111 protein-coding genes and 1 pseudogene (1 of these 112 running past the window's edge) are annotated in these 112982 nt (G+C 68.9%); 65 read left to right on the forward strand and 47 right to left on the reverse strand.

Translation table 11 applies throughout. The features are described from left to right. Positions 1-123: 123 nt before the first annotated feature. The gene (locus NDR87_RS16980) at positions 124-396 is read right to left on the reverse strand and encodes a hypothetical protein (protein ID WP_251914210.1); all 273 of its coding nucleotides are present in this window, start codon (positions 394-396) and stop codon (positions 124-126) included. Positions 397-786: 390 nt separating this feature from the next. Between NDR87_RS16980 and NDR87_RS16985 the strand changes: the two genes are divergently transcribed. From NDR87_RS16985 to NDR87_RS16995, 3 genes are all read left to right on the forward strand, one after another. Further along, positions 787-2157, forward strand: coding sequence for a PhoH family protein (locus NDR87_RS16985; RefSeq protein WP_251914258.1), 1371 nt, complete (start codon positions 787-789; stop codon positions 2155-2157). Positions 2158-2336: 179 nt separating this feature from the next. Then, positions 2337-2906 carry an LGFP repeat-containing protein gene (locus NDR87_RS16990; protein WP_251914208.1) on the forward strand — a complete coding sequence of 190 codons (570 nt, stop codon included), beginning with the start codon at positions 2337-2339 and terminating at the stop codon, positions 2904-2906. Positions 2907-2994: 88 nt separating this feature from the next. Next, complete coding sequence (locus NDR87_RS16995; RefSeq protein WP_251914206.1) at positions 2995-3858, forward strand: acyl-ACP desaturase; 864 nt, start codon at positions 2995-2997, stop codon at positions 3856-3858. Here the strand turns inward: NDR87_RS16995 and NDR87_RS17000 are convergent. Both NDR87_RS17000 and NDR87_RS17005 read right to left on the reverse strand, forming a co-directional pair. Then, positions 3855-4307 carry a limonene-1,2-epoxide hydrolase family protein gene (locus NDR87_RS17000; RefSeq protein WP_251914204.1) on the reverse strand — a complete coding sequence of 151 codons (453 nt, stop codon included), beginning with the start codon at positions 4305-4307 and terminating at the stop codon, positions 3855-3857. The genes NDR87_RS16995 and NDR87_RS17000 overlap by 4 nt on opposite strands. A gap of 67 nt (positions 4308-4374) precedes the next feature. Continuing rightward, entirely contained in the window at positions 4375-5088 is a 714-nt protein-coding gene (locus NDR87_RS17005) for a helix-turn-helix domain-containing protein (RefSeq protein WP_308212105.1), read from the reverse strand. Between the two features lie 99 nt (positions 5089-5187). Between NDR87_RS17005 and NDR87_RS17010 the strand changes: the two genes are divergently transcribed. Further along, positions 5188-6396, forward strand: coding sequence for an FAD-dependent monooxygenase (locus NDR87_RS17010; protein WP_251914202.1), 1209 nt, complete (start codon positions 5188-5190; stop codon positions 6394-6396). 264 nt (positions 6397-6660) lie between these two features. Here NDR87_RS17010 and NDR87_RS17015 read toward each other — a convergent pair whose 3' ends face one another. From NDR87_RS17015 to glpX, 4 genes are all read right to left on the reverse strand, one after another. Continuing rightward, positions 6661-8067, reverse strand: coding sequence for a class II fumarate hydratase (locus NDR87_RS17015; protein ID WP_251914201.1), 1407 nt, complete (start codon positions 8065-8067; stop codon positions 6661-6663). Positions 8068-8160: 93 nt separating this feature from the next. Further along, entirely contained in the window at positions 8161-8415 is a 255-nt protein-coding gene (locus NDR87_RS17020; protein WP_286013678.1) for a zf-TFIIB domain-containing protein, read from the reverse strand. Between the two features lie 51 nt (positions 8416-8466). Continuing rightward, positions 8467-9477, reverse strand: coding sequence for a phosphotransferase family protein (locus NDR87_RS17025; RefSeq protein WP_251914198.1), 1011 nt, complete (start codon positions 9475-9477; stop codon positions 8467-8469). Between the two features lie 130 nt (positions 9478-9607). Then, a complete protein-coding gene (glpX, locus tag NDR87_RS17030) occupies positions 9608-10651 on the reverse strand; it encodes a class II fructose-bisphosphatase (RefSeq protein ID WP_251914197.1) in 1044 nt (347 codons plus the stop codon). 162 nt (positions 10652-10813) lie between these two features. Here glpX and NDR87_RS17035 point away from each other — a divergent pair, with 162 nt between their 5' ends. The 3 genes from NDR87_RS17035 to NDR87_RS17045 all read left to right on the forward strand — a co-directional run bounded on the left by NDR87_RS17035 (position 10814) and on the right by NDR87_RS17045 (position 12952). Then, positions 10814-11377 (forward strand): DUF4245 domain-containing protein, encoded by a 564-nt coding sequence (locus NDR87_RS17035; RefSeq protein ID WP_251914196.1) that lies wholly within the window; start codon positions 10814-10816, stop codon positions 11375-11377. A 67-nt stretch (positions 11378-11444) separates the two neighbouring features. Then, entirely contained in the window at positions 11445-11993 is a 549-nt protein-coding gene (locus NDR87_RS17040; protein WP_251914195.1) for a DinB family protein, read from the forward strand. A gap of 62 nt (positions 11994-12055) precedes the next feature. Further along, on the forward strand, positions 12056-12952 hold the full coding sequence (locus NDR87_RS17045) for an aminoglycoside phosphotransferase family protein (protein ID WP_251914194.1): 897 nt from the start codon (positions 12056-12058) through the stop codon (positions 12950-12952). A gap of 18 nt (positions 12953-12970) precedes the next feature. Here the strand turns inward: NDR87_RS17045 and NDR87_RS17050 are convergent, their stop codons facing one another. Genes NDR87_RS17050 through NDR87_RS17060 form a run of 3 tightly spaced genes read right to left on the reverse strand, consistent with a single transcriptional unit; the run spans position 12971 to position 15208 of the window. Further along, entirely contained in the window at positions 12971-13201 is a 231-nt protein-coding gene (locus NDR87_RS17050) for an exodeoxyribonuclease VII small subunit (RefSeq protein ID WP_251914193.1), read from the reverse strand. Next, positions 13188-14504, reverse strand: coding sequence for an exodeoxyribonuclease VII large subunit (gene xseA, locus NDR87_RS17055; protein ID WP_251914192.1), 1317 nt, complete (start codon positions 14502-14504; stop codon positions 13188-13190). The genes NDR87_RS17050 and xseA overlap by 14 nt, the downstream gene beginning before the upstream one ends. Next, complete coding sequence (locus tag NDR87_RS17060) at positions 14501-15208, reverse strand: lipid droplet-associated protein (RefSeq protein ID WP_251914191.1); 708 nt, start codon at positions 15206-15208, stop codon at positions 14501-14503. The genes xseA and NDR87_RS17060 overlap by 4 nt, the downstream gene beginning before the upstream one ends. Positions 15209-15425: 217 nt before the next feature. On the opposite strand from NDR87_RS17060, the gene NDR87_RS17065 reads away from it, so the two are divergent. Then, positions 15426-16430, forward strand: coding sequence for a 4-hydroxy-3-methylbut-2-enyl diphosphate reductase (locus NDR87_RS17065; RefSeq protein ID WP_251914190.1), 1005 nt, complete (start codon positions 15426-15428; stop codon positions 16428-16430). A gap of 20 nt (positions 16431-16450) precedes the next feature. On the opposite strand, the gene NDR87_RS17070 is transcribed toward NDR87_RS17065, so the two are convergent. The 3 genes from NDR87_RS17070 to NDR87_RS17080 all read right to left on the reverse strand — a co-directional run bounded on the left by NDR87_RS17070 (position 16451) and on the right by NDR87_RS17080 (position 20110). Beyond that, positions 16451-17860, reverse strand: coding sequence for a vanadium-dependent haloperoxidase (locus NDR87_RS17070; protein WP_251914189.1), 1410 nt, complete (start codon positions 17858-17860; stop codon positions 16451-16453). Between the two features lie 248 nt (positions 17861-18108). Then, complete coding sequence (locus tag NDR87_RS17075) at positions 18109-18915, reverse strand: DUF6542 domain-containing protein (RefSeq protein WP_251914188.1); 807 nt, start codon at positions 18913-18915, stop codon at positions 18109-18111. A gap of 58 nt (positions 18916-18973) precedes the next feature. Next, entirely contained in the window at positions 18974-20110 is a 1137-nt protein-coding gene (locus tag NDR87_RS17080; protein WP_251914187.1) for a DNA recombination protein RmuC, read from the reverse strand. A 136-nt stretch (positions 20111-20246) separates the two neighbouring features. On the opposite strand from NDR87_RS17080, the gene NDR87_RS17085 reads away from it, so the two are divergent. After that, positions 20247-21416 carry an exonuclease SbcCD subunit D gene (locus tag NDR87_RS17085; RefSeq protein ID WP_251914186.1) on the forward strand — a complete coding sequence of 390 codons (1170 nt, stop codon included), beginning with the start codon at positions 20247-20249 and terminating at the stop codon, positions 21414-21416. 61 nt (positions 21417-21477) lie between these two features. Further along, on the forward strand, positions 21478-24801 hold the full coding sequence (locus NDR87_RS17090) for an AAA family ATPase (protein ID WP_251914184.1): 3324 nt from the start codon (positions 21478-21480) through the stop codon (positions 24799-24801). A 213-nt stretch (positions 24802-25014) separates the two neighbouring features. Here NDR87_RS17090 and NDR87_RS17095 read toward each other — a convergent pair whose 3' ends face one another. The 4 genes from NDR87_RS17095 to NDR87_RS17110 form a co-directional block, all read right to left on the reverse strand. Beyond that, positions 25015-25524, reverse strand: a complete 510-nt coding sequence (locus tag NDR87_RS17095; protein WP_251914183.1) for a methylated-DNA--[protein]-cysteine S-methyltransferase — start codon at positions 25522-25524, stop codon at positions 25015-25017. Continuing rightward, the gene (locus NDR87_RS17100) at positions 25521-27035 is read right to left on the reverse strand and encodes an AlkA N-terminal domain-containing protein (RefSeq protein WP_251914182.1); all 1515 of its coding nucleotides are present in this window, start codon (positions 27033-27035) and stop codon (positions 25521-25523) included. Before NDR87_RS17100 ends, NDR87_RS17095 begins: the two co-directional genes overlap by 4 nt. A 159-nt stretch (positions 27036-27194) precedes the next feature. Next, positions 27195-27551 carry a YbdD/YjiX family protein gene (locus NDR87_RS37760; protein WP_308212107.1) on the reverse strand — a complete coding sequence of 119 codons (357 nt, stop codon included), beginning with the start codon at positions 27549-27551 and terminating at the stop codon, positions 27195-27197. Next, complete coding sequence (locus NDR87_RS17110; RefSeq protein ID WP_251914181.1) at positions 27482-29776, reverse strand: carbon starvation CstA family protein; 2295 nt, start codon at positions 29774-29776, stop codon at positions 27482-27484. Before NDR87_RS17110 ends, NDR87_RS37760 begins: the two co-directional genes overlap by 70 nt. Before the next feature lie 325 nt (positions 29777-30101). Between NDR87_RS17110 and NDR87_RS17115 the strand changes: the two genes are divergently transcribed. From NDR87_RS17115 to NDR87_RS17125, 3 genes are all read left to right on the forward strand, one after another. Then, positions 30102-31364, forward strand: a complete 1263-nt coding sequence (locus NDR87_RS17115) for a sugar ABC transporter substrate-binding protein (RefSeq protein WP_251914254.1) — start codon at positions 30102-30104, stop codon at positions 31362-31364. A gap of 155 nt (positions 31365-31519) precedes the next feature. Next, positions 31520-32425 (forward strand): carbohydrate ABC transporter permease, encoded by a 906-nt coding sequence (locus NDR87_RS17120; protein ID WP_251914180.1) that lies wholly within the window; start codon positions 31520-31522, stop codon positions 32423-32425. Then, on the forward strand, positions 32419-33261 hold the full coding sequence (locus tag NDR87_RS17125) for a carbohydrate ABC transporter permease (protein WP_251914179.1): 843 nt from the start codon (positions 32419-32421) through the stop codon (positions 33259-33261). The genes NDR87_RS17120 and NDR87_RS17125 overlap by 7 nt, the downstream gene beginning before the upstream one ends. A 4-nt stretch (positions 33262-33265) precedes the next feature. Here NDR87_RS17125 and NDR87_RS17130 read toward each other — a convergent pair whose 3' ends face one another. After that, a complete protein-coding gene (locus tag NDR87_RS17130; protein WP_251914178.1) occupies positions 33266-34669 on the reverse strand; it encodes a tetratricopeptide repeat protein in 1404 nt (467 codons plus the stop codon). 178 nt (positions 34670-34847) lie between these two features. On the opposite strand from NDR87_RS17130, the gene NDR87_RS17135 reads away from it, so the two are divergent. Together NDR87_RS17135 and ychF are read left to right on the forward strand one after the other, a co-directional pair. Beyond that, on the forward strand, positions 34848-35471 hold the full coding sequence (locus NDR87_RS17135; RefSeq protein WP_251914177.1) for a TIGR03086 family metal-binding protein: 624 nt from the start codon (positions 34848-34850) through the stop codon (positions 35469-35471). A gap of 26 nt (positions 35472-35497) precedes the next feature. Beyond that, entirely contained in the window at positions 35498-36577 is a 1080-nt protein-coding gene (gene ychF / locus NDR87_RS17140) for a redox-regulated ATPase YchF (protein ID WP_251914176.1), read from the forward strand. 9 nt (positions 36578-36586) lie between these two features. Here the strand turns inward: ychF and NDR87_RS17145 are convergent, their stop codons facing one another. Continuing rightward, a complete protein-coding gene (locus NDR87_RS17145) occupies positions 36587-37840 on the reverse strand; it encodes a lipase family protein (RefSeq protein ID WP_251914175.1) in 1254 nt (417 codons plus the stop codon). A 238-nt stretch (positions 37841-38078) separates the two neighbouring features. Continuing rightward, positions 38079-38810, reverse strand: a complete 732-nt coding sequence (locus tag NDR87_RS17150) for an alpha/beta hydrolase (protein ID WP_251914174.1) — start codon at positions 38808-38810, stop codon at positions 38079-38081. A gap of 289 nt (positions 38811-39099) precedes the next feature. On the opposite strand from NDR87_RS17150, the gene NDR87_RS17155 reads away from it, so the two are divergent. Both NDR87_RS17155 and NDR87_RS17160 read left to right on the forward strand, forming a co-directional pair. Further along, positions 39100-39936: an alpha/beta fold hydrolase gene (locus NDR87_RS17155; RefSeq protein ID WP_251914173.1), complete on the forward strand. Its 837-nt coding sequence runs from the start codon at positions 39100-39102 to the stop codon at positions 39934-39936. A gap of 79 nt (positions 39937-40015) precedes the next feature. Further along, positions 40016-40420: a hypothetical protein gene (locus NDR87_RS17160; RefSeq protein WP_251914172.1), complete on the forward strand. Its 405-nt coding sequence runs from the start codon at positions 40016-40018 to the stop codon at positions 40418-40420. Positions 40421-40591: 171 nt separating this feature from the next. Here NDR87_RS17160 and NDR87_RS17165 read toward each other — a convergent pair whose 3' ends face one another. Further along, positions 40592-41047, reverse strand: a complete 456-nt coding sequence (locus NDR87_RS17165) for a hypothetical protein (RefSeq protein WP_251914170.1) — start codon at positions 41045-41047, stop codon at positions 40592-40594. 230 nt (positions 41048-41277) lie between these two features. On the opposite strand from NDR87_RS17165, the gene NDR87_RS17170 reads away from it, so the two are divergent. From NDR87_RS17170 to NDR87_RS17180, 3 genes are all read left to right on the forward strand, one after another. After that, the gene (locus NDR87_RS17170) at positions 41278-42420 is read left to right on the forward strand and encodes a low temperature requirement protein A (RefSeq protein ID WP_251914169.1); all 1143 of its coding nucleotides are present in this window, start codon (positions 41278-41280) and stop codon (positions 42418-42420) included. A 55-nt stretch (positions 42421-42475) separates the two neighbouring features. Beyond that, positions 42476-42718: a hypothetical protein gene (locus tag NDR87_RS17175; protein ID WP_251914167.1), complete on the forward strand. Its 243-nt coding sequence runs from the start codon at positions 42476-42478 to the stop codon at positions 42716-42718. 94 nt (positions 42719-42812) lie between these two features. After that, complete coding sequence (locus NDR87_RS17180; protein ID WP_251914166.1) at positions 42813-43457, forward strand: hypothetical protein; 645 nt, start codon at positions 42813-42815, stop codon at positions 43455-43457. Positions 43458-43664: 207 nt separating this feature from the next. Here the strand turns inward: NDR87_RS17180 and NDR87_RS17185 are convergent, their stop codons facing one another. The 4 genes from NDR87_RS17185 to NDR87_RS17200 all read right to left on the reverse strand — a co-directional run bounded on the left by NDR87_RS17185 (position 43665) and on the right by NDR87_RS17200 (position 46681). After that, the gene (locus NDR87_RS17185) at positions 43665-44114 is read right to left on the reverse strand and encodes a hypothetical protein (protein ID WP_251914165.1); all 450 of its coding nucleotides are present in this window, start codon (positions 44112-44114) and stop codon (positions 43665-43667) included. 66 nt (positions 44115-44180) lie between these two features. Then, a complete protein-coding gene (locus NDR87_RS17190; protein WP_251914164.1) occupies positions 44181-45125 on the reverse strand; it encodes a bile acid:sodium symporter family protein in 945 nt (314 codons plus the stop codon). A gap of 164 nt (positions 45126-45289) precedes the next feature. After that, on the reverse strand, positions 45290-45670 hold the full coding sequence (locus NDR87_RS17195) for a DUF1801 domain-containing protein (RefSeq protein WP_251914163.1): 381 nt from the start codon (positions 45668-45670) through the stop codon (positions 45290-45292). A gap of 111 nt (positions 45671-45781) precedes the next feature. Next, positions 45782-46681, reverse strand: coding sequence for an alpha/beta hydrolase (locus NDR87_RS17200; RefSeq protein WP_251914162.1), 900 nt, complete (start codon positions 46679-46681; stop codon positions 45782-45784). Between the two features lie 561 nt (positions 46682-47242). On the opposite strand from NDR87_RS17200, the gene NDR87_RS17205 reads away from it, so the two are divergent. Next, positions 47243-48370: a hypothetical protein gene (locus tag NDR87_RS17205; RefSeq protein WP_251914161.1), complete on the forward strand. Its 1128-nt coding sequence runs from the start codon at positions 47243-47245 to the stop codon at positions 48368-48370. On the opposite strand, the gene NDR87_RS17210 is transcribed toward NDR87_RS17205, so the two are convergent. Further along, positions 48364-49605 carry an erythromycin esterase family protein gene (locus tag NDR87_RS17210; RefSeq protein ID WP_251914160.1) on the reverse strand — a complete coding sequence of 414 codons (1242 nt, stop codon included), beginning with the start codon at positions 49603-49605 and terminating at the stop codon, positions 48364-48366. The genes NDR87_RS17205 and NDR87_RS17210 overlap by 7 nt on opposite strands. Positions 49606-49716: 111 nt before the next feature. Between NDR87_RS17210 and NDR87_RS17215 the strand changes: the two genes are divergently transcribed. Continuing rightward, positions 49717-50409, forward strand: coding sequence for a MerR family transcriptional regulator (locus NDR87_RS17215; RefSeq protein ID WP_251914252.1), 693 nt, complete (start codon positions 49717-49719; stop codon positions 50407-50409). 61 nt (positions 50410-50470) lie between these two features. Next, a complete protein-coding gene (locus NDR87_RS17220; RefSeq protein ID WP_251914158.1) occupies positions 50471-51853 on the forward strand; it encodes a serine hydrolase in 1383 nt (460 codons plus the stop codon). Between the two features lie 10 nt (positions 51854-51863). Here NDR87_RS17220 and NDR87_RS17225 read toward each other — a convergent pair whose 3' ends face one another. Next, positions 51864-52454 (reverse strand): TetR family transcriptional regulator, encoded by a 591-nt coding sequence (locus NDR87_RS17225; protein ID WP_251914157.1) that lies wholly within the window; start codon positions 52452-52454, stop codon positions 51864-51866. Positions 52455-52863: 409 nt separating this feature from the next. Here NDR87_RS17225 and NDR87_RS17230 point away from each other — a divergent pair, with 409 nt between their 5' ends. Beyond that, on the forward strand, positions 52864-53673 hold the full coding sequence (locus NDR87_RS17230) for an alpha/beta fold hydrolase (protein ID WP_251914156.1): 810 nt from the start codon (positions 52864-52866) through the stop codon (positions 53671-53673). 18 nt (positions 53674-53691) lie between these two features. On the opposite strand, the gene NDR87_RS17235 is transcribed toward NDR87_RS17230, so the two are convergent. Next, positions 53692-54432, reverse strand: a complete 741-nt coding sequence (locus NDR87_RS17235; RefSeq protein WP_251914155.1) for a helix-turn-helix domain-containing protein — start codon at positions 54430-54432, stop codon at positions 53692-53694. A gap of 334 nt (positions 54433-54766) precedes the next feature. Between NDR87_RS17235 and thrS the strand changes: the two genes are divergently transcribed. Beyond that, a complete protein-coding gene (gene thrS / locus NDR87_RS17240) occupies positions 54767-56104 on the forward strand; it encodes a threonine--tRNA ligase (protein ID WP_308212108.1) in 1338 nt (445 codons plus the stop codon). Positions 56105-56192: 88 nt separating this feature from the next. Here thrS and NDR87_RS17245 read toward each other — a convergent pair whose 3' ends face one another. Continuing rightward, positions 56193-57197 carry an endonuclease/exonuclease/phosphatase family protein gene (locus NDR87_RS17245; protein WP_251914153.1) on the reverse strand — a complete coding sequence of 335 codons (1005 nt, stop codon included), beginning with the start codon at positions 57195-57197 and terminating at the stop codon, positions 56193-56195. Between the two features lie 166 nt (positions 57198-57363). On the opposite strand from NDR87_RS17245, the gene NDR87_RS17250 reads away from it, so the two are divergent. The 3 genes from NDR87_RS17250 to NDR87_RS17260 all read left to right on the forward strand — a co-directional run bounded on the left by NDR87_RS17250 (position 57364) and on the right by NDR87_RS17260 (position 59753). Beyond that, entirely contained in the window at positions 57364-58128 is a 765-nt protein-coding gene (locus NDR87_RS17250) for a respiratory nitrate reductase subunit gamma (RefSeq protein ID WP_251914152.1), read from the forward strand. Between the two features lie 275 nt (positions 58129-58403). Then, positions 58404-59081 carry a GNAT family N-acetyltransferase gene (locus NDR87_RS17255; RefSeq protein WP_251914151.1) on the forward strand — a complete coding sequence of 226 codons (678 nt, stop codon included), beginning with the start codon at positions 58404-58406 and terminating at the stop codon, positions 59079-59081. 156 nt (positions 59082-59237) lie between these two features. Next, on the forward strand, positions 59238-59753 hold the full coding sequence (locus NDR87_RS17260) for a hypothetical protein (RefSeq protein ID WP_251914150.1): 516 nt from the start codon (positions 59238-59240) through the stop codon (positions 59751-59753). 2 nt (positions 59754-59755) lie between these two features. Here the strand turns inward: NDR87_RS17260 and NDR87_RS17265 are convergent, their stop codons facing one another. From NDR87_RS17265 to NDR87_RS17280, 4 genes are read right to left on the reverse strand one after another with little or no spacing between them, the layout of a single operon-like run. Continuing rightward, the gene (locus NDR87_RS17265) at positions 59756-60706 is read right to left on the reverse strand and encodes a glycine betaine ABC transporter substrate-binding protein (RefSeq protein WP_251914149.1); all 951 of its coding nucleotides are present in this window, start codon (positions 60704-60706) and stop codon (positions 59756-59758) included. Further along, the gene (locus NDR87_RS17270; protein ID WP_251914148.1) at positions 60703-61461 is read right to left on the reverse strand and encodes an ABC transporter permease; all 759 of its coding nucleotides are present in this window, start codon (positions 61459-61461) and stop codon (positions 60703-60705) included. Before NDR87_RS17270 ends, NDR87_RS17265 begins: the two co-directional genes overlap by 4 nt. After that, on the reverse strand, positions 61458-62618 hold the full coding sequence (locus NDR87_RS17275; RefSeq protein WP_251914147.1) for a betaine/proline/choline family ABC transporter ATP-binding protein: 1161 nt from the start codon (positions 62616-62618) through the stop codon (positions 61458-61460). The genes NDR87_RS17270 and NDR87_RS17275 overlap by 4 nt, the downstream gene beginning before the upstream one ends. Beyond that, positions 62611-63261 (reverse strand): ABC transporter permease, encoded by a 651-nt coding sequence (locus NDR87_RS17280; protein ID WP_251914146.1) that lies wholly within the window; start codon positions 63259-63261, stop codon positions 62611-62613. Before NDR87_RS17280 ends, NDR87_RS17275 begins: the two co-directional genes overlap by 8 nt. A gap of 415 nt (positions 63262-63676) precedes the next feature. Between NDR87_RS17280 and NDR87_RS17285 the strand changes: the two genes are divergently transcribed. Both NDR87_RS17285 and NDR87_RS17290 read left to right on the forward strand, forming a co-directional pair. Next, entirely contained in the window at positions 63677-64804 is a 1128-nt protein-coding gene (locus NDR87_RS17285) for a hypothetical protein (RefSeq protein WP_251914145.1), read from the forward strand. A gap of 175 nt (positions 64805-64979) precedes the next feature. Continuing rightward, positions 64980-65699 carry a DUF1906 domain-containing protein gene (locus tag NDR87_RS17290; protein WP_251914144.1) on the forward strand — a complete coding sequence of 240 codons (720 nt, stop codon included), beginning with the start codon at positions 64980-64982 and terminating at the stop codon, positions 65697-65699. 1 nt (position 65700) lies between these two features. On the opposite strand, the gene NDR87_RS17295 is transcribed toward NDR87_RS17290, so the two are convergent. Both NDR87_RS17295 and NDR87_RS17300 read right to left on the reverse strand, forming a co-directional pair. Further along, a complete protein-coding gene (locus tag NDR87_RS17295) occupies positions 65701-66018 on the reverse strand; it encodes a hypothetical protein (protein ID WP_251914249.1) in 318 nt (105 codons plus the stop codon). Between the two features lie 262 nt (positions 66019-66280). Continuing rightward, complete coding sequence (locus NDR87_RS17300; protein WP_251914143.1) at positions 66281-67081, reverse strand: hypothetical protein; 801 nt, start codon at positions 67079-67081, stop codon at positions 66281-66283. Positions 67082-67396: 315 nt separating this feature from the next. Between NDR87_RS17300 and NDR87_RS17305 the strand changes: the two genes are divergently transcribed. Continuing rightward, complete coding sequence (locus NDR87_RS17305; protein ID WP_372494214.1) at positions 67397-68710, forward strand: mannosyltransferase; 1314 nt, start codon at positions 67397-67399, stop codon at positions 68708-68710. On the opposite strand, the gene NDR87_RS17310 is transcribed toward NDR87_RS17305, so the two are convergent. Next, positions 68652-68945 carry a 4a-hydroxytetrahydrobiopterin dehydratase gene (locus NDR87_RS17310; protein WP_251914141.1) on the reverse strand — a complete coding sequence of 98 codons (294 nt, stop codon included), beginning with the start codon at positions 68943-68945 and terminating at the stop codon, positions 68652-68654. The two genes, NDR87_RS17305 and NDR87_RS17310, sit on opposite strands and share 59 nt — an antisense overlap. A gap of 21 nt (positions 68946-68966) precedes the next feature. Continuing rightward, positions 68967-69143 (reverse strand): hypothetical protein, encoded by a 177-nt coding sequence (locus NDR87_RS17315; RefSeq protein WP_251914140.1) that lies wholly within the window; start codon positions 69141-69143, stop codon positions 68967-68969. 166 nt (positions 69144-69309) lie between these two features. Between NDR87_RS17315 and typA the strand changes: the two genes are divergently transcribed. From typA to NDR87_RS17340, 5 genes are all read left to right on the forward strand, one after another. Next, positions 69310-71211 carry a translational GTPase TypA gene (gene typA / locus NDR87_RS17320; RefSeq protein ID WP_251914139.1) on the forward strand — a complete coding sequence of 634 codons (1902 nt, stop codon included), beginning with the start codon at positions 69310-69312 and terminating at the stop codon, positions 71209-71211. Positions 71212-71393: 182 nt separating this feature from the next. After that, on the forward strand, positions 71394-73148 hold the full coding sequence (locus tag NDR87_RS17325) for an ABC transporter family substrate-binding protein (protein WP_251941175.1): 1755 nt from the start codon (positions 71394-71396) through the stop codon (positions 73146-73148). Continuing rightward, the gene (gene mshB / locus NDR87_RS17330; protein WP_251914137.1) at positions 73145-74062 is read left to right on the forward strand and encodes an N-acetyl-1-D-myo-inositol-2-amino-2-deoxy-alpha-D-glucopyranoside deacetylase; all 918 of its coding nucleotides are present in this window, start codon (positions 73145-73147) and stop codon (positions 74060-74062) included. The genes NDR87_RS17325 and mshB overlap by 4 nt, the downstream gene beginning before the upstream one ends. Positions 74063-74262: 200 nt before the next feature. Further along, positions 74263-75507, forward strand: a complete 1245-nt coding sequence (locus NDR87_RS17335) for an ATP-grasp domain-containing protein (protein ID WP_251914136.1) — start codon at positions 74263-74265, stop codon at positions 75505-75507. Between the two features lie 168 nt (positions 75508-75675). Then, positions 75676-76596: a LysR family transcriptional regulator gene (locus NDR87_RS17340; RefSeq protein WP_251914135.1), complete on the forward strand. Its 921-nt coding sequence runs from the start codon at positions 75676-75678 to the stop codon at positions 76594-76596. Here NDR87_RS17340 and NDR87_RS17345 read toward each other — a convergent pair. Next, on the reverse strand, positions 76591-77223 hold the full coding sequence (locus tag NDR87_RS17345; protein WP_251914134.1) for a LysE family translocator: 633 nt from the start codon (positions 77221-77223) through the stop codon (positions 76591-76593). The genes NDR87_RS17340 and NDR87_RS17345 overlap by 6 nt on opposite strands. Positions 77224-77411: 188 nt before the next feature. Between NDR87_RS17345 and NDR87_RS17350 the strand changes: the two genes are divergently transcribed. From NDR87_RS17350 to NDR87_RS17410, 13 genes are all read left to right on the forward strand, one after another. Further along, complete coding sequence (locus NDR87_RS17350) at positions 77412-78584, forward strand: hypothetical protein (RefSeq protein ID WP_251914133.1); 1173 nt, start codon at positions 77412-77414, stop codon at positions 78582-78584. Next, positions 78581-78760, forward strand: coding sequence for a hypothetical protein (locus NDR87_RS17355; protein ID WP_251914132.1), 180 nt, complete (start codon positions 78581-78583; stop codon positions 78758-78760). Before NDR87_RS17350 ends, NDR87_RS17355 begins: the two co-directional genes overlap by 4 nt. Next, complete coding sequence (locus tag NDR87_RS17360; protein WP_251914131.1) at positions 78760-79611, forward strand: RimK family alpha-L-glutamate ligase; 852 nt, start codon at positions 78760-78762, stop codon at positions 79609-79611. The genes NDR87_RS17355 and NDR87_RS17360 overlap by 1 nt, the downstream gene beginning before the upstream one ends. Continuing rightward, entirely contained in the window at positions 79608-80666 is a 1059-nt protein-coding gene (argC, locus tag NDR87_RS17365) for an N-acetyl-gamma-glutamyl-phosphate reductase (protein ID WP_251914130.1), read from the forward strand. Before NDR87_RS17360 ends, argC begins: the two co-directional genes overlap by 4 nt. Continuing rightward, on the forward strand, positions 80663-81469 hold the full coding sequence (locus tag NDR87_RS17370; protein ID WP_251914129.1) for a hypothetical protein: 807 nt from the start codon (positions 80663-80665) through the stop codon (positions 81467-81469). Before argC ends, NDR87_RS17370 begins: the two co-directional genes overlap by 4 nt. Next, positions 81466-81897 carry a RidA family protein gene (locus NDR87_RS17375; protein WP_251914128.1) on the forward strand — a complete coding sequence of 144 codons (432 nt, stop codon included), beginning with the start codon at positions 81466-81468 and terminating at the stop codon, positions 81895-81897. The genes NDR87_RS17370 and NDR87_RS17375 overlap by 4 nt, the downstream gene beginning before the upstream one ends. After that, positions 81894-82478 (forward strand): type 1 glutamine amidotransferase, encoded by a 585-nt coding sequence (locus NDR87_RS17380; RefSeq protein ID WP_251914127.1) that lies wholly within the window; start codon positions 81894-81896, stop codon positions 82476-82478. Before NDR87_RS17375 ends, NDR87_RS17380 begins: the two co-directional genes overlap by 4 nt. Beyond that, positions 82475-82864, forward strand: coding sequence for a PPOX class F420-dependent oxidoreductase (locus NDR87_RS17385; RefSeq protein WP_251914126.1), 390 nt, complete (start codon positions 82475-82477; stop codon positions 82862-82864). The genes NDR87_RS17380 and NDR87_RS17385 overlap by 4 nt, the downstream gene beginning before the upstream one ends. 30 nt (positions 82865-82894) lie before the next feature. After that, positions 82895-83053 (forward strand): hypothetical protein, encoded by a 159-nt coding sequence (locus NDR87_RS17390; RefSeq protein ID WP_251914125.1) that lies wholly within the window; start codon positions 82895-82897, stop codon positions 83051-83053. Beyond that, positions 83050-83469 carry a hypothetical protein gene (locus NDR87_RS17395; protein WP_251914124.1) on the forward strand — a complete coding sequence of 140 codons (420 nt, stop codon included), beginning with the start codon at positions 83050-83052 and terminating at the stop codon, positions 83467-83469. The genes NDR87_RS17390 and NDR87_RS17395 overlap by 4 nt, the downstream gene beginning before the upstream one ends. Positions 83470-83601: 132 nt before the next feature. Then, positions 83602-85851 carry a nitrate- and nitrite sensing domain-containing protein gene (locus NDR87_RS17400; protein WP_251914123.1) on the forward strand — a complete coding sequence of 750 codons (2250 nt, stop codon included), beginning with the start codon at positions 83602-83604 and terminating at the stop codon, positions 85849-85851. After that, the gene (locus tag NDR87_RS17405; RefSeq protein ID WP_251914122.1) at positions 85829-86233 is read left to right on the forward strand and encodes a roadblock/LC7 domain-containing protein; all 405 of its coding nucleotides are present in this window, start codon (positions 85829-85831) and stop codon (positions 86231-86233) included. The genes NDR87_RS17400 and NDR87_RS17405 overlap by 23 nt, the downstream gene beginning before the upstream one ends. Further along, the gene (locus NDR87_RS17410; RefSeq protein ID WP_251914121.1) at positions 86230-86604 is read left to right on the forward strand and encodes a DUF742 domain-containing protein; all 375 of its coding nucleotides are present in this window, start codon (positions 86230-86232) and stop codon (positions 86602-86604) included. Before NDR87_RS17405 ends, NDR87_RS17410 begins: the two co-directional genes overlap by 4 nt. 84 nt (positions 86605-86688) lie before the next feature. Here the strand turns inward: NDR87_RS17410 and NDR87_RS17415 are convergent, their stop codons facing one another. Then, entirely contained in the window at positions 86689-88638 is a 1950-nt protein-coding gene (locus tag NDR87_RS17415) for a GMC family oxidoreductase (protein ID WP_251914120.1), read from the reverse strand. A 189-nt stretch (positions 88639-88827) separates the two neighbouring features. Here NDR87_RS17415 and NDR87_RS17420 point away from each other — a divergent pair, with 189 nt between their 5' ends. Continuing rightward, complete coding sequence (locus tag NDR87_RS17420) at positions 88828-90243, forward strand: MFS transporter (RefSeq protein WP_251914119.1); 1416 nt, start codon at positions 88828-88830, stop codon at positions 90241-90243. A 21-nt stretch (positions 90244-90264) separates the two neighbouring features. Here NDR87_RS17420 and NDR87_RS17425 read toward each other — a convergent pair whose 3' ends face one another. Continuing rightward, positions 90265-91791: a PH domain-containing protein gene (locus NDR87_RS17425; protein WP_251914118.1), complete on the reverse strand. Its 1527-nt coding sequence runs from the start codon at positions 91789-91791 to the stop codon at positions 90265-90267. After that, positions 91788-92309, reverse strand: coding sequence for a PH domain-containing protein (locus NDR87_RS17430; protein ID WP_251914117.1), 522 nt, complete (start codon positions 92307-92309; stop codon positions 91788-91790). The genes NDR87_RS17425 and NDR87_RS17430 overlap by 4 nt, the downstream gene beginning before the upstream one ends. A gap of 126 nt (positions 92310-92435) precedes the next feature. On the opposite strand from NDR87_RS17430, the gene NDR87_RS17435 reads away from it, so the two are divergent. Beyond that, the gene (locus NDR87_RS17435; protein ID WP_251914116.1) at positions 92436-95036 is read left to right on the forward strand and encodes a bifunctional FO biosynthesis protein CofGH; all 2601 of its coding nucleotides are present in this window, start codon (positions 92436-92438) and stop codon (positions 95034-95036) included. A 50-nt stretch (positions 95037-95086) separates the two neighbouring features. On the opposite strand, the gene NDR87_RS37370 is transcribed toward NDR87_RS17435, so the two are convergent. Continuing rightward, positions 95087-95212 (reverse strand): hypothetical protein, encoded by a 126-nt coding sequence (locus NDR87_RS37370; protein WP_286013683.1) that lies wholly within the window; start codon positions 95210-95212, stop codon positions 95087-95089. Between the two features lie 57 nt (positions 95213-95269). On the opposite strand from NDR87_RS37370, the gene NDR87_RS17440 reads away from it, so the two are divergent. From NDR87_RS17440 to dapC, 3 genes are all read left to right on the forward strand, one after another. Next, on the forward strand, positions 95270-95461 hold the full coding sequence (locus NDR87_RS17440; protein WP_251914115.1) for a hypothetical protein: 192 nt from the start codon (positions 95270-95272) through the stop codon (positions 95459-95461). 167 nt (positions 95462-95628) lie between these two features. Further along, positions 95629-95952: a ferredoxin gene (gene fdxA, locus NDR87_RS17445; RefSeq protein ID WP_251914113.1), complete on the forward strand. Its 324-nt coding sequence runs from the start codon at positions 95629-95631 to the stop codon at positions 95950-95952. 5 nt (positions 95953-95957) lie between these two features. Continuing rightward, positions 95958-97067 carry a succinyldiaminopimelate transaminase gene (dapC, locus tag NDR87_RS17450; protein WP_251914112.1) on the forward strand — a complete coding sequence of 370 codons (1110 nt, stop codon included), beginning with the start codon at positions 95958-95960 and terminating at the stop codon, positions 97065-97067. Here dapC and NDR87_RS17455 read toward each other — a convergent pair. Both NDR87_RS17455 and NDR87_RS17460 read right to left on the reverse strand, forming a co-directional pair. After that, entirely contained in the window at positions 97064-97321 is a 258-nt protein-coding gene (locus NDR87_RS17455; RefSeq protein ID WP_251914111.1) for a hypothetical protein, read from the reverse strand. The genes dapC and NDR87_RS17455 overlap by 4 nt on opposite strands. Before the next feature lie 9 nt (positions 97322-97330). Further along, positions 97331-98641, reverse strand: coding sequence for a S8 family serine peptidase (locus NDR87_RS17460; RefSeq protein WP_251914110.1), 1311 nt, complete (start codon positions 98639-98641; stop codon positions 97331-97333). A gap of 109 nt (positions 98642-98750) precedes the next feature. Here NDR87_RS17460 and pruA point away from each other — a divergent pair. After that, positions 98751-100387: pseudogene (pruA, locus tag NDR87_RS17465) on the forward strand (L-glutamate gamma-semialdehyde dehydrogenase). Positions 100388-100431: 44 nt separating this feature from the next. Beyond that, positions 100432-101343, forward strand: coding sequence for a proline dehydrogenase family protein (locus tag NDR87_RS17470; RefSeq protein ID WP_251914248.1), 912 nt, complete (start codon positions 100432-100434; stop codon positions 101341-101343). 98 nt (positions 101344-101441) lie between these two features. Here the strand turns inward: NDR87_RS17470 and NDR87_RS17475 are convergent, their stop codons facing one another. Further along, positions 101442-102302: an oxygenase MpaB family protein gene (locus tag NDR87_RS17475; RefSeq protein ID WP_251914109.1), complete on the reverse strand. Its 861-nt coding sequence runs from the start codon at positions 102300-102302 to the stop codon at positions 101442-101444. 169 nt (positions 102303-102471) lie between these two features. Between NDR87_RS17475 and NDR87_RS17480 the strand changes: the two genes are divergently transcribed. After that, positions 102472-103104, forward strand: coding sequence for a TetR/AcrR family transcriptional regulator (locus NDR87_RS17480; protein ID WP_251914108.1), 633 nt, complete (start codon positions 102472-102474; stop codon positions 103102-103104). Here NDR87_RS17480 and NDR87_RS17485 read toward each other — a convergent pair. Further along, positions 103101-103958, reverse strand: coding sequence for an oxygenase MpaB family protein (locus NDR87_RS17485; RefSeq protein ID WP_251914107.1), 858 nt, complete (start codon positions 103956-103958; stop codon positions 103101-103103). The two genes, NDR87_RS17480 and NDR87_RS17485, sit on opposite strands and share 4 nt — an antisense overlap. 96 nt (positions 103959-104054) lie before the next feature. Here NDR87_RS17485 and NDR87_RS17490 point away from each other — a divergent pair, with 96 nt between their 5' ends. Together NDR87_RS17490 and NDR87_RS17495 are read left to right on the forward strand one after the other, a co-directional pair. Then, complete coding sequence (locus tag NDR87_RS17490; protein ID WP_251914106.1) at positions 104055-105479, forward strand: acyl-CoA synthetase; 1425 nt, start codon at positions 104055-104057, stop codon at positions 105477-105479. A 34-nt stretch (positions 105480-105513) separates the two neighbouring features. Then, a complete protein-coding gene (locus tag NDR87_RS17495) occupies positions 105514-105885 on the forward strand; it encodes a PPOX class F420-dependent oxidoreductase (protein ID WP_251914105.1) in 372 nt (123 codons plus the stop codon). A 37-nt stretch (positions 105886-105922) separates the two neighbouring features. Here the strand turns inward: NDR87_RS17495 and dapD are convergent, their stop codons facing one another. Further along, a complete protein-coding gene (dapD, locus tag NDR87_RS17500) occupies positions 105923-106876 on the reverse strand; it encodes a 2,3,4,5-tetrahydropyridine-2,6-dicarboxylate N-succinyltransferase (protein ID WP_251914104.1) in 954 nt (317 codons plus the stop codon). A gap of 108 nt (positions 106877-106984) precedes the next feature. Between dapD and dapE the strand changes: the two genes are divergently transcribed. From dapE to NDR87_RS17530, 6 genes are all read left to right on the forward strand, one after another. Beyond that, positions 106985-108085, forward strand: coding sequence for a succinyl-diaminopimelate desuccinylase (gene dapE, locus NDR87_RS17505; RefSeq protein ID WP_251914103.1), 1101 nt, complete (start codon positions 106985-106987; stop codon positions 108083-108085). A gap of 85 nt (positions 108086-108170) precedes the next feature. Then, positions 108171-108968, forward strand: coding sequence for a TIGR00730 family Rossman fold protein (locus NDR87_RS17510; protein WP_251914102.1), 798 nt, complete (start codon positions 108171-108173; stop codon positions 108966-108968). Further along, positions 108965-109507: a TIGR00730 family Rossman fold protein gene (locus NDR87_RS17515; RefSeq protein ID WP_372494213.1), complete on the forward strand. Its 543-nt coding sequence runs from the start codon at positions 108965-108967 to the stop codon at positions 109505-109507. Before NDR87_RS17510 ends, NDR87_RS17515 begins: the two co-directional genes overlap by 4 nt. A 79-nt stretch (positions 109508-109586) precedes the next feature. Then, the gene (locus NDR87_RS17520) at positions 109587-111296 is read left to right on the forward strand and encodes a long-chain-acyl-CoA synthetase (protein WP_372494221.1); all 1710 of its coding nucleotides are present in this window, start codon (positions 109587-109589) and stop codon (positions 111294-111296) included. Positions 111297-111331: 35 nt separating this feature from the next. Continuing rightward, entirely contained in the window at positions 111332-112210 is an 879-nt protein-coding gene (gene folP, locus NDR87_RS17525) for a dihydropteroate synthase (RefSeq protein ID WP_251914099.1), read from the forward strand. Further along, a protein-coding gene (locus tag NDR87_RS17530) for a glucosyl-3-phosphoglycerate synthase (protein WP_251914098.1) crosses the window boundary here: on the forward strand, positions 112207-112982 show its 5' portion. Its footprint extends 175 nt past the window's final position; 776 of the gene's 951 nt are visible here — the first part of the coding sequence; the start codon lies at positions 112207-112209; its stop codon lies beyond the right edge, outside the window. The genes folP and NDR87_RS17530 overlap by 4 nt, the downstream gene beginning before the upstream one ends.

A 112982-nucleotide genomic window follows, 5' to 3' on the forward strand; every position in this document is an offset into this window, starting at 1 on the left:
GCCTCAAACAACACCGTGCTGTCGCCACCCGCTACGAGAAACTCGCCACCCGCTACTTGGCCGTCATCCAGGTCGCCGCCATCGACCAATGGCTCTGACACAACACCTACTTCGAGACACGGCCTAGGTGTGCTCGGCCAGATATTCGATGTACAGCGGCCGCAGTGCTTCGGCCACCTTGCCCTCGCCCGCGTGCACGTAGTCGTGCAGCAGCGGCAGCACGTACTTGATGTCGACCTCGCTCTCGCCCAGGTCGCCGGCGGCGGCCTCGGCGGCGGGGATCTGCTCCAGCAGCCCCCACAGGAACTTCACATCGGCGTGCTTGACCGCGTACTCCACCGCGCGGTCGTGCAGCTCCTTCGACGACAGCTGTTCGAGTTGTTCGACGTCGGCCATGGGCTCGACTCTATCGGCTCCTCGTGGGCGGCACCGATGCCGCCGGCGGTCGAGCACCTGCGCAGCGATCGGTGCGTGCGCGGCGAGATCTGTGTCACATCACGGTTTTCCGCGGACAGCCCTGCCGAGCTGGGCGTTAACGGGATCTTCACCGACACGCCCGCTATCCCGGAGGCCGGAATCACGAATCGGCGCTAACGTCGTGAGTGCGGGCCGCGTCGGTGTGGCTCGTACGGGAGGTCCTGATCGTGACTGAGCAACTCAGTGCGAGGGGGCCGGCACCCGGCCCCTGGGTCTTTTGACCCCAGGGCGGACCGGCCCAGCGAGAACGTCCGTGCGGGTGTAGCACGGACAACAAAGGAGCCCACCGTGACTGATGCACGCTCCGTCATCGCTCCCTCGAAAGCCCGCTCGACCAAGAGCGGAGGCTCCGGAAAGGGAGCCCGCGCCTCGCAGACTGGATCTGCCTCCAAGACCTTCGTGATCGACACCTCCGTCCTGCTGTCGGACCCCTGGGCCGTCACGCGCTTCGGAGAACACCATGTGGTGCTGCCCCTGGTGGTCATCAGCGAACTCGAAGCGAAACGCCACCACCACGAGCTCGGCTGGTTCGCGCGGGAGGCCCTGCGCATGCTCGACGACCTGCGGGTCGCCCACGGCCGACTCGATCAGCGAATTCCGATCGGCACCGACGGCGGCACCCTGCAGGTGGAGCTCAATCACACCGATCCGAATGTCCTTCCGGTCGGATTCCGCACCGACACCAACGATTCCCGCATCCTGGCCTGCGCGCTCAATCTGGCGGCCGAGGGCAGCGAGGTCGTGCTGGTGTCGAAGGATATTCCGCTGCGAGTCAAGGCCAGCGCGGTGGGCCTGCACGCCGACGAGTACCACGCGCAGGACGTCATCACCTCCGGCTGGACCGGCATGGCCGAACTCGACGTCAGCGCCGAATGCGTCGACCGGCTCTACGCCGAATCGGTCATCGACGTGGACGAGGCCCGGGACCTGCCCTGTCACACCGGCATTCGGCTGCTCGGTGCCAACGGCAGCGCCCTGGCCCGGGTCACCCCGGACAAGCGGGTGCAGCTGGTGCGCGGCGACCGGGAGGCCTTCGGTCTGCACGGCCGCTCGGCCGAGCAGCGGATCGCACTGGATCTGCTGCTCGACGAGAGTGTGGGCATCGTCTCGCTGGGCGGTAAGGCGGGCACCGGCAAATCCGCGCTGGCGCTGATGGCGGGTCTGGAGGCCGTGCTGGAGCGGCGATCCCACCGCAAGGTCGTGGTGTTCCGGCCGCTGTACGCGGTCGGCGGGCAGGAGCTGGGCTACCTGCCGGGCACCGAGGCCGAGAAGATGGGACCGTGGGCGCAGGCGGTGTTCGACACCCTCGAGGGGCTCGCCAGCACCGAGGTGCTCGAGGAGGTGCTCAGCCGCGGCATGCTCGAGGTGCTGCCGCTGACCCACATTCGCGGCCGCTCGCTGCACGATTCGTTCGTGATCGTCGACGAGGCGCAGTCGCTCGAGCGCAATGTGCTGCTCACGGTGCTGAGCCGCTTGGGCAGCGGGTCGCGGGTGGTGCTCACCCATGACGTCGCCCAGCGCGACAACCTGCGCGTCGGTCGGCACGACGGCGTGGCCGCGGTGATCGAAAAGCTGAAGGGTCATCCGCTTTTCGCCCACATCACCCTGACCCGCAGCGAGCGCTCGCCGATCGCCGCCCTGGTCACCGAGATGCTGGAGGAATACGGGCCGAACTCCTGAGCTCAGCAAATACATGGGGTGTGTTTCACCTCACAGGTGACGGGTATATTTCGCCCTGTTAGGTGTTCGGCGCGGTTTCGGACGAAGTTCTGCGATTCGCCGGACCTTAGCCGGACAGCGGCCTGAGTTGCCGGTGGTGCCGCGGCGCCACCGGCAACGTCACCTTCGAGAGGATGGACATGCACCACTTCGCTCGACGTTCGGCTGTTCTCACCATGACCCTCGCCGCCGGAACCCTGCTGTTCACCGGCTGCGGCAAGGACGACGACAAGGACGCCTCGACCAAGGCATCCGACGCCATGAACAGCGCCTCGGCCGCCATGAGCAGCGCGGGTTCGGCAATGGCCAGCGCGGGTTCGGCGATGAGCAGTGCCGCCGAGGCGGCCACCGAGACCAAGATCGCGACCCAGAACGGCGACATCACCGTCTCCGGCAAGATCCTGGCCAAGTACACCGAAATGGGCGGCCCCGCGGGTACGCTCAGCCAGCCCACCGGATCCGCGGTGAGTGGTCCGGAGGGCGGCTCGTGCCAGGAGTTCGTCGGCGGCGCGATCTGCTACAGCGACAAGACCGGCCCGCATGTGGTGTGGGGCGAGATCCGCAAGGCGTGGGAGGCCGACGGCGGGGTGAACGGCAAGCTGGGCTACCCCACCGAGGACGAGAAGGACATCCCGGGCGGTAAGCAGAGCGACTTCACTGGCGGCAGCATCACCTGGGTGAACAACCAGACCTCGGTGACCCTGAAGTAGTCGGTCGCGCGCGGCCCGGGACGAGGGCGTTTCCGGGCCGTAGCCGTTGTCTGCCACATTTTTTCGCCACGATCGGTAGGTTGGCTGCGTGCAAAGTGTCTTGTCCGACCGTGAGCTGCTGGAAAAGCTCGCGGACGAGGTGGAAGTGAATCTGCGGCGACATGTGGCCGAGGCCGCCGAATGGCAGCCGCACGACTATGTGCCGTGGGACGATGGGCGCAATTTCGCCTTCCTGGGCGGAACCGACTGGGCGCCCGAGCAAGCCGAGCTCGGCGAGGTCGCCAAGCTGGCGCTGACCGTGAGCGTGCTGATCGCCGACAATCTGCCCTCGTATCACCGCGAGATCGGCAAGTATCTGCGCACCGGCCCGTGGTGGCGGTGGGTCGGCCGCTGGACGGCCGAGGAGAACCGGCACGAGATCATGATCCGCAACTACCTCATGGTCTCGCGTGCGGTGGATCCGGTGGAACTCGAGCGCATGCGGATGGCGCATATGACCGCCGGATTCCGCCGCCCCGCGATGCATCTGATGGACGTGCTCGCCACCTGCGCCCTCGAGGAGGCGGCCGCCGCGATCCGGCATCGCAACACCGCGGCGCTGGGGGAGAACCCGATCGTCACCGATATCGCCGAGCGGCTGGCCGCCGATGACGAGCTGCAGACGGTCTTCTTCGCCAACCTCGTTGCCGCGGGCCTGGATCTGGCCCCCGACCAGACCGTGCGCGCGATCGCCGACCGCATCGCCGACTTCCACGTCCCCGAGGTCACTCTCGCCGACGGTCGCGGCAGCACCGAGGTGCTCGCCGCGGCGGGCATCTACGACCCGAAGCGTGAGGACGAACTCGTCTTCGCGCCGCTGCTGGAGCGCTGGAACATCTTCTCCCGCACCGATTTCGGCGAGGCGGGCGAGCTGGCCCGCGCCGAACTGGCGCGGCTGCGGCGCGGCGCCTAGGCCGGGCGGCGCGGCCGGAGGCCGCGCAAGATTCCGACGCCCAGGCCGCGCAGCAGGTTCTCCCAGCTGAAGTGGTCGTGCCAGAGCGTGATGCGGCCGTCGACGAGTTCGAAGGTGCCGCATACCCAGAAGCCGAATTCGATCGGTCCGAAGCGCAGATAATCGGTGCGCTCGGTGAGTACGGTTTGACCCTCGGCGGCCGGATGGCCCTCGGATTCCGCGGCGATGTGCTGTATGTCGACGCGGAATCCGACCAGCCCGCGGTCCAGCAGGCGCAGGATCGATCCCACCCGCTCGGCCCCGCGCATATCGGGCAGCGAGGTGTTCTTCCAGACGACGCCCGGGTCGAGCAGTTCGACCGCCTCGTCCACCGCCTTCATCTCGAGCGCGGCCAGGAACTCCCGCACCGTGGTGACCGCGCTCTGCTGTAGTTCCGGAGTCTCGGACATGTGCTGACTCTAGGCCCGCCCCGGGGTTGGTGGGCGATGTTCCCGCGGCGAATCGCGGTCGCTGAGGTCAGCGGCGGTCGGTGAGGGCGGCCAGGCCGTCGAGGATGCGGTCGATGCCGAAGTGCAGCGCGTTGTTCTGACTCTCCGGCGGTCCCGATTCGGTGAATGCCGCCAGCACATGCGGATAGTCGGCGGCCCGTCCGGCCAGCGTCTGGAGCAATTGCTTGCCCAGCTCGGCCTCGATGTTCTCGTCGGGAACGCCCGCGGACTGCTGGGCGAGGCTGCGCGCGTGGCCGGTCAGCAGCACGACGGCGTCCAACCGTTCGGAACCGTTGAGTGCCGTATCGGCGAGCGCGGCCAGGGCGGCCTCGGTCCAGGCGACCTCGCGGGGGCCGAACGGGCGAATGCCGATGGCGATCTCCAGCACCCAGGGGTGGCCTCGCATGCGATCGTGCAGTTCGACCGTCCACCGTCGCAGCCGCGCCCGCCACGGCTGCTCGGTCGAATCCTGCTGTGCGGCGGTCAGTTCCGGTGGGGGGCCGTAGGCCTCGTCGATCATGAGCGCGGTCAGCTCGGCCTTGCCCGGCACGTAGCGATACAGCGCCATCTTCGCGCAGCCCAGCTGTTCGGCCAGGCGCGCCATGGACAGATTCGCCAGGCCCTCGGCATCGGCGAGTTCGATGGCGGCGGCCACGATCCGGTCCAGCGACAGCGACGGTTTGGGACCGCGCCGGGGGCGTTGCGGGCTGCCCCACAGCAGTTCGAGAGCGGTTGGCGACATGGTATCCATCCTGGCCGAAAAGAGGCTTGACCATCAAACTGCGTCCGACATACGCTAAAAAGCGTCCACTAGACGCAGTTGTGAAATTCGGAGCACTCAATGCGCGAACAGACCGTTCTCATCTCCGGCGCGGGCATCGCCGGTCCCGCCCTCGCCTACTGGCTGCATCGGTACGGCTTCGCGGTCACGGTGGTGGAGAAGGCGCCGGGGCTGCGTCCCGGTGGCCAGGCCGTCGACTTCAAGGGGCGGACGCATCTGACCGTCGTGGAACGCATGGGCGTCCTGGACGAGATCCGCCGCCGCGAGACCGGGCGGACCGATGTGATTTACGTCGACGACCAGGGCCGCGAGCGTGCCCGGTTGACCGGCGAATTCCTCGGCGGTGCCGTGGAGATCCTGCGCGGCGACCTCAGCGAGGTTCTGTACGAGCCGACGGCCGAGGACTGCGAGTACATCTTCGGCGATTCGATTGCCGCGCTGCACGAGACCGCCTCGGGCGTGCGGGTCGAGTTCCGGCACGCGCCCGCGCGGACCTTCGATCTGGTCGTCGGGTGCGACGGCATTCATTCGGCGGTACGACGGCTGGCCTTCGGGCCGGAGCGTGAACTGGTCGAACACCTCGGTTACTACTACTGCGTGGCCGGTGCGGCGGGTCGGGACGCGGATCCGGCACGGCGCGAGCGCAATACAGAACGCGGCTGGCACGCCCCGGGGCGGCTGGCGGTCGATGGCGGGTCCAAGGCGGCGCAGTTCTACGTCTTCGCCGCGCCCGCATTGGCTTACGACCGTAGTGATATTCCGGCGCAGCGCCGTATTGTCACGGAGCGGTTCGCCCAGATGGGCGGTGGCGTTCCGGCGATGCTGGCCGAGCTCGAGCAGTTGCCGGACGTCTACCTCGATTCGATCAGCCGGAGCCGTATGAACGGGCGCTACACCAGTGGCCGGATGGCTCTGGTCGGCGACTCCGCCTACGGCAACACCCTCGCGGGCTTCGGCACCGGCCTCGCCGTGGTGGGCGCCTACGTGCTGGCGGGGGAACTGGCGCTGGCAGATGGCGACCATCGGGTGGCCTATGCGCGCTACAACGAGATCATGCGCCGCTACGCGAAAACCGCGGGCAAAGCCACCGCCGGACCATTTCTCGCCCCGAAGACGGCGCTGGGTGTCCGGTTGCGCAATTGGTTCCTGCGGTCGCGGGCGTTCGACCTGATGGTGAAGTTCGGCGACGACGCCGCGAACGACATCGATCTGAAGGATTATCCGCGCCTGATCGACGGCCGAATTCGGGGAATCACCGCGGCGGGCTGACACGGGTGTGGGTATGGCGGCTCGCGCCGTCATACCCACCGACCGCGTTGTTCAAATGAGGATCCCGAGGCCCGCTGCCAGGGCCTTCAGCCCCACGCCGAGAAGAGCCACGAAGCCGGTTGCGAGTGCACCCAACATTGTTCTTTCCTTTCTTCGAACATCCGCGTTGTGCGGACATTTAGCTAATCGCTAGCTACAGGTGATGTGTTTCACATCCCGCTTCGGGAAAGGAAAATCGGTCTCCGACTGCGGCGTCGTGCGGAGTTACTTCTTCGAGTCGTCGACCTTCGCCATGGAAAGTACGTCGAGACGCCGATCCAACTCCTCCTCCGACAGCTTGTCGCCGATCAGCCCGCGATCGATGACGGTCTGCCGGATGGTCTTCTTCTCCTTCAGGGCCTGCTTGGCCACCGCTGCGGCCTCCTCGTAACCGATCGCCGAATTCAGCGGGGTCACGATCGAGGGCGAGGATTCGGCCAGCTGCCGCAGGTGGTCCACATTGGCGACCAGTCCGGTGATGCACTTGTCGGCAAACAATCGGGAAACATTGGCCAGCAGGCGAATCGACTCCAGCACATTGCGGGCCATCATCGGGATGTAGACGTTCAATTCGAACGCGCCGTTGCCGCCGCCCCAGGCAATGGCCGCATCGTTGCCGATGACCTGCGCCGCGACCTGCGTAACCGCCTCCGGCAGTACCGGATTCACCTTGCCCGGCATGATCGAGGAGCCCGGCTGCAGATCCGGCAGCTGAATTTCGGCCAGGCCGGTCAGTGGGCCCGAACCCATCCAGCGAATGTCGTTGGCGATCTTGGTCAGCGAAATGGCGACCGTGCGCAGTGCGCCGGACACCTCGACCAGGCCGTCACGGGCGGCCTGCGCCTCGAAATGGTCACGCGCCTCGGACAATTCATCGAGGCCGGTGGACCTGCGCAGCTCCGCGACGACTTTCGCGCCGAATCCGGCGGGCGCGTTGAGTCCGGTCCCGACCGCGGTGCCGCCGATGGCCAGCTCACCCAGCCGCGGCAGCGTCGCGATCAGGCGCTCGATACCCGAGGACACCTGGCGGGTGTAGCCGCCGAATTCCTGGCCGAGGGTGACCGGCACCGCGTCCATCAGATGGGTGCGACCGGACTTCACCACCGTATGCCACTCGGTGGCCTTGTCCAGCAGGCGAAGTCGCAGATGGTCCAGCGCCGGGATGAGATCCTTCACCACCGCCTCGGTGGCGGCGACGTGGGTGGCGGTGGGGAAGGTGTCGTTGGACGACTGCGACATGTTCACGTCGTCGTTCGGGTGCACGGTCACCCCGCGGGCGGCGGCCAGGCTCGCGATCACCTCGTTGGCGTTCATATTCGAGCTGGTGCCCGAGCCGGTCTGAAACACGTCGATCGGGAACTGATCGTCGTGGCGGCCCTCGGCGATCTCGGTCGCGGCGGCGATGATGGCCTCGGCCTTGGTGGCGTCCAGCAGGCCCAGGTCCCGGTTCACCGCGGCGCATGCGGCCTTGAGCAGGCCCAGCGCGCGGATCTGGGCGCGTTCGAGGCCGCGGCCGCTGATCGGGAAGTTCTCCACCGCGCGCTGGGTCTGCGCGCGCCACAGCGCGTTCACCGGAACGCGGACCTCTCCCATCGTGTCTTTCTCGATGCGATACTGCTGCTCCTCGGTCATATTCCCGACCCTATGCCCGCGCGCGACCGAAGTGGGGAGCTACGCCCTGAGGGCTTTCGCACACGCGGCCGCGGGAATAGCGGCCGCGGGCGGTCAGGACGAGAACAGCATCTTGCCGAAGCCGCGGCGCTTGTGGTGGCCGTGCCCGTGGCCGTAGTGCCCGGGGTTGCCCCACATCGGAGCCGGGGCGCCCGGCGGCGGGGGCGGTGCGTAGTGGGATTCGAACTGCGACAGGGCCTCCAGCTCACCGTAGTCCAGGAAGATCCCGCGGCAGTTGGAGCACTGTTCGATCTGCACCCCGCTGCGGTTGTGAGTGTGCATATGACCGTGACATTTCGGACATTTCATGGGATGTGTTACCCCTGTTCTCGCGACGCAACTCGGCCGTTGCCGTATGCGTCAACCACGATACGTGAGCGTGGTCATCCGGCGGCAGCAGTCGATCAACGCGAGATCGAATTCGTCCAGTGCCGGACCGGCTTTCGCGATCGCCAGCGCCGCCGCCTGAATCACCAGCGCCCGCGCCGGGACGTCCAGCGCCTCCCACACGTCGCCGTCCCGCGGCACGGCCCGGCCGCCCGCGCTCCGATAGGCCGTCAGGAAGCGTTGCCACGCAACCGGATCCAGGATGCCCGCGGCGAAGAACGCGGCGGGGCGGGCCAGATCCCAGACGGGATCGCCCAGTCCCAGATCATCGACGTCGACCAGCCGCCATTCGCCGAGTGCGCTCGGGCGGATCAGCTGGCCGAGGTGGAAATCGCCGTGCACCAGGGTTTTCGGGGCCTGAGTGAGCGGGGGCAGGGTGGCGTAGGCCCGCAGCACCACCTCGGCGGCGGAGCGATGTTCGGATGCGTGCGCCCGCAATCGAGCCAGCGCGCGCCGGACACGCGCCGGACCGCCCGCTACCGGCAGCTCGATGTGGGCGCGCGGGTGCGGTAGCGGCTCGGTGGCTGGACCACTGGCCGTGGGGTGCCTGTCCTCGGTGCGCAGGCCCGATGCCGCGCCGTTCGACCGCCCGGAGTCGTCCCCCGGCGGTGCGCTCGTGACCGAGTGCAGCCGCGCCAGCAGCTCCGCCGCCTGCTCCCAGGGCGCGGCATCCGGCTCGTCGGGGTCCACCGGCCGCCCGTACGGCCATGCCGTGATCGGCCGCCCCGCGCCGATGCGGTACAGATTGTCGCCGATCGCGATGGGCGCCAGCAGGATCCGCCCTGACCCCGGATCGGCGGCGAGCCCCAGCCGGGCGCGCAGTGCCGCCGCGTCGGTATCGGCGGGATGCGCCTTGACCACTATTTCGCCGATGCGAACCACCACGGCGTCCTCGCGATCGGACAGCACCTCGGGTTCACCCCGGCCCCCGGCTTCCCGCGCGGCTCGCACCAGCGCGGTCCACAGGTCATCTTCAGTAGTCATCGGTCCCGCACATTACGAACAAGTACTGCGCCCGGTGGACCCGGGTGTCTCGGGCCGACCCGCAAGGGTTGCGGTCACGAGGCCGCGAATCCGCCGGAGCGAAGCGGAGGCCGAATTGCGGAGGCCAAAATTACGGCAGCGGTGGGACGGCGTGCTCGTCGCCGACGAAGTCGACCGAGGAGTACTCGCGCAGCTTGGTCAGCCGGTGGTAGGAGTCGATCATCCGGACGGTGCCGGACTTGGAGCGCATCACGATCGACTGGGTGTACGCGCCGCCGCCGTAGTAGCGCACGCCCTTGAGCAGTTCGCCGTCGGTGACGCCGGTGGCGCTGAAGAAGACGTTCTCGCCGGAGACCAGATCTTCGGTGCCCAGGATGCGGTCCAGGTCGTGACCCGCGTCGATGGCCTTCTGCCGTTCCTCGTCGTCCTTCGGCGCGAGCTTGCCCTGCAGCGCGCCGCCCAGGCAGCGCATGGCGGCCGCGGCGATGATGCCCTCGGGCGTGCCGCCGATGCCGATCAGCACGTCGGTGCCGGACTCGGGGCGGGCGCAGGCGATGGCCCCGGCCACATCGCCGTCGGAGATCAGGCGGATGCGGGCGCCCGCATCGCGAACCTCCTGGATGTGCCGGCCGTGGCGGGGCCGGTCGAGAATACAGACGGTCAGATCGGAGACCGAGGAGTTCTTGGCCTTGGCGACCCGGCGCAGGTTCTCCGCGATCGGCGCGGACAGGTCGATCACATCGGCGGCCTCCGGGCCGACCGCGATCTTCTCCATGTAGAACACCGCCGAGGGATCGAACATCGCGCCCCGCTCGGCCACCGCGAGCACCGAGATGGCGCCGGGGGAACCCTTCGACATCAGGGTGGTGCCGTCGATCGGATCGACGGCGAAGTCGACCTCGGGGCCGGTGCCGTCGCCGACGAGTTCGCCGTTGTACAGCATCGGCGCCTCGTCCTTCTCGCCCTCGCCGATGACGACGATGCCGCGCATCGACACCGAGGCCACCAGCTGGCGCATGGCGTCGACGGCCGCGCCGTCGCCGCCCTCCTTGTCGCCCCGGCCGACCCAGCGCCCGGCAGCCATCGCCCCCGCCTCGGTCACCCGGACCAGCTCCATGGCGAGGTTGCGGTCCGGTGCCTCGCGGCGGCTGGGTGCGGGCGTGGATGCCGTCATTACGGTGCCTCCTCAGATCGTCTACTGCTGGGTAAATTGTCGCAGAATGCTTCCCCTCGCCATTCAGGTACCGCCGTTCCATTTCCGTATGGAGAGGGTGCCGATGATCACAGCCGGGTGGTCCCCGGCAAACCCCGCCGTCGGGCTGTGGATACTTGGGGCGTGTCTTCCAAGCCGCGGATCCTCAACGACTACAAGGACCTGTTCTGGTCTCTGATTCCGCTGGTGTTGATCTGCGTGGTGTTCGCGGCGGTCGCCCAACAGTGCAGCGTCTCGACGAACGGGCCCACCCCGGGCAAGGTCCCGGACTTCGACCTGCACGACGCCCTGCGCGACGACGCCCGCACGCTGCCCTTCCCGATCCGCGAACCCAGCCTCCCGGCGGACTGGCGGCCGAATTCGGGCAGTCGCGACACGGTCACCGGCACCGGCGGGGGAGCGGTCAGCACGGTCGGCTTCCTCACCCCGCAGGGCACCTACATGCAGCTGACCCAGTCCAACGCGACCGTCGAGGCCCTGGCCAACCACATCGAGAAGACCCGCACCCCCAGCGGCACCCAGAAGGTCGCCGATCAGGTCTGGACCGTCTATCACGTCCAGGGCAGCGAACCGGCCTGGATCACCGACCTCGGCCCGGTCCGTCTGCTGGTCAAGGGCGCGGGCAATCAGGCCGCCTACACCACCCTCGCCGCCGCGGCCACCGCGGCGCAGCCGATCCGGCCCTGAGCCGCCCCGACTTGTCGGTGGTCCCCCTTAAGCTGAGGCCACTATCCGAAGCCATGAGGGGGAGACCATGGACGTCGACTGGCCCACGCAACTCGCCGACCAACTCGATTGGCACTGGCACAACCAGATGCGGCCCCGATTCGAGGGTTTGACGGATGCCGAATATTTCTGGGAGCCCGTCCCCGACTGCTGGTCGGTGCGCCCGCGCGCGGCCGACGACCAGCCGGGCGTCGGACCCTTCACCGTCGATTTCGCCTTTCCCGCACCGGATCCCGCGCCGGTCACCACAATTTCCTGGCGGCTCGCCCATATCATCGTCGGGGTCTTCGGCATGCGGACGGCCACCCATTTCGGCGGCCCACCCGTGTCCTACGACACCTATCCCTATGCCGGAACGGCCGCGGCGGCGCTGGATCAACTCGACCAGGGCTACGCGCTGTGGTCGGCGGGCGTGCGGGGATTGCGTCCGGAGGATCTGGCCCGCCCCTGCGGCCCGGCCGAGGGCAATTACGCCGACCGCCCGCTCGCGATGCTGATTCTGCACATCAATCGGGAGGCCATCCACCACGGCGCGGAGATCGCCCTTTTGCGCGATCTCTATCTACACCGGTCCTGAAGCGGCGTTGGGTATGCGTTGATCCCGGCCGCGCTCTGCCGGGATTCGGTTACGGTTAGCGGGTGGATCGCGCGGACTTCGGTTGGCTCGAGGAGGCATTGGGGCAGCCGGTCGGTGACGCGACGGCCGCCGAGTGGGGGATCGCGAACGGCACCGAGATCGTGACGTTGCTGGACGGCACGCGAGTCGCCGTGCAGCGGTATCGCAGACGGGCGGATGCCGAGCGGCGCATGCGGATTCTGGCCGCCCTGCGAGAACCGGCCGCCGCCAAGGCGATTCCGATCCAGTCGATCCGCTCGGCCGATCCGGCGGCCGAGCCACCCTGGATCGCCTTCGAGGAGTTACCGGGCACACCGGCCGCTGCCGAAGTCACCCCCGCCAGTCCGCAATTTCCCGAGCTGGCTCACGAAATGGGTCAGTTGCTGGCCGATTTCTCCGGATTGCATTGCCCGGATCTGGAACTCGACGACTCGTGGGCGCGCCCGCGCTATCTGGCCGCCCGCGCCGATGCCTGGGCCGAATGCCTCGCCCCGGTCCTGACCGCGAACCAGATCACCGCGATCGAGGACGTGCTCGACGACCTGCCCGACCTGTTCGAAGGCCGCCCCGCGGTCCTGGCGCACGGTGAGTTCGTCCCCGCCAATGTGCTCGTCGAGGGCACGAAGGTCACCGGCCTGCTCGAGCTCGACTCCGTCCGCCTGGCCGATCCGCTCTTCGACGTCGCCTGGTGGGGCTGGTCGGTGAGTCTCGCGGGCCCGGAGGTGATGACCGACGCCTGGCCCGCCTTCCTGCAGGGCGCGGGCATGGACCCGGCCGATCTCACCCTCGCCGAACGGGTTCGGTACCTGCAGCTGATCCGCATGCTGGAGATGCTGGCCGACCACGATCTCGCCCCGGACCTGTGGCGCACCGTGCACGAACGCCTGTCCCGCACGCTGGCCGCGATCAGCGGTGACTGACGACCGCGACCCGGCGGATCATCGATCGCTCCCGGCGTCGCGCCGGGAGATCGCGTCCTCGACCCGCTTGCGCGCTCCCGCCAGATGCTCCTCGCAGCGATTGGCCAGCGCCTCGCCACGCTCCCACAGCGCCAGCGAATCGTCGAGGTCCATGCCGCCCTGCTCCAGCATCTTCACGACATTGACCAGCTCGTCGCGGGCGCGTTCGTAACCGAAGGTCGCGATCTCGGCGAGGTCATCGTCGCTCATCGGCGGACTCCTTCTGCGAGTGAGTGCTTATCGGCTGACTGCCGAGCGTGGCGGCGGTGACCGCGCCGTCGGCGACCCGGATGCGCAGCTGGCTGCCGGGCGGGGCGTCGGCGACCGTGCGGATCACATGCCGCTCCTTACCCGAAACCCGTTGCACCACAGCGTATCCGCGCGCCAGTGTGGCGGCCGGGCCGACCGCGGTGAGCTTGTCGAGCAGGTGCCGGGTGGTGGTCGACTGGGTGGTGAGGATGTGGCCGACGGCCCGGCGCGCCGCGGTGCGCAGCCGCTCGGCCTCGTCGTAGCGCTGATCCAGCAGTCGCAGCGGCTCCGCCAGCACCGGCCGGGAACGCAGCTGCGCCAGCGCGCGGGCCTCGCGCTCCACCCAGCCCCGCAGCGCCGCGGCCGAGCGCTCGCGCTGCTCGCGGATCAGGGCGAGTTCGGCGGCGGCATCGGGGACGATGCGCTTGGCGGCATCGGTCGGGGTCGCCGCGCGCAGGTCGGCGACGTAATCGCTGAGCGGATTGTCCGGCTCGTGGCCGATGGCGCTCACGATCGGGGTGGTCGCGGCCACGATCGCGCGGCACAGCGTCTCGTCGGAGAACGGCAGCAGATCCTCCACGCTGCCGCCGCCGCGGGCCAGCACGATCACCTCGACCTCCGGATTGCGGTCGAGCTCGGCCAGCGCCTCCAGCATCTGTGGCACCGCGGTCGGGCCCTGCACGGCGGTGTTGCGCACCTCGAACCGCACCGCGGGCCAGCGGCTGCGGGCCACGGTCAGCACATCGTGTTCGGCCGCACTCGCCCGCCCGGTGATCAGGCCGATGGTCTTGGGCAGGAACGGAATCGGGCGCTTGAGGCGGGGATCGAACAGGCCCTCGGCGGCCAGCAGCGCCTTCAGCCGCTCGATGCGGGCCAGCAACTCGCCGATGCCCACCGGGCGAATCTCGGTGACCCGCAGCGAAATCGTGCCGCGCCCGGTGAAGTACGACAGCTTGCCGTACACCACCACCCGGCTGCCCTCCTGCAGCGGCACGGCCGCCGCGCGCAACAGCTCCGACTCGCACGTGACCGACAGCGACATATCGGCGGCCGGATCGCGCAGCACCAGAAACGCCGTGCGCGCACCCGGGCGCAGGTTGATCTGGGTGATCTGGCCCTCGACCCAAACGCTGCCGAGCCGATCGATCCACTGTGCGACCTTGACGGCGATACTGCGGACCGGCCACGGGTTCTCGGGCGTACTCGCGGGTCGGCCGGGCGCATCGGCCCGGCCGGTCGGCGACTGATTGCTGGGTTCGGTCACTTGGCCTGCACTGTGGCGATCCGATTCGTCAGCATGGTCACGAAGGGCGCGCGATTGCGGGTCTCGAGCTCGTAGTCGAGCAGGGCGGCGAGGTCGTCGAGGGTCAGCACGCGCAGGCGGGCACGCAGCTGGGCCAGGGTCATGGTGGCGTAGTCGTAGCGGACGGCGACCTCGGGTTCGGAAGGCGCTGTCGCGGCGGGGGTCTCCTCGCGATCCGCACCGGGCTCCGGGGCGTCCGCGGCCTGTTCCGGCTCGGCGGCGGTTTCCGCGGTGGTCGGCTGCGGTGCGGTGAAGTTGCTTTCGGGCGCGGGCGGGCGCGGGGTGGCATCGCTTTCCGCGGCGGGCGGCTGGGGTGCGGTGAAGGTGGATTCGGCCGGAGCGGGATCGGGTTCGCCATAAAGATCGAAACGGCTCATCCGGTTCGGTTGCGGCTGGATACCGAACGTTTGCTCATCGGTCTCGTCCTCGTCGAAAGTTGCCCATTCCGGCTGTTCGACGGGACGGTTGGCCAGGCGATCGAATACGGCGTCGCCCTTCAATGCCAGGCTGGTCACGAACTGCTGTGCGTGCATGGTGGTCTGCAGCAGCTGACTGATGGCGGTGATCGGGAAATTCATTGCGACCGTGGGTAGCCGACGAGTTTCCTCTATCGCGTAAACGGCGGCACCGGCGGCAACCCGGGCGATGAACGGGGGTCGAAACATGGACATAGCCTGCCCGAAACGCGGTGCGATGCAAAGAGGAAGATATAGCCCCCGGCCCCTGCGCCCCCGCGCGTTTCCGGCCATACGAGTCAGGTGCCCCTCAGGTTGCTCGCGAAATCGGTTGTTCCGTTTGTCGAGGATATATGGGCCGCGCCGGGTGGTGTGCGGGCGGCCACTCGAGGTGGCCGCCCGGGCCGGTACACGTAAGCTTGGAGCCATGTCGTCGGCTATCCCCTTGAACGTCGGAATCGCGCGGTCGCCCGAGTCCGCTGTGACCGGTGCCACGAAGCGGGTGCTGCTCGCCGAGCCGCGTGGTTACTGCGCGGGCGTGGACCGGGCGGTGGAGACCGTGGAGCGCACGCTGGAGAAGCACGGCGCCCCGATCTACGTGCGCAAGGAGATCGTGCACAACCGCCACGTGGTCGAGACGCTACGCGAGCGCGGCGTGGTGTTCGTCGACGATACCGACGAGGTGCCCGAGGGTGCGGTCGTGGTGTTCTCCGCGCACGGGGTCTCGCCCGCGGTGCACGAGGCCGCGGCCGCGCGCAATCTGCACACCATCGACGCCACCTGCCCGCTGGTGACCAAGGTGCACCAGGAGGCCAAGCGCTTCGCCCGCGACGACTACGACATCCTGCTGATCGGCCACGAGGGTCACGAGGAGGTCGAGGGCACCGCTGGCGAGGCCCCCGACCACGTGCAGCTGGTGGACGGCCCCGACTCGGTCGAGAACGTCACCGTCCGCGACGAGAACAAGGTGATCTGGCTCTCCCAGACCACCCTGTCGGTGGACGAGACCATGGAAACCGTCCAGCGCCTGCGTGAGCGCTTCCCCAATCTGCAGGACCCGCCCAGTGACGACATCTGCTACGCCACCTCCAACCGCCAGACCGCGGTCAAGGCCATGGCCCCCGCCTGCGATCTGGTGATCGTCGTCGGGTCGCGCAACTCCTCCAACTCCAAGCGGCTGGTCGAGGTCGCCCTCGGTGCGGGCGCCAAGGCCGCCTATCTGGTCGACTTCGCCCGCGAGGTCGATCCCGCCTGGTTCGAGGGCGTCCGGACGGTCGGCGTGACCTCCGGGGCCTCGGTCCCCGAGATCCTCGTCCGCGGCGTCCTGGACCTCCTCGCCGACCACGGCTACGCCGACGTACAACCGGTGACCACCGCCAACGAAACCCTGGTCTTCTCCCTTCCCCGCGAACTGCGCGCCGCCCGCCGCTGACCGAGGCCGGGCGGCAGGCGTCAGCGCGGGCCCACCGTCGACTTGCGCATCCCGGAGTCGAAGATGTCGTTGGCGATGGCGAGGCCGAGCGGGAGGCCGCCGATCACCGGCCGCGGCGCGAAGTCGAACTCCCAGTGCACTCCGAGCCAGATCCGGCTGCGCCCGTTCTCGACGATCATCTGCCAGAGCCCGTCGGGGAAGTCGCGAACGTGCCGAGGGCGCACCGCGCCGGAGTTGTCCCTGGTGACCCCGTTCAACTCGTCGGAGACGAAGGTGAGCCCGTCCGCGAGGCGGTCCGGATTCATATCCTCGGCGGCGATGCCGTAGAACCGCCGGGTGATGTGCAGGGCGGCCGCTCCGAACGCCGCATGTCCGGACGGGTAGGCGGGAAAGTTCGGGGTGAAGTTCCGATTCGCCGAATTGGACGCCGGTGACCCCAGAGGCAGCCAGTCGATCTGGGCATCGGTATCGATATCGTTGCCGCCCCGCTCGGCGGCCGGTCCCGTCGAGGGATCGTGTTCCCGGATACCGACGATCGGCCGCCACAGGTCGTGCCGGTACTTCTCCTCCCACGCCAGAATGCCCGCGTCGGCCATGGCGACATTGATCAGCGCGAACAGCCGGGCGTTGTCCTCGGTCGAATTGTTCCGGTGCGTGGCGATCTCGCGCACGATCTGGTTGTAGAGCCGCGGCGGCGTCCCGATGCCGTTCGCCCCGTCGTAGGCCCAGAACACGCCGATGAGGGTCCGCTCCTCGGTCCGACGCCGCCGGTCGGGCGGCAGGCTCTCGACGAGAAAATCCGGCACGGTGGCCAGCAGTTCGGGTGCGATACCGGTGACACGGACGATCCGCAGCGCCTCCAGATATACCTGGTTGCCGCGCGGCGGATCCTCGTTGCGGTGCCGCCGCGTCGCGGAGAACAGCTTGGATCGCGCGCCGTAGAACGGGCCGTGGAAGCCCTGGCCCGGGTTGAACGGATCGACCCGGTGCCGGAAGCGCGCGGGCGAGGGACGGTATCCGGCGTCGCTCACGCCGGGATCGCCCGCGCGGTCCGCGAGAATCCGCTCGGCGACGAGCCTGCCGAAGCGCAGCCCGTCCGCCACGCCGGGACCACTCAGGCCCGGATAGGCCAGAGCCCGGTCGAAGGCCTCCGCCTGGCTCGGAAACAAGGCCCGCAGCGCGGCGTGCGCGGCGCCCGCCACCGCGGCGTCCGGGTCGGCCCCCGGCGGCGCCGGGGGCAGGTCCGGAAGATACGGGCGATACCTCGCGCTCGGACCGAGCGCCCCGATGTACCCGTCGTACATCGCCAACTGCACGATCGCCAATGCCCGCGCACTCAGCGGCGGCCCGGTCTGCTCTCCGGCCCCATTACTGTGGCTGATCCGATTCGCTTCCAGCGCAACGGCGTTCCAGTACAGGATCGAATCCATGAGTCCCCCTCGGATGCGTTTGCTCCAGTCCAGCATCCGCAGCCGCCGCGGCGCAGCCCGAAAATGCCGTGGCACCGCTGATCACGGCAGTAGCTGTAACGGGTTCGGGGGTGCTGCGATGTAACCGGTGTGGGTACGGTGCCGGGCGTCGGTGGGCCGAACGGCACCGTGGAACCGGGTGTGGGAAGAGGGGTCATCCGGCGCCGCGTGCCGCCCGGCGGGCAGTGCCGGTGCGGTGCGTCGGTGGTTCAGCGTTCTATCCGGCCCGAATCGCGTTCGCGGTAGCGGACATTGGGGCGCGGGTGCGGGGGGACATCGCCGTTGTACCGGTCTCGAGTGCGCCGCGGCGGATCGGCCGCGGCACGTTCGGAGCCGCGGGAATAGCCGGAGCCGGGGGCGACCCGGGGCGGGCGCTCGGCGGTCTTGCCGGTGGTGCGGCGGGTGGTCCGGGCCGAGGCGTCCGGGTCCGGCTTGGGCGCGGCATCGGATCGGCCGCGGCGGCGCGGGGTTTCGGTCGAGGCCGCGGGCCGGTTACGGCGGGCGCGCTCGGCCGAGGACGGCCGCGGCCCTCGCGAGTCGCCCGTGCGGGACCGGTCGCCGCCTTTGCGCGGCCCCTCGTCCTGGCGATGCATGTACACCCGCACGCCACCGATCGCGAGCACCAGCAGGGTCGCGATCGCCATCAGCGGGAACCGATTCACCAGCGGGATGGCCAGATTCAGCAGGACATCCTTGACCGAGGTCGAACTATGGCCGATCAGTTGCTGATAGGCCAGGGGAACCGCGACGAACAGCAATAACGGCGGCGTCACCATGGCGGTGAACAGGCCGCGATAGCGCACCACGAGCGCCGCCAGCACACATCCGAGGATGTAGCAGGCGGCGAACACATGGGTCAGCTCCTTGCCGCTGCCTCCGGCATCGATGAAGAATCCGATGAACGTGCACGCCACCGCGATCAACACCGCCGCGCCGGCCGGGACGCCGGGCACCGACGGGATGATCGATCGGTGCGATGCGAGCACCTCGGATCGGTCGCGTTGGGTAGCTGCCACGTAAAGCACACTATCTGTAGCGACCGAACCGTGTGTCGAGGCCGGGCGGATGGGCAGGTCAGTCGCTGGTGTCGGTGCCGCTCACCGCCCGTGGCCAGGCGTCCACCCGCCGGATCTCCGGCACCTCCCGCTCCCCGATCTCCATCTCGTGCAGCCGGCGCGCGGTCACCATCACCCGCGACTCCACCGTGGCGACGGTCTGATTGAACGCCTCCACCGATTTACCCAGCGCGGCCCCCAGCCGGTCCAGATGCGTCCCGGTCGTGCGCAGCCGCGTGTACAGCTCCCGGCCCAATTGCTGAATCGTTGCCACATCTCGGGACAGCGCCTCCTGCCGCCAGCCGTAGGCCACGGTGCGCAGCAATGCGATCAGCGTGGTCGGCGTCGCCAAGATCACGTTTCGGCCGAAGGCATATTCCAGCAACCCGGCATCGGCGCTGAGCGCGGCATCCAGGAACGGATCTCCGGGTACGAAGAGCACCACGAACTCGGGGGAGGGGTCGAATGCCGCCCAGTACGCCTTGTCGGCGAGCTGATCCACGTGGGCGCGTAGATGTTTGGCATGCCGGGTCAGATGTTCGGTGCGCAGCCGCGGATCGTCCTCGGCACTGGCGTCCAGATAGGCGGTCAACGGGACCTTGGCGTCGACCACGATCTGCCGCCCACCCGCCAGCCGCACTACCAGATCCGGCCGCACCCCGCCGTCGCGCCCGGTGCCGCTGACCTGGGTGTCGAAATCGCAGTGCCGCGACATCCCCGCCAACTCCACGACCCGCTCCAGCTGGATTTCGCCCCACCGCCCGCGCACCTGGGGCGCTCGCAACGCTGACACCAGCTGACCGGTCTGAGTCGACAGCTGATGCGACAGCCGCTGCATCCCCGCCACCTGTTCGCGCAGACCGGAATAGGCGTTGATCCGGTTGTGCTCGACCTGGCGAACGTGCTGCTCCAGCGCCCCCACCGCCTCCCGCAGCGGATCCACCAGCGCCCCGATCGCATGCGAATTGCGCCGCGCCGCATCCTCGCTCGCCGCGCTCAACGACTGCCGCAGCAGTCGCTCGTTGTCGCGCAGCGCCGCCAAGCGCGCCTCGGCGCTCGCCGCGCGCTGCCCCGCCCGCGCGGCATGCCCCAGCCACCCCAGTCCCAACCCGGCACAGAACACCAACAGCAGCGCGAACAGCATCGGTGCGGTCATGGGAGCAGATAGTGCCCCATCCCACCGACAAGTCCGCGCAACCCGCAATTACCTAGCACTTGCTTGTGGCGCTTTTGCGCCAGGTCCGGCCCGGCGGTTTCGACTCTGTCGGTGCGATGGCCTACGGTTTCGCGGCATGCGGATGCTGCACACCTCGGACTGGCATATCGGGCGCACCTTCCACGGCGTCGATCTGCTTGCCGACCAGGAGCGTTCGCTGGAATCGATCGCCGAGATCGTGGCCGAGGAGCGGGTCGACGCGGTGTTGCTGCCGGGTGACGTGTACGATCGCTCGATTCCCAGTGCCGACGCGATCGCGGTGTGCAACAGGGGTTTCGAGGCGATTCGTGCCGCCGGGGCGGTGATCGTCGCCACGTCGGGCAATCACGACTCCCCGACGCGGCTCGGCGCGCTGGGCAGTTTCGCCGCCGCCGGTGGGTTGCATCTGCGCACCACGGTCGCCGACGCGGACCGGCCGGTGCTGCTGTCCGACGAGCACGGCGAGATCGCCTGCTACGGCATCCCCTACCTGGAGCCGGAGATCACCCGCGCCGAACTCGGTGTGCCCCAGGCACGTTCGCATGCCGAGATCCTCGACGCCGCGATGGCGCGCGTCCGCGCCGATCTCGCGCGCCGCGGCACGCCCCGCTCGGTAGTGCTGGCGCACGCCTTCGTGGTGGGCGGCGAGGCGACCGGTTCGGAGCGTTCCATCTCGGTGGGCGGCGTCGAGACGGTCCCGGCGAGCGCCTTCGACGGCGTCGACTACGTGGCCCTCGGCCATCTGCACTCGCCGCAGACGCTCACCGACTCCATCCGCTATTCCGGTTCTCCCCTGCCGTACTCCTTCGCCGAGCGCTCGCACCGAAAGGCCGTGTGGTTGTTGGATTTCGATGCCACCGGCCTCGCCCGGGTCCGCCGCCGCGACCTCCCCCTGATTCGCGGCCTTGCCCAGCTCACCGGCGACCTGGACACATTGCTCGCCGACCCCGCCCATTCCGAATACGAGGACCACTACGTCTCGGCCACCCTCACCGACCACGCCCGCCCCGTAGACCCCCTCCGCCGCCTCCGCACCCGCTTCCCCCACGCCGTCCACGTCGAATGGTCCCGCCCCGAAGCCAGTTCCCCCCTCCACTACCGCGAACGAGTCCACGGCCGCCGCGACACCGAAATAGCCCAAAGCTTCCTCACCGACGTCCGCAGCACCCCCACCCCCACCGAACTGCACTGGCTCGAACGAGCCCTGACCGCAGCCACCTCCCACCCCGAGCACACCATCCCCATGGCCGACGAGCTCACGGCATGACCACAACCCCATTTTCTCGCGGGATCGACGCCCGTCGGCCGGGAGCCACCGGAGGCCGCGGGTGAGGCTGCATCGGCTGGAGATGACGGCCTTCGGGCCCTTTGCCGAGACGGCGGTCGTCGACTTCGACGAGCTGGGGGCGGACGGGCTGTTCCTGCTGCACGGGCAGACCGGGGCGGGGAAGACGACCGTGCTCGATGCCATTGCCTTCGCGCTGTACGGTCGGGTGCCGGGGGCGCGGGGGGAGAGTAAGCGGCTGCATTCCGATCACGCGGATCCGCAGACGCCGCCGCGGGTGTTGCTGGAGGCGACGCTGGGTGGGCGGCGGTTGCGGTTGATTCGGTCGCCGGAGTTTCTGCGACCGAAGAAGCGGGGGAGCGGGTATCGCACCGAGCAGGCCGCGGCGACATTGGAGTGGCTGGACGGGCGGGGTCAGAATCTCTCTCGCATACCGGATATCGGTGACGAGGTGATCCGGCTGCTCGGGATGAGCGCGGATCAGTTCTTCCAGGTCGTGCTGTTGCCGCAGGGCGATTTCGCGCGATTCCTGCGCGCGGACAACGAGGATCGCGAGCGGCTGCTGGAAAAGCTCTTCGACACCGAACGTTTCGGCACGGCCGAGCAGTGGCTGGCGCAGCGCCGTCGGGACAGTGCGGCCGAACTGGAGACCCAGCGGCAGAGCATCGATCGGCTGATCGCGCAGGTCGGCGTCGCGGCCGGGGTCGGCCCGACCGAGACGGTCGGTCCGCTGGAGGCCGTGGACTGGTCGCAGCGACTGCTCGCCGCCGCCCGCACCCGCACCACCGAGACCGCGACGGAACTCGAACGCTGCCAAAAGGATTCGGCCGCCGCCCACGCCGCCGCCGAACAGCGGCGTCGCCTGCACGAGCTGCACCGCCGCCTCGGCGCCGCCCGCGCCCAGCTCGCCGAGTACACCGCCGCCGCCGACCACCGCGCCCGCCGCCAGGCCGAACTCGACCGCGCCCGCCGCGCCGAACCGGTGGCCACCGCCCTGGCCGAGGCCCGATCCGCCGCCGTGGCCCTGCGCCGCCGCACCGACGAAACCCACTCCCTCGCCGAACATCTCGCCGCCCGGCTCCTCGAACCGGCGGGTGCCGAACTGCCCGGCACATATTGGGCAGCACAGGATCTCGCAGCGGAAGAGCTCGCCGACACCGACTCGGCCGAGGATCTGCGAGCCATCGCAGCGGCCGAGGGCGAACTCCCGACCGCCGACGGGTTGGATATCGAACCGCCTGCCGAGCACGACGGGGCACCGGGACTGTTCTCCCTCGAAATCGCCGACCCCGCAACGACACCAGGCGACGGCGAGCCGGGCCTGTTCGACATCGCGGCGATGCCCGACGAGCCAGCCGTCACACCGAAAACAACCGCGCAACAATTCCTTTCGAACACCGAAACCCCCGGCCTCGACCACGCCATCCAGCGCTGGACCGCCCAGATCGGCGCACTCGACGAGGTCCGCGTGGACGCCGACTCGGCGCAACGACTGACGTCGGACCTCGCGGGTATGCGCAAAGAGCAAGCACGGCTGACCGCCCGCATCGAGCAGGTCTCGGCGCGCCGGGCCCAGCTGCCCGATGCCATCCGCAATGCGGAGGTTCGCCTGCGCGAGGCCGCCGACGCCATGGCCGAGCTGCCCGGTGTGGCGGCCGAATGCGAACGCCTGCGGGCGGCGGCCGCGGCGGCGGTGGAGTTGGTGCGGACCCGCCAGGAGTTGAGCCGAGCCGAGGCCGCACACGAGACGGCCCGCGTCGCGCACATCGACGCCCGGGAGCGCACCCTCGACGTGCGGGAACGTCGATTGGCCGGAATGGCAGCCGAATTGGCGGGCGCGTTGACCGCGGGCGAACCGTGCGGTGTCTGCGGCTCGATCGACCATCCGGCCCCGGCCCGGGCCGTCGACGCGGCCGCCTCGAAGGAGGACGAGGAGCGGGCCGTCGTGGCCGAGCGCCGCGCCGAGGCCGCCCGCGAGCGCGCACTCGCCCAGGTCACCGAGCTGCAGCGCCGGCTCGAGGTGCTCGTCGAACGCGGCGGCGACGGCGACCGTGCGGAGTTGGCCGCGGCCCTCGACGCCACCACCGCGCGCTACCAATCCGCGAGCACCACGGCGGCCCGGCACGACGATCTGACCGTCGAATTGGCGCGCCTGCGCACCGAGGACACCGGCCTGCAGGACGAACTGCGCGATCTGGAGACCCGCCGCAGCGCCGTGGCCGAGCGCATCCTGGCCGCGGATCGCCGACTGGCCGAGGTCACCGAGCGCCTGCGGGTCGCCGCCGGTGCCGACGGCACGGTCGAGCGTCGCCGCGGCCGCCTGGAGACCCTCATCGGCGAGGCCACCGCCCTGCGCACCGCCCGTGCCGAAACGGCCTCGGCCCGAGAGCATCTGACCGCGGCGGCGCGGCGCGTCGAACAGTCCGCCCGCACGGCGGGTCTCGTCACCGAGGCGGAAGCCGTTGTGGCGGAGGATGGCTCGGAGCCGAACTACGCGGCCCTGGCCGCCTACGCGAAGGTGGTCGACGCCGCCACCCGCACAGCGCAGCAGCAGGCCGAGATCGAGGCCGAACTGGTCGCCGCCGACCGCATGCGCGCCCACGCCGAGGCGGTGCTGGCCGAGCCGGAGATCCAGGCCGCGGCCGCGACCGAACCCGGTGATCTCGAGGCCGTGGAATCCCTGGTGGCCCAGGCCCGTATCGGCCTGGACGCGGCGGTCGCCGCGCATGCCGAGGCGACCCGGCGGGTGGCCCAGCTCGAGGAGCTCGGCGGTCAGCTCTGGGCCGCGGTGGATCGCATCGCCCCCATGCAGCGCGCCCACGAGGAACTGGCCGAACTCGCCGATGTGGTCGCCGGTCGCGGAGCCAACAATCGCAAGATGTCGCTGCGGTCCTATGTGCTGGCCGCGCGCCTCGAGGAGGTCGCGGTGGCCGGTTCGGTGCGGCTGCGCCGAATGTCCGGTGGCCGTTACGAATTCGTGCACACCGACGCCGCCGGACCGCGCGGCCGCCGCGGCGGTCTGGGCCTGGACATCCGCGACGACTACACCGGCGCCGTCCGCCCCGCCAAAACCCTCTCCGGCGGCGAAACCTTCATGGCCTCCCTGGCGCTGGCCCTGGGTCTGGCCGACGTGGTGGCCGCCGAATCCGGCGGCCTGGCCCTGGACACTCTGTTCATCGACGAGGGCTTCGGCAGCCTCGACGCCGACACCCTCGACGCCGTCATGGGCGTCCTCGACGAACTCCGCTCCGGCGGAAGAGTGGTAGGCGTCGTCTCCCACGTCGACGAAATGCGCCAACGCATCCCCAGCCGCCTACACGTCATCCGCGACCCCACGGGCTCCCACCTACGCACGATCGTCGCCTGACCCTTGCCCGGACTCCGTCCGGGCAAGGGATCGAGCAGGGTGCGTCTCGCGGGGATCGAGGAGGGCACCCTATCGGTCGGCAGGGGCTACCCTTCGCACCCTTTCTCGTGCCCCGCACCCTTTCCAGACGCCCGTAAGTGGTGCTAAGCGCGGAAAAGGGTGCGGGAGTTTGTTTGTCTGCCGACCGGCAGGCCGTCGCCACGGTGCAACCCGTCAGGGTGCGTAGCTGCCCTCATGATCCAGCAGCCACCGCTTGACCGGCAGCCCCCAGCGGAACCCGCCCAGCGACCCATCCGTGCGAAACACTCGGTGGCACGGTACGAACAACGCGGCGGCGTTGCGGGCGCAGGCGTTGGCGGCGGCACGGACGGCCTCGGGGCGTCCGGAGCGTTCGGCGTAGGTGGTGTAGGTGACCGGGCTTCCGGCGGGAATCTTGCGCAACACCTCCCAGGCGTGCACCAGGAACGGGCCCGACAGCTGCCGGACGGTGATGTCGTCGATCGCGAGAACGTCCCCGGCATGGTAGGTCTCGATCGCGCGGGTGACCGAACCCAGCGAATCACGTTGCCGCAGCGCGGTCGGGCGCAGGATGGGGTGGATGAGCAGCCGCAGGCCCTCGGCGTCGGCGGTCCAGCCCGAGGCCAGCACCGCGCCCTCGGCGTCGACGACGGTCGTGAACGGACCGATCGGCGTGGTCGTCGTCGCGTATTCGGCGAGACTCATTGCTGCACACCCACTTTCACTGAGGTTCGAATGGCGGACCCGTTCGCCGCGCCGTTGGTGCGCTCGGCCAGTGCGCGTTTCCACATATGCATGGACAGATACGACCGCCACGGCGCCCAGCGCGCGGTCTCGCCGAGATCGATCCCGAACAGCGTCGCCCCGCGCCGCACCACCAGATCGGTATGCAGCAGGATGTCGGGATCGGCCAGCAGCCGCATGGTGACATAGTCGGCGGTCCACGGCCCGACGCCGTCCAGCGCCAGCAGGTCGCGCCGCACGTCGGCGGCGGTGCGACCGGCGTGCAGTGTCAGCTCACCCGAGGCCAGCGCCCGCGCGGCGGACAGGATCGAGGTGGTCCGCCGGGTCGGCCCGGTCAGCACCTCGGCCCCGCGTTCGGCGATCACCTCGGCCGCGGGGAACAACCGTGGCACCGGCCCGCTCACCGTCTCCCCGAGCGCCTCGACCAGTCGGGCGGTATGCGTGGCCGCCGCCGAGATCGAGATCTGCTGCCCGATCATGGTGCGCAGCAACAGTTCCGACGCGTCCAGGCAGCCGGGCACCCGGATGCCGGGACTGAGCGGGAGCCCGCTGCCCCGGAACCCACTCGCCAGCGCCTCGTCGATGCCGACCGGATCGGCGTCCAGGTCCAGCAGGTGCCGCAGCCGCGCCACGGTCGGCGCCAGATCGCGCATATCGTGCAGCGCCAGCCCGGCCCGCACATGCCCGGTCTGCACACTCAACCGCACCGTCGCATGCCCGTGCGGGGTGCGCAGACTGCGGGTGTAGGTGCCGTCCTCCCACTGCTCGATGCCCGGCACCGCGTGCGCGGACAGGAACCACTCCAGCCACGGCTTGTCCAGCGGTTCGCGATAGGGCAGCCGCAGGGTGAGCATGCCGTTGGTGGCGGGCAGCGTGTCTCCGCGCAGCCGCCGCGACTCCTCGCGCAGCACGGTCGGGCTGACCGCGAACACCTCGCGCACGGTGTCGTTGAACTGTCGAATGCTCGCGAATCCGGCCGCGAAGGCGATGTCGGACATCGGCATTCGCGTGGTCTGGATCAGCAGCCGGGCGGTGTGCGCGCGATGGGCCCGGGCCAGCGCGAGCGGCCCGGCGCCGAGTTCGGCGGTGAGCACGCGGGTGAGCTGCCGCTGCGAGTAGCCCAGCGCCTCGGCCAGCGCGGGCACTCCGCCGCGCTCGATCACACCGTCGGCGATCAGCCGCATGGCCCGCGACGCCAGATCCGCGCGCGTGTTCCACAGCGGCGATCCGGGCGCGGCGTCGGGTAGGCAGCGGCGGCAGGCGCGGAACCCGCTTTGCTGCGCGGCCGCCGCGGTCGGCAGGAACGTGACGTTGGAGCGCTTCGGAGTGATAGCCGGACACGATGGGCGGCAATAGATTCCGGTGGTGCGCACCGCGGTGAAGAAGTGCCCGTCGAAACGGGCATCCCGGGTCGCCACGGCGCGGTAACAACGCTCGAAGTCCAGACCGTTCGCACTCACGCAGTCCACCATGTCAGCCCGAGCCGATCCGCGCTAGCGGAAAACAGACAGCTACCCCCGACGGGGAACGTTTCATGGCGATGTCTATTAGCTATGAATCGATAGCTACGAGTGTGCCCGCCATCGGGCGTCGGCGGCAGCGGCCCCCGCCCGGCCGGACGGACAGCCAACTCAGCAGCACCGATTGACGGGACTCCGATCGGCCGCCGCATGCCGCTCCCGCCAGTACTCCCGCTCACTGGGCACCGGACACCCCGGATGGTTGCGCCGAAGATGCTCCACATACCGCGCGTAATCCTGGCCCCCCAGAATCGAATTCACGTACCAGACCACGCCACGCGCGCCCCGCAACAGCGCGTGCGCGAGCCGCGCCCCGGCCCGCCCGCCCGCCCGCGCCGCGACAGCCGACCCGGTGCCGCCCCCAGTGGACGAACCCCCGGGGCCGGCACCGCTCCTCGTCAATCCGAGGCCACCGCGTGCGCGGCCCCCGGAATCCGCACCTTCCCGGATTTGGCCAGCTCGTCCCATTCTCGCTGCACCTCCTTCTCGGCCTTGGAGGCCAGGAAGCCCTTGGGGCCGAAGATCTTCGACGGCACCTCCGGGGATTCGGTGGTGGGGCCGCCGCCCTTGCGGAAGGCCTGGATGCACACGATCAGGCCGACCAGCGCGACGATCAGCACCAGCACCGCGAACACGATGGACAGGGTGCCCTGAATGAAGGTGTTGCGCACGACCTTGTCCATATCCGCCATGGTCTTCGCCGGAGCCAGCACCTTCCCGGCGTCCTGCGCGTCGCTGTAGATGCTGTGCTGCTTCCAGTAGCCGAGCTTGGGATCGGCGGAGAAGATCTTCTGCCAGGACGCGGTCATGGTGACCGTCAGATCCCAGATCAGCGGTAGCGCCGGAATCCACGCCCACTTGATCAGACCCTTCTTCACCACGATCACCAGCACCACGGTCAGCGCCACCGCGGCCAGCAGCTGATTGGCGATGCCGAACAGCGGATAGAGCGTGTAGATGCCGCCCAGCGGATCGGTCACACCCATGAGCAGCACCGAACCCCACGCCGCGACCACGAGGAACGAGCACAGCCAGGCACCCGGCAGCCACGATGGATCCTTGAACTTGCGGGCCGGTCCGCCCAGGTTGCCCAGGGTGTCCGACAGCATGAACCGCGCGACCCGGGTACCCGCGTCGATCGTGGTGAGGATGAACAGCGCCTCGAACATGATCGCGAAGTGGTACCAGAACGATTTGAGCGCGGTACCGCCGATGAACTGGGCCATCACCTCGGCCATGCCGACCGCCAGCGTGGGCGCGCCGCCGGTGCGCGAGACGATGCTGGTTTCGCCGACCTCCTTGGCGGCCTGGTCCAATTCGGCCCCGGTGATCGGCGGGCCGCCCAGCCCGAGCCCGTTGGTGTAGTTGGCTGCGCCCTCGGCCGTGCCGCCGGTCAGGCCCGCGCCCGCGTTCATCGCGAAGTACAGGTGCTGATCGAGAATGCTGGCCGCGATGATCGCCATGACCGCCACGAACGATTCCATCAGCATGCCGCCGTAGCCGATCATGCGCGCCTGGGCCTGCTTCTGCAGCAGCTTCGGCGTGGTGCCCGAGGAGACCAGTGAGTGGAAGCCCGACAGCGCGCCGCAGGCGATGGTGATGAACAGGAACGGGAACAGGCTGCCCGCGAACGACGGGCCGCTGCTGTTGTGCGCGAATTGCGAGATCGCCGGGGCCTGCAGCACGGGCATGGTGACCACCACGCCGAGAGCCAGCAGCACGATGGTGCCGATCTTCATGAAGGTCGACAGATAGTCACGCGGCGCGAGCAGCAGCCACACCGGCAGCACCGAGGCGACGAAGCCGTAGCCGATCAGCAGCCAGGCGATGGTGGTGCCCGACAGGGTGAACATCTCATGGCCCCAACCGGATTCGGAGACCCAGCGACCGGAGACGATGGCCAGCATCAGCAGCGCGAAGCCGATCAGCGAGACCTCGCCGACCTTACCCGGCCGCATGTAGCGCAGGTACAGACCCATCAGCACCGCGATCGGAATGGTCATCGAAATCGAGAACACACCCCACGGGCTGCCGCCGTGCAGCTGCCCATCCGCGCCCTTGGTCGCCGCCAGCGCGTTGACCACCACGATGCCCAGCACCGCCAGCAGGATCACCATGATCACCAGCACGGCCAGCAGCGCCGCGACGCCGCCGACCGCGCCGAGTTCCTCGCGCGCCATCTGGCCGAGGCTGCGCCCGCGCCGCTTCGACGAGGCCCACAGCACCAGATAGTCCTGCACCGCACCGGCGAGCACGACGCCGATGACGATCCAGATCGTGCCCGGCAGATAGCCCATCTGCGCGGCAAGAACGGGACCGACCAGCGGACCGGCGCCCGCGATCGCGGCGAAGTGGTGACCGAACAGGACCCGCCGATCCATCGGCATGTAGTCCTTGCCGTTCTCCAATTCCTCGGCGGGCGTGGCGACGTCGTCACGCGGCTTGGTGATCTTGTACTCGATCAGCCGGGCATAGAACTGGTAGGCGATGATGTAGGTGCACACCGCCGCGACGACGATCCAGACCGCGTTGACGTTCTCGCCGCGGGCGATGGCCAGCACCGCCCAGGCGACCGCACCGAGTACCGCGATGACGAGGAAGATCGCCTTCTTCGCCGGTGTGATGCGCGAACGATCCACCACGCCCACGGGAGGTAGGTCGGGATCCGTTCGGAGGTATTCGATGGTCGCCATGCGAGCTACCCTCCCGTATATCTAGCTAGGTCTTGCGGAAACGGACACAACGTAGCCGAACCGACGCGCGTGCGGGTCCGACTTGACCAAGTCCGAACATTCGGTCTGTATGGTCGCACGCCCATCTCACATGTTGCACATCACTTTCTCAAATTCTGGAATCGGGCACGGGGGTGGATCGCCGATGCCCGCGTGTTGCCGGTCTTCTCTTCCCATCCTGCGTATGCTGCGGTGCCGGTACGCGGCGCTATTGCCGCGCCCGCCGCTGTCCTGGTAGTCGTCGCGGAGGGAGGTCATCGTGCATCGCCGGACGTTGCTCGGAGCGATGGTGGCCGCACCGTTGCTGTCCGCCGGTTGCGGGGCCGAGGACGACGCGCTGACCTTCTTCTTCCAGGCCCGTCCGGAGGAGGCGCGGGCCCGGCTGCGCATCATCGACGAGTTCCGCAAACGCCACCCGGGCATCGCGATTCGCACCATCATGTCCGGACCCGACCCGCTGCAGCAGATGCTGACCTACTGCGCGGGCGGCAAATGCCCGGATGTGTTGATGGCCTGGGAACTGCTGTACGCGGGCCTGGCCGAACGTGGGGTACTGCTGGACCTGCGCACCCTGCTCGGGCGCGAACCCGGCTACGCCGCGGCCCTGCGCGCGGACAGCTACGCACCGCTCTACGGCACCTTCGGCTACGGCGGCGGCCAGTACGCGCTGCCCGAACAGTGGTCCGGAGTGTTCCTCTACTACAACCGGAAGTCGTTCGAGCGGGCCGGTATTCGCGCGCCGCGGCGCTGGGACGAGGCCTGGAGCTATGCCGAATTCCGCGCTGCCGCCCAGGCACTGACCCACCGCGACCAGAGCGGCCGGGTGCGGCAGTGGGGTTTCGTCGACGGCTGGGTGCCGAGCTATTCGGCGGCCTGCTTCGGCATGAACAACGGCGCCGAATGGTTCAGCCCGCCGATCGCGCCGGTCCGCACCAATATCGGCGATCCGCGCTTCGCCGAGGGCGTACAGTTCTACGCCGACCTGGCCCTGCGCGATCGGGTCGCGCCCACTATCGCCGACCGGCAATCGGTTTCGGCCTACGACCTGTTCGCCAGCGGGCGGGCGGGGATGCTGCTGGGTGGGCACTGGTTGTATTCGGAATTCGCCGACAGCGACGGACTCGACTTCGACGTGACGGTGCTGCCGGTGGGACCGCACGGCGGTCCGGGGGCGATCACCGATGTCGGGTGTACCGGCCTGGCCATCGCCGCCGCCAGCCCGCGCCGCGAAAAGGCTTGGGAATTCCTCAAATTCGCCACGGGCCCGGAGGGGCAGGCGATCATCGCCGCATCCGGACTGTTCGTCCCGGTGCTGCGTTCGGCCATGCACTCGCCCGGCTTCGCCCGGGCCCACGAGCGCATCGGCAATCTCGCGGTGTTCACCGAGGGGCCCGATCACTCCCGCCCGCTGGCCATCACGCCCGCCTGGGGCAAGGTGGACGCCCTGCTGTCCCGGCACTGCAATCGGGTGCTGCGCGGGGCCGCCACGGCCGATTCCCTGGCGGATGCGGCCGCCGATGTCGATGTGCTGCTGCGGGAGCGGGTGTGAGCGGCCGCATGCGAGCCGCCCGAGATGGCGCGTGGTCGTCGGCGGGTGCGGGTTCGCGCGCACGGCGGTCGGACGTCGTCGCGGCGGCGCGATCGCGGCGGGGTTTGTCGGGCGCGGTGTCGGAGGCTCGGCGGAGCGGCTCGACCGTCGGTGCGGTGCCGGAACCTCGGCGGCGCCGATCGGCCCTGGCGCGGCGGCGGGCGCGGGCGGGTGTCGGCTTCGTCGCGCCGAATCTGGCGGCGGTCGCGGTGTTCATGCTGTTCCCGCTCAGTTTTTCGCTCTATCTGAGCTTCCAGCACTGGGATCTGTTCCGACCCATGCGATTCGCCGGCCTCGGAAACTATCGGCAGTTGCTCGGCGATCCGCTGTTCTACATCGCCCTGCGCAATACGGCGGTGTTCACCGTGCTGACGCTGGTACCGACGGTGGCGATCAGCCTCGGCGTGGCGGTCGCGTTGAACCGGAAACTGCGGGGGATAGGGCTGTTTCGCACCCTGGCGTTCCTGCCGCTGGTGGCCTCGACGGTGGCGATGGCGGTGGTGTGGCGGTTCCTGCTCACCACCGACGACGGGCTGGTGAATCTGCTGCTGGGCTGGTTCGGGGTGAAACCCGTGCCGTGGCTGACCGACCCGGCGTGGGCGCTGCTGTCGCTGAGCCTGGTGACGGTGTGGAAGAGCGTGCCGTTCGCCACGGTCGTGCTGTTGGCCGCCATGCAGGGGATTCCGGTAACGCTCTACGAGGCGGCGCGGATCGACGGGGCGGGTGCGTGGCGGCGCTTCCGCTCGATCACCGTCCCGCTGATTCGCGGCGCGCTGTCGTTCGTCTTCGTCATCACGATCATCAACACCGTGCAGGCGTTCGATCAGGCCTATGCGCTCACCGACGGCAACGGCGGGCCGGACACCGCCACCTACGTGCTGGGAATCATGTTGTTCCAAAATGCCTTTCGCTTCTACGAGGTCGGCTACGCCGCCGCGCTGGCCTGGGTGATATTCGCACTGCTGCTGGTCTTGACGCTGATCCAACTGTGGTTGTCGCGCCGGGAGACCGAGCCGTGGTGACCGAGCGGGCGATCCTCGGGCGCACGCTGCGCGGGTTGGCGATCTACGCGGTGCTGGTGCTCATCGCCTGGTGCGCGGTCGGGCCGATCCTCTGGGCGCTGTCGGCCTCGCTGAAAGGCCGTGGGGCGGTGAGCGATCCGGCCCCGATCCCGCAACATCCGCAGTGGTCCAACTACGGCCGGGTATTCGAACTGCTGCCGCTGGGCCGGATGCTGCTCAACACCGCGATCTACGCCGGATGTGTCACCGCGGGGCAGGTGTTCTTCTGCTCGCTGGCCGGATACGCGTTCGCGCGCCTGCGTTTTCCGGGCCGCGAGGCGCTGTTCCTGGCGTATCTGGCGACCCTGATGGTTCCGCTGACCGTGACGGTCCTGCCGCAGTTCCTGCTCATGCGGGCCTTCGGCTGGGTGGACACGCCCTGGGCAATTATCGTCCCGGGCCTGTTCGGCTCGGCCTTCGGCACATATCTCATGCGGCAGTTCTTCCGCACGCTGCCAGCGGAACTCGAGGAGGCCGCCATCCTCGACGGCTGCGGCACCTGGCAGGTCTTCTGGCGCGTCCTGCTCCCGCACGCCCGCCCCGCGGTCATGGTGCTGGCGGTGCTCACCTGGATCTCGGTCTGGAACGATTTCCTCTGGCCGCTGGTGATGATCCAGCGCAACGACATCGCCACCGTCACCCTGGGCCTGGTCCGCCTGCAGGGGCAGTATCACACCCAGTGGCCGATTCTCATGGCCGCCGCACTGCTGGTGCTCGCGCCGCTGCTGGTGGTGTACGCCCTGGCCCAGCGGGCGTTCGTGCGCGGTATCGCGCAGTCGGGGCTGGGCGGGCGGTGAGCGGTCAACCGCCCTGCGGGCCCGGCAGATTCGGCAGATCGTTCGGGTTGGTGCGCAGCGCCGCCTCGTAGGCGTAGGCCAGCTGGTCGCGGGCCCGCAGGGTGTCGGGATGAGCCGGACCCAGCAGACGTTCGCGGTCCGCCGCGGTGCGGGCGTAGGCCTCGACCGCCTCGCGGTACCTGCCCGTCTCGTGATAGACGAAGGCCAGGTTGTTGCGGGCGATCTGGGTGCTGGGGTGGTCCGCGCCCAGCGCGCGTTCACGGTAGGCGAGAACCCGTTCGTAGAGTTCGACGGCCTCGGCGGCGCGGTCCACGCGCGGCAGCACGTAGGCGAGGTTGTCGCAGGCCCGGATGGTGACCGGATGGTCCGCGCCCAGCGCGCGTTCGCTGCCGCTCAGCGCGCGGCGGCAGAGCTCAACGGCCTCGGCCAGGCGTCCCGCGGCGACATGGTCGTCGGCCAGGTTGCCGAGTGCGTCGATGGTGTCGGGATGATCCGAGCCCTGGGTTCGTTCCCGGGCGGCCAGAATGCGCTCGTTCAGATCGATGGCCTCGTCGGTGCGATCCGCCGCGCGGAAGGCCGCGGCCAGGCATTCGGCGGTGACCAGCGTGGTCGGGTGGTCCGCGCCGAGGATCCGCTCGCTGTCGGCCAGGGTGCGGCCGAACAGCTCGATGGACTCGGGCAGGCGGTCGGCCTCGCGATAGGCGAGTGCGAGATTGTGGCGGGCGGCGAGGGTATCCGGATGTTCGGCGCCGAAGGCCTGTTCACTGTCGGCGACGGTCCGTTCGTACAGTTCCACCGCCTCGCTCATGCGACCGGCGTTGCGGTAGGTGCGGGCCAGATTGGCGCGCAGGCCGAGCGTATCGCGATCGTGTGGACCGAAGGTGGCCGCGCAGTCGGCGACCACGCGTTCGTACAGGTCGATCGCCTCGGTGAGCTGTCCGGACTCGCGGTACACGCGCGCGAGATCGCCCGCCGAACTCAGCGTGTCGCGATGCAGCGGGCCGAGGGTGCGCTCGCGGTCGGCCAGCAGGCGCGCGTAGAGCGCGACGACCTCGGCTCGGTGATCGGTCCGGGTGGTCGATTCGTCCTGTGCGGGTTCGGGATCCGGATACGGCTGCGTCGGCCGGGACGGGGCCGCGGCCGGTGACCGCGCCGCCTCCGGGAGTTCGGCACCCGGCCGGGCGGGACCCGGCGAGAGGGTGAGCTTCACTGTGTGCCTGGCGGTTTCGTCGGCCGCCGCGCCGCCCGAACCGGCGACCCACAGTCGCGGGCGCCCCTGGTCGATGCCGATCGTCAGGCCGACGGTCAGTTCCACCGCGCGCGGTTCCAGTACCGGTCCGCCACCGCCGCTCGCCTGGTCGGCCGCGGCGCCCAGCTGCCGGGACAGCTCGGAAAGCGCCTGCGCCAACAAAACTCGTTCCGGTGGCGACCCTGAGGTGTCCGCCATCACCGTCCCCCTTTCGAACCCGCGATCACACCTGCGCCGTGACCGTCGTCTCGATCGTAAGTCCCGGCGGTGACAGGAGTTGTCGGTGCGTGCGCATAGGCTGTGTGCGACAAGGAAACACGGTGAAAGGCACGACCCGATGAGCACCATCCCGCAGACCGCCGCCGATCCGGCCGCCGCCCTGGCCTCCGTCTGGCGCGGGGTCCTCGTCGATGCGCACCGGGCGCTGGTCGATGTGGTCTCCGGTATCGGTGTGGATCAGTGGCAGTTGCCGACGCCGTGTTCGGAGTGGACGGTCACGCAGGTGATCCAGCACGCGGCGGCCGATCAGCGCCTGTACGCGCATGCGCTCGGGGTGGGCGGCGGGCCCGACTACGACCCGTTCGCGCCCTCGGGCACCATCGACGGCCAGGCGGCCACTCTGATCGCCACCGCCGTCGACGAGGCGGCCGCGGCGTGGGGAAGCGTCGGCGAGGACACCGCGACGGTGCCGACCCCGCTGCCGCACGGTGAGCTGCCCACCCCGGTGGCGGCCGTGATGTGCGGTCTGGACGCGGCCGTGCACGCCTGGGACATCGCCGTCGCGACCGGACAGCGCTCGCCGCTGACCGAGGAACTCGCCACGGTGTTCCTCATCGCGGCGACCGGGCTGGTCGACCCGTTGCGGCAGTTCGGCGTGTTCGCCGCGGCGCTGGACACCGAGGCGGACGCCACCGCGGTCGAGCGGCTGCTGCGCTACCTGGGTCGCAATCCGCGGCCCTGATCGCGGCCGCGTAGACTCTTGCTCTCGTGAGTCTCACCCTCGGAATCGTCGGCCTACCCAATGTCGGAAAGTCGACGCTGTTCAACGCGCTGACCAAGAACGACGTGCTGGCGGCGAACTACCCGTTCGCGACCATCGAGCCGAACGTCGGCGTGGTGCCGCTGCCGGATCCGAGGCTGGCCAAGCTCGCCGAGATCTTCAACTCCGAGCGGATCGTCCCCGCGACGGTGTCGTTCGTCGATATCGCGGGCATTGTGAAGGGTGCGTCGGAGGGCGCCGGGCTGGGCAACAAGTTCCTGGCCAACATCCGTGAGGCCGACGCGATTTGCCAGGTGGTGCGCGTATTCGCCGATGACGACGTGGTCCACGTCGACGGCCGCGTCGATCCGCTGGCCGATATCGAGGTGATCGAGACCGAGCTGATCCTCGCCGATCTGCAGACCCTGGAGAAGGCCGTCCCGCGGTTGGAGAAGGAAGCCAAGGTCAAGAAGGACCGCAAACCGGCCTACGACGCCGCCAAGGCCGCCCAGGACATCCTCAACGACGGCAAGACCCTGTTCTCCGTGCGCGACCAGCTCGACACAGACCTGCTGCGCGAGCTGTCGCTGCTGACCATCAAGCCGTTCCTCTACGTCTTCAACGCCGACGAGTCCGTCCTCACCGACGAGACCAAACTCGCCGAGCTGCGGGCCGCGGTGGCCCCCGCCGACGCGGTCTTCCTCGACGCCAAGGTGGAGGCCGAACTGCTGGAACTGGACGAGGAATCGGCCCGCGAACTCCTCGAATCCATCGGCCAATCCGAACCCGGCCTACACGCCCTGGCCCGAGCCGGCTTCCACACCCTGGGCCTGCAGACCTACCTCACCGCGGGCCCCAAGGAGGCCCGCGCCTGGACCATCCACCAGGGCGACACCGCCCCCAAGGCCGCCGGCGTCATCCACACCGACTTCGAACGCGGTTTCATCAAGGCCGAAATCGTCGCCTTCGACGACCTCGTCGAGGCCGGCTCGATGGCCGCGGCGAAGGCCGCGGGGAAGGTGCGGATGGAGGGGAAGGATTACGTCATGAGCGATGGGGACGTGGTCGAGTTCCGGTTCAACGTCTAGGCCGTCTCCTCACCCCATCCGGACGTTGCCAGGTGCCCCGCAGGTGGAGGTCGTGGCAGCGCCGGACAGCCGCTGTGCGAGCCAGTCCAGCGATCCCGAGAAGGACTCGAATTCGGCCGAGACATGTTCGGCGACAGGGAATTTGGTATAGGTGATGTCGACACCTCGGGCGCAGTAGTCGGCGACGAGGCGGTCGGTGTCGGGGACCGTGGCGATCTCGTCGATCACCGCGCTGACCAGATACAGCGGCGCGGCCGGAGTTCCGTAGCGACCGGCCCGCAGACTCTCCACGACCGCTGCGATGGCCGGTGTGTCCAGCGGCCAGACGCCATTGACGGTGTAGTCCTGTAGGCGTGTGAACGCGTATTTCTGTCCGAGGTCGACGTAGCACGAGCCGGTGATCTCTTCTATCAACGCCGGGTCGCGGACGAAAGAGCGGATATTCAGTTCGGGGTAGGCGCGGTCGATACCGAGCGCGGCCACCATGGTGAGGCTGGAGAAGAATCCGCCGTTCACGAGGCGAGCGGTCCCGGCCAAATCGGTGGGCAGCCCGCCGGCCGCGACGGCCCGGATATTCAGTTCCGGCGCATAGGTCGGTGCGAGTTCGGCGGCGAACTCGGTGCCACGAGAGCCACCGGAATAGCCGTACAGCAGTACCGGTGTCGCGGTCCCGAGCAGTCCGGCGGGGGCGAAGTTCTCGGCGGCACGAATGCCGTCGAGTGTGTTGCGCCCCTCGACGTAACCCGCCGTGAACTGAGGTTCAGGGCCGAGAAAGTCCGGCACCACGACCGTCCAGCCGCGTTCGAGTTCGGCCGCGATATTCTGCTCCTCCAGGCGTATGGTGCCCTGCCGGTTGGCATTCAGACGCATGAGGTAGGACGGGTTGCAGCGGGAATTCAGGGAGTTGATCCACGCCTGATCCGAGATCAGTACCGGTGGCTCGACACGGCGTTCCGGGCGCAGGACGATCGCCATCGTCGTCCACGGCTTCCCCTTCGTGTCTTGACTGACGTATTTCAGCTGCCAGGCTGAAAACGCCACCGAGCTCGGAAAATCCGGAAGGGTGACCGGGCGGCTGTCGATCACCTCACCCATCGCCCGCCCGGCCAGCGAATCCGGCTGTGCGTAGAACGGATCGTCCACGGGCAGCGGCGGTTGCGCCGACGCGTCGACCGACGAGATCGCATGCAGCGAACCGGCAATCGCCACTGCGGCGGCCAGCAGGCCGAGCGGCCTACGAAAGGTAACCTGCGACGCTCTCAACTGACCCATCCTCCTTTTCAGGCAGAATTAGTCCACGCCGCGCCTACGCGTCGACGCGACGGTGGTCATCTGGTCGGAAGAAGTCTTCCAACCTGCGCGCCCAGGAGCAGCGCACCATCGCGACCGCGTCGGCCATGCCCAGCGCAGGGCCGGGGCAGACCGCAACGTTCGTCGCGTGCCGAGAGTTCACGCGTGCGGTTTGCCCGCCATTAGCCGTCGTAAACCCGCGACCCCGACCTCACTTCAGATGCCGGGCGAAGAACCGGTTCCCGTCGTCCGCCTCGAACTGCGGGACGCCGGTGTGCCCGCCCATATTGGCGTGCAGCGTCTTCTCCTTGGAGCCGAAGGCGTCGAACAGGTTCAGGGCCTGCTGCCGGTCGTTCCCTTCGTCGTCCCACTGCAGCAGGACCTGCAGCGGAATGGTGACCTGCCGGGCCTCCTCGAACATGCTGCGGGGCACGAAACTCCCGGCGAACAGGAGGGCGGCCGAGATGCGCGGCTCGACCACCGCCAGCCGGACACCGATGGCGATCACCCCTCCCGAGTACCCGACCGGGCCGCCGATCTCGGGCAGTGCAAGGAGGGCGTCCAGGGCGGCCCGCCATTCCGGGACCGCCTTGTCGACCAGTGGGAGGACGAGCCGGTCGACGATCTCGTCGTCGACCGGTTCTCCGGCGTGAACCGCTCGGCGCAGGTCGGCGCGGGCCTGTTCGGCGGTGGCGGAACGGGGCCGCTCACCACTCCCGGGCAGCTCGATGGTGGCCGTGGCGAAGCCCTCCGCCGCGGCGTACCGGGCCCGGGCCACCAGCCGGGGATACATCATGTGCAGCCCGCCGGGGTGGCCGAGCAGGATCAGCGGGGCCGGTGCGGAGGGGGATTCGGGCGTCCACAGGATGCCGGGGATCTCGCCGAGGGTGAATCCGCGTTCGAGGACGCCGTCGTCGAGGCGCTGTTCGGAAATGAATTGCATGGTCGTGTCTTTCGGGAGTGCGCTCGAGCGGCGCTCCCGGACGACCTATCGCCCGACCGTGACCCCAGCGGGGAGCACCCATGTCGATACTGCGTTCACGGGTACCACCTCCTCGTTCTCCGGCACGGCCTTCCGGAAAAGTAGCAGCGGTCGCCGTGGTCTGCCAACAGGTTTTCGCACACCCTCGGATTCGGATTCTCCGGTGCCGTGACCGGGATGAACACCGTGTCAGTGGATGTGTCAGGGCGGTATCAGGTCGGTATCAGCCGGGCTGGTGAGAGTTGTCGACATGAGCAGCACAGCGAACAAGTTTCAGAGCACCTCGACCGCTTCGGCCTGGACCGGCCTGGTGCCGGTCGACGATACGGCGCTGGCCATCACCGACACCGGGGGTTCGGGAATTCCCGTGGTCTACTGCAACGGCCAGTTCGCCACTCAGGGTTATTGGCGGCGTGTCCTTTCCGAACTCGGCCCCCGATTTCGGCACATCACCTACGACGAGCGGGCTCGCGGCAAATCGAAGCGTTCGGCCGACTACTCCTTCGAGGCCGCCGTCCGCGACGTCGACGCGGTGCTCGCGGCTCGAGGCATCGACCGGGCGCTGGTGGTGGGCTGGTCCTACGGAGCGGTCGTCGCGGCGCACTGGGCCGCCCGGAATCCGGACCGCGCCCTGGGTGCGGTCCTGGTCGACGGCGCGTTTCCCTACGACTGGCTCGACGAGGCCATGGAGAAGCGAATCCGCAAGCTGTTCAAGCGGCTGAACGTGGTCATGCCGCTGTTGCGCCCGACGGGACTGACTCCGCGGATGAATGCCGCCCAGATGGCCGAGAGCAATATCGAACTCGGCAGGCTCTCCCGCGAGCGGGAGCTGGGCCCCGTGCTGGACCGGATCGTCGTTCCGACGCGATATGTCGTCGCCTCCGGGACGTCGTTCGGAAGCCGCGGCGACGAGCAGGAACGAATCCGCGCCGGCCTCGACGCGGTGTGCACGCGCAATCCGAACATCCGCCTCAGCGCGAAGGTCACCAGCAACCACGGCGCCATCCTCCGCAAGGACTTCCGCACCATCGCCGCCGCTGTCGCAGAGATCGCGGCCGCCGGTCCGCAAAGCTCATCGCCTCGATAACGCACCGAACCAACGCTTTTCGCTGCGGTATCGCGCACTCCAGCTTCACCCCAACACAATTCGAAGGAGCACACCCATCATGTCCACCATCACCATGACCGACCAGGACAAAGCCACCCTGCGCACCGCCGCCTACGGCGCGGTCTCCCTGCTGGCCGCCGTCGGGGCCAAACCCCACAGGATCGCCACCGCCGGCACCATCGCGCTGTCCTCGGCGACCGGCACGGTGGGGCACGTACTCGCCGCCGCGAAGTCCAAGGACATCAAGCTGGTCGGCAAGTCCGTCGCCGAACTCGCCGACCACGTGCTGCCAGCCCTGACCACAGCCATGACCCTGCTGAAGCAACAGGATCCGGCCGAGGCCGAGAACTTCCGCAACACCGTCCTGCTCGCCACCGAAGCCGCGAAAAACCCACAGGCCCAGCCCAACCCCACCCTCGCCGAGATGACCCGCAAGATCACCGCAGCCCTCGACGCCGCCTGACCGAATGCGGGGCACGACCGAATCGGCTCCGGCCCTACCAGCAGGGCGATGTACATCGGCGAGACCGGACAGACCTCAGGTTCTGTTCGGTCTCGCCGATTCGGTCAGCCGCGGCGTTTCGTGCGTCCGGTTGCCCGGTGAGCCGCGGCTGGACTCGCCACCGAGAGATGGTCACAAGGTGAAAGCCTGGTCGTCCGGGAGCGCTTCGCCGGGGCCGCGGACTCCGCACCTGAGCATGTCCCTGAACTGTCCGCACCACACCCCCGCGTACTCCAGCGTGGGCCAGCCGCTCGTCCAGCCGTGGTCCTTGACAACCTGTTCCCAAGAGGGGTTGCCGCCCGGCAGCGTGTACGGCTCACCGGTGAAGTCGAACCCGGAACGCGTCTTCGGGTCGGCGATGATCTGCGGCGACTGCAGCCACGGGAGAGTACCGCCGTAGCCGGTGTTGTAGGTGGTGAGCACGGGTCGGTCACATCCGATGGTGCCGTAGGTCAGGATGGCGCAGTTGGCGTCGCCGAAGCTGAAATAGACGGGCTCATCGTCGGCGCGCGCGGTGGCCGCGAGCGCGATCGGCGCCACGGCGAGCAGGGCGGCCGGTCCGGTGGAAAACTTCGCGACAGTGTTCATTGAGTTCTCCTCCACATGTCAGGGCAACCGCAAGCGGGGCGTACCCTCATTATGGTCTGGCAAATATTCAGCAATAGCCGCGTTGACGTCGCAATGTGCTCGGATTACGACACCCGGGCACCTGACACCCGCGAGGCGGAAGCACTCTCCGGCGAGGCGCAGGGGGCCTGAAAGGCGCAACGCAAGGCACAATCCACGACACGCCGGATGCCGGGCTCTACCCTCTGCTCGTGACCAGCGATATCCCGGACGCCGAGGGCGGGCAGATTCGCGCCTCGACCCTGGAGCTGTTCTTCGATCTCGTGTTCGTCTTCACGGTGACGCAGCTGACGCACGCGTTCACCGAAGATCCCGGATGGCCTGCGCTGGGGCGGGTGGTGCTGGTATTCGCCCTTACGTGGTGGATGTACAGCGGCTATGTGTGGCTGACCAACGAGGTAGCGCCGACGTCGACGGCTCGACGCATCGGTCTGTTGGTGGGGATGTTCGGGTTTCTCGTGATCGCCGTCGCGATTCCGGGTGCCTTCGAGGGCTTCGGACTCGCCTTCGCGCTGGGGTATGCGGTGGTCAATGTCATGCACTCGGTGCTGTTCTGGGCGAATGCCGGAGCGCGGGTGTCCGCGGCGGCGCTGCGGCTCGTGCCGCCCAACACCACCTGCGCCGTGCTCGTGCTGATCGGCGGCTGCGTCCATGGCTGGCCGCGCTATGCGCTCTGGGGCGCGGCCCTGATGGTGCAGATCGTGACGCCCTACGTGTTCGATACGGGCGGCTTCGTCGTCCGCACAGCGCATTTCTGCGAACGGCACGGCCTGGTGCTGCTCATCGCGATCGGCGAATCGGTGGTGGCCATCGGTGCGGGCCTGGCGGGAGAGAACCTGACGATCCCGCTGCTCGCCATGGTCGCGCTCGCGCTGGCCCTCGCCTCGATGCTGTGGTGGACGTACTTCGGCATGGACGACGAGCGTGGCGAGCGCGCGCTCGCGGCGGCGCCGGGGCCACGGCGCGGGCGACTCGCCGCGTTCGCCTACGGATACGCGCTGTACCCCATGCTGGTGGGCGTCATACTGACCGCGGCGGGCATCAGATCCGTTCTCGCCCAGGGACATCGATCGGTGCCGGTATCTGCCGCGCTGGCCCTGTCGGGTGGCGTCGCGCTGTTCCTGTTCGGCCAGTGTTGTTTCCGGCTCGTCCTGCGCCTGCCGCGGCCCTGGCTGCGGCTCGTCGGCGCACCGGCCGTGCTGGCCACGGCTCCCGTCGGCGTCGTGTGGGTGGGCTGGGCGCAGCTGCTCGTGCTGGTGATCGTGGGCTACGTCCCGGTGTTTGTCGACGACACGCTGAGCGTGCGCGCGGGCGAGCACAACGCGTATCTGTGACGGTGTCACCCAGGGCTGCCCGCGTCGCCGTCCGTCCAGGATCGAAACACTCTGAGTGTCTTTCGATCTCACCGAGGACACGGACGAGGTAGGTATTCGGCAGGAGGGCGGGTTCGCTGGCGGCGGCACGGTAGACGTTCGCGGACTGGGGTTGCCGTCGCCGGACAAGAAGCTCGGCATCGGCGAGCACCGCAGTTCGGTATCGCCGTACCTGCTGATGTGGGTGGTGCCAGAGCTTTTGGTGCCGCGGAAAGTGGGGCCCGCGGAGGGCGTTCGCCGTGACGAGCCACCAGCTTAGAGTTTGTTCGTCCTGGAGGGATCGAAAATACTGCTCCCCTGGGAGATAGCGGCTTTGGTTCCGCGCGACGACGCGGTCGAGGTAGAGGAAAACGATGAGAATCAAGAAGATCGCTGTGGCGGCCATGTGCACCATCGCGGCCACGGGGATCGCGGGAAGCGTCGCACATGCCGAGTCCGCGCCCACACCGGCCAGCGCGCTTCCGGATGCTGTGCGCGGTGTGGAGCACGGCGTCACCTTCGAGGTCTCGAAGTCGGCCGACGGAAAGAGTTTGGCCGCCAGCCTGGTCGGCGGCATGTTCTCGGTGACCGACAACGCGGTGAATGTCGCCGATCGGACGGGTGCGGTCTTCGCGAGCATGCCGCTGACCGTCGAACTCGAGCAGGGCGCCGTCGAGCTGCGGCCGCGGGTCGACGCGACCGGCACGCACTTGACAGCCGAACCGATCGGCTACTGGCAGCAGAGCTCGCCCAGAGAACGCAGCATCTGGGCGGGGGCCGCACTCGGCGGATTCATCGGCGCTCTCATCGGTATGGCCATCGGTATCGTGGGGGGCCCGCTGGTCCTCGTCACCGGGTTCGCCGGTGCGTTGATCGGCGGCGCCCTAGGCGCCGGAATCGTTGCGGCCGTGCCGAATTCGGACGTACCCGATCGCTGGAGCTATGTGGTTCCCGATCGCCCGACGCCCGGTTCTTGGGAGGACTGCCACGGAATCAACCCCTCCTTCCTGTGCGACTAGTGCGTATCGCACCAGTGGGTTCGAGCTGTGGGCGGGGAACGCGGCAATCGAGGCGGGTTTGGACTCCCTCAGCCGCAGCGACACGACCGTGGGCACGGAGCCGATTCCGCGTCCCGTAGTCGCATTTCAGTGCGTGGGAAGCCTTGCCAGGCAAGGTATCTGTGCGACTGAGCAACGCCCGCGCCACGGCATGTGCGGGCGTTGGCGCTATGCAAGCCTGTCGATGTTCAGATGGGCGGTGCCGCCAGCGCTGGTGATCGCGGTGGCCAGGTCGTGTGCGAAGGTGCTGATGGCTTGGTAGCTCGTCGGGATCAGGAGACGAGTTTCTGTCACGGTATCGGCGGTCGGGGAACGAGCATCGCTATCGATCACCGCGAGATGAACCGCGACCGCGAGTTGACCACGACCCGTCACAACGAAGGCAGCCAGGTCGACAGTCTCGTGGTCGCCCAGGGCAGCGGAAACGCGAAATCGAGCGTCCCGCTTCCAGGGATAGGTTTGTAGCGCGCGGACCCACTCCTGGAGGACCGAGTCGCTGAAGTAGCCGACGGCGGCGCCCGCGAAAGGTGGCACGCATGCCGAGACATGTAGCTCACCCATGCCGATGAGCCCCTCGGGTCGATAGGTGACGGCCAGCCCGTCGGAAACGTCGAACACAGCTCGAACAATACGTCGGCCCAACAATTCCGCGTCGTCACCAGTGCGGGGTCGAACCGGTCGGGGTTACTGGCCTGGCTCACGCAGCGGTGGGCGAGAGTAGGGATAGGGACTGTTCGCGGTGGGGGCTTGGTTCGGCGACGCACTGGCCGGGCGTGAGTCGCGGGTGACAAGCCAGGCGACGAGGGCTGCCAGGGGGAGGGCGAGCAAACCGTAGACGGCGGAGGGCACTGCCATGGCGGTGCTGTGCAGCACGCTGATGGCGATCGTGATGGCGAGAGCGCCATTGTGTATTCCGATTTCCATCGAACAGGCGATAGCTCGGGGTTCGGAGATGCCGAGCGCGCGGGGAACGAAGAAGCCGGTGGTCAGGCTGAGTAGGCAGAACAGGGTGGTGATCAGGCCGACGTCGACGATATAGCTGACCAGGTTGGCCCGCTCGGCGATGATGGCGCCCGCGATGAGGAGCAGGATCATCGCCGCCGAACCGATGCGTACCGGCTGGTCCATCCGGTCGGCGAACCGGGGGCGCAGTCGCCGCACCATCATTCCGACCACGACCGGGATCAGCACGATGGCGAACACTCGGATCATTTTGCCGAACTGCAAACCCACTACACCCGAACCTTTTTCGGGTTCGAAGTAGTCGAGAGCGAAGTTGGTCACCACCGGCATCGTGACCGCGGCGATGACCGAATTCACTGCGGTCAGTGAGATATTCAGCGCGACGTCGCCGCGGAACAGATGACTCAACAGATTCGCCTGCACGCCGCCGGGCGAGGCGGCGAGCAACATCATGCCGACCGCGAGGATCGGCGGCAGATCGAACAACAGCGCCAGGCCGAACGCAACCATTGGCAAGACCAGCAACTGGCACCCGAGTGCGATCGCGAGAATCTTCGGCGTGCGCACGACACGCGTGAAATCCGCTACGGTCAGCGTCAGCCCCAGGCCGAACATGATCAGGGCCAGCGCCACGGGTAAGGCGATGGAAACGAGCGGCGTATCCATGGTCTTCCTCTTCGCTCGGCGAACGGGATCACGGTCGAGGGCAGCGAGTTTCCGGCCGAAACAGGTCTATTGTGCCGTGGACCGACCGCGGGTGTTCACCAGATCGACTGGCGGCCAACCGCTGGCTCACCGACGCGTTTCGAGCGGCTGACTGCCGAGGTCGATCACTGCTGGAGCAAGTCGGTTTGATGGGTGAGGGCGCTGTGGACCAGGGATCCGACCGCGGCGGGGTTTCGGATGGCCTGTTCCGCGGTCACCTCACGGACGTAGCGGGCCGAGCCGGTCAGCAGGCGTTCGGGATCGTCGAGGAGTACGCCCTTGTGAAAGACGAGGCGCACTTCCTTCTTGGCGGCGGCGATCGCGCACAGCCAGTCGTGCCAGCGATTTTCGACGGTAAAAGTGATCCGGCCCCATTTCAGGGCCTGCTGAATCCGGGCATCCGCGGCGCTGATCAGCGCCATCAGCTCCTCGGCTTGGTTCCGCTGGTTCTCGTCGAGTCCGGCGAGCCATGTCCGGATATCCGATCCGTGCTCATTGTCGATCATGACCGGTCCTCCCTTCGGACAGCACCATCATCTCGCCGGGGTACGACAGTTTGCGACTCCACCGAGCCCCACCCGGAACCGGGTGGGGCTCGGTTGTCTTCCGAGAGTCGGCTACTCGAAAGTGGAGTTCGCCCAACTCAGGACGGCGGCTTGGTAGCTCTCGGTGCTGGGGGCGAGGTTGACCGAGTGGCCCGCGCCGGGGAGTACGTAGGTGTGTAAGCGGGCTGCCGGGCTGAAATAGGGGGACTCCGCCGCGTGCAGGACGGCGGCGTCTCGGCATATCGAAAAATCGACGCCGCAGGACAGCTTGTCCATGCTGCCGTTGACGAGCATGACCGGGACGTCGATGGCGTGGGATACGGGTGGGACGGTGGAGGACAGGCCGTCGGGGTATTCCGACAGTGAGAAGACCTCCTTGGTCGCCTCGTCGGTGGCTACCGCCTGCGGGTCGACGTTGGTGGGGCCGTGGAAACTGGCGGCGCGGGTACCGGGTTGCGTGGTGAGATAACCGGGGTCGTAGCCGCGGCCAGCGAATTTCGGATCCTGGTCCGCCGGGTAGTAGGTGGAAACGACGCTGGAAACCTGGAGATAGTCCAGGCTGTGTGAGTATCCGGTGAGCAGCACGCCGTTGACGTCGTGATAGGTGGCGGCCTCCAGGACGTCGATGCCGGAGCTGAGCGAGTGGCCACCGATGATGATCGTGTCGAACGGCGCCCTGCCCGCGAGTCCCCGGCGCAGCGCCTGGACGATCTCGTGCAGGGCCGCCGCGGTACCGGTCGCGGTCAGCGTCGCGCTCGGCGGGCGGGTGCTCGCGCCGGTGCCGAGCCGATCGACCACGAGCGTCGCATAACCGCCCGCGTTCATGGCGCGCCGGAAATTGTAGGTTTCGGGCCGGTACGGGAAATCCCAGTAGGTGTGGTTGTAGTTGGAACCCGCCATCAGCACCATGACGGTGCCGGTCGCGTTCCGAGCCGGCAGGCACAGGGTCGCGGCCAGAGTGCCCTGTGGCACCGGAAAAGATATTGCTTCACAACGATCCGACTGAGCGGGCCCGTCGGCATGGGAAACGCCCGGTGTCAACCAGAGCAGTGCCGCTGTCAGGGATACGGTAATTGTACGTAAGGAATTTCGCACGGTAACGCTCCTTGGTGGTGCACGAGAACGATCAATCCCAGGTTGATCGTTCAACGTAATAGGCAGGCTATAGCCGCTTTTTGCTCGATCGCAAGACCTGCATCGCTGTTGACGAATTCGTAATGTCTTTTCCCGCAATGCATTGCGCCATCGAGTGAAAGACCGCCCGGTATTTTCACCTAGGGACCGGTTCGAAAGATCTTCGGACAGTGAAATTCCACTATTCTGAAAACGACTTGCGTAACTCCCTCGCACGCCTACCATCCCTGATGTGGCCACAGTCGTGTGTACGCACCGATTTCCCGGCCCCCGAGCCCTTCGAAGGTGCCACCGGGGCCGGATCTCGCCACGTCCAGCGAGCTGACCTGCGGGAGCGGCTGTTTCGAGGGCTCGGGGGTTTCCTTACCCCGTCCACCGCCCTCCTGTCAGGAGTTCATCATGTCCACCCGTCTTTCCGAGGAGCAGCTCGCCCGCGATCTCGCCATTCGCGATCTCACCGATCCCGCCGCCGGCACCCATGCCCTGCAACTCGTCGTCGACCGAATCGTCGACGCGTTGGCGCGGCGATGGGGCGCTGAGACCCGGTGGTGGCGCGGCGAGCGCATCGTCACCATCGCCGACAACTACGACAACCTCGGCTACCACGGCGACGACATCACCCGCGATGCCCGCTACACCCGCTACGTCGACGACCTGCGGATGCTGCGCAGCCATTCCAGCGCACTGATTCCCGCCGCGCTGCGGGCACTGGCCGCCGACCCCGCCGAGGATGTGCTGCTGGTGTGTCCCGGAATCGTCTACCGCCGCGACAGCATCGATCGCCTGCACACCGGCACCCCGCATCAACTCGATCTATGGCGCCTCACCCGCCGCCCCATGGTCCGCGCGGATCTGGAGGAGATGATCGCCGTGATCATCGACGCGCTGCTGCCCGGGGCGAGATACCGGCTCGAGCCCCGCGTGCACCCCTACACCGAGCTCGGACGCCAGGTGGATGTGGCCCGCGACGGCGAGTGGATAGAGGTGGCCGAATGCGGCCTGGCGGGTCCCGGGGTGCTGCGGCGGGCCGGGCTGGACAGCACCCACGCCGGTCTGGCGCTCGGCCTCGGGCTCGACCGAATAGTGATGTTGCTCAAGGGGATTCCCGATATTCGCATCCTGCGTTCGGCCGATCCCGCCGTCGCCGCGCAACTCACCGATCTGACGCCCTACCGGCCCATATCGACCATGCCCGCCATCCGTCGTGACCTGTCCATCGCGGTCGAACACGACGACCTCGCCGAGGATCTCGGCGACCGCGTGCGCGAGGCACTGGGGTCGGCTGCCGATTCCGTCGAGGCGGTCGAAATCCGCGCCGAGACACCGTGTTCGGAACTGCCGCCACCGGCCCTGCGCCGCCTCGGGGCGCGCCCCGACCAGAAGAACCTCCTGATCGAGGTGACACTGCGCCGCCTGGACCGCACTCTCACCGACCATGAGGCGAACCTGCTGCGCGACCGCATCTACGCCGCCCTCCACCGGGGCACCGCCCAGCAGTGGGCGGCGAATCGACCATCGGCTCAATAAGCGGCCGCGGGCGATTCCTCCCAATACCGATGCTGTTCTCCGTCGGTGTCGGCGATGAAGACGACCGCGTCGGCAGTGGGTAGGTCCGTTGGTTCCAGCGGGATGTGACCGGGCACAATCGGTTTGCCCGCGGTGATCGAGGGAGGAAGTGCTTCGCGTAGGGCCGCCGCGGGGAACAGGGTGCGGCGGGTGGTGGCCTGGGCCAGGGCGTGCTGGAGGGTGCCCGGGGTGCTGGCGGGGCTGGCGTCGGTGGCCAGGAACAGGTAGCGCTCGGCGAGGGGGAGGGCGGCGAGTGCGCCTGCGCCACACCAGTTCACGGTGGTCGCGTCGAGCGGCTGGGCGGACTTCGCGCGCTGGAGGTGGGTGTTGTGGGCGAAGACCAGGCTCGGTCCGCGATGCCGTTCCGCGGCTACGATCGCGAGCAGGTTCTCGGCCATCATCTCGCTGCGCAGGCTGGCCAGATCGGCGATGCGGTCGGGGGTGGGGGTGGCCATGGCGGCGTGGTAGCGGAGCAGGCCCAGGGCGGTTCGGGCGTGGGCGTGGGCATGGTCGTAGCCGGTCGGGTCGGCGGGACGCAGGATGGGCGCCGCACGGTGCAGGGCGCTGGCCAGGTCGTCGGCGACGATGCGCAGGGCGTGGGCGTGGTCGGAGGCGCCGATGGAGGCGGCGGGGTCGTACATGGCCGCCGGGTTCGCCCACTGCGCGTCCTCGCCCAGGAGCGCTTCGAGGGCGCGGGTCGATGGGGGCCGAAGCGCCGCGGGCAGGTAGTCGCGCACCGTGGTCAGCGCGTGCCGGGGACTCGGCGCGGCGGCGTACTCCAGCGGGGCATCGAAGCCGTAGAAGCGAATTCGATCCTGCGGTGGGCGGCCCGCATTGTGCGCGCGGAGCCATTCGACGAGTTCGCGGTTGCCCGGCACGGCGCCGAAATCGTGGCTGAACCCGGTCGCGAGCACCGTGTCGATCCGGCCCGGCGCCCCGGCCACGTAGTCGTCGACCACGGCCGCGGCGAAGATATCGATCTCCAGCACGATCGACCGATATCCCCGATCGACGAGGTGGCGGAGAAGTTCGTTGCGTAGCAACGGGAATGCCTCGATCCCGTGCGTCGGCTCACCGAGGGCGAGTAACACCGGCGGCTCGGTCCGCGCGGCGAGCAGTTCGTCGACGGCACGACCCAGGCTTGTCGAATTGTCGAGTGGGCGGCCGATTTCACGCAATGCGGCGGCGATGGACATGAGACCCCTTCCAGAACGCGTCGCTCTCGACACTATCGTTGAAGATTCGAGTGAAACTTCCGCGAAATCCACCAGGTATTCGTCGGTCGAAGCCTCAATCGGAGGTGCACGCTGCGTCCCATCGATCTGGCCCGAGAACACGGATTGTCCGCCCAGGCGATCCGCAACTACGACGACGCGGGCATCCTGCCGCCCGCCGAGCGCAGCGCCTCCGGATACCGGCGCTACACGCCGCTGCACGCGCAGGCGCTGCGCGCCTTCCTCGCATTGCGCGGCGGCCACGGACATCAACGGGCGATGGCGATCATGCGCGCGACCAACTGCGGCGACATCGAATCCGCCTACCGGCTCATCGATGCCGCCCACGGCGCGCTGCTAGCCGAGCGCGAGACCCGCACCGAGGTCGCGGCGGCCCTGCGCAATCTGTCCACCGCGCCCACCCCGGTCCGCGGTCGGCCGCTGACCGTGGGCGAACTCGGGCGTCGGCTCGGTCTGCATCCGGCCACCCTGCGCAGCTGGGAGTCCCAGGACATCCTGCGCCCCGAACGCGATCGGGTGACGAACTACCGCGTATACGGACCGGACGCGGTCCGCGACGCCGAGATCGCGAAACAACTGCGCCGGGGCGGCTATCCGCTACCCCGGGTCGCACGGTTCCTCGACGCGCTGCGCGAGGCGGGCGGGGCTGCGGAACTGAGCGCCTTCCTCGACTCGTGGCAGCAGCGGCTGACCACCCGCAGCCGCAACCTGCTCGCCGGTGCGGCCCAGCTCGATCGCTACCTCACCATGCTCGATCGGACGTAGCGGCGCGGCGGCGCACAAGATGGTGAGGCAGTCCACTACTCCCGGATGAAAGAGGTACGAGATGCCAGTGAGCGCGCTGTTGCCGACGACCACCCGCGCGTTGACGCGTCGGCTCGCGGTGGAGCAGGCGGAGTATCGGGTGCCCTCGCTGATCGCCGCCGTGGTCCGCGACGGCGAGGTGGCCTGGTGGGATGCGCGCGGCCGGGTGGACGGCGGGGCCGGGCCGAGGCGGCCGACCACCGACACCCAGTACCGGATCGGATCGATCACCAAGACCATGGTGGGCGTCGTGGTGCTGCGGCTGCGCGACGAGGGCAGGCTGGACCTGTCCGATCCGCTGGAGCGGCACGTGCCCGGTGCGCCGATGGGGGATCGCACGATAGCCCAACTGCTCTCGCACACCGCGGGCGTGCGCGCGGAGTCGCCGGGCGACTGGTGGGAGCGCACCCCGGGCGGTGACTGGCCCGACCTGGTGGCCGGTATGGACGGTGCCGCCGTGCTGCATCGGGCGGGCCGCCTGCATCACTACAGCAACGTCGGCTACGCCGCGCTGGGCGAGCTCATTTCCCGCCTGCGGGGGCAGAGCTGGTTCGACGCCGTGCGCGCCGAGGTGCTCGCCCCGCTGGGCATGGATCGCACCACCCCGGCGCCCGGCGCCCCGCACGCCACCGGCTGGGCGGTGCATCCATGGGCGGATGTCGTACTGCCCGAACCCGCGCACGATCACGGTGCGATGGGTGCGGCGGGCCAGCTCTGGTCGACCCTGGACGATCTGGCTCGATGGGCGGTCTTCCTCGGCGGGGACACCGGCGACGTGCTGTCGCGGGACACCTGGGAGGAGATGCGCGAGCCACACACCGTCATCGACGCCGACACCTGGACCGAGGGGCATGGACTCGGCGTGCAACTGCGCAGGCACGGCGGCCGCAGGCTGCTCGGGCACGGCGGGGCGATGCCCGGCTTCATCGCCACGGTCTGGGCCGACCCGGCCGACCGCACCGGTGTGCTGTTCCTGTCCAACACCACCTACGGCGGCATTCGGGGCAAGTTGGATCTGGCGATGCTGGACATCCTGGCCGAGCACGAGCCCGCGCTGCCCGAGGAATGGTTGCCCGCCAGGTCGGTCGATCCGGGCCTGCTGGCGCTCACCGGACCCTGGTACTGGGGTTCGGCGTCCATCGCGCTGCATCTGCGGGCCGACGGCTGGCTGGAATTGAAGGCCCTGGCGCACGGCGGGCGGACCTCCCGGTTCCGCCCCGATGGCGTGGACGCCTGGATCGGCCTCGACGGGTACTACGCGGGCGAGCGGCTGCGGGCGGTCCGCGGTTCGGACGGCGCGGTCGATCATCTCGAACTGGTCAGCTACATCTTCACGCGCGAGCCGTACGCACCGGCCGGACCCATTCCCGGCGGCGTCGATCCGGGTGGCTGGCGCGGCCGGTGATCGACGGTCGCTATCCGGCCGCCTCGGTGGGGGCCGGGATGGCGCGCTCGACGATCGTGTGGACCAGTTCGGTGGCGCGCTGCTGGTCGAAAATGCCCGGGAGGGTGAGGCGGTCGAGGATGAGCCAGTTCAGCGCGAGATACAGCAGAACCACGGTGTCCTCGTCGCCGGGCATTCCATGGTCGAGGTGGTTGCGAATGTTGAATTCCAGGTCGGCACGCACGCGCTCGGTGAGCAGGGCCTGCAATTCGGGGCGGCGGGTAGCCTCCAGCCGGAGTTCGAGAACGGCGAGATAGCCGGTGCGGAACTGGGAGACCCGCTCCACCACCTCGGTCATGAGTTCGGTGATGGTTTCCCGGGAGCGCGGGCCATGCAGTTTCGCCATCGTGTCCTCGCCGGGGACCAGCCGCTCGTAGTAGCGGTGGCCGACCTGGACGAGCAGTTCGTCGCGGTTGGGGAAGTAGTTGGAGGCGGTCCCGGCGGGCACCCCGGCCTCCTTGTCCACCGCGCGGAAGGTCAGTCCGCGAGCCCCGTCCCGGGCCAGGACCTCGATAGATGCGTCCAGCAGAGCCTGTCTGCGTTCCGGATTCGTGCGCACCACTTGACACCACTCCATCTGTAGTACTACGGTTCAAATCACTTCGAACAGAGTACTACAAGATAGGCGGTAAAGATGCGAAAGCAGCGCGGGACCTACCCGATTCAGAACAACCAGCAGCGCTTCGTGACTCGCCCCGTGCCTCCGCGCACGATCACCCCCAAGGGCGGCTGGTCTCGGCGCGGTCAGCGGTAGCGCCCGGCAGCGGCGCCCCGGGCATGCGGCCAGGCTCGGGGCGCGCTCGAATCGAGCCCCCTTCGATATCGTCGGGGGCCGGATCACCAGCATCTGGGGATCCGCAATCCGGAGAAGCCGCGGCCCTGGACGGCGGGCTGATTCGCGGGGCTACGCTGCCTACCGGCGCGCCTCGACCGGGGCGGATCGCCGAAATTGTGTTCCGGGAGGGGATTCGATGCCTTACGCCATCTCCAATGACGGCACGAAGGTCCACTACGTCGACAGCGGCGGTGACGGCCCGGCGATGATCCTGCTCCACTCGTTCGCCATGGATGTCGACGTGTGGCAGCCGCAGATCGATGATTTCGCCCCCGGCATGCGCGTTCTCGCGGTCGATTCCCGCGGGCACGGCGGCACCCCCGACAACGGCGTACCGTTCACCTACTGGGATACCGCGTGGGATACCTGGGCGGTCGCCGACCATGCCGGCATCGACGAACCGGTGGTGGTGGTCGGTCTGTCGCAGGGGGGATTCACGGCGATGCGGATGGCGCTGCAGCATCCCCGTCGCGTGCGGGGGCTGGTGCTGATCGGCACCGTCGCCGCGGGGCCCAGTGCGCAGGAGCGGGAGACCTACGACAACATCACCGTCAAACACCTCATCGACGGCGACGTGCCGCTGGCGGAGATCACCCCGACCATGGCGGCGGTGACGATCGGCGGCGACCGGGAACGCCATCAGCTGCCGTGGGTCGAGAAGTGGTCCGTCGCCGATCGCCGCGCGTGGCGGCTGGCGGCGCACAGCCTCATCGACCGCGACGACATCAGTGTGTTGGTGCGCGACATCACCTGTCCCGCGCTGATCATGCGCGGCGGCAGCGACCAGGCGGTCAGCAATGCGGAGATGATCGAGTTGGCCGGACAGCTGGGCGGTCCGACGCGGACGGAGACCATCCGTGGCGACGGCGCGGCCCACATCTGCACCTGGACCCATCCCGAGCTGTGCAACCCGCTGATCCGCGAATTCATCGAGCACATCCGCTGAGCCCGGCGGCGCGACCGCTCAGCGGCCCTCCGGCTCGATGATGTCGAGCATGAGGATGCCGGGCCGCCCGTCTCGAGTCGGCCACTGCAACAACACCTCTCGCAGCACGATCTCGCGCCCGGCGTGCGGCTGCCACAACCGCCGGTACGGGGTCGGCCGCGCGGAGTGCACCACACCCGCCTGCCACAGCTGCCGGAATTCCGGAATGTGCTGCACCGTCGCCAGGACTTCGGCGGCGGGTTCGCGACAGCCCGGCCGCGCCGCGTAGTCGCGGAACAACCCCGCCATGATCGTGGCCTCGCGCCGCCAGACGCGGTGCACGAGTTTGGCGCGCGGGTCACCGAACCACCACTGCAGCATGTTGGGTGCCTCGAGCAGGCCCGGCCACAGTCGGCGGAACGGGGTGTTGGCGGTGGTGATCCGCCAGTCCTGCACGCGGGCGGCCGCATGCGGCGCCAGCGCCTCCAACATGTCGGGCAGTTCGCCATCGGAAATGGGCGCATCGGCGGTGGGCCCCGGGCGACCGGCCAGCACGAGCATATGGCGGTGCTCGGCCGGGGAGAGCTGGAACGCCTTGGCGAACGAGTCGAGCACCTGCGCACCGGGATTCGTCTTACCGCCGTGCTCGATCTGCCGGACATAGCCCAGGCTGGTATGCGTCCGCTCCGCCAGCTCCTTCTGCGTCCACTCCCGTTGTTCTCGGCGGACCTTCACAAATTCGGCCAGCGTCGGCAGTGGCAGCGCGGCATTGCCCGGCACTCGAACTCTCCTCGGATTCCTGCATGTGTTGCATTGGTGGTACCAGGTGCGCCGGTACCACCGAACAGGGGTACCGCAGTGCGTTGCCCGGCCGCCCCGTGGGTGTTGTGATCGTGGGGAGCCTTTCGTACCGGTCACAAAGCACCCGGCCCGCCGCTTCGGGCCGTTCCGACGTGGGTGACCGACTCGCCGGAGGGGAGAGCCGGTCGCCCTCCTCGGTGTGGCGGCGGCGGCCGCGTTCCCAGAACCCGGCCGTCGCCGGCACGCCGCTGGGAGCGCCATCGAAAACTCGTTGTCCCACAATGCGCGGCGGGTGTACCGTCCTCGCCGTGCAGTGCGCTGGATACACCACGACGCCGGAAGACGTCCCGGCGCGCTGAATCCTGTTCGATCGAGGCCCCGGGCGGATGCCCGGGGCCTCGTCGCGTGGTTATCCGCCTCCTGGGAGGAGACCACCGTGTTCGACCATCGCAAGCTCGGCCGGGAGCTGAATCTGTTCGATACCGACCCGCTGATCGGGGCCGGGTTGCCGTACTGGCTGCCCGACGGCGCGATCGTGCGTCAGAGTCTCGAGGAGTACATCCGGACCGTGGAGCGGCGGGCCGGTTATCGGCATGTGTACTCACCGGTGCTCGGCAAGCGTGAGCTGTACGAGATATCCGGGCACTGGGCGCATTACGACGACGATATGTATCCGCCAATGGTTGTCGGCGGGGAGCAGGTGGTGCTGCGCCCCAGTCTGTGCCCGCATCACGCGGTCATGTATCGGTCCCGCGCGCGCAGTTATCGCGAACTGCCGTTGCGGATGGCCGAGCTCGGGGCGATGTACCGCTCCGAATTGTCCGGCGCACTGGGCGGATTGAATCGGGCGCGCTGTATTCACCTCAACGACGCGCACATCTTCTGCACCCTGGATCAGGTCGCCGACGAGGCCGCCGCGGCGCTGGCGCTGATCGAGTCCGCGTACCGGGCCATGGGAATCGAAGCCGCGCGCTATCGCCTGTCGCTGCCCGGTCCGGGCGGGAAATACGTTGCCGCGCCGGACATGTGGCAGCGCGCGAGCCGGGTCCTGACCGAGGTGCTCGACCGGTCCGGGCTGGCCTACGAGGAGGGAGCGGGCGAGGCCGCGTTCTACGGACCGAAGATCGATATCCAGGTGAGTGATCACGCCGGTCGCGAATCGACCCTGTCCACCGTGCAGGTGGACTTCCATCAGCCCGAGCGGTTCGACCTGCGCTACATCGGCGCGGACGGTGCGAAGCACCGCCCGGTCATGGTGCATCGCAGCATCATCGGCAGCGTCGAACGGGCCGTCGCCCACCTGATCGAACGCCACGGCGGCGCGTTCCCCGCCTGGCTGGCGCCGCTTCAGGTGGCGGTGCTGCCGGTCTCGGCGGCCGAGCACCTCGCCGCGGTGGACCTCCGCGAGCGCTGCCTGGCCGCGGGACTGCGCGCCCAGGTCCTGGACGCGTCGGCCAGCCTCGGCGCGCGGGTGCGCGAAACTCGTTCGGTGCCCTATCAATTCATCCTCGGCCCGGCCGAGACCGCGCACGGCGAGGTGGCCATCCGGCTGCGCGACGGCCGCCGCCTGCCCGCCCGGAACGCACCCGAGGCGGTGGCCCGCGTCCGGGCGCTGGTCGAGAGCCACAGCATCCGCCTGTGGGACGACTGATCACCGTGGCCGTGCGGTACCACTCCCGCACGACCGTCGACCACTGTCCGACCCGACTCATCGGGTCAGCTCATGGGCGAGTGCCCGGTCACCACCACTGCAGCGGATTCAGCTCCGTGACCAGCGCGGCATGATCGGAGTAGAAGACGCCGGGACCGTGCTGTGGCATGCGCCGATCGATCAGGCGTGCCGAGCGGATGTCGAGCTGACCGCGGGCGAAGATGAAGTCGATGCGCTGCGGGGTGATCATCTTCTCGCTGGGCAGCGGACTCCAGGTGCTGCCCGGCGCGGCGCAGACATCCGGTTGGGCGGCGCGATAGGTGTCGACGAAGCCCGCCCGGGTGATGGCGGCGGTGGTCCGCAGGGGATAGCTCAGGCCGAAGTGGTTCGGGCAATTCGCCTGGGCCTGAGTCCAATCCGCGGCGGGGGCAGTATTGAAGTCGCCACCGAGCAGCACCGGTGCGCCGTTGCCACCCAGCATCTTCGGCAGCTGGTTGTCGAGGATGTCGGTCATGGCCCGGGTCTGGGCGCGGTCGGCCTGCACCACCGCGTCGACCGAGTGCCGGGGCGCTCGACCGTCGCGCCGGTCCGCCGCGTTCTCGTCCATCAGATACCCGTTCCACGGGTTGGTGTAGGGCAGCCATACGGCGAACAGATTCAGCTCACCGCCGCGTGGCAGCCGGACCCGGACACCACCGAGATTGAAGTCGGTGACCGTGCCGCCCTGCGGCTTCGGATAGGTGGCGACGACCTCGTAGCGGGTGAAGATCCACAGGTTGTCCGATCCAGCCGCGCCGCCGGTGATGCGAATTCCGTTGTAGCGGCCCTTGTTCGCGCGTTTGGTCAGCGCGTCGGTGATGGTCTGGCCGGAGCCGTAGGTCTCCACCGCGAAGAAGACGTCCGGCCGCACGTCGACCACCTGATCCAGCAGTTGCGGCAGATTCGCCGCTGACGGCTCACGGCCGCCGTGCAGAATGTTCCAGGACAGTACGCGCACGCCGGTGTCATCATCGGCCCCAGCCATCGCCGGGAAACCGGCGGCGAGGGTCAGCACCGTCAACAGCAGGGTGAGCAGTGCCTTGGGTAATCGCATGCTCGAACTCCGTTCCGATCGGAAACACTTGGGGGCAGGCGATATTGGCAGTGTCGGGTGACGGGAAGGTGACGATCACGCGAATCCAGTCGGGGGCTTCGGTCCCTTGTCTCGGGTCGCACGGTCTGCTGTGATGTCCTGACCCAAAGTTGAAAGTAGAACCACCATGATGTCCGCTCTGTGGATCATCCTCCCCTACAGCGCATTTGCCTGCTTCGCGCTGGGACATCTGTGGCGCTACCGGTACGACCGGTTCGGCCGGCCCGAACCGGGGCCGGACGCCGGGCGGCTGGAGCGCTTGGGGCCCAACCTGTTTCGCATCGGCGTCGCCGGTGCCGTGCTGGCCCGGACGACCGATATGCTCGCCGCGCGGCCCGGCCCGCACACCTGGATCCATACCGCGGTCACGGTCGTCGAACTGGCCGCCCAGCCGCTGGCGATTCTGGGCGCGCTGCTGCTGATCGTGCCGCCGCTCATCACGGCCGTACCGCGTTCCAGGGTCAGCTGGCTGGACCGCTGCACGCTGCCGGTGCTCGCGGCCGTCGCGCTGTCCCGGGTCGCCATCACCTTCGCGGCCGGGCCCGGCGCGGGCGAAAACCTCATCGAGGACACGCTTTTCGTCTGGTTCCGATCGCTGTTCACCCCGCATCCAACCGCCGAGACGATGCTGCACGCGCCCCCGATGTTCCAGGCGCGGGGGCTCATCCTGCTGCTGCTCATCGCCATCTGGCCCTACACCCGGCTCGGTGGCACCTTTGCCGGGCCGCTGGTCCGGCTGGCGCACCGACTCGCCGCCGAACATCGACTGCCGCAGCGTTTTCCGGTCCGGGCGCGGGTCTGGACGGGCCCTCGCCCCGTCGCCGGCGCCGGGCGGTCGGCCGGCCGGTTTCCCGACATGCAAGCGGGCCCCGGACGGGGTAACAGCATTTAACGAGCAATTGACCTTCCAGGTTTGAGCCGGGGGCCGTCGGGGTACCGGAATCCGGCGCTGACCGGGGGTATGCGACGCGCCGGGAGACACGCGAGCGACGCTGGGGAATTTACATTGCGCCTAAGGTGCCGACGGCGCATGTTCCGTTATCGTTCATCTCACTGTCCGAAGCTGCTGCTGGCGCGCCAGGGCTGGTACGTCGATCCGGAGCGTTTGGGACCGGCACGCTAACCTGCCCGAACGTGGCCGAGACCGTCCCGAAAGATCGAGGGAACGTGCCTGCACCCGTTACTCTCACCGGCCGCCTGGTGCGGCTGGAACCGATTGCGCCGCACCATGTTCCGGGGCTCGCCGAGGCGAGCGCCGGGGATCGCGACGCCTTTGCCTTCACCCCGGTTCCGCGTGGGTTGGACGAGGCCGCCGAGTACGTCGCACATGCGGTGGCCGGACATGCCGCCGGTACCGCGCTGGCCTTCGCCATCGTCTCCGCAACCGACAACCGCGTGCTGGGCTCGACGCGATTCACCCGCTTCGACTACTGGCAGGGCCCGGTCGTCTGGCCCCTCGTGCACGGCCTGCCCAGCGGCGATCCGCTGCTGGCGGTGCCCGACGCCGCCGAGATCGGCAATACCTGGCTGTCCCCGCAGGCTCGCGGCTCGGGGGCCAACCTCGAGTCCAAGCTGCTGCTGCTCGCACACGCCTTCGAGGTCTGGCGAGTCCGACGGATCGCCATGCGCGCCGATATGCGAAACCTACGCTCGCGCATGGCTATCGAGCGCCTGGGCGCCACCAGCGACGGCGTCCGCCGGGCACACTCCCGGGGTCTGGACGGCGAGATTCGCAGCACGGCGTTCTACTCGATCCTGGACGAGGAGTGGCCCGCGGTGCGGGCGACCATCGAGGCTCAGCTCGTGACCAGCGGGCGGGCCGGTGGCCGGTTGCTGAACGCGTGATTTCGGCGGATCGGGCTCTTATACTTCGAGGAGTATCGGTCGGATGCCGGGGAGATCGGTCCGAGTCGGGTGACCCGGCGTTCGGCATACTTCGGACCTGTATGCGCTGATCGCGGGAGGGCCGGAGCTCCGGCCCTCGTCACTGGAGGAGGCCGCATGGCCGATCCGCTGCACACCAGAATCTGCCTGTCCTGCTCGACGCATGCCGGGCCGGTGGTGAGCCTGTTTCTGGTCCCCGAGCCCCGGGTTCGGGGCGCGAGCATGCTGCATCTACTCGAGCAGGCCCCGGTCACCGGGGCGCCGCGGCGCGACCCGGAATTGGTGACCGCCGTCGAGGCGCCGCGCCTGCCGGACGTGCGGGTCCACGCGGTCGCCTTCGCGGCCGCCGACCCGGATCGGCGCGGGGTGCGCGCGGTCTTCCACGACCACTACATCGCCGACGGCCCGCTGGGCCTGGACACCGGCGATCCGGCCGAGATGGCCCGGCTGGCGCTGCTGCCCGAGCGATCGATCGGGCCGCGACGCATCGACGACTTCCAGGAGTACTCGGTGCGCCGGGCGATGCTGGCCGTCTATCGGTATTTCGGTGTGGACCAACGCATTCCGCTGATGTATCACGGTTTCGCCGACCCCGGCGGCGGCTGGCTCGCGTTGCGCACGGCCGCGGCCTGAGCTCAGCGCGCGGTGACGAAGCCCCCGGCGACCAGCCAGTCCCGGGCGACCACGGCCGGTTCGCGGCCGTCCACGTCGACCTGCCGGTTGAGCTCGGTGATGGTCTCGTTGGTCAGCAGTCGCGAGATGGGCGCCATGATCGCGGCGACCTCCGGATGCGCGTCGGCGAACGACTTGCGCATGACCAGGGCCGCATTGTATTTCGGGAAGAAGCCCAGATCGTCGTCGAGCAGTTTCAGGCGCAGCGCCTGGATGCGGCCGTCGGTGGCGGCGACGGATCCGAAGCGGCAGGTGCCGTTGGCGACCGCGGTGTAGACGAGCGCGTCCTGCATGATCTGCTTCTGGGCGCGGCCCGCGTCGATGCCGTATTTGCGTGCCATACCCGGGAATCCGTCCTGCCGCACGCTGAATTCGGTGCCCAGGCAGGTGTTCGCGGCATTCGGATCGGTGTTCACCAGGCGTGCGTAGTCCGAGAGCGTGGTGATGCCGCTGTCGGCGGTGGTCACCAGGGCGTAGGTGTTGTTCATCGGTGCCATCTCCGCCCACAGCATGCCGTGGGCGGCCAGATCGGCGTCGCGGACGGCCTGAAACTGCTTGTCGGCGTCCGGGATCGGCTGCTCGTTGCCGAGATAGTTGATCCAGCCGGTTCCGGTGTAGTCGTAGGCCACGTCGACCTGGCCGTGCAGCTGGGCGTCGCGCAGGCTGTTGGAGCCGGTGATGTTCGTCAGGTCGCGCACCTGGGCGCCCGCCGCGGTGAGTGCGAATTCGATCAGGTAGCCGAGGATGTTCTGTTCGGTGAAATCCTTGGAGCCCACCGTGATTCGTACCTCCTCGAGCTGTGGCACGGGCCGGATGCTGCCGGGGCCGACCCGCAGGGGCACCGCGCCACCGGCCTCCAGTCCACATCCGGCGACCAGTCCGAGGAGCAACAGCAGCAGGGGCAGTCGTCTCATCGCAGCCCCCGTGGCCCGAGGAAGCGTTCGGCGAGTGCGCCGAGCCAGTCGACCAGCAGCGCCAGCGCCACCGCCAGCACCGCACCCACCCACAGTGTGATGTTGTCGCGCAGCTTGTATCCGGTATCGATGAGAATTCCCAGCCCGCCCGCGCTGACCAGGAACGACAGCGTCGCCGTGCCCACCGCCAGCACCAGCGAGGTGCGCAGCCCGGCGAGGATGTAGGGCACGGCGAGCGGAAATTCGATGCGGCGCAGCACAGTTGCCGCCGACATGCCCTGGCCGCGCCCGGCATCGACGAGCATCGGATCCACCTGCTGATAGCCGAGAATGGTGTTGCGCAGCACCGGCAGCAGCGCGTAGAAGGCGATCGGCGCCACGCCCACCCAGAAGCCGGTGGTTTCGGTCCACAGGTAGGTCAGTACGATCAGCCCGATCGCCGGAGCTGCCGCGCCGATATTGGCGATGCCCACGAAAACCGGTGCGAGCCTTCGATACCCGGGCCTGGTCAGCAGGGTGCCCAGTGGCACCGCGACCACCAGCACGATCGCGATGACGGTCAGGGTGATGAGCACGTGTTGGCGGGTGGCGGTGGCGATATTGCCCGCGCTGAGGCTGGCTTGCTGGGTCGCGGTGAGCTGCCGGTCGAAGGCCCAGGCGAGTACGCCCGCCGCGGCGGCGAGCGCGAGCACGGGCTGGATCAGCAGCCGGATCCGCTCCGCCCGCTTTTCGGCACGCGGCCCCACGGTGCTCATGGGTGCTGCTCCGAAGTCGTTGCGCGGCCGCTATGTTCGGCTCTCAGATCGGAGAGGTAGGCCACCAGGGAGTCGATGGTGATCAGGCCGAGGTACTCCCCGTGCGGGCCGGTCACCACGGCATTGGCATTGGATTCGGCGAGCAGGGTCTCCAGGGCCTGCTGCAGGCTCGCGCGCAACGGGACGGTGCCGGTGACCGGTAGGCCGATGTCGTGCAGCGAATGTGCTTGGGCGAGTTGGGGTTCGGAGATCCAGCGCGCGGGGCGGCGAGCGTCGTCGAGAATCAGGCCCCAGTCCCTATCGGCCAGTGCGGCGCGCATGGTTTCGGGTGGGTCGGAGGCCAGCGCCGTCGGGCAGTCGCCGAGTTCGATATCGGCCACCCGGGTGAGGGTGAGCTGTTTGAGGGCGGGGTCGGCGCCGACGAAACCGGCGACCGTATCGTCGGCCGGATCGGCCAGGATCGCCGCCGGGGTGTCGTACTGCAACACGCGGGATCGGTTGCCCAGCACCGCGATTCGGTCGCCGAGCTTGACTGCCTCGTTGAAGTCGTGGGTGACGAAGACGATGGTCTTGTGCAGTTCGGATTGCAGTCGCAGCAGTTCGTCCTGCAGCGCGCCGCGGGTGATCGGGTCGACCGCGCCGAACGGCTCGTCCATCAGCAGCACCGGCGGGTCCGCGGCCAGGGCGCGGGCCACGCCGACGCGCTGCTGCTGACCGCCGGACAGCTGCCGGGGATAGCGGTGGCGGAAGGTGTCCGGATCCAGCCCGACCAGCGCCAGCATCTCGTCCACCCGCGCGGCGATCCGCTGGCGATCCCAGCCGAGCAGCCCCGGCACCGTGGCGATATTGCGCGCGACCGTCAGATGCGGAAACAGCCCGGCCTGCTGGATCGAATAGCCGATCCCGCGGCGCAGCCGGTCCGGATTCATGCCGGTGATATCGCGCCCGGCGATGGTGATGGTGCCCGCGGTCGGCTCGATCAGCCGGTTGATCATGCGCATGGTGGTGGTCTTGCCGCAGCCCGACGGGCCGACGAACACCACGATCTCACCCGCCGGGATGGTCAGCGAGATGTTGTCGACGGCCGGATCCCGCTGTCCCGGATAGTGTTTGGATACCGAGTCCAGGACGATCTCGGCCGGTTCGGTCTCAGTCACGGGCTCCCCTCGGGGTGGTGAGGCGGCCGACGAGCAAGAGCGCGCCGTCGAGCAGCAGGGCCAGCACGATGATCAGCGCGGTCCCGGTCAGCGCCTGCGGGACCGCGGTCGGACTGCCCAGGCGAGACAGCCCCGAGAAGATCAGATTGCCCAGACCGGGGCCCTTGGCGTAGGCGGCCATGGCGAGGATCCCCATGATCATCTGGGTGCTGATTCGCATGCCCGCCAGGATCGACGGCCAGGCCAGCGGCAGTTCGATGCCGGTGAGTACGCGCAGCCGGTTCATGCCCACCCCGCGCGCGGCATCGGCCACGGCCGGATCGACGCTGGACAGCCCGACGATCGTATTGCGCAGGATCGGCAGCAGCGCGTACAGCACCAGCGCGGTGACGGTGGGCCGCACCCCCAGTCCCATGATCGGAATGAGGATGCCGAGCAGCGCGAACGACGGCACGGTGAGAACGATGCTGGCCGCGGCCGTCGACAGCGCCGAACCCCAGGGACTGCGCCGCACGGCCACTCCGACGAGCACGGAGACCACGGTCGCGATCACGACCGCCTGGACCACGGCCGAGACGTGCAGATACGAGTCGGTGAGCAGTTGATTGCGATGGTCGACGACAAAGGTCCACAGCGTATCCACGTGCCGACCTCCCACTCCTCGGCTTTCGCGCGGGCCTGAGTGTATCGGCGCGGCGGTCGTTTCCGGAGTATTTCCGCCTCTTCTCCGGCGGGGCCGAGCACAATCGGCGAGACGGACGGGTCGGCATCGGAATTCAGCACTACGAATCGGCGTTGTTGCGGGTATCGTCGATCCCGGTCGTCTGTGCAACGTATCCGCCCCTGCGGGTGGATATCTCGACTGGCGGGGGAAGGTGCCCACGTGCGCCGAGCCCTACGATATACCCGGCGGCGCCCGGCAGCGCCGCCGTCGCGGTCCCCGTCCTGCTGCCCCCTCATCGGCAGGACGGGGACCTGCATCGCCATCGCCGCGCTCGGAGCCGAACCGACGAGAGGACGCGCGGAGACCAGTCGACACAGCGAGGTTTTCCGAACTCATGCCACAGTCGAGCGAGCACGATCCGCCCCCGTGGATCGAATACGGTGAATTCGGCGAGCGTTTCGTCCGATATGCGGTGACTCCGGAGCGTATCGAGGCCGCGGTGTCCGGGATGGCCGGACGGGGAATGACCATCGGGCCGTTCTCCATCGGGCCCGCCGGGCTGGCCGGACTGGTCGCCGAGGGCAGCGTGGGCAAGCCGGTCATCGCGCGCAGCGGCCCGCACGTCACCTTCGAGGTGCGGGTGCCGGTGACCATGCACGTCACGGTGACCCTGGGCGGGCAGCGGCTGCGGCTGGAGGCGGTGGTCGAGATCGATCTCACCCTGCACGCCCGCACCGCCGATCCGCTGCTGATCGTCATCGATATTCCGCGGATTCGGTCGCGGGACGTCAGTTTCGTCATGCGCGCCCAGGCCGTCGGCGCGGCCTTCGAACTGCTGCTGGATCCGATCGCGGCGCTGGTGCAGCGCGAGGTCGCCAACCGGCTCAACGGCATGATCGCCGACCCCGCCGCCCGGCGCGCTCGGGTCTTCGATGTCGAGGCCATCATGAACGGCGTCCGCTCGCAGCATCTTTCGCGGGTCGAGTTCGAGTGGATCGACTATGCCGAGTTCGGCCGCAGGTTCTTCCCGCGGATCGTCACCGCCGACCGGGTGCGCGAGGTGGTGGCGGGGCTGGCCGGGCGCGACATCGAGGTCGGGCCGATTCACGCCGGTCCGCGGGAGGCGGCGACGGTGGCGGTCGAGGGCACGGTGCGGATGCCGCGGCTGACCGAGCGCGCGGGGGTGGATCCGGTGTCGTTCGATCTGGTGGTGCCGGTCGGCTTGGACATCACCGTGGATGTGCTCAAGGCCAATCGCTATCGGGCGGAGGTGTCGATTCCGCTGGTGCTGCTCGCCCGCGCGGCCGATCCGCTGCTCATCGTCATCGATGTGCCGCCGCCGGAGGCCGAGGATGTGGTGGTCGAGCTGGAGGCGCAGGGGTGGCGGGCCAGGGCGCTGGGGGCGGTGGGCCAGATTCGCAAGCAGATCGCCGTGCAGGTGGTCCGGGTCGTTCGGGCCGAGCTGGCCGATGCGTCCGGGCGGACCATCGATGTGGCCGCGCGGCTGGACAAGATCGGCTGACAGCCCGTGTGACTTGTGGTGTTGATGTGTCCTGTGTGCCTGGCGGTTCGGGTGTGCATGTGGTGAAATGAGTCGACGTTCGAGGCTCCCGGCGCGCGGATGGCATCGGCGATGTCGTCGGGGAAGGCGCGCCGGGCACTTTCCTGCCGTGGTCACCGCGTGAAGGAGGTCGTCGATGCGCTCGGTTCCGATATCCCGGCGGACCCTGTTCGGCTACACCGCCGGGGCCGCGTTGGCCGCGGGTGTGTCGGCGCTGGCTCCGACCGCCACCGGACAGCGCGACCAGCTCGGCACGCTGCTCGATTACGCGGGTGGGGTGCCCGCGGCGCAGGCCATTCGCGATGCGGGCCACGTGGGAGTCATCCGCTACGTCTCGGATCGACGGCCCGGGGCGGAATGGATGGCGGGTAAACCGTTGCGGGCGGGCGAGGTCGAGGCCCTGCGCGCGGTCGGGCTGAGCATCGTGTCCTGCTATCAGTTCGGCAAGGGGCCGACGGCCGATTGGCGCGGCGGATTGGAGGCCGGTAAGCGGCACGCCGAGCGTGCGCTCCAGTTGCACACCGAGGCGGGCGGTCCCGACAACGTGCCGATCTACGCCTCCATCGACGACAATCCCTCCGCCGCCGACTTCGGCGCGATGATCGCGCCGTATCTACTGGGCTGGCAGCAGGTGTTGGGCAACGAGCGGGTGGGTGTCTATGCCAATTCGCCCACCATCGACTGGGCGCATGCCGCCGGTCTGGGTTCCTGGTTCTGGCAGCACAATTGGGGTACGCCGCAGGGCCATGTGCACTCCGCCGCCCACCTGCATCAATTCGAGATCGACCAGCGCACGGTCGACGGGATCGGCGTCGATGTCAACGCGATCCTCGCCGAGCGGTACGGCCAGTGGTGAACTAGGTCTGGCAGTGGAAGGTCGGATCCAGGGTCAGATCCGGCTCCTCCGGAACCACCCGCAGCACCGGCCGGACCTCCGGGGCCGCCCGATCGCCCATCCAGGAGAACAGCGACCAGCGCGACAGGCCGGAGAACGCCGAGCCGAGGCTGAAGAACGACCCCACCGACCCGACCGACAGCACCGACCCCACGCTGCCGATCGACAGAATCGAATACGCCGACCCGATCGACAGAATCGATCCCTCCGAGCGAATCGAGAGGATCGACCGATGCGAGCGGGTCGACAACACCGATTTGTAGGAGCGGCGCGACAGCACCGACCGGCGGGAATGCCGCCCCGAGCCGGAATCCGTTTGCGAGCGGCCCGAATCCGAACGTGCTGACCGTACGATCCGATCGACAGTCGCCATAGTTAGCGGTCTACCACAGCCGAGGGCGAGCCAAGCTGGATCGGGACGAAAAGCCCGGAGTGTCGCGTAGGGGTCCTCGACGTCCGCTCCGCCTCCATCGAGGAAATCGAGAAGGCCAAGCCCCGCCGTGTTGGTGGGAAAGGCCGTGCGGGGTGGTTTGGGTAGGCGGCTAGCGGGTGGGGGTGGGGGCGACGGTGAAGAAGCCGAGGGTGGGGAGGAAGGAGCACGTGATGGGGGGCTGGTCGGGCTTGGGCTGGGTGGTGAGGGAGCCGGAGACCACCGCGACGACGCGGCCGGGACCGGTGTTGGCGATGGCGGTGAGGGTGGCGGGGCCGTCGGGGTTGATGTGGGCCTCGTCGGTCAGGGGAAGGACGCCGCCCTGCTGGGTGTCGATGTTCAGCCACTGCACGGTCATCGGCGGATTCTGCTGAGGGGTGAGGCCCTTGGTGCCCAGGGCGGTGAAGACGAAGCCCGCCTGGTTGGCGCCGGGGCCCGGGGGCGGCAGTTCGGCGGGGCCGGGGACGGCCAGCGCGGTGCCCACCGAATCGGCGCCCGCGCCGATGCAGCCCTTGCCGATGCTGGGGTAGAGGAACTGGGCGATGGCCGGGCCGTTCTTCGGAATGTCCGGTCCGCCACCATTGCTGCCGCTGAGAAAGGCGATGATGGCCTGCAGCGTCTTCTTGATCTGCGGCGGCAGGCCAGCCGAATCGAGCAGGGCCTGAGCCTGATCGAGGATGGTCTGCTGGCCGGGGGAGGCGATGTTGCCGGCTTGCGCGGCGGCGCCGACAATGGCCGGGGCCAGCGCGGCCAACGCGTCGACGGGTACACCTTCGGGCACCAGCGGAACGGTCGCGGATTCCTGCGGCTTCGGGGCCGGAGCGGCGACTGCGGTCGTCGACGCGGCGAGCGCGGTGCCGGCCGTCAGGGCCAGCACGGACAATGCGAACCGCGTTCCTCTGCTGCGAAGCACTGGTGTAGCCGTCCTTACCTCTGGGTACATCGACGTCGGCGAGTGCGAACCGCAATCGCTGCGCGTCACTCTAGGGATCGAGCCCTGTGTTGTACAGCCGTGGTGTGATCTTGCCTGCACTTATTGGTCGAGTAATCAAGTCGGTCGGCGTGTGATCAGAAGATAGCCCTCCTTTCTGTTACAGGAGTGGTTAGAGATACAAGTGTTACAAATGTGTCGAAAGCCGCTCGGACTCCGCGGGGCGGGGACCGTCGCCCGTATACCGGTCGGCCCGCGCCGCTAGTCTTGTCCCGGCCCGGCACCCGACCCGAAAGCTTGCGCGCCGTGACTCGAAATCTGCGATCGGTCCTCGGCGGACGTCGCACAGCCGTTGCCGCACTGGGCCTGTCGGTGCTGATCCGGCTGTTGTGGATGACGGTCGCACCGAACGGGATGAACCTGGTCGATCTGCACGTCTACGTCGGCGGCGCGGCCGATCTGGGCACCGGGCACCTCTACGACTTCACCTATTCGGAGAAGACGCCCGACTTTCCGCTGCCGTTCACCTACCCGCCGTTCGCGGCGGTGATGTTCTATCCGCTGCACTATCTGCCGTTCACGATCGTGGCGATCGGCTGGCTGCTGATGATCGTGGCCGCGCTGTACGCGGTGGTGCGGATCAGCCTCGCGCTGCTACTGGGCGAGGCCGCCCGCGAACCCCGCTGGCGGACCGCGGCGATCGGCTGGACCGCGGTCGGGCTGTGGCTCGAGCCGGTCCGCACGACCATCGACTACGGCCAGGTCAATGTCTTCTTGGTGCTTGCCGGGATGCTCGCCGCCTATTCCGCGCGCTGGTGGCTGTCGGGCCTGCTGGTCGGCGTCGCGGCCGGGGTGAAGCTGACTCCGGCCGTCACCGGTCTGTATCTGGCCGCGCGACGGCGCTGGGCCGCGGCGATCTGGTCGGCGGTGGTGTTCGCGGGCACCATCGGGCTGAGCTTCGCGATCTCACCGGGGGAGACGCGCACGTATTTCGGCCCGCTGCTCGGCGATGCCAATCGAATCGGGCCGGTGGGCTCGGTGTGGAATCAATCGCTGCGCGGCGCGCTCAGCCGCCTACTCGGCCACGACGCCGGGGCGCCCTGGTATTTGGCCGGACATCGGATTCCGGCCGGGCCGTGGTGGCTGGGCGCGGTCGTGGTGATCGCGGTGCTGGCCGTGCTGGCCTGGCGCGCACTGGCATTCGACGACCGGCTGGGGACGCTGCTGGTGGTGCAACTGTTCGGGCTGATGGTCTCGCCCATCTCCTGGTCGCACCACTTCGTCTGGCTGCTGCCGCTGATCCTGTGGCTGCTGTACGGGCCGCTGCGGGAGATCGCGGGTGCGCGGGTGCTCGCGGCGTACTGGTTGCTGAACACGCTGGTCGGCGTGCCCTGGATCCTGTCGTTCTTCCAGCCCACGATCTGGGAGATCTCACGCCCGGGAATTCTGTCGTGGCTCGGCGCGGTGGACGTGATCGGCGTGCTGGCGCTGTTCGGCTGGATCATTCGCGCCGGGGCCCGGCGCACCCGCTCCGGGCCCGGCGGCGCGGACGTCAACTCAGCTGAGCCAGGCGGTCGATCTCGTGTGCCAGATCCACATCCCGCCGGGTGAGACCGTTGGCATCGTGGGTCGAGAGGGTGAAAACGATCCGCCGCCAGCGGATATCGATATCGGGGTGGTGATTGGCCGCCTCGGCCGCCTCGGCCACCTTGCGGACCAGCTCGATTCCGGCCAGGAAGGAGGGGGCCTCGACGGTCCGCGCGATCGAGTTGCCCGTATGGGTCCACTCGGGCAGATCCTTCAGGGCGGCGGCCAATTCGTCGTCGGTGAGCAATGGGGTACTCATACCCCGGTTCTACCCCACGAACTATGCCGCGCGGGCTTGCTTCAGCGCCTTCTTCAGGTCCTTGCCGCACACCCCTGCGGCCTCGGCCTTCTTCATCCGCATGATGACGACAGGGCACTTCACGCAGCGTGTCGACTTGCGACAGCACTTCTTCTTCGGCTTGAGGCTCGAGACCTTCTTCGCCTTCACCTTGCCCATGGTAGGTAAGCATACCCTAAGAGGAATGCCCGAAATTGGTGGCCACCCGGATTTCGGTACTGTGTAGCTGGCCGCATGCCCGGTGCGAAGTTTCCGCACCTGTCTTGCTCGTCCCCTCTACGGCGAGGGTCGGCCGAACCACTTCATTCAGCAGGAGGAATCAAACGTGTCGTCTGTCGAGTTCCGTAACGTGGCGATCGTTGCGCACGTCGACCACGGCAAGACGACGCTGGTCGATGCCATGCTCAGGCAGTCCGGTGCGTTCGCCGAGCGGGCCGAGCCCGTCGACCGGGTGATGGATTCGGGCGATCTCGAGCGCGAGAAGGGCATCACCATCCTCGCCAAGAACACCGCCGTGCACCGGCACAACCCCGACGGCAGCGTCACCGTGATCAATGTCATCGACACCCCCGGCCACGCCGACTTCGGCGGTGAGGTCGAGCGCGGGCTGTCCATGGTCGACGGCGTCGTGCTGCTGGTGGACGCCTCCGAGGGCCCGCTGCCGCAGACCCGCTTCGTGCTGCGCAAGGCGCTGGCCGCCTCGCTACCGGTGATCCTGGTGGTCAACAAGACCGACCGGCCCGACGCCCGGATCGAGGAGGTCGTCGAGGAGAGCCACGACCTGCTGCTGGATCTGGCCTCCGATCTCGACGACGAGGCCGCCGAGGCCGCCGAGCTCGCCCTGGACCTGCCGGTGCTCTACGCCTCGGGCCGCGCGGGCAAGGCCTCGACCGAGCGCCCGGAGAACGGGCAGGTGCCCGACGCGGAGAACCTGGACGCGCTGTTCGAGGTCCTCCTGAAGTACGTGCCCGCGCCCAAGGGCGATGCCACCGCCCCGCTGCAGGCGCACGTCACCAACCTCGACGCCTCGCCCTTCCTGGGTCGCCTCGCGCTGGTGCGCATCCACAACGGCACCCTGCGCAAGGGACAGAACGTGGCCTGGATGAGTGCCGAGGGCACCAAGACGGTGAAGATCACCGAGCTGCTGAAGACCGTTGGCGTGGAACGCAATCCGGCCGAGGAGGCCGTGGCGGGCGATATCGTCGCCGTCGCGGGCATTCCGGAGATCATGATCGGCGACACCCTGGCCGATCCGGAGAATCCGGTCGCGCTGCCGCGCATCACCGTCGACGAGCCCGCCATCTCGGTCACCGTCGGCATCAACACCTCGCCGCTGGCGGGCCGCAACGGCGGCACCAAGCTGACCGCCCGCATGGTGAAGGCGCGCCTGGATCAGGAGCTGATCGGCAACGTGTCGATCCGCGTACTGCCCACCGAACGCCCCGACACCTGGGAGGTGCAGGGCCGCGGCGAACTGGCGCTGGCCATCCTGGTCGAGACCATGCGCCGGGAGGGCTTCGAGCTCACCGTCGGCAAGCCGCAGGTGGTCACCCGCACCGTGGACGGCAAGATCCACGAGCCCTACGAGGAGCTCACCATCGACGTGCCCGAGGAGCACCTCGGCGGCATCACCCAGCTGCTGGCCGCCCGCAAGGGCAAGATGGTGCAGATGACCAACCACGGATCCGGTTGGGTCCGGATGGAATTCATCGTGCCCTCGCGCGGCCTGATCGGCTTCCGCACCGACTTCCTGACCGAGACCCGCGGCACCGGCATCGCCAACGCCGTCTCGCACGGCTACGCGCCCTGGGCCGGGGAGATCCGCGCCCGGCACACCGGCTCGCTGGTGTCCGACCGCGCGGGCAGCGTCACCGCCTATGCCATGCTGCAGCTGGCCGACCGCGGCACCTTCTTCGTGGAGCCGGGCGCGGACACCTACGAGGGCATGGTCGTGGGCATCAATCCGCGCGCGGAGGACCTCGACATCAACGTCACCCGCGAGAAGAAGCTGACCAATATGCGCAGCGCCACCGGCGACGTGCTCGAGACCCTGGCCCGGCCGCTGGTGCTGGATCTGGAAGGGGCACTGGAGTTCTGCGCCGGTGACGAATGCGTCGAGGTCGGCCCGAACGTGGTGCGCGTCCGCAAGGTGATTCTGAGCGCCAACGAGCGCGCCCGCGAGCTGTCGCGCCGCAAGGCCCGCGACCGCGCCGCCCAGAACGCGTAGCGTTCGGCGTGTTGCGCGCGGCCGAATTGACTCGCAAACTTGCCGACTGATTTGGTGAGCACATGGGTAACTCGTCGGGCACGCCCAAAACCCGGCCACGCACTCGACGCTGGACCTGTGACCGAGCCGAGGGGCACGTGACTGGTACGGCCAGAAACGCGGAGAGGCGGGCAGGGCGCGTAGTGGGTGTATTGGCGACACTGGTGACGGTGCTCGCCGGTTGTACCGCGAATCCGCCGCCGCCGATCGAGAGCACCGACAGCCCGAAGACGACGCCGACCAAGCCCACCCGGAGCACCGTGGTGGTGGCGGTCGACGACATCGGGATCGGGTTCAATCCGCATCTGCGGTCCAACCAGTCGCCCGCGACGAATGCCGTTGCCTCGATGGTGTTTCCGAGCCCGTTCAAACCGGCGCCCTCGCCGACCACGCCGGGTGTCACCGACTGGCTGCCCGACACGGCCCTGATGGTCTCGGCCGATGTGACCGCGCAGGAGCCGTTCACGATCACCTACCGGATCAAGGACCAGGCCTCGTGGTCCGACGGCGCGCCGATCGCGGCGGAGGACTTCCACTACCTGTGGCAGCAGATGATCACCCAGCCGGGTGTGGTGGATCCGGCGGGCTATCGGCTGATCTCCGACGTCGCCTCCTCCGATGGCGGCAAGACGGTGACCGTCACCATGAACGCGCCCTATCCGGCGTGGCGGGAGCTGTTCACCGATCTGCTGCCCTCGCATCTGCTCAAGGATCAGCCCGGTGGTTTCCAGCGGGCGCTGGCCGTCGAGCGGGGGCTGATCAATCAGAACCCCATCTCCGGCGGGCAGTTCCGGGTCACTCAGGCCGATTCCGGGCGCGAGGAAATCCTGCTCGATCGCAACGACCGCTACTGGGGTACGCCCGCGATCCCGGACCAGATCCTGTTGCGGCGCGGCGGAACCGCCGCCCAGCTCGCCGAATCGCTGCGCTCGGGCGACGCCCAGGTCGCGCTCGTGCACGGCGGCGCGGCGGTGCAGGCGCAGCTGGCCGCGATTCCGGCGCTGCGCACCGCGGTGCAGGCACAGGCCCGCGAGATGCAGCTGGCCCTCAATGCCCGCGTCGGTGAGCTGGCCGATCCGCGGGTGCGCCGCGCCGTGCTGGCGCTGCTGGATCCGGCCCTGCTCGCCACGGTCGGCGCGCAGACCGGGGCCTGGGTGGAACCCGTACGCGCCCAGATACTTTCGCCATCCGATCCGGGTTACGCCCCGACCGCGCCGCCGCGGCCGTCGGTGGACGAAGCGTTCGCACTGCTCGCCGAGGCCGGATTCGGCCGCGCGCCCGAGCCGACGCCGCAGGGCGGCTCGCCCACCTCGCCCGCCCCGCAGCCGCGACCGGTCGCCAAGAACGGTAAGACGCTGACGGTTCGAATCGGCGCGGTCGACAAGGACCCCACCACCCTCGCGGTCGCCAGCACGGCCGCCGATCAATTGCGCAGCGCCGGAATCGATGCCACCGTGCGCAGCCTGCCCGCCGACGAGCTCTACGGCAAGGATCTGCTGGACGGCACGGTCGATGCGATCGTCGGTTGGGAGCGCGCCGGTCAGGATCCGGCGACCCTGCTCGCCTCCCGCTACGGCTGTCCGCCCCCGCCGCCCACCCCGTCCGAGGACAGGGCCACCGCGGCCGCGCTCGACGCGATGCGCAAGGCGCCCAGCAATATCTCCGGGGTATGCGATCCGACGCTGCAGCCGCAGCTGGACACCGGGCTGCGCGGACTCGATGTGCCCCGGGTGCTCGGCGACGCCGAACCCAAGCTGTGGGAGTTGGCGACCGTGCTGCCGATCGTGCAGGACAGCGGGGTCGCCGCGGCCAGTTCGCGGATGGACGGGGTGTCGCTGACCGGCTCCACCCAGGTCGGCATGTTCGCCGGTGCGGCCACCTGGCGGCGGCTGTCGTGAGTGCCGCGCCCACCGGCGGTCTGGTCCTGGTGCACGCCCATCCCGACGACGAGACCATCACCACCGGCGGCACCATCGCCCACTATCGCCGTCGTGGCGTGCCGGTGACCGTGGTGACCTGCACCCTCGGTGAGGAGGGCGAGGTCATCGGGGAGCGGTGGGCACGGCTGGTGCGTGCGCAGGCCGATCAGCTCGGCGGCTTCCGGATCGGTGAATTGGCCAGGGCGCTGGGCGAATTGGGCGCGGGTCCGCCCACCTTCCTGGGCGGGGCCGGGCGCTGGCGAGACTCCGGGATGTCCGGCACGACCGCCGATCCGAAGCCGATGCAACCGCCGCATCCGCGCGCGTTCGTGAACTCGGGTCCGGCCGCGGTCGAGGCGCTGGTCGACATCCTGCTCGAGCTGCGCCCCCGGGTGGTGATCGGCTACGATCCGCGCGGCGGTTACGGCCATCCCGATCATGTTCGCGCCCACCGCGTCACGATGGACGCCGTCGACGCCGCCGCCGAAAAGGGCTGGGCCACACCGAAGGTCTACTGGACGGTCACCGACGCGACGGTTCTGCGCCTGCACACCGAGGCCCTGGCCCGCCGCACCGTGGACCGGCTGCCGGGGGCGCTCCCGTCCGGCTGGCGCCTGCCCGCCGAGGGCGAATTGCCCTGTGTCCCCAGCGAATCGGTGACCACGGCCATCGATGTCTCCGACGTGTTGGCCGCCAAGCGCGCCGCGCTGCGCGCCCATGCCACCCAGGTGAGCGTCGCCCCCTCCGGCCGCGAATTCGCCCTGTCCAACAATGTCGCGCAGCCCGTGCTCCCGGAGGAGCACTATCTGCTGGTGCGCGGGCGGCTGGGGCCGGTCGGTGCGGACGGGCGGGAGCACGACCTGTTCGCGGGGTTGCCCTCGCCGGGCCGGTAGCGGTCCGCTTGAACGGTCAAATCGCCCAAACGGGTCATTGTGCTCAAGGTGTGCACAGTTAACTAATCCCCGCTCGAGCAACCTGCTCACTGTGCTGTGCTCGAGTTGCGCAGTCCGCTCCGAGCTGATGTCGTATGTCACGTCATGCGTCGGGGGCGCATTCACAGAAACCGTGTCGAATCACCTGAATCCGAGGCAGCATGCTAGTGGTAGTCGATCCCTTCTCCAGCGGCGGCGTCCTGGCGCGCCGCGCCAAGGAGCTGTACGGCATCGACTCGGTGGCCGTCATCACCACGACCGCCCTGCCCGCGAATTCGACGGCGCGCTACGCACCTGCCGACTATGTGGGCGAGGTCCGGCACACCGATATCGTCGAGACCGTGCTGGCGGTCGAGCGCCTCTGCGGCGGTCGGCCCGATCACATCGTCTGCGGCTCCGAGCCGGGCGTCGAGGTGTTCGATGCGCTTGCGGCGCACTGGATTCTGCGTCCCAACTTCGGTCCCTCGACGGTGCGCAGGGATATGTTCCCGATGCATCGGCGGCTGCGCGAGGCGGGTCTGCGCTACCTCCCGCAGTACCGGTCCGCGCATCCGGAGTCCGTCGTGGCGTGGTGTGCCGACAGCGGTTCGACGGAGTTCGTCGTGCAGCCGGTCGAGTCGTGCGCGCCCGGTCGCGTCCATATCTGTTCCGGCGTGCGCGAGGTTCGCGCCGCCTGTGTCGAATTGCTCGAACGCCCGGACCATTCCGGCGCGGCCAGCGCGGAAGTGCTGGTGCGGGAGCGGATCGCCGGGCCGGAATTCGTGGTGGACACCGTTTCCCTGGACGGATCGCACTTCGTCGTCGCCCTGTTCCGCTACGCGGAGGAGATCGTCGACGGCACCCCGATCCCGCGCACGCTGTCCTCGGCCGAGATCGATGAGCAGCCCGGCATCGTCGAATACGTCGAGCGGGTGCTCGACGCGCTGGGTATCGAGAACGGCCCCGCCCACAGCTCGGTCGTCCTCACCGAGCAGGGGCCGACCCTCATCCGGACCGCCGCCCGGATGCACGGCGGCCTGGGCCCGCGGCTGGTGGCGGAATCGTCGACGCATTCGCTGATCGACCTCGCCCTGGCGGCGCGCATCTCCGCCGCCGATTTCCTGCGCAAGACCGATGTCCGGCCGCGGTTGCGCCGAAAGATCGTCGAATGCTTCCTGGCCGTCTCGGCCGATGGCACGGTGGCGGCGAATCGCGTGCACGAACGGTGCCGCGAACTCGACAGCTACCTGTTCGACACCTGCGCCCAGCTCCCCGGCGATCGGGTCGCGCGCACGGCCGATCCGCACACCTCCTATGGCAGCGTGATCCTCGCCAACTCCGATCAGTGGGTGCTGCTGCGGGATGTCGAGCGGGTGCTCGAATGGGACCGGCGCGGTGCGCTGCTGGAGCTCGCGCCGGCGACGTAATGCCGATTGTGTTGTCCCGCAAAACCACCCGGTTTCTTGGGCTTGCCCGGGGCCGCTGGCCCGGATAGACATGAGATTGTCCAGACCAAGGGCTTCGACCATCGGTGGAGCAGCTTCCCGTTGGGATGCCACCGGTGTCTCTACGGGGGTGTTCGGATGGTCTGTCAGTTGGATACGCGTCAGCTCGAGGCTTTTCTGGTACTGACCGAGGAACTGCACTTCGGTCGAACCGCCATGCGATTGCACCTGACGCCCGCGCGAATCAGCCAGCTGGTGGGGAAATTGGAGCGGCAGATCGGCGAGCCGCTGTTCGTTCGCAACAGCCGCCGGGTGGAGCTGCTCGCCTCGGGCGAGGCGCTGCTGGCCGAGGTCGGCCCCCCGTATCGGCAACTGCAGCAAGCAGTTTCGAATGCGACACAGCGTGCGCGCGGGCGGGAGCGGACATTACGGGTGGCATATATGCTGGCGGCTGGAATGGGCCGGGTGCACACCTATGTCGCGGCATTCGAGCGTGCCAACCCCGGGGTGTGCGTGGCCACCCTGCCGTTCGACGAGCTGGCCCGCTTCGCCGAACCGGTGCGCGAGGGGGATGCCGATGTGTTGCTGCTGTGGATGCCCGGCCCGCCGACGCTCTACGACGGGCTCGAGCCCGATCTGCGGCTGGGCCCGATACTGGCCACGAGCCCGAGGGTGATGGCGGTCGGGCCCGACCATCCGTGGGCGCGGCAATCGTCGGTGGATATCGAGGAACTGCCCGGATACGACCTGGTCCTGCCCGCGCCGCGGCTGCCGAACTGGTTCATGGACAACTGGATTCCGCCCGTCACCCCCGCCGGGCGCCCGATACGGCGGCGCGCCATCGTGGCCGAATCGGGTATGGATCAGGTCGTCGACCGCATCATCCGCAGCCGGGTCGCCCTGGCGACCACGGCCTCGATCGCCGACACCGTGCTGGCGCCGGGCATCAACCTGGTTCCGCTGCGCGGCCTGCAATCGGCCCATCTCACGGCGCTGTGGCTGCGCGGTACGCATTCGGCGCTGATCGAGCGATTTCTCGATGCGGCCGGGCGGGTTTCGCACACCTCATAGCTGCTGGGTCAGCAGGTGCAGCGCCAGCCCACCGAATATCGCCGCCGACAGTCGCTCGAGCCACAGCCGAAATCCCGGTCGCCGCAACAACATCGCGGAGAACGTCCCCGCGGTGACTCCGATGGCGCCGTCCATGAACAGGCCGATGACGATCAACAGCGCGCCGAGTGTGAGTATCTGCGCGGGCACCGGCCAGCCGTCCGAGGTGAGGAACTGGGGGACGAAGGCGAGGTAGAAGAGCACGACCTTGGGGTTCGACAGGTTGGTCAATATCGCCGAAAAGTATGTTCTGCGTAGCCCGTTGCGCATTTCGCTCGGGTCCGGCCCGAGCGCCGCATGCCGCTTCGCCGCACGCAGGGTGCTCACCGCGAGGTACAGCAGGAATACCGCACCGGCGATCTTGACGATCTCCAGCGCGGCGGGCACGGCATGTAGCAGGGCCGTCAATCCCATGGCCGCCACGACCGTGTGCACGAGGGTGCCGGTGGCCATGCCCGCGGCCGCGACCAGGCCGCCACGGCGGCCGCCACTGATGCCGTGGGCGATCATGAACATCATCCCCGGCCCCGGCACGAGGTTCAGGACGACGCACACTCCCGCGAAGGCGACAATCAACTCCGACCTCATCCGGAAATCACAACATCCCCGCCCGTGACGGATAACCCCCTAATTACTGTGGCACCGATACTGCTCTCGATTGGAAGTTAAGCAAGCGTAAACATAGATTAAGTGGATCGTCGTTGTTCGGCTGCGGCAAGGATGCCACGATATTCATATCCGGGACGATGTACCTACCTTCGTACGGGGGAATGTCTATGGACTCATCACCGACCGATCACATCCAACGATTGCCATTGATATCCGATGCCACGCTGCGGGATTCCGCGCATATGGCGGGCGTGGAGTTCACGCCGGAGGACGCCACGACGATATCGCGTCTGCTCCGGGACATCGGGGTGAACCTCATCGAGGTCGGGATCGTCTCCGGTCCCGATTCCCGCGACACCCCGCTCATCGCGGCGGTGCACGAGGCGGTGGGGCCCGAACGCAGCTCCAGCCTGGTCATGGTCAGGGACCGCAAACAGGTGGTCGCGGCGCTGGAGGAGGCCCGGCGGCTGGGGTGTCGCTCGATCCTGCTTTCGGTCCCGACCTCCGTCGAGCATGCCCGACTCAAATTGGCCTCGCCGAGTTCGAACTATCTGAAGTCGCTGGCGCGGACCGCGATCGGGGAGGCGAAGGAGCGCGGCTTCCACGTCACCTTCAGTGGAGAGGACGGCGCCCGCACCGAACTGGACCGATTGATATCGTATGTCGAATCGGGATTCGCGGCGGGCGCCGACAGATTTCGGCTCGCCGAGACGGTCGCGACACTTCGGCCGTGGGATTGCGGGGATATCGTTCGACACCTGTCCGCCATCGCCGGCGCCGAAATAGAGATGCACTCCCACAATATGCTCGGGATGGCGGTGGCGAATTCGCTGGCCGCCTTCGAGGCGGGCGCGGCGTGGATTTCGACGACCGTCGGCGGAATCGGGGAACGCGGCGGGAACTGTCCGCTGGCGGAATTGCTGTGCTCGCTGCGGGCGGCGTACGGCGACCAGCGCTACGACCTGTCGATGCTGACGCATCTGACGGAGGAGGCCGTCCGCCGCGGTGGGTTCGGCTCGTCGTTCATGCCCGGACCCACGACCCGGCATGCCTACGCCTACGAATTGCTGGGACAGCTGCGCCATCCCGATGCCTATGAGACCACCCCCGCCGAGACGGTGGGGAATCGACGATCGCTGCGGGTGCGGTCGAGACTGTCGCCCGCGCTGGTCGAATTCGCGCTGGCCGGAACGGATCTCGACGTCGACTCGACGCGGTTCTGCGACTGGCTCGTCGAATACCAGCGCGAACACGGCAATCCGGTGCTCGATCAGCAGCGGATTCGTCAACTCGCCCGATCGGCCTATCTGCCGGTCCAATTCGTTTCGGAGGGAAAATGACCGAGCTTAAGGGCGTCTGCCCCGAGTGCGAAACACCCATCGTCATCCCTGAGCTGCCGGTGGGCGATACGTTCACCTGCCCGGAATGCGTTCTGACCCTGCGGATCAACGCCATCACCGAGGGTCGGCTCGACCTGGAGATGGTCGAGACGCAGCTGCGCGACTGGGGCCAGTGATGAGCGGTGTCGTCGCGATCGTCGCCGACCGGATCGGCTGGGAGGAACGCGAGCTGATGCGGCGGCTCGCCGACGGCGACATCCGCGCGCAGTGGCGCAACGACGAGTCGATGACGCTCGGCGTGCCGCCGGACGAGACGCTGCGCGAGATCGAGCTGGCGCTCATCAGAAGTCGCAGCTATACCCGGGGCGGGCTCCTGGCGGGGGTGCTCGAGGCATCCGGGGTGCGCACGGTGAACACCGCCGACGCGGTGCACATGTGTGAGAACAAACTGACGCTGCGCCGGGTCCTGTACCGGGTCGGCGTCCCGGTGCCGGAGTTCCGACTCGTGCTGTCGCGCAAAGACTTCCGCACCGCCCTGGAACAGCTGCCGCTGCCGCTGGTAATCAAGCCGGTATTCGGTGGCATGGGGCGCCGGGTATTCCTGGTGCACGAGCGGCGCACCGCGCAGTCCTTCTACGACTACATCGAGGATCTCGGACATTCCTTCGAACAGGCCTCCCTGGTCGAGCGCTATCTGGGGCAGCGGTCGATCAGATGCTTCGTCGTCGGCCGCGAAATCGTCGCGGCCGCGGAGTTCGAGAGCACGGGCTCCGACGAGTGGCGCAGCAATGCCGCAGTCGGCTCCCGGCAGCGATATGTCGGGCACGGGGGCGATATCGAGAACATCGTGGACAAGGTCGTCGGCGTGCTCGGGCCGGGCATCTACGGCGTCGACCTCTTCGAGGGGCCGGACGGACCGGTGGTGAACGAGGTGAATCACGCTCCGGCGTTTCGCGCGATGGCGGCGGCCACCGGGATCGATATCGCGGCCGCGGTCGGCGATCATCTGCGGGGGTTGCTGACATGACCAGGGTCGGCGTGATCGGCGCATCGGGTATGGCGGGCGGCGAGCTGATCCGGATCATCGATCAGCACCCGCACCTCGACGCCGTCTTCCTCGGCGGGTCGCGCAATGTCGGCGAGACCGTGGTGGCGCTGCATCCGAATCTGCGCTCGCGAAACGGCCTGGTGGTCGAGCGGGTGGAGCCGGGGGAGGTGCGTCGGCGCTGCGATGTCGTCGTCTTCGCCACCCCACCGGCGGTGTCGGCGCGGCTGATACCCGAAATCGCCGACGACACAACGGTGGTCATCGATATGAGCGGGGCCTTCCGCATCCGTTCCGAGGAGGTCCACCGGCAGTGGTACCCGGCGGTGCGGCGGGATCAGGGATGGGCCGAGCGGTTCAGTTACGGTGTGCCCGAACTGATCTCGAACGAGCTCGCGACCGCGAACCTCATCTCGCTGCCCGGCTGCTATGCGACCGCGGTCACCCTGGCCCTGGCCCCGCTCGTCTTCGAACTGGGGCTGCGGCGGAGCACGGTGGTCATCGACGGCAAGAGTGGTTCCAGCGGTGGTGGTCAGCGGCTTCGGCGCGGCAATCTGCATTCCTATCGCAGCGGCGCGATCACCCCGTATGCGCCGGGGGGCCATCGGCATGCCGCGGAGGTGGAGGGGTTTCTGGCGCGGCGGGCGCCCGACGCGGAGCTGACCGTGATGATGTCCGCCTACGGGGTGGGGCACGTCCGCGGGCTGCTCGCGAGCTGTTATGTGCTGAGCGACAAGCAGTTCGACGCGCGCACCCTGGCCCGAACCTATCTGCGCTACTACCGCGGTCAGCATTTCGTGCGCGTGCGCGACCACCGGGAAACGATGGTGCCCATGCCCGACCCGCATTTCGTCGTCGGCTCCAATTTCTGCGATCTCACCGTCATGCCCGACGCCGCGGGCGGCCGGGTCGTGGCCCTGGCGGCCCTGGACAACCTGATCAAGGGCGCCGCGGGCCAGGCGGTGCAGGCCATGAATCACCGCCTCGGTCACCGCGCCGAGGAAGGTCTCGAGATGCAGCCGGTGGCCCCCGTATGAGCCGGGTGAACACGGTGATCAAGCTGGGCGGCAGCTGCGTCGACGAGCTGGACGACCGGTGGTGGGACGATCTGGCCGAAAACGCCAGGCGCACGGCCGTTCTCCTGGTTCACGGCTGGTCGCGGCCGCTGCGGTCGCTCGATCCGGCCCACGGCGAACCGGGTGCGTTCCTGCGTGACCGGTACGGCAATCGGAGCCGGTACACCACGCCCGCGGTGATCCGGGACATTCGAGCCGTCAGCGGACAGATCCGCGCCGGAATCGCGCGGAACCTGTCCGCCCGGGGCATTGGGGTCGATCAGATCGTCGGCAGCGACGGGTTGCTGAATACCGCTGCGGGCGAACGCCTCTGGTGGCGCGACGGACAACTGGTCGAGATCGACAACCTCGTCGGTCCGATCCGCGAGGTGAACGTCGAGCGGCTCGCGCACCGGGCGGCCGACTGCGTGATCGTCACGCCGCTCGCCTCGGATCCGGCGGGCCGCACCGTCAACACCGATGCCGACCGTGCCGCGGCGGCGCTCGCGGGGGCCACCGGCGCGACGGATCTCGTACTGGTGACCGATGTTTCCCATTTCCTCGTCGACGGGAAACCGATGACGACCCTGACGCCGCGGCTCGCCGCGCGCCACCGCGACGGCACCGCCACGGGCGGCATGCGCAAGAAATTGCGGGCCGCCACCGAGGCGATCGACCACGGGGTGGCCACGGTCGTGCTGGGCAGCGGAACCATCACCGACCTGCTGAGCGGTCGTTCGGGCACCAGAATCACCGACCATCGAACGCAAGGGACCTCGGTATGAGCCTGTCACGCAGCATTGTCAAACCCGCATCGCACGCCGCGCCCGCCGGGAACTATTCGACCGCGATCCGCACGCCGCTCTCGGGCGAGGCCGCGCTGCTGTCGATCAGCGGCCAGGTCGCGAAGGGCCGCGACGGAATGCCGACCGCACTCGGTGACGCCGGGAAGCAGACCGAGGTGATCTTCGATCTCGTGTCCGAAATCCTCGACGCGGCGGGCGGCACCATCGATGATCTGGTCGGCATCGTCATCCACATCGTGGACCGGGCCGACTTCCAGGCCGTGAAACGGGTGCGCGACAGCAGGGTCGGCGATCCGCCGCCGACCAGCTCCATCGTCCAGGTGAGCGGCCTGGCCAGCCCGGAGTTCCTGGTTGAGGTCACCGCGACCGCCGTGCTCTCGACGACCGGCGGGGAGGAGGTCCGTTGATCGCGCCCCGAGTCCTGATCATCGATAACGGCAGCCTGTCCATCGCCGCGCTGCGGCGGCGATTCGAATCCCTCGGCCTCGGCACCGAGGTGGTCCCGTGCGCCGAGGCGCCCGCGCGGATCGGCGAGTATCAGGCCCTGGTGCTGAGCGGGACCAAGATCCCGGCCGACGTCGGCGACTACTCGCGAATCGTCGACCTGTTCACCGACTCGCACACGCCAACCCTCGGAGTGTGCGGCGGTATGCACATCATCGCGCTGGCCTACGGCGCGAGACTCACGCGCGGGAAACAGCGGATCGGCAACCACAAGGTGGAACTGGATCCGCGCGATTCCGTGCTCGGCGGCGCACCCTCGACGGTCTCGCTGTTTCAGCGGCATACGCGGTATGTCGGCGAGGTGCCCGCGGGTTTCCGGAAGATCGGGTGGGCCCCGGACTGTCCCGTCGAGGTGATTCGCTCGGACGACGGCAGAATCGTCGGCTCCCAGGCCCATCTCGAATTCCGCCCCGACGGCTTCGCCCTCATTGCCAGGTTTGCCCGCTTCGCCGGATTGCTGCCCGCGGAAGGGAGCCGATCGTGAACCACATACCGGAACGGGTCGCCGCATGGTTCGCCGCACCCAACTTCGCCCATATCGCCTCCATCGAGCCCGACGGGACGCCGCAGCTGTCGGTGGTCTGGGTCGAATCGGACGGGGACACCGTGATCTTCTCGACCACGAAGCAGCGCCGAAAATACGCCAACCTCCGCCGCTGTCCCCGGGCCACCATTCTCGTGTCGAAACCGGGGGATCCCTATGGGTACTGCGAGATCCGCGGCACCGTCACGATGCGCGACGATCCCGCCGGCGAGCTGATTCAGCGGCTGTCGCGTGCGTACACCGGCAATCCGTTCACCCTGGATACCGCCCAGACGCGGCGGGTCGTCGTGACGGTGACGCCGCGGCGGGTGATCGTGCGGGGCTGAGCGGCGGACCGTCCGGCCTAGACTGACGCCATGTACAACTGGGCCCTGCAGGACGCCATCGCGGCGTTCGTCGAAAGCCAGAAGCCGTACTGGCAGGCGCAGCACGATATCTACCTGGCGGTCTTGCACGGCTTCGTCGATGTGCAGAGTCACCTGCTGACGCTGCTCGGCTTCCCGCCGGTGCCGTGACCGCGGCCTCGATCGACCGGCTGGAACCGGCCGCCGAGACGCGCGGGCCCGCCTGGTCGGTGCTGGGCGCCGTGTTGGCCGTGGTGTTGGTGCTCGACGGGCTGCTCTCGCTCGCCCTCGAGGTGCTGTATCTGCCGACGTATATCGGGGCCACGCCGTTTCCGATCGCCGCCGCGGTGGCCGCGGTCGGGAATGTGGCGCTGATCGCGGGGATGGGTGCGGTCGTCGACCGACCGGCGGCCATGTCGCTGCCGCTGATCGCGTGGTTGTTCGGGTTCCTGATCTGCTCGACCGCCGGGCCCGGCGGTGATGTGCTGCTCACCGACGACTGGGCCTCGCCCCTGCTGCTGGCCTGCGGCCTGATTCCGGCCGGGTTCTATCTGTTCCGCAAGGCGTTTCCGCCGGTTCGGGTCTGACCGCTCGCGGCCGGGTGACGGCTTCGTGCCACGAATATTCGCTATTCGTACTCAGTTTGCGATGTTTTCGTTACTCTCTCTCGCAACACGGGTGAGGCGCCCGACTCGGCGCCGCGCGAGGAGGTCCGGCGGGTGCGATGGTCGAAACTGCGCCGGGCCGGGGTGCGCGGACGGATCGGAGTTCGGGCGCGACTGCTCGCGATCGTGCTCATCTCCAGCGTCACGCTGCTCGGTATCGGCGTCGGAGCGGCCGCCTACCTGGTGAAATCCGGCCACGAGGCCAAGCAGTGGGCCGAACTGGCCAGCAGTACGACCACCCCGGCCATGCTCATGGTGCAGGCCTTCGAGGAGGAGCGGCGACTGTCGCTGCTGTCGCTGGCCGGTGATGCCTCGGTTGCCGAAGCCCTTGCGGCCGCGCGCAAGAAGTCCGACGACGCGCTGGTCGCGGTGACGGCCAAGGGCGATGCCGCGCGCGAACTCAATCCCGGCGGCGCGAAATCCGATATCGAGGGCTACAACAAGCTGTTCGCCATGGTGCCGCAGGTGCGCGGCGGCGTGGACGCGCGCCAGGCCCCGCCGGAGCAGGTGTTCGACTTCTACACCCAGGTCATCGGGACGATCATCGCGGCATCCATGCTGGCGGCGCGGGTGGCGCCCGATGCCGGTATCGCCGTGGAACTGGGGTACGGCGTGGACCCGCTGCGGGCGGCCGAGGCGCTGTCGATCGCCGACTCTCTGGGCGCGGTGGCACTGACCGTGGGGGAGCTCACGCCCGCGCAGCTGACCCGAATCGCCGCGCGCGTCGGCGAATTCCGCGGCGAGGTGGCTTATGCGCAGGCGGTGCTGAAGGGTGAGCGGCTGGCCCGGCTACAGGACATCATCGCCAGTCCGGACTATCGCAATGTGCTCGCGCAGCAGGACGCCATCCTGCAGCGCGGGCCGGTGAGCGCCGCGAGATCCGCCGAGCTGCCCATGTCGACCGCCGCCTGGCAGGACGCCTCGGGTCGGCTGGTCGCGGATCTGCTTCGGCTGTGGGAGGACCAGAGCCGCGATGCGCACGCGCTCGCCCGCCAGCAGGGCGAGCACACGGAGCGGCGCTCGCTGCTCGGCGGCGCGGCCGTGCTTGCGATCGCCGCGCTGGCCTTCGTACTCGCCCTGGTGCTGGCCAACCGCTTCATCGGCCGCATGCGCCGATTGCGCCGCGACACTTTGGAATTGGCCGACGAGCGGCTGCCCGAGCTCATGCGCCGACTCGACGCGGGCGAGCCGGTCGACGCGGCGGCCGAGGGTGCGCGGCTGGACTACGGCACCGACGAACTCGGCCAGGTGGCCAAGGCGTTCAACCGAGCCCAGGTCGCGGCGCTGTCGGCCGCGGTGGCCGAGGCGAATACGCGCACGGGTGTCAATGCGGTATTCCTCAATATCGCCCATCGCAGCCAGGTCGTGGTGCATCGCCAGCTCGCCCTGCTGGACCAGGCCGAGCGGCGTGAGGAGAACGCCGATCAGCTCGAATTGCTGTTCCAGCTGGATCATCTGGCGACCCGCGCGCGGCGCAACGCGGAGAATCTGATCATTCTCGGCGGTGAGCAGCCGGGTCGGCGCTGGCGCAAACCGGTGCAGCTGCTGGAGCTCGTGCGCGGTGCGGTCGCGGAGAGTCTGGACTACACCCGCATCCACACCGGCCGCATGCCGGAGGTGGCGGTGATCAGCAGCGCGGTGGCCGATCTCATCCACCTGCTGGCCGAGCTGATGGACAACGCGACCGCGTTCTCGCCGCCGCAGGCGCGGGTGAACGTCACCGGTGCGGTGGTCGGGCGCGGCGTGGCGATCGAGATCGTCGATCAGGGCCTGGGCATGTCGGATGTCGAGCTGGCCGAGCGCAATCGGCTGCTGGCCGATCCGCCGGACTTCCACGTGGCCGCGCTGTCCAGCGATACCCGGCTGGGGCTGTTCGTGGTCGCGAAACTGGCCACCCGGCACGGGGTTTCGGTGCGGCTGGGGGAGTCGGTCTACGGCGGCGTGCGGGCGGTGGTGGTGATCCCGACCGCGCTGCTGGCCGCGGAAGACGTTGCGGAAACCGCTGTGGCGCAACCGGAACCGGTGGCGCGCCGCTCGGCCTGGTTCACCCCGGCGGCGGAACTGGCCGCGAAGCCGCCGCTGCCGCGCCGGGCACGCCAGCACGCGACCCGGACCGATACCGCGCCGCCCGAGGTCGCACCCGCGCGTCCGCGCACCGCCGATCAGGCCCGCACCCTCATGAGTGCCATCGAGAGCGGCACCCGCGAGGGGCGCCGCCCGCGTGCCGAATTCGATTCGACCGCGATCCGGAACGATGAAATCCGTACCAGAGAGGGCGACGATGACCACTTCCCAGCGAACTGACCTCGGCTGGCTGCTCGACGATCTGATCAACGGACTGGCCGGGGCCGAGTCCGCGGTGCTGCTGTCGACCGACGGTCTGCTGCTCGGCCGGTCCGGTGGGCTGGAACAGGCCGAGGCGGAACGCTTCTCGGCCATGGCCTCGGCCCTGCACAGCCTCGCCCGCAGCGCCGGACAGCATTTCCAGGCGGGCGGGGTGTGCCAGACCGTGATCGAGCTCGACCACGCGGTGCTGTTCATCACCGCGGCGGGCGCGAACGCGTGCCTGGCACTGCTGGCCACGGAGAACGCCGATATGGGCATGGTGGCCTACGAGATGAATCAGACGGTGCAGCGGCTCGGATCGCATCTGTCGGTCGATCCGCGCGGTTCGATACGGCAATGAACGGGCCGCGCGAGTCCTGGTACGAGGAGGACGCCGGTCCGCTGGTCCGCCTCTACGCGGTCACCCGCGGCCGGGGTCGTGTCGCCCACGCGGACCTCACCCTGGCGACCCAGGTCGTCGACGCCCGGATCGGCGCGGCGCTGCACCGCACCGAACCCGAATACGCGGCCATCGTGCGACTGTGCCGCACGCCGCAGTCGGTGGCGGAGGTCGCCGCGCGGCTGCGTCTTCCGCTGACCCTGGTGAAGGTCTTGATCGGCGACCTGATCGACGACGGCCGACTCCGCTACCGCTCGACCCCGGCCGCGGTGACCCCCGAGGCCGAACTGGCCCTCCTGCAGGCGGTCCTGCACGGCATCCGCGCCCTCTGACCGCACCCCTCGCACCCCCTCCCGCGCTTCGCACCCGCTTCGGCCACCCGCAGGGGGTGCGAAGTGCCGGAAAGGGTGCGGCGTTCAGAGGCGGGCGGAGAGGCGGTGGGCGTTCATGTAGGCGATCGCCTCGATCGTGAGCATGGGGTTGACGCCCGAGGCGGTGGGGAAGCAGGAGGCATCGGCCACGACGATGTTGGGCACCTCCCAGGTCGCGCCGTCCGGATCGGTGGCCGAGGTGTCGCGGGAGCCGCCCATGCGGGCCGAACCCATGATGTGCAGCGCCCCCATCGAACACCGGCCCGGCCGGTAGCCCGCGGCGCGACAGGCGGCGGCGAAATCGGCGTGGCTGCCGCGCTTCCCGGGCTCGTAGTCGATGCCCGCCTGATGGCCGGAGAAGATGCGCCGGGCACCGGCGGCCTCCAGAATCCGCGCGGCGCCCTCGATTCCGGTGTGCAGGTGGGCGGCGTCGCGGGTGGACAGGCGATACTTCACGATCGGCTCGCCGGACCTGTCGGTGGTGACGCTGCCCGAGTCGCGGTCGCGGGTGATGACGCCGATCGCATCGGTGCGGGCGAGGTCGAGCATAGTGGCGCGGTGCTGATCCGCGCCGCGCCAGCTCAGGAAGCCGACGGCCATACCCGGGTGGATCGGTCCGGTCTCGTAGATGACGCCGTGTCCGTCGCCGTCCAGATTCGCGTGCTGTCGGCAGATGCGGCCCTGCAGCGCGCCCTCCCAGGGGCGGATCTCCTCGTCGAACATCCCGAATACGGCGGCGGCCGGATGCAGGCGCAGATATCGTCCGATGTTCTTGTTGCGCAGTCCGGATCGGCGCAACAGGGCGGGGGTCTGAATCGCTCCCGCCGCGACGACGACGGCGCGGGCGCGCACCGCGACCCGCACGCCCTCGGACGTGATCGCCGAAACGCCCTCGGCGCGACCGTTCTTCACCTCGATGCCGCGCACATTCGCGTCGACGACCAGACGTGCGCCGCGCTCCGCGGCATCGGCGAGCCAGGTCTTGGTGACCGACTGCTTGGCCCCGAGGCGGCAGCCGTAACCGCAGCGGCCGCACTCGGCCCCGGCGTCGCAGGCGTCGGTGACATTGCGCGGCAGCGCATCCACCGGCCAGCCGAGGACGCGGGCGCCGCGCTCGAGCACGCCGTCGCGCGCCGACAGCGCCGACCGCCGGTCGCTGACCCCGAGCCGCTGCCGCACCGCCGCGAGCGCCGCGCCGAATTCGTCCTGCGCGAACTGCTCGGCGCCCAGCGCCGCCCATTCCGCGCGCACCTCGTCGGGAGTGGGCAGCGAGGTGCTCCAGTTGACGACCGTGCCGCCACCCAGGCAGGTCCCGGCGACCAGCGTCAGCTGCCCCTCCGCCGTACTCGCCCCCGGAGCGTAGAGCTGCTGCAGCGCGGTGAGCTCGCCCGCACCGAAGTCCCGATCGTCGTAATAGTTTCCGCGCTCCAGCACGATCACGTCCAGCCCCGCCTCGGCCAGTACGGCCGCCGCCGCGCCCCCGCCGGCGCCGGAGCCAACGACCACGACATCGCAAGTGAGCGTGGCGTTCTCGGTGAACCGTAGCGGCCGCAACGCCGGTTGCGGTGCGTTCGGCAGCGGCCCGGTGGGTGCCGGGTAACCGATCTCCTTCCACAGCGGATTGGTCCCCGTAGGCCCCGGAGTCACGTTGTAGGCCAGCAACGCCGCCTGTTTGAGCGCCTGGAAGATCGCCCGCACCGGCTCCAGCCGAGAATCCCCCAGCCGCAACAACACCCGCTCCCGCTCCCGCTGCGACAGCGACGAAAACCGCCGCAACCCACTCCCGGTGAGCAGCCCCGCGAGCCGAGAGTCCCATACGCCCAACAACATCCCCAGCTGCTTACGGTCCGCCTCCCGAGGACTGCGCCCCAGCAACTCGAACACCGTATCCACCGCCCCCAGCGCACTGGCCGACGGCAACGTCGACCCATCCCCCGGAACGAACGTATCGCAGATCATTCCCAGCGCCGCGCGCTGCCCGACCGTCGGCTCCATGTGAAACTCCACCCTTTCGATGCCTGTGTGGGTTCTATCACAGTGGGGTGCAGGCGAGAATTTGCATTCACATATTGCGCGCTCCGCCGACTCGAATGTGATGCAATTCACGCCCGTTTTGTCCGATTACCGGTGCGTGCGGGGAGGCCATGCTGCCTGGGTACGTGCAAAACGACCTCGGGAGGATTTGTGGACGCGAATCGAGAATCGGGTTCCTGGAGGGATTTTCGGCACCATCTCGGTACCGCGGTGGTGCTCGCCGGTGGCGTGCTCATGGGCGCGGTGAACATCTATCTGGCCGCGAGCCTGCTGCCCTCGGCGGTCGCGGATATCGGTGGTGAGCGGCTGTACGCGTGGAACACCACCGCATTCCTGGTCGCGCAGGTGGTCGGGACGCTGCTGGTCTCGCGGCTGCTGGGCGCGCGGGGCGAGATCGGTGCGTATCTGGCCGGCTTCGGCGTTTTCGCCGCGGGCTCTCTCGCCTGTGCGCTGAGCCCGGCCATGCCGGTGCTGCTGGCGGGCCGGGGCATTCAGGGCCTGGGCGCGGGGCTGCTGACCGGGCTGGGATTCGCGGCGCTCCACTCGGCGCTGCCGCGTTCGCTGTGGGCGCGGGGGAGCGCTTTGATCTCCGCGATGTTCGGAATCGGCAATTTCGTCGGCCCGGCGCTGGGTGGTTTGTTCGCCCAATTCGGCTCCTGGCGAGGGGCATTCGCGGTGCTGGCCGGTGCGGCGGTGCTGATGGCGGCGGTTGTGCCCCGCGCCTTGCGGAGGGGGGAGCGTGGCAGCGCGGCGTCGGCGCTGCCGATCGCCTCGCTCGCGCTGATCGTGAGCGCGGCCGGGGCGATCAGCCTGGCTGGAGTGCTCACCGGCGCGGTCGCGACGACCGCGGCACTGCTGGGTGCCGCCACGTTGGTGGTTGGGTTCCTCGCCGTGGAAGGGCGGGCAGCGCGGCCGATCCTGCCTCGCTCGGCGTATCGGTCCGCTTCGCCGCTGCGATGGGTGTATCTGACCATCGTCGCTCTGGCGGCGGGGGTGTCGGTGGAGACCTTTCTGCCGCTGTTCGGCCAGCGGCTGGGTGGGCTGCCGCCCCTGGCCGCCGGATTCCTCGGCGCCGCACTGTCACTCGGCTGGTCGCTGAGTCAGATCGCCGTGTCCTCGATCGGTTCGGACCGTGTCATCGGTGGGTTGCGGGTCGCGGGACCCGTGTTGTTGTCTCTCGGCTTCGTCGCCCTCGCGCTGCTGCAACGCGATCCCGCGTCCTTGCCGCTGGTCCTGGCCTGGGTGCCGGTGCTGTTGCTCACCGGGGCGGGAATCGGCATCGCCATGCCGCATCTGACAGTGGCCGCGATGACCGGCGCCAGCGATCCCGCCGAGGGCGCTACCGCGGCGGCGGCGACCGCGACCGTGCTGACGATGGCGACGGCCTTCGGTGCGGCCGTCGCGGGCCTGCTGGTCAATCTCGGTGGTCCCGAACCAGTTTCGGCCGCACGCACGCTGTTGTTCGGCTTCGCGTTCGTCGCGGCGCTGGGTATTCCGACCGCGATGCGGGTCAACCGGACGGGTCGAACCGTTGGTGATCCGGGGAACATCGTGCGCGTCCGGTAGGTCCGGTTCGGAACTCGCGGGTCAGCGGTGTCCGAGCTGACCCGGCGTGACCGCTTCGATCAGAGCCCAGGCCCGTTCGATCGGGACGTCCACGACGTGGTAGCGCTTCTTGCCCGCGGCGGTCGCGGCGGTGAGGGTGGCCAGGCCCGCGCGACGCTGGAAGTAGGTTTGGCGGACGGTCCAGCCGATGATGCCGGGGGCCTCGAGGCAGTCGCGGTCGCGGTCCAGGGAGCCGTGACGGGTGATGAGCCAGGTGGGGGTGCCGGGGAGGACGGCGTGGCCGAGGCCGCGGTAGCGGTCCTCGGCGACGGCGGCCGCGGCGGCGCACAGCAGGGCGAGTGCGATCCAGGACCAGGGCGGGATCCGCACGCTTGCCAGGGAACCGGCGAGCAGGGCCGCGGCGAGCAGGAGGACGGGGGACAGGGCCCGGGTGTAGCGCCGGCGCCGGGCGCGCGGGCCGTGTGGGGTGAGGGCGACCAGTGCCGGCGCGGCCGCGCTGCGTATCCGCGGATCATTGGGTGGCGCAACGTCTTCCGGCGGGCTCAGCAGTTTTGCCAGGGTGCGTTCGACGGCCGCGCGGGGAGCCTGCGGCAGGATCTTCTGGCGCGGGCTGGTTCCGGTCATGACGGCCTCGAGTTCCGCGGCCCCGGCCAGGCGCAGCAGCAGCGGTTCCTTCACCGTCGCGCCGCGCAGTCGGGCCAGGTCCAGGGTGGTCTGGCGGGTGGTGAGCAGGCCGTGCCGAATGTGCAGGGTCTTGCCGTCGTCGAGCACGCGCAGGCCGAAATACGTTGTCAGATAATGGACGCAGGCCGCGATCGTGGTCACCCCGATCAGCACCACGACCGCGATGGACACCAGTACCGCCAGGAACACCGCACCGCGCCCGCCCAGATCCTGCACGGTGGGCGAGTCCAGCAGCAGCTGAGCCACTCCGTACTGGAATGCCAGGCCCACGGTCGCGCCCACGATGGCCAGACCGGTCAGCGACAGCGGCGCATAGCGCACCCAGGCGGGCCGCCACTGCGCGATGTCGACGCCCTCGTCCGGTTCCGGCCGCCCGGTGGACGGCGGAATTGGTTGTGGCGCAGCGTCTTCGGTGCGCCCCGACAGCAGCAGCGCCCGCAGTTCGGGAACCTGGCCGGTCGCCACGCCGTCCAGATGGAATCTCTCCTCGCCCTCGGCCTGCTGTCCGGTGCCGATGGTCAGCTCTGCCAGCCCCAGCAGCCGATGCAGCGGATCGGCGTGCACATCCACCGACCGAATCCGCGAGCGCGGCACCGTCAGGGTGCGCCGCTGCAGCAGCCCGCTGCGCAGCCGCACGTTCTCCGGCTCGATCCGATAGGTCGTGGTGAACCAGCGGGCCAGCGCCAGCCCGACGATGACCGCCAGCACCGCCAGCCCCCACAGCGGACTGTCGCTGCGGCTGCCGACGATCACCGTCACGATCAGAACCGGGATATATCGGACGATCTCGCGCACCGGATGGATCAGCAGCATGCGGGGATCGAGCCGCCGCCACCGGGCGTCGGCCGTCGTCGTCTCGGTCATGTGGCGTCCCCGCGATGGGCCGCCGCGACCTCGGTGAGCCGGGTGACGGTCTGCTCGGCGACCGGCAGATCCAGCGCGGTGATGCGCACCGCGCCCGCCGAGGAGGCCGTGGTCACCGTGACCGTGGCCAGGCCTAGCAGCCGGTCGAGCGGCCCGCGTTGGGTGTCGACGGTCTGCACGCGGGTGATCGGCGCCACCCGGCTCTCCTGGGTGAGCCAGCCGGTGCGGATGTAGACCGCCTCGTCGGTGATCTCCCAGCGATGGACGGCGTAGCGCCACAGCGGCACCACCCCGACCACGAAGGCCGCCGCGACCACACTGACCGCCAGTACCGCGAACTGGATCGCCCGGTGCCGATCGTCGAGGAGGAGCCAGATCAGCTCGCCGAGCAGCAGCACCGCCCAGCCGATCGCGGGCCCGATCGCCCAGAGCAGCTTCGCGCGCGGACTGGGCCGCCAGGCGGGAGCGGCCATGATCGTCCGCCCCGGGGCCGCGCCTGGACTGTGCGGTTGTGCCATGCAGCCCATGGTTCCACGAACGCCCGGTGCCTCGGAACCGTCGCACCCGCCCGGAATAGTGTGGTTGTCGGCGAGGTTGTCCTCGCTCGCAGGCACTGTAATGAGACTTGTCCGGATGGGGAGCGCATGATCGACGGAGTGACCGAACTGCCGAACCCGAGCATTCCTTCCCCGCCGCCGACCCCCTCGGCGATGCGTCGCGCCCTGCGCCGGGCCCGCGACGGTGTGACGCTGAATGTGGACGAAGCCACCGTGCTGCTGCACGCCCGCGGCGACGATCTCGCCGACCTGTGTCACAGCGCCGCGCGCGTGCGCGACGCCGCCCTGGAGTCGGCGGGCCGCCCCAAGACCATCACCTACTCCAAGAACGTCTTCATCCCGCTGACCAAGCTGTGCCGCGACCGCTGTCACTACTGCACGTTCGTGACCGTGCCCGGCAAGCTGCGCGCCGCGGGCAAGGGTATGTACCTCGAACCCGACGAGGTGCTCGACATCGCCCGCCGGGGCGCCGAACTCGGTTGTAAGGAAGCGCTGTTCACCCTCGGTGACCGGCCCGAGGACCGCTGGCCGGAGGCGGCGCAGTGGCTCGACGAGCGCGGTTACGACTCCACCCTGGACTATCTGCGCGCGGTCTCGATCATGGTGCTCGAGGAGACCGGACTGCTGCCGCACGTGAATCCGGGCGTCATGTCGTGGGAGGAGATCTCGCGGCTCAAGCCGGTGTCGCAGTCGATGGGACTGATGCTGGAGACCACCGCGACCCGGCTGTTCACCGACAAGGGTGAATGCCACTACGGCAGTCCGGACAAGGATCCGGCCGTGCGGCTGCGCGCCATCACCGACGCCGGACGGCTGTCGGTGCCGTTCACCACCGGCATTCTGGTCGGCATCGGCGAGACGCTGCGCGAGCGGGCCGAGTCGATCATGGCGATTCGCAAGCAGCACAAGGCCTTCGGCCACATCCAGGAAGTCATCGTGCAGAACTTCCGGGCCAAGCACGACACCGCCATGCGCGACACCCCGGATGCCGATATCGAGGAGTTCCTGGCCACCGTCGCGGTCGGCCGCCTGCTGCTGCCGCCGGATGTGGCCGTGCAGGCGCCGCCGAATCTGGTGTCGCACAGCGAATGTCACGCGCTGATCGAGGCCGGTATCGACGACTGGGGCGGGGTGTCGCCGGTGACCGTCGATCATGTGAATCCGGAGCGGCCCTGGCCGGATCTGGACGCGCTGGTCGAGATCACCGAGGCCGCGGGATTCCGGCTGGCCGAACGCACCTCGGCGCACCCGCGATATGTGCGGGCCGGAAACCCCTGGGTCGATCCGCGCATCGGCGCGCACGTCGCCGCGCTGTCCGATCCGCGCACCGGCCTGGCGAATCCGGACGCGATGCCGCAGGGGCTGCCGTGGCAGGAGCCCGACGAGTCCTGGGAGTCGGCGGGCCGGATCGATCTGAACACCGCCATCGACACCGACGGTCGAAACACCGAGTCCCGCAGCGATTCCGGGCTCGGCAGCGAGGTGTTGGGCGCGTTCGGCGACTGGGAGACCATTCGCGAGCAGGTGCGCGAGCTGGCCGCCTCGGCGCCGGAGCGGTTCGACGCGGACGTGCTCTCGGCGCTGCGCGCGGCCGAGCGCGATCCGGCCGGGCTGACCGACGAGCAGTACCTGGCGCTGGCCACTGCCGACGGTGCGGAGCTGGAAGCCGTTGCGGCCCTTGCCGATCAGCTGCGCCGCGACACCGTCGGCGAGGACGTCACCTACGTGGTGAACCGCAATATCAATTTCACCAACATCTGCTACACCGGCTGCCGGTTCTGCGCCTTCGCGCAGCGCAAGGGCGATGCCGACGCGTTCACCCTCAGTACCGAGGAGGTGGCCGACCGGGCCTGGGAGGCGCACGTCGAGGGTGCGACCGAGGTGTGCATGCAGGGCGGTATCGATCCGGATCTACCGGTCACCGGCTACGCGGATCTGGTGCGCGCGGTGAAGCGGCGGGTGCCGTCGATGCATGTGCACGCCTTCAGTCCCATGGAGGTGGTAAACGGCGCCGCGCGCGGTGGGCAGAGCATCCACGATTGGCTCGCGGCGCTGAAAGAGGCCGGGCTGGATACGATTCCGGGCACGGCCGCGGAGATCCTCGACGACGAGGTGCGCTGGGTGCTCACCAAGGGCAAGCTGCCCACCTCGGCGTGGATCGAGGTGATCACCACCGCGCACCGGCTCGGCATCCGCTCCAGCTCGACCATGATGTACGGGCATGTGGACAGCCCCAGGCACTGGGTCGGACATCTGCGGGTGCTGCGCGAAATCCAGGATCGGACCGGCGGTTTCACCGAATTCGTGCCGCTGCCCTTCGTGCATCAGAGCGCCCCGCTCTATCTGGCGGGCGCCTCGCGCCCCGGCCCGACCATCCGCGACAATCGCGCGGTGCACGCCCTGGCCCGCATCATGCTGCACGGCCGCATCGACAACATCCAGACCAGCTGGGTCAAGCTCGGCACCACCGGCACTCGCATCATGCTCACCGGCGGCGCCAACGATCTGGGCGGCACCCTGATGGAGGAGACCATCTCCCGCATGGCCGGTTCGGAGCACGGCTCGGCGAAAACCGTTGCCGAGCTTGCGGAGATCGCCTCCGGCATCGGACGCCCGGTGCGGGAGCGCACGACCGTCTACGGCAGGCCCCCGCACCGCTCCCCGGCCCTGTCGTTACCGGTCGGCTAGCCGAATACGGGCATTCCGGCGTGTCGTTCGGAGCACGCCGGAATGCTGGCTCATGGCGCGGCGAGCGCCTCCGGCGCGGCGGGTGGCAGCTCGGTCACGATCGAACCGGTCGCCAACCGGGTGAGCGGCAGCGCTTCGGTCGAGCGGCACAGCAGAGGAGGATGACGATGAAACACCGTCGGACTCGACCGAAGGGGAGCGGGTGGCGGGCGCCGTCGGACTAGGATCGAGGCGTGACGGTGAGCTGGTCCGGGCCGCGGGTGGGTGCCCTCACGATCGAGCGGCACGCGCTGTCGGGGCGGACGGGCCTCGATCCGCATATCGGCACGTCACACCGCGACATGGGGCCGATTGCCCGGTCCGTATCGGACCCGTTTCCGCTGCAATTGCTTTGGGCGGATCTGGAGATCGCCCCTCGCTTGTAGGCCCGGGCGAGGCCGGTCGGCGGCCGGCAAAGCGTGGGGCGACACCGAGACCGCCGCCACGATGCAAGTTAGGCAAGGCTGACCAGTAGTAATGTGTGGGTGCCGGGATACTGTTGCGCGGGGCGCGGAAGTATCCCGCAGGCAAGGACCAGACTAGGAGAGCGGCAGTGCCGTACATCATCGCTGAACCGTGCGTTGACGTGAAGGACAAGGCGTGCATCGAGGAATGCCCCGTGGACTGCATCTACGAGGGCGGACGCATGCTGTACATCCATCCGGACGAGTGCGTGGACTGTGGTGCATGTGAGCCGGTGTGCCCGGTGGAGGCGATCTTCTACGAGGACGACACCCCGGACCAGTGGAGCGGATACGTCAACGCCAACGTCGACTTCTTCGACGAACTGGGTTCGCCCGGCGGCGCCACCAAGGTGGGCAAGGTCGATTACGACCCGCCGTTCATCGCGGCGCTACCCCCGATGGCGAGCGAGTAGGCACGTTGTCGACGCGTGGCCGGGTCAGTAGTCTGCTGCCCGATTTCCCTTGGGACACCATCGCTTCGGTGAAGAAGCGGGCCGCCGAACATCCTGACGGCATCGTGGATCTGTCGGTCGGTACGCCCGTCGATCCGGTGGATCCGCTGATCCAGCGGGCGCTCGCCTCGGTGGCGGAGGTGCCCGGCTATCCGGCCACGCACGGCACCCCGGAACTGCGCGCCGCCGCGGTCGACGCGCTGAAGCGGCGGTTCGGGATCACCGGCGTCGAATCCGATGCCGTGCTGCCCGTGATCGGCACCAAGGAGTTGATCGCCGGCCTGCCCCGGCTGCTGGGCCTCGGCGCCGAGGATCTCGTCGTGATCCCCGAGATCGCGTATCCGACCTATGAGGTGGGCGCGCTGCTGGCGGGTGCGCGGATCGCGCGCGCGGACGGGACGGCGCAGCTCGGCCCGCAACGGCCCACGCTGATCTATCTGAATTCGCCGTCCAATCCGACCGGCCGGGTGCTGGGCGTGGAGCATCTGCGCAAGGTCGTGGCATTCGCGCGCGAGCGCGGCGCGATCGTCGCCTCCGACGAGTGCTACCTCGGCCTGGCCTGGGACGAGCGGGCCGTGTCGATCCTGGACCCGCAGGTCTGTGATGGCGACCACACCGGGCTGCTGGCGATCCATTCGCTGTCCAAGACGTCGAATATGGCCGGATATCGCGCGGGCTTCGTGACCGGCGATCCGGCCCTGGTGCGCGAACTGCTCGAGGTGCGCAAGCACGCCGGGCTGATCATGCCGTTCCCTGTGCAGGCCGCCATGACCGCGGCCCTCGGCGACGACGCGCACGAGGCGACCCAGCGCGAACGCTACCGCGCCCGCCGGGAGATCCTGCGAAAGGCGTTGCTGGCGGCCGGTTTCCGCATCGACCACTCGCAGGCGGGACTGTACCTGTGGTCCACCCGGGGCGAGCCCGGTCGGACCACGCTGGAGTGGCTGGCCGACCGCGGCATTCTGGCCGCCCCCGGCGACTTCTACGGTCCGGCGGCGGGCGACCACGTCCGCATCGCGCTCACCGCCACCGACGAGCGCATCGCCGCCGCGGTGCGGCGGCTGGCGGAAGGCTAGGCGGGCGCGGAGTTCCCGCCCGACGGCCGCCCGACCGGTTCTATCCGGGGGTCGGCGAAAACCGTTGCGCCCGTTCCGTTCGTGGTGAGGCGGGCGGCGGCGGAGTCGGTGACCCGCAGGGCGAACAGACCGGTCGCGGGGTCGACGGGAATCAGGCCGTAGCCGGTGTCGACATCGTTCTCGGTGAGGTGCAGCTCCCGCAGGGCATCGCTCATGGTCGCGCCCTGCGGGAGCTGGACGGTGAGCAAGGCCATCCCATAACGCTACGCCCGATTCGCCGTTCCGTGCAGCTCTGCGAGGAGGGCGGCGCTGTCGGCGATGCCATACCCGTAGTCGTAGTCGAAGCCCTTACCTCCGCGATCGAGGGCGGTGCGCTGGACGAGGGCCCGCAGTTGGGCGGGCGGCAGCGCGGTGGCCGAATACTTGGTGCGAATGGCCGCGATCAGCCCGGCCGCCACCGGGCAGGCCGCCGAGGTGCCGGTATCGGGTTCGTCGGCGCCGAAGGCCTGCGACCCGGAGAAATGGGTGTAGGAGCAGACATCGGGTTTGCGATCGGCCAGTCGTCCCGGGCCCTGGGAGGAATAGCCCACCCGCTGCTTACCGGTGTCGACCCCGGCGATGCTCAGCACGCTCGGATGCGAATTCGCGCCGCTGATCGGGCGGTCCGGATAGGCGCAGCGGCCGTCGGGGCAGTCGCGCCCGCAATTGCCCGCGGCGAACAGGATGTCCGCGCCCGCGGCCTCGAGCGAGCCCACGATCACATTGAACGGATGGTTCGGATTGTCGGAGTAGTTGCCCGGCTGCCCGACCGGGAAATCCCAATCCGGAGAGAACGATCCCCAGCTGTTGCTCACCACCAGCGCGCGGGTGGCCGCGGGCTGATCGGTGAGCACCGTGCGCAGATGGGCGTACCCGGCCAGCGCGTCGGACAGCAGCCCGTCCATGGTGGTCTGGCCCTGCCGGGTGCTGCGCAGCACCGGCAGATCGAGGAAGGTGGCCTCGGGCGCGGCGATCGCGGCGTCGAAGGCGCACATGGTGCCGTGATCGACCGGGAACCGGCCCGGCGTCCCCGTGACGCCCGAGGGATTCCAGCTGCGCGCGGCATCGATGGTGATATGCCCGCCGCGCACCCGGTCGACCTGCTCGGCGTTGATCCCGGTGTCGACGATCGCCAGCGCGACGCCTGCGCCGGTGAGGCCCGCATCGGCCAGATCGGTGCCGCGCAGCAGCTCGCCCACCCGGCGCCAGTCGCCGACCGCCGCATCGCCGCCGCAGGTCAGCACCGGTTCGATGGCCGGATCCGCGAAAATGCCGGTGATCGAGTCGAACTGCGAGATCTGTCGCCGCACCGCGGGATCGTCGTCGAGTTCGCCGCGCACCAGCACGGACGCGTGCTCGGGGGACAGGGAATAGGTCGGATTGTTCACCCGGGGTATCGCGACGGGTTCGAAGTCGAGGTCGAGCGCGAAGCCGGGCACCTCCCCGGCGACATCCGCCGGGGCGACTCGGGTGCCGGGGTCGACCACGGCGGTGACCAGATCGGCGGGCGGGCGAAGCTGAATGACAACTCGCATAGTCGACATACTGCCGCCCCGCACGCGGATTCGCGCGCAGTGTGCGCACTTCCGCGCGCCGAGCGTGCAAAACCATCGGAGTGTCGGGGGTCGGGTCTAGCCTGAAACCATGGACGCTGTCACGGTGGTCCCCGCCCCGGCGAACGAGCCGGTGCATAGCTACGCACCGGGCAGCCCGGAGCGAGAAGTGCTGATCGGCAGGCTCGCCGAGATCTCCGGCACGGCCGTGGACGTGCCGCTGGTGATCGGCGGGAAGCATCTGCCCGGTTCCGGGCCGCGGATCGACATCGTGATGCCGCATCGGCATCGACACGTTCTGGGCACCTGTAGCAACACCACCCACGAGGAGGGCCGCGCGGCGATCGAGGCCGCGGCGGCCGCGGCGCCCGAGTGGCGGGCGCTGCCGTTCGAGGAGCGCGCCGCGATCCTGCTGCGCGCGGCCGATCTACTGGCGGGCCCGTGGCGCGAAACTCTCGCCGCGGCAACGATGCTCGGCCAGTCCAAATCCCCGTATCAGGCCGAGATCGACGCGCCGTGCGAGCTGGTGGACTTCTGGCGCTTCAATGTCGCCTTCGCCCGCCGGATCATGGCCGAGCAGCCGGAATCGGCCGCGGGCGTGTGGAACCGGATGGATTACCGCCCGCTGGAAGGGTTCGTGTACGCGATCACGCCGTTCAATTTCAGCGCGATCGCCGGAAATCTGCCCACCGCACCGGCGCTGCTCGGCAATACGGTGGTGTGGAAGCCCGCGCCGAGCCAGACGCTGGCCGCCTACTACACGATGCGGCTGCTGGAGGAGGCCGGACTGCCGCCCGGGGTGATCAATATGGTCACCGGCGACGGGTCGCAGCTGTCGGAGGTGGCGTTGGCCGATCCGCGGCTGGGCGGCATCCACTTCACCGGCTCCACCCGGACGTTCCAGTATCTGTGGCAGCAGGTGGGGGCGAATCTGCCGCGGTATCGGAGCTATCCGCGGTTGGTGGGCGAGACCGGCGGCAAGGACTTCATCGTCGCGCACGCCTCGGCGGATTCGGATGCGCTGCGGACGGCGCTGATTCGCGGCGCCTACGAATATCAGGGGCAGAAGTGTTCGGCGGCCTCGCGTGCCTACCTGCCGCGCTCGCTGTGGCGGCGGCTGCGCGAGGAGTTTCTCGGGCAGGTCGACGAGCTGACCTACGGGGACGTGGCCGAGTTGTCCAATTTCGGTGGGGCGCTGATCGATCGGCGGGCCTACGACAAGAATGTGGCCGCCATCGAGCGGGCCCGTTCGGCGGGTTGGGGATCCCCGTGGGCGGGCGCTACGACGACAGCGAGGGCTATTTCGTGCGGCCGACCGTGCTGCTGGCCGACGATCCGCACGACGACGCGTTCGCGACCGAATACTTCGGCCCGATCCTGTCGGTGTACGTCTACGACGACGCCACGCCCGAGGGGTTCGCGCGGGTGCTGGCGCTGGTGGACGCCGCCGCGCCGTACGCGCTCACCGGTTCGATCTTCGCCCGCGACCGCCAGGCGGTCGAACAGGCCTCGGCCGCACTGCGTTTCACCGCGGGCAACTTCTACATCAACGACAAGCCGACCGGCGCGGTGGTCGGGCAGCAGCCGTTCGGCGGGGCCCGGGCGTCGGGGACCGACGACAAGGCCGGTTCCCCGCTGAACCTGCTGCGCTGGCTGGCGCCGCGCACGATCAAGGAAACCTTCGCGCCGCCAACCGATTACCGCTATCCGCATATGGGGATCCGGTGAACCCGCTGCGCCCGGCGATCCTCGCCGCGGCGGATTCGTCGCGGATGAAGCGGGCGCTGACCCGGGTGCCGATCACCGCGGGCGTGGCGCGGCGCTTCGTGGCGGGGGAGTCACGGGTGGACCTGGCGCCGGTGGTTCGCGACCTGCTGGCGTCCGGGCGGATGGTGAGCGTGGACCTGCTCGGCGAGCACACCACCGAGCGGTCCATGGCCGACGACGCGGTGACCGAGTATCTCGCGCTCATCGACGATCTGGCCGCCTGGGACGGCTCCGGCTCCGGATCGGTTCGGCGGGTGGAGGTTTCGGTCAAACTCTCCGCGCTCGGGCAGGCCCTGGGCGAGGCGGGCCCCGAGATCGCCACGACGAATCTGCGCACGCTGTGCCTGCGGGCCGCCGAGGCCGGGGTGTGGGTGAGCGTGGACGCCGAGGATCACACCACCACCGACGCCACCCTCGACACCGTCCGGCGGCTGCGCGGGGAGTTCCCGTGGCTGGCGGTCGCGGTGCAGACCTATCTGCGCCGCGCGGAGACCGAATGCCGGGAGCTGGCCTCGCTCGGGGCCCGAATCCGGCTGTGCAAGGGTGCCTACCGGGAACCGGAGGAGGTCGCCTATCAGCGGCGGGCCGATGTGGACTCGTCGTATTTGCGCTGTCTGGACGTCGTGATGCGCGGCGCCGGATATTCGATGGTGGCCACGCACGATCCGGATATGATCGCCGCCGCCGCCCGCTTCGCGCTCGAGAATGGCCTGGGCGCGGGGCAGTTCGAGTTCCAGATGCTCTACGGCGTGCGCGACGGCGAACAGCGGCGGCTGGCCGGTGCGGGGCATGCGGTGCGGGTGTATGTGCCGTATGGGAATCAGTGGTACGGATATCTCATGCGGCGGCTGGCCGAGCGCCCGGCCAATCTGGGGTTCTTCCTGCGTGCCCTCGCTGAGAAGCGTTCGGGCACATAGGAAAGGGCTCGGGCACAGAGGGGAAGGACTCGGGCACAGAGGTGGGGAGCTCGGGCGGGCTGCGGCGGCTGGGGTGAGTGGGTGGCCGCTCGGGGTTGTCAGACCAGTGGGCGGCCGAGGCGATGGCGGATACGCATATCCCACAGCACGTAGTTGAGGGGGAACAGGCGCAGGATCTGGGGCAGGCGCAGCCAGACGAACGACAGCGCGCGCAGGATCGCGGTGTAGCGACGCTCGTCGCCGAGGGTCCAGGTCATGCCCATCTGGTCCCGAAGATGTTGGGGCAGTAAGGCGGTGACGCCGAATCGGTGGATGCGACCGAAGACGAAGCGCGGGACCGGGGAGAGCATCTTCAGATCGATCAGATCGTTGAAATAGCGCCGCACGGGCTCATCGATCGTCTTCGTCGCGAGGTTCTCGTCCCAGTACCGGTAGAACGCCGTGCGATCGGCGGGCCACAGCTCCCGGCGCATCTGCAGCGTGGTGCCCAGCCGCGCGGAGTACTGGTAGAAGGCCTCGGCCAGTTCGGGATCCATCGGACCGCGCATGCGGATGTAGAGGTCGTCGACGCCCCAGTACAGGCAGGCGGCCACCCACAGCTGCAATTTCGGATCGAAGGCGTTGTACCGGACCGGCGCGCCCGGCTTGGAATGAATCGGCCGGTGCGAGGCATTGACGGCCTCGCGGTAGACCTTGCGATCCTCCTCGGTGCCCAGCCACGCGACCGCGAGATAGGTCAGCGTGGTGCGCAGCCGCTTGATCGGATGCAGCGTGACCTTGCCGCTGTCGACCGGGCTCTCCAGCACGCCGTAGCCGACCGGCGGGTGGCTCAGCTGCATGACGACGTTCGCGGCCCCGCCCAGGAAGGCCGCGATGCCGTCGAGATGGCGGCGCACGGCCTCGGGAGTGAGTTCGTCCGGGGCGGGCTCGGGCTCGGTGTAGCGCAGGGGTGCGGTCATCGTTGACTCGACTCCTCGATCTTCGCTTCGGGTCATGAGGCGGCGGAAGTGTGAGAAACTTCTGTTCTCACCTTCTCATCGAGTCGTGACCCTGTCAATGACGGCGTCGCATCGGGTGATCATATGGGAAGATATTCCTGTCATTGTGTCGTTCCGCCGAAGGAGTCGCATGGCCAAGCTGGCCAAACTGCTGCCGCTGGTTCGTGACGCGGCCCCCGAGGATCGCAATCAGACCAAGGTGCTCGACGCGGCGCTGCTGGCCTTCCTCGACTTCGGGATCAAGCGCACCAGCATGGTCGAGGTGGCCCGGCGCGGTGGTCTGTCGCTCGCGACGCTGTATCGGCGTTTCGCGGGCAAGTCCGATCTCATCCAGGCGGTCGGACTGCGGCAGGCGCGCCAATTCATCGAACAGGTCGACGCGGCCGTGCAGCCGCAGATCGATCGGGGCGCGGCCGCCGAGGATCAGATCGTGGAGCTGTTCGTCGCATTCCTGGACGGGCTGCGCGGCAACCGGCTGCTGGATCGGCTGTTGAAGACCGAGCCGGAGATCGTGCTGCCGCATCTGACGGTGCGGGGTGCGCCGGTGATCGAGCTCGGGCGCGACTATCTGGCCGAATTCATCACCCGGCTGCAGGACGAGGACAAGCTGGAGCGCTACGACCCGCTGCCGCTGGCCGAGATGATCGCGCGCAATGCGCTGTCGATGGCATTGACCCCGCAGACGGTCATACCGCTCGGCGACGACGCGGCGCTGCGGGAGTTCGCCCGCGCGCATATCGTGCCGGGTTTCCGAGTGCGTTAGATCAGGCGCAGCCCCAGCGCGCGACGCACGCGCAGGTCGATCAGGCAGGCGTTGATCGGAAAGAGCCTGATCTGCCTGGGCATTCGCTCCTCGACCGCGCCGACTGTGCGCAGCAGCCGGGCCAGCCGGCGGTCGTCGCGCTCGCTCCAGGTCATGCCCATCTGCTCGCGCAGCCGCGGCGGCAGCAGCCCGGCGACCAGCCAGCGGTGGAATCCGCCGAAGGCCAGCTGGATCGGGCGCGGGAACATCTTCAGGTCGATCAGGTCCTGGAAGTAGGCGCGCACGGGTGGATCGATGCTCGTGTGCGCCAGATTCGCCGTCCAGTATTGATCGAAGGCCGCGCGGTCGGGCGGCCACAGCTCCGCGGGCATCTGCAGTGTCGTGCCGAGGCGGGCGCAGTGGTGATAGAAGGCGTCGGCGTCGGCGGCGGTCATCGGGCCGTGCATGCGCTCGTAGAGATCGCGGGCGCCCCAGTACAGGCAGGCCGCCACCCACAGCTGTAGCCGGGGGTCGAAGGCGTTGTACTTCACCGGGCTCGACGGGGTGGAGCGCACCTGCCGATGCGACCAGTTGATCGCCGCGCGGTAGGCCGCGCGCTCGTCCTCGCTGCCCAGCATGGCGACGGCCAGATAGGTCAGCGTCGTGCGGGTGCGCTCGATCGGATGCAACATGATCTTGCCGCTGTCGACCGTGCTCTCGATGACGCCGTAGCCGACCGGTGGGGAGCTGAGTTGCATGATGACGTTCGCGGCGGCGCCGAAGAAGGCGGCGGAGCCGTCCACATGGCGGGTGATGTCGAAATCACCCCTGGCCTCGGAATTTTCGTGCGTCGTTGCGCGAAGCGGCCCGGTCATCGTTGACCCCGTTCTCGGTGAGAAGGCTGTGGATCAAATTTCTCACCGGCTCATGGATGTGTCAAACACCGTTTGCCGGATTGGTACGTTGGGCGGGTGTCCTCCGCGTCGCTGCTGCGCTCCCTGAACCCGGCCGCCGTTGCCGCCGGGGCCGATATCCCGAATGCGGTCACCATCGAGGGGCAGGCCCTGTCGCGCAGCGATGTGCTCGGCGCGGCCACCTCGGTCGCCGAGCGGATCGCGCGGGCCGAGCGGGTGGCGGTGCTGGCGCGGCCGACCGTGACGACCGTGCTGGCGGTGGTGGGCTGTCTCATCGCGGGGGTGACGGTGGTGCCGGTGCCGCCGGATTCGGGCGCGGCCGAACTCGAGCACATCCTGTCCGATTCGGGTGCGCAGGCGTGGCTGGGCGAGGTCCCGGAGGGGGCCGCGCTGCCGGTGGTGCCGGTGCGCAGACATGCGCGCTCCTGGCATACGTATCCCGAACCAGATTCGCGGACAACGGCTTTCGTGCTCTACACATCCGGGACGACGGGTGCGCCCAAGGGGGTGATGCTCAGCCGGGGCGCCATTGCCGCGGGGCTGGACGCACTGGCCGAGGCATGGGCCTGGACCGCGAACGACGTTCTGGTGCACGGGCTTCCGCTGTTCCATGTGCACGGGCTGATCCTGGGGCTGCTCGGGCCGCTACGGGTGGGTAGTCCGCTCGTGCACACCGGCAAGCCGACGCCCGCGGCCTACGCGGCGGCGCGCGGGACGATGTACTTCGGCGTTCCGACGGTGTGGTCGCGAGTAGTCGAAGATGCCTCGGCAGCAAGGGAATTGGCTGGGGCGCGGCTGCTGGTGTCGGGTAGTGCGCCGCTGCCGGTCCCGGTGTTCGAGCGGCTGCGCGAGCTGACCGGGCAGGCGCCGATCGAGCGGTACGGCATGAGCGAGACCATGATCACGCTGTCCACCCGGGCCGATGGTGAGCGGCGGCCGGGATGGGTGGGGACGCCGGTGGCCGGGGTCGAGACGCGGCTGCGCGACGAGGCCGGTGCGCCGGTGCCGCACGATGGGGAGAGCATCGGCGGGCTGCAGGTGCGCGGGCCGATGCTGTTCGACGGCTATCTGAACCGGCCCGCGGCCAGTGCCGAATGCTGGACCGAGGACGGCTGGTTCCGCACCGGGGATGTCGCGGCCATCGATGCCGGGGGATTCCATCGCATCGTGGGGCGAGAGTCTGTGGATCTCATCAAGTCCGGTGGGTTCCGGATCGGCGCCGGGGAGGTCGAGACCGCGCTGCTGGGGCATCCGGCCGTCGCGGAGGTCGCGGTGGTCGGCTTGCCCGACGCGGACCTCGGCCAGCGCATTGTCGCCTTCGTGGTGCCGCGCGGCGAGCCCGGCGATACTCTCGAAAGCGATCTCATCGACCATGTGGCGCAACAACTCTCGGTGCACAAGCGGCCACGCGAGGTGCGTCTGGTGCAGTCGCTGCCGCGCAACGCCATGGGCAAGGTCCAGAAGAAGCTTTTATCGGCTTGACCTGTAGCGCACTCGAGGTCCTAGGCTTCGCCCCATGATCGCAACGCTGTCGCCCGCCCAGATCGAATATCTGCGCACCCAGCGGCTGGGCCGACTCGCCACCATCCGCCCCGACGGCTCCCCCCAGAACAACCCGGTCGGCTTCCACTACAACGAATTCCTCGGCACCATCGACATCAGCGGCCGCGACCTGGGCGCCTCCCAAAAGTTCCGCAACCTCGCCACCCACGAAAAGGTCGCCTTCGTAGTAGACGACATAAAATCCCACACCCCCTGGGAAGTCCGCTGCCTGGAAATCCGCGGCACCGCCCAAGCCCTCCGCAACATCACCCCGACCACCCCCCACACCTCCCCCGAACTGATCCGCATCACCCCCGAACGAATCCTCGCCTTCGGCATCGACTAACCCCCACCGCTCGCTGACGCTCGCGGCGGGGGTGGGGTCAGTTTGCGTGGAGGGCGGCGTTGAGTTCGATGCCGGTGCCCTTGCGGGGGACGGCTTCTACTGTGCCGGTGAGGGAGTTGCGGCGGAACAGGAGGTTGGGTTGGCCCGAGAGGGTGGCGGCCTTGGTGGTTTGGCCGTCGGGGAGGGTCAGCTTGGTGCCCGCGGTTACGTAGAGGCCTGCCTCGATGATGCAGTCGTCGCCCAGGGAGATGCCCAGGCCCGCGTTGGCGCCGAGGAGGCAGCGTTCGCCGATGGAGATGATCTGCTTGCCGCCACCGGAGAGGGTGCCCATGATCGAGGCGCCGCCGCCGATGTCGGAGCCGTTGCCGACGACCACGCCCGCGGAGATGCGGCCCTCGACCATGGACGCGCCGAGGGTTCCGGCGTTGAAGTTGACGAAGCCCTCGTGCATGACCGTGGTGCCCTCGGCCAGGTGGGCGCCCAGGCGCACGCGGTCGGCGTCGGCGATGCGGACGCCCGCGGGCAGCACGTAGTCGACCATGCGGGGAAACTTGTCCACGCCGTAGACGGTCACCGCGCCGCGGGCGCGCAGCTTGGCCCGGACCAGCTCGAACTCCTCCACCGCGCACGGCCCGTGATTGGTCCACACGACATTGGCGAGCAGCCCGAACACGCCGTCCAGATTCGCCCCGTGCGGGCGGATCAGTCGATGCGAGAGCAGATGCAGCCGCAGGTAGACATCATGGGTGTCGGCGGGCGCGGCGGACAGGTCGGCGATGGTCGTGCGCACGGCCACCACCTCGACCCGGCGGGCCTCGTCGAAACCGACCAGCTCGGCGAAGCGGGCGTATTCCGGATCGGCCGCACTCAGCCGCTCGGTCCCGGTCTCCGCGAACTCACCCAGCTCGGGATACGGATACCAGGTGTCGAGGACCGTGCCGTTGACGGTCACCGTCGCGAGGCCGACTGCGGAAGCTCCCTGAATACTCACGCGGGCAGTTTATTGCGCCTGCTCGTCCGGTGGCCTCGTGGGTCCGCACCGAACCCGCATATACCGGACACCGGGAAGTGAGGCAAACGAACAATTAGGCTGAATGGGGTGACCCTCGATCTACGCGCCGACCCCATCACCCTGACCGCCGCCCTCGTCGACATCCCCAGCGTCTCCCGCGACGAGGCGGCCATCGCCGACGCCGTCGAGCGGGCCCTGCGCGAGCAGACCGAGGGCTTCGAGGTGCTGCGGCACGGCAACACCGTGCTGGCCCGCACCAACCGCGGCCGCCCCACCCGGGTCGTGCTCGCGGGTCACCTGGACACCGTCCCGATCGCCGACAACGTCCCCGGCCGCTTCGTCGACGAGGACGGTGAACAGCAGCTCTACGGCTGCGGCAGCGTGGACATGAAATCCGGCGACGCGGTCTTTCTGCACCTGGCCGCCACCGTCGCCGACCCGGTCTGCGATCTGACCCTGATTTTCTACGACTGCGAAGAAATCGCCGCCGAATTCAACGGCCTCGGCAGCATCGAGCGCGAACTTCCCGAATGGCTCGACGCCGACCTCGCGATCCTCGGCGAGCCCTCCGGCGGCTGGATCGAGGCGGGCTGCCAGGGCACCCTGCGCGCCCGGCTCACGGTCGCCGGCACGCGCGCCCACACCGCACGAGCCTGGCTGGGCGACAACGCGATTCACCACCTGACCCCGATCCTGGAGCGGCTGCGCGACTATCGCGCCCGCGAAGTCGAGATCGACGGCTGCGTCTACCGCGAGGGCCTGTCGGCGGTCCAGGTCGGCGGCGGCGTCGCGGGCAATGTGGTGCCCGACGAGGCCGAGGTGGTGGTGAACTTCCGCTTCGCGCCGGACCGTTCGCTCGACGAGGCGACCGAGCATGTGCGCCAGGTCTTCGCCGGCCTGGACGTCGGCTTCGAACGTACCGACGGCGCACCGGGCGCGCTGCCCGGCCTGTCCGCGCCCGCGGCCAAGAATCTGGTCGAGATGGTGCACACCCACGGCGGCGGCGGGGTGCGGGCCAAATACGGCTGGACCGATGTTTCGCGATTCGCCGCGCGTGGCATCCCGGCGGTGAACTTCGGACCGGGTGATCCGAACCTCGCGCACAAGGTCGACGAGCACGTGCCGACCGCGCAGATCACCACCGTCACCCAGATCCTGCGCAGCTACCTGACCGGGGCGGGTGCGTGAGGCGTTGCCGAGCCGGTCCGTGTTGTTCGCCGACTGGTCGGACGGTCGTGACCGGGCAGCGGTAGCGGGTCGGTAGCGTAGCTATATGACCGAGCCCGAACCCGACTTCCCTCGATCGCCCAAGACGCCCAAGTTCCGCGGTCCCGTCATGCTGCGGCGCGATCGCAAACAGGGCACCGGCACCACCGACCAGCATCTGCTCGACGGCCGCGGCCCGACCGACTGGGTGCACACCGACCCCTGGCGGGTGCTGCGCATCCAGAGCGAATTCGTGGAGGGCTTCGGCGCGCTCGCCGAAATCCCCCGCGCCGTCGCGGTTTTCGGCTCCGCCCGCACCCCGGTCGACGGCGCCGAATACCAGGCCGCCCGCGCCATCGGCGCCGCGCTCGCGCAGGCGGGTTTCGCCGTGATCACCGGCGGCGGCCCCGGCATCATGGAGGCGGCCAACCGCGGCGCGTCGGAGGCGGGCGGCTATTCGGTCGGTCTCGGCATCGAGCTGCCGATGGAGCAGGGCCTCAACGACTGGGTCGATCTGGGCCTGAACTTCCGCTACTTCTTCGCCCGCAAGACCATGTTCGTCAAGTATTCGCAGGCCTTCATCTGCCTGCCCGGCGGCTTCGGCACCCTCGACGAGCTGTTCGAGGCGCTGACGCTGGTGCAGACCCGCAAGATCACCCGCTTCCCGATCGTGCTGTTCGGCACCCGGTTCTGGTCGGGCCTGGTGGAGTGGCTGCGCGATTCGCTGCAGGGTTCGGGCAAGATCTCGCCGGGCGACGTTGATCTGCTGTACGTCACCGACAGCGTCGACGAGGTGATCGACATCGTGGTCAAGGCGGCGCGGAGCCGGGGCCAGGACGGCATCGGCACGGAGGATCAGTGGTGAGCTTCGCGGTATGCGTCTACTGTTCGGCGAGTACGGATGTGCCCGAACACCTCGATCTGGCCGCCGAGGTCGGGGGCGAGATCGCCCGGCGCGGTTGGCATTTGGTGTCCGGTGGGGGCAATGTCTCGATGATAGGCGCGGTGGCGCGCGCCGCCCGCGACGCGGGGGCCCGGACGATCGGCGTGATTCCGAAGAGTCTGGTGCACCGCGAGGTCGCCGATGTCGACGCCGACGAATTGATCGTCGTCGACACCATGCGCGAGCGGAAGAAGGTCATGGAGGAGCGCGCCGACGCCTTCCTCACCCTGCCCGGCGGCGTCGGCACGCTGGAGGAGTTCTTCGAGGCGTGGACCGCGGGCTATCTCGACATGCATGCCAAGCCGCTGGTGGTGCTCGATCCGCACGGACACTTCGGCGGGCTGTTCGCCTGGCTCGACGAGATAAAGGGTGGCGGATTCATCGGTCAGGGCGCGCTCGACCGGGTTACCGTGGCCACAGACCTGGCGTCGGCGTTCGAGGCACTCACCCAGCCGACCTGAACTCGCACCTGCTGGAGGAACCGTGGCCGCGAACACCCGCAACGTGTCCCTGCTCGACCTCGCCCGCAGGCTGCCGGGCATGGCACTGGATGCGCCGGGAATGCTGCGCGGCGCGCTGGGCATGCTGGTGCGCCCGCACGACAGATCGTCTGTGGGACTGTACTTTCAACGCGCGGCGGAGCGGGTGCCGGACCGGCCGTTTCTGCGGTTCTCCGGGCGCGACTACAGCTACGGTTCGGCCAATGCCGAGGTGAACCGGTACGCCGATGTGCTGACCGCGCGAGGCGTGCGGCGCGGCGATGTGGTCGGGGTGTTGATGACCAACCGGCCCGAGACGCTGTTCGTGGCGCTGGCCGCGGTGAAGCTCGGCGCGACCGCCGGATTGCTGAATCACAATCAGCGCGAAGCTGTTCTGGCCCACAGCTTCGACTTGCTGGGCAGCGTGGTGAACGTCGTCGGCGAGGAGTGCCGGGAGGCGCTGGAGTCGCTGCCCGAACCGCCCGCCGATGTGCTGTGGTCGGGCGAACTCGCGGACCTCGCCCGCGGCGCCGACGCCTCGAATCCGCCGGTGTGCGAGGACATTCGGGCCCGCGAGCGCGCCTTCCTGATCTTCACCTCGGGTACCACCGGAATGCCCAAGGCGAGCGTGATGACGCATCTGCGCTGGACCAAGAGCATGAACGGGCTAGGGGGCCTGGGGATTCGGTTACACGGTGACGACGCGATGTACTGCTGTCTGCCGCTGTACCACAACAACGCGCTGACGGTGGCGCTGAGCGCGGTCCTGGGGGCGCGGGCCACTTTCGTACTGGGACAGAAGTTCTCGGTGTCGCGCTTCTGGGACGAGGTGGTCGACTCGCGGGCCACGGCATTCATCTACATCGGCGAGCTGTGCCGGTATCTGCTCAATCAGCCCGAGCAGCCGCAGGAGCGGCGGCACCGGGTGCGCCTGGCCGTCGGCAACGGGCTGCGCCCGGAGTTGTGGGACGAATTCCGCGAGCGCTTCCGCATCGAACGGATCGTTGAGTTCTACGGTGCCAGTGAGGCGAATATCGCCTTCATCAATGCGTTCGGAGTCGATCGCACGGCCGGATTCGGGCCGCTGCCCTACACGGTGGTCGAATTCGACGACGCGACAGGCAAACCCGCGCGCGGTCCGGACGGGCGGCTGCGCCGGGTGCGTTCTGGGGGCGTGGGGCTGCTGCTGGCCAAGGTGACCGATCGCTCGCCATTCGACGGCTACACCGACCGGGACGCGACCGAATCGAAGCTGGTGCGCGACGCCTTCACCGACGGGGACTGCTGGTTCGACACCGGCGATCTGGTGCGCGATCAGCATTGGCGGCACATCGCGTTCGTGGACCGGCTCGGCGACACCTTCCGATGGAAGGGGGAGAATGTCGCCACCACGCAGGTGGAGGGCGCCTTCGACGAGTCCGAGGCGGTTACCGAGGCGGTGGTCTACGGCGTCGAGATCCCCGGCGCCGATGGCAAGGCCGGGATGGCCGCGGTGACGCTGCGGCCGGGCGTCGACTTCGACGGCAAGGCCCTGGCCGCCCGGCTCTACGACCGGCTGCCCCCGTACGCGGTCCCGTTGTTCATCCGCGTGGTCGACGAGCTGGAGACCACCTCCACGTTCAAGAGCCTCAAGGGCGAGCTGCGCAAGCAGGGCTATACCCCCGACGAGAAGACCACCCTCTACGTCCTGTCCGGTCGCGATGCGGGCTATGTGCCGTTCTACGAGAGCTACGCGGACGAGGTGGCCGCGGGGCAGGCCCCCAAGCCCTGACGGGCGGTAAGACAGCACTCGGTACAGTCGAGATCATGAGTTCGACGCCGGTGCTGTCCACTTTGTGCGGGAAACCGGTGGCGGCGGATCGGGCGCTGGTCATGGCGATCGTGAACCGCACGCCGGACTCGTTCTACGACCGGGGGTCCACCTTCTCCGACGAGGCCGCGATGGCGGCCGTCGAGCGGGCGGTCGCCGAGGGGGCCGATCTGGTCGATATCGGCGGGGTGAAGGCCGGGCCGGGCACGGTGGTGGACGCGGCCGAGGAGGCCCGCCGGGTGGTGCCGTTCGTGGCGGCGATCCGCGAACGCCATCCGGAGCTGCTGATCAGCATCGATACCTGGCGGTCGGAGGTGGCGCGGGCGGCGGTGGCCGAGGGGGCGAATCTGATCAACGACACCTGGGCGGGGGCCGATCCGGATCTGGTCGGGGTGGCCGCCGAGTTGGGGGTGGGCATCGTGTGCAGCCACACCGGCGGGGCGCGGCCGCGGACCCGGCCGCATCGGGTGCGCTACGCCGATGTGGTGGCCGAGGTGACCGAGACCGTCGTGCGAGCCGCCGAGAGCGCGGCCGTGGCGGGGGTGGCCAAGGACTCGATTCTGATCGATCCGACCCACGATTTCGGCAAGAACACCTACCACGGGCTGGAGTTGTTGCGGGCGGTGGACGTTCTTGTAAATACCGGGTGGCCGGTCTTGATGGCGCTGAGCAACAAGGATTTCATCGGGGAGACTCTTGGTGTCGGCCTATCCGAGCGATTGGAGGGCACATTGGCGGCAACCGCATGGTCCGCCGCGGCTGGCGCCCGGGTTTTCCGTGTCCACGAGGTTGCCGCGACCCGGCGCGTGGTGGACATGATTGCCGCGATTCAGGGCATCCGGCCCCCCGCACGAACCTTGCGAGGTCTGGTATGACAACCAACCCCGAAATTCTCGACAACATCGACGACTGGGCGATCTCCCACACCTGGGACCGCCCCGAGTGGACGGTCGACGAACTGGTCGCCGCCAAGGCCGGGCGCACGGTTTCCGTGGTGCTGCCCGCACTGAACGAGGAGCGCACCGTCGCCGACGTGGTGACCAGCATTCGGCCGCTGGTCGGCACGCTGGTCGACGAGTTGGTCGTACTCGATTCCGGATCGTCGGATCGGACGATCGACCGGGCCCGCGCCGCCGGGGCCCGCGTGGTCACCCGCGAGCAGGCCGTCCCCGAGCTGGACCCGGTGCCCGGCAAAGGAGAGGTGCTGTGGCGCTCGCTGGCCGCCACCTCGGGTGATCTGGTGGCCTTCGTGGATTCCGATCTGATCGATCCGGATCCGATGTTCGTGCCCAAGCTGCTGGGCCCGCTACTGACGGTCGAGGATATGCATCTGGTGAAGGCGTACTACCGCCGCCCGCTGCGCCAGGGCGAGACGGTCGACCACAACGGCGGCGGCCGCGTCACCGAGCTGGTGGCCCGCCCGCTGCTGGCCGCTTTGCGCCCCGACCTGTCGAACGTGCTGCAGCCGCTGGGTGGCGAATACGCGGGCACCCGCGAGCTACTCACCGCCGTCCCCTTCGCCCCCGGCTACGGCGTCGAAATAGGCCTGCTCCTGGACACCTACGACCTCCTCGGCCTCCCCGCCATCGGCCAGGTCAACCTGGGCGTGCGCACCCACCGCAACCGCCCCCTCTCCGACCTCGGCGT

The sequence above is a fragment of the Nocardia sp. CDC159 genome, assembly GCF_023740735.1.
GTDB lineage: Bacteria > Actinomycetota > Actinomycetes > Mycobacteriales > Mycobacteriaceae > Nocardia > Nocardia pulmonis.

Excerpts from the sequence above, each read along its gene's own strand:
- NDR87_RS17285 (WP_251914145.1), top strand. The coding sequence starts at position 63,677 with ATGCCACAGTCGAGCGAGCACGATCCGCCCCCGTGGATCGAATACGGT.
- NDR87_RS17430 (WP_251914117.1), bottom strand. The coding sequence starts at position 92,309 with ATGGCACAACCGCACAGTCCAGGCGCGGCCCCGGGGCGGACGATCATG.
- NDR87_RS17485 (WP_251914107.1), bottom strand. The coding sequence starts at position 103,958 with ATGACCGGGCCGCTTCGCGCAACGACGCACGAAAATTCCGAGGCCAGG.
- NDR87_RS17335 (WP_251914136.1), top strand. The coding sequence starts at position 74,263 with ATGCTAGTGGTAGTCGATCCCTTCTCCAGCGGCGGCGTCCTGGCGCGC.
- NDR87_RS17115 (WP_251914254.1), top strand. The coding sequence starts at position 30,102 with ATGGTGGCCGCACCGTTGCTGTCCGCCGGTTGCGGGGCCGAGGACGAC.
- NDR87_RS17405 (WP_251914122.1), top strand. The coding sequence starts at position 85,829 with ATGACCACTTCCCAGCGAACTGACCTCGGCTGGCTGCTCGACGATCTG.
- NDR87_RS17480 (WP_251914108.1), top strand. The coding sequence starts at position 102,472 with ATGGCCAAGCTGGCCAAACTGCTGCCGCTGGTTCGTGACGCGGCCCCC.
- NDR87_RS17510 (WP_251914102.1), top strand. The coding sequence starts at position 108,171 with ATGACCGAGCCCGAACCCGACTTCCCTCGATCGCCCAAGACGCCCAAG.
- NDR87_RS17165 (WP_251914170.1), bottom strand. The coding sequence starts at position 41,047 with ATGAACACTGTCGCGAAGTTTTCCACCGGACCGGCCGCCCTGCTCGCC.
- NDR87_RS17425 (WP_251914118.1), bottom strand. The coding sequence starts at position 91,791 with ATGACCGAGACGACGACGGCCGACGCCCGGTGGCGGCGGCTCGATCCC.
- NDR87_RS17025 (WP_251914198.1), bottom strand. The coding sequence starts at position 9,477 with ATGACTACTGAAGATGACCTGTGGACCGCGCTGGTGCGAGCCGCGCGG.
- NDR87_RS17180 (WP_251914166.1), top strand. The coding sequence starts at position 42,813 with ATGAGAATCAAGAAGATCGCTGTGGCGGCCATGTGCACCATCGCGGCC.
- NDR87_RS17350 (WP_251914133.1), top strand. The coding sequence starts at position 77,412 with ATGGACTCATCACCGACCGATCACATCCAACGATTGCCATTGATATCC.
- NDR87_RS17415 (WP_251914120.1), bottom strand. The coding sequence starts at position 88,638 with ATGGAGCCGACGGTCGGGCAGCGCGCGGCGCTGGGAATGATCTGCGAT.
- NDR87_RS17460 (WP_251914110.1), bottom strand. The coding sequence starts at position 98,641 with ATGCGAGTTGTCATTCAGCTTCGCCCGCCCGCCGATCTGGTCACCGCC.
- NDR87_RS17520 (WP_372494221.1), top strand. The coding sequence starts at position 109,587 with ATGGCACTGGATGCGCCGGGAATGCTGCGCGGCGCGCTGGGCATGCTG.
- NDR87_RS17060 (WP_251914191.1), bottom strand. The coding sequence starts at position 15,208 with ATGTTTCGACCCCCGTTCATCGCCCGGGTTGCCGCCGGTGCCGCCGTT.
- NDR87_RS17015 (WP_251914201.1), bottom strand. The coding sequence starts at position 8,067 with ATGACCGAGGAGCAGCAGTATCGCATCGAGAAAGACACGATGGGAGAG.
- NDR87_RS37760 (WP_308212107.1), bottom strand. The coding sequence starts at position 27,551 with ATGGGACGAGCTGGCCAAATCCGGGAAGGTGCGGATTCCGGGGGCCGC.
- NDR87_RS17250 (WP_251914152.1), top strand. The coding sequence starts at position 57,364 with ATGATGTCCGCTCTGTGGATCATCCTCCCCTACAGCGCATTTGCCTGC.
- NDR87_RS17070 (WP_251914189.1), bottom strand. The coding sequence starts at position 17,860 with ATGGATTCGATCCTGTACTGGAACGCCGTTGCGCTGGAAGCGAATCGG.
- NDR87_RS17230 (WP_251914156.1), top strand. The coding sequence starts at position 52,864 with ATGCCTTACGCCATCTCCAATGACGGCACGAAGGTCCACTACGTCGAC.
- NDR87_RS17265 (WP_251914149.1), bottom strand. The coding sequence starts at position 60,706 with ATGAGACGACTGCCCCTGCTGCTGTTGCTCCTCGGACTGGTCGCCGGA.
- NDR87_RS17375 (WP_251914128.1), top strand. The coding sequence starts at position 81,466 with ATGAGCCTGTCACGCAGCATTGTCAAACCCGCATCGCACGCCGCGCCC.
- NDR87_RS17065 (WP_251914190.1), top strand. The coding sequence starts at position 15,426 with ATGTCGTCGGCTATCCCCTTGAACGTCGGAATCGCGCGGTCGCCCGAG.
- NDR87_RS17260 (WP_251914150.1), top strand. The coding sequence starts at position 59,238 with ATGGCCGATCCGCTGCACACCAGAATCTGCCTGTCCTGCTCGACGCAT.
- NDR87_RS17020 (WP_286013678.1), bottom strand. The coding sequence starts at position 8,415 with ATGAAATGTCCGAAATGTCACGGTCATATGCACACTCACAACCGCAGC.
- NDR87_RS17210 (WP_251914160.1), bottom strand. The coding sequence starts at position 49,605 with ATGTCCATCGCCGCCGCATTGCGTGAAATCGGCCGCCCACTCGACAAT.
- NDR87_RS17310 (WP_251914141.1), bottom strand. The coding sequence starts at position 68,945 with ATGAGTACCCCATTGCTCACCGACGACGAATTGGCCGCCGCCCTGAAG.
- NDR87_RS17435 (WP_251914116.1), top strand. The coding sequence starts at position 92,436 with ATGATCGACGGAGTGACCGAACTGCCGAACCCGAGCATTCCTTCCCCG.
- NDR87_RS17195 (WP_251914163.1), bottom strand. The coding sequence starts at position 45,670 with ATGATCGACAATGAGCACGGATCGGATATCCGGACATGGCTCGCCGGA.
- NDR87_RS17080 (WP_251914187.1), bottom strand. The coding sequence starts at position 20,110 with ATGACCGCACCGATGCTGTTCGCGCTGCTGTTGGTGTTCTGTGCCGGG.
- NDR87_RS17245 (WP_251914153.1), bottom strand. The coding sequence starts at position 57,197 with ATGCGATTACCCAAGGCACTGCTCACCCTGCTGTTGACGGTGCTGACC.
- NDR87_RS17370 (WP_251914129.1), top strand. The coding sequence starts at position 80,663 with ATGAGCCGGGTGAACACGGTGATCAAGCTGGGCGGCAGCTGCGTCGAC.
- NDR87_RS17390 (WP_251914125.1), top strand. The coding sequence starts at position 82,895 with ATGTACAACTGGGCCCTGCAGGACGCCATCGCGGCGTTCGTCGAAAGC.
- NDR87_RS17495 (WP_251914105.1), top strand. The coding sequence starts at position 105,514 with ATGATCGCAACGCTGTCGCCCGCCCAGATCGAATATCTGCGCACCCAG.
- NDR87_RS17150 (WP_251914174.1), bottom strand. The coding sequence starts at position 38,810 with ATGCAATTCATTTCCGAACAGCGCCTCGACGACGGCGTCCTCGAACGC.
- NDR87_RS17040 (WP_251914195.1), top strand. The coding sequence starts at position 11,445 with ATGGACGTCGACTGGCCCACGCAACTCGCCGACCAACTCGATTGGCAC.
- NDR87_RS17190 (WP_251914164.1), bottom strand. The coding sequence starts at position 45,125 with ATGGATACGCCGCTCGTTTCCATCGCCTTACCCGTGGCGCTGGCCCTG.
- NDR87_RS17000 (WP_251914204.1), bottom strand. The coding sequence starts at position 4,307 with ATGTCCGAGACTCCGGAACTACAGCAGAGCGCGGTCACCACGGTGCGG.
- NDR87_RS17010 (WP_251914202.1), top strand. The coding sequence starts at position 5,188 with ATGCGCGAACAGACCGTTCTCATCTCCGGCGCGGGCATCGCCGGTCCC.
- NDR87_RS17345 (WP_251914134.1), bottom strand. The coding sequence starts at position 77,223 with ATGAGGTCGGAGTTGATTGTCGCCTTCGCGGGAGTGTGCGTCGTCCTG.
- NDR87_RS17100 (WP_251914182.1), bottom strand. The coding sequence starts at position 27,035 with ATGGTGGACTGCGTGAGTGCGAACGGTCTGGACTTCGAGCGTTGTTAC.
- NDR87_RS17160 (WP_251914172.1), top strand. The coding sequence starts at position 40,016 with ATGTCCACCATCACCATGACCGACCAGGACAAAGCCACCCTGCGCACC.
- NDR87_RS17085 (WP_251914186.1), top strand. The coding sequence starts at position 20,247 with ATGCGGATGCTGCACACCTCGGACTGGCATATCGGGCGCACCTTCCAC.
- glpX (WP_251914197.1), bottom strand. The coding sequence starts at position 10,651 with ATGACGGCATCCACGCCCGCACCCAGCCGCCGCGAGGCACCGGACCGC.
- NDR87_RS17220 (WP_251914158.1), top strand. The coding sequence starts at position 50,471 with ATGCCAGTGAGCGCGCTGTTGCCGACGACCACCCGCGCGTTGACGCGT.
- NDR87_RS17155 (WP_251914173.1), top strand. The coding sequence starts at position 39,100 with ATGAGCAGCACAGCGAACAAGTTTCAGAGCACCTCGACCGCTTCGGCC.
- NDR87_RS17290 (WP_251914144.1), top strand. The coding sequence starts at position 64,980 with ATGCGCTCGGTTCCGATATCCCGGCGGACCCTGTTCGGCTACACCGCC.
- NDR87_RS17315 (WP_251914140.1), bottom strand. The coding sequence starts at position 69,143 with ATGGGCAAGGTGAAGGCGAAGAAGGTCTCGAGCCTCAAGCCGAAGAAG.
- NDR87_RS16980 (WP_251914210.1), bottom strand. The coding sequence starts at position 396 with ATGGCCGACGTCGAACAACTCGAACAGCTGTCGTCGAAGGAGCTGCAC.
- NDR87_RS16990 (WP_251914208.1), top strand. The coding sequence starts at position 2,337 with ATGCACCACTTCGCTCGACGTTCGGCTGTTCTCACCATGACCCTCGCC.
- argC (WP_251914130.1), top strand. The coding sequence starts at position 79,608 with ATGACCAGGGTCGGCGTGATCGGCGCATCGGGTATGGCGGGCGGCGAG.
- NDR87_RS17135 (WP_251914177.1), top strand. The coding sequence starts at position 34,848 with ATGAGCACCATCCCGCAGACCGCCGCCGATCCGGCCGCCGCCCTGGCC.
- NDR87_RS17205 (WP_251914161.1), top strand. The coding sequence starts at position 47,243 with ATGTCCACCCGTCTTTCCGAGGAGCAGCTCGCCCGCGATCTCGCCATT.
- folP (WP_251914099.1), top strand. The coding sequence starts at position 111,332 with ATGAGTTCGACGCCGGTGCTGTCCACTTTGTGCGGGAAACCGGTGGCG.
- NDR87_RS17050 (WP_251914193.1), bottom strand. The coding sequence starts at position 13,201 with ATGAGCGACGATGACCTCGCCGAGATCGCGACCTTCGGTTACGAACGC.
- NDR87_RS17095 (WP_251914183.1), bottom strand. The coding sequence starts at position 25,524 with ATGAGTCTCGCCGAATACGCGACGACGACCACGCCGATCGGTCCGTTC.
- NDR87_RS17455 (WP_251914111.1), bottom strand. The coding sequence starts at position 97,321 with ATGGCCTTGCTCACCGTCCAGCTCCCGCAGGGCGCGACCATGAGCGAT.
- NDR87_RS17005 (WP_308212105.1), bottom strand. The coding sequence starts at position 5,088 with ATGTCGCCAACCGCTCTCGAACTGCTGTGGGGCAGCCCGCAACGCCCC.
- NDR87_RS17270 (WP_251914148.1), bottom strand. The coding sequence starts at position 61,461 with ATGAGCACCGTGGGGCCGCGTGCCGAAAAGCGGGCGGAGCGGATCCGG.
- NDR87_RS17475 (WP_251914109.1), bottom strand. The coding sequence starts at position 102,302 with ATGACCGCACCCCTGCGCTACACCGAGCCCGAGCCCGCCCCGGACGAA.
- NDR87_RS17110 (WP_251914181.1), bottom strand. The coding sequence starts at position 29,776 with ATGGCGACCATCGAATACCTCCGAACGGATCCCGACCTACCTCCCGTG.
- NDR87_RS17470 (WP_251914248.1), top strand. The coding sequence starts at position 100,432 with ATGAAGCGGGCGCTGACCCGGGTGCCGATCACCGCGGGCGTGGCGCGG.
- NDR87_RS17355 (WP_251914132.1), top strand. The coding sequence starts at position 78,581 with ATGACCGAGCTTAAGGGCGTCTGCCCCGAGTGCGAAACACCCATCGTC.
- NDR87_RS17410 (WP_251914121.1), top strand. The coding sequence starts at position 86,230 with ATGAACGGGCCGCGCGAGTCCTGGTACGAGGAGGACGCCGGTCCGCTG.
- NDR87_RS17360 (WP_251914131.1), top strand. The coding sequence starts at position 78,760 with ATGAGCGGTGTCGTCGCGATCGTCGCCGACCGGATCGGCTGGGAGGAA.